The 86,546-nt window shown below is 61.4% G+C and carries 81 protein-coding genes and 1 tRNA gene (1 of these 82 cut by a window edge); 36 read left to right on the forward strand and 46 right to left on the reverse strand.

Annotated elements, in window-relative coordinates:
* From ACGYLA_RS05945 to guaA, 6 genes are all read right to left on the reverse strand, one after another.
* Positions 1-313, reverse strand: the 5' end (the start) of a protein-coding gene (locus tag ACGYLA_RS05945; RefSeq protein WP_394431058.1) for an ATPase. It extends 548 nt beyond the left edge of the window; only the first 313 of its 861 coding nucleotides appear in the window; the start codon lies at positions 311-313; its stop codon lies off the left edge, out of view.
* Between the two features lie 12 nt (positions 314-325).
* Positions 326-1,258, reverse strand: a complete 933-nt coding sequence (locus tag ACGYLA_RS05950) for a DMT family transporter (protein WP_394407542.1) — start codon at positions 1,256-1,258, stop codon at positions 326-328.
* A 110-nt stretch (positions 1,259-1,368) separates the two neighbouring features.
* Positions 1,369-2,469: an OmpP1/FadL family transporter gene (locus ACGYLA_RS05955; protein WP_394431060.1), complete on the reverse strand. Its 1,101-nt coding sequence runs from the start codon at positions 2,467-2,469 to the stop codon at positions 1,369-1,371.
* A 121-nt stretch (positions 2,470-2,590) separates the two neighbouring features.
* On the reverse strand, positions 2,591-3,460 hold the full coding sequence (locus tag ACGYLA_RS05960) for a DMT family transporter (RefSeq protein WP_394431062.1): 870 nt from the start codon (positions 3,458-3,460) through the stop codon (positions 2,591-2,593).
* A complete protein-coding gene (locus tag ACGYLA_RS05965; protein WP_322327830.1) occupies positions 3,457-3,735 on the reverse strand; it encodes an antibiotic biosynthesis monooxygenase in 279 nt (92 codons plus the stop codon). Before ACGYLA_RS05965 ends, ACGYLA_RS05960 begins: the two co-directional genes overlap by 4 nt.
* A gap of 1 nt (position 3,736) precedes the next feature.
* Positions 3,737-5,299 (reverse strand): glutamine-hydrolyzing GMP synthase, encoded by a 1,563-nt coding sequence (gene guaA / locus ACGYLA_RS05970; RefSeq protein WP_067266859.1) that lies wholly within the window; start codon positions 5,297-5,299, stop codon positions 3,737-3,739.
* Between the two features lie 199 nt (positions 5,300-5,498).
* Between guaA and ACGYLA_RS05975 the strand changes: the two genes are divergently transcribed.
* Positions 5,499-7,037: a trimethylamine methyltransferase family protein gene (locus ACGYLA_RS05975; RefSeq protein WP_394431065.1), complete on the forward strand. Its 1,539-nt coding sequence runs from the start codon at positions 5,499-5,501 to the stop codon at positions 7,035-7,037.
* A gap of 35 nt (positions 7,038-7,072) precedes the next feature.
* Here the strand turns inward: ACGYLA_RS05975 and ACGYLA_RS05980 are convergent, their stop codons facing one another.
* Complete coding sequence (locus tag ACGYLA_RS05980) at positions 7,073-7,369, reverse strand: DUF6477 family protein (protein ID WP_271687411.1); 297 nt, start codon at positions 7,367-7,369, stop codon at positions 7,073-7,075.
* Positions 7,370-7,648: 279 nt separating this feature from the next.
* Here ACGYLA_RS05980 and ACGYLA_RS05985 point away from each other — a divergent pair, with 279 nt between their 5' ends.
* Positions 7,649-8,737 carry a DUF6456 domain-containing protein gene (locus ACGYLA_RS05985; protein ID WP_394431174.1) on the forward strand — a complete coding sequence of 363 codons (1,089 nt, stop codon included), beginning with the start codon at positions 7,649-7,651 and terminating at the stop codon, positions 8,735-8,737.
* A gap of 56 nt (positions 8,738-8,793) precedes the next feature.
* Here the strand turns inward: ACGYLA_RS05985 and ACGYLA_RS05990 are convergent, their stop codons facing one another.
* Positions 8,794-10,290, reverse strand: coding sequence for a catalase (locus tag ACGYLA_RS05990; RefSeq protein WP_168612958.1), 1,497 nt, complete (start codon positions 10,288-10,290; stop codon positions 8,794-8,796).
* Between the two features lie 95 nt (positions 10,291-10,385).
* On the opposite strand from ACGYLA_RS05990, the gene ACGYLA_RS05995 reads away from it, so the two are divergent.
* On the forward strand, positions 10,386-11,303 hold the full coding sequence (locus tag ACGYLA_RS05995; RefSeq protein WP_394431067.1) for a LysR substrate-binding domain-containing protein: 918 nt from the start codon (positions 10,386-10,388) through the stop codon (positions 11,301-11,303).
* Positions 11,304-11,385: 82 nt separating this feature from the next.
* Here the strand turns inward: ACGYLA_RS05995 and ACGYLA_RS06000 are convergent, their stop codons facing one another.
* Positions 11,386-11,934, reverse strand: a complete 549-nt coding sequence (locus tag ACGYLA_RS06000; RefSeq protein WP_067266850.1) for a peroxiredoxin — start codon at positions 11,932-11,934, stop codon at positions 11,386-11,388.
* A gap of 242 nt (positions 11,935-12,176) precedes the next feature.
* Here ACGYLA_RS06000 and lipA point away from each other — a divergent pair, with 242 nt between their 5' ends.
* Positions 12,177-13,130, forward strand: a complete 954-nt coding sequence (gene lipA, locus ACGYLA_RS06005; protein WP_271687409.1) for a lipoyl synthase — start codon at positions 12,177-12,179, stop codon at positions 13,128-13,130.
* Between the two features lie 20 nt (positions 13,131-13,150).
* Here the strand turns inward: lipA and ACGYLA_RS06010 are convergent, their stop codons facing one another.
* From ACGYLA_RS06010 to hpt, 4 genes are all read right to left on the reverse strand, one after another.
* Complete coding sequence (locus ACGYLA_RS06010; protein WP_394431069.1) at positions 13,151-14,038, reverse strand: c-type cytochrome; 888 nt, start codon at positions 14,036-14,038, stop codon at positions 13,151-13,153.
* A 3-nt stretch (positions 14,039-14,041) separates the two neighbouring features.
* Positions 14,042-14,521 (reverse strand): c-type cytochrome, encoded by a 480-nt coding sequence (locus tag ACGYLA_RS06015; protein WP_394431071.1) that lies wholly within the window; start codon positions 14,519-14,521, stop codon positions 14,042-14,044.
* 91 nt (positions 14,522-14,612) lie between these two features.
* The gene (locus ACGYLA_RS06020; RefSeq protein ID WP_394431178.1) at positions 14,613-14,789 is read right to left on the reverse strand and encodes a hypothetical protein; all 177 of its coding nucleotides are present in this window, start codon (positions 14,787-14,789) and stop codon (positions 14,613-14,615) included.
* On the reverse strand, positions 14,786-15,322 hold the full coding sequence (gene hpt / locus ACGYLA_RS06025) for a hypoxanthine phosphoribosyltransferase (protein ID WP_067264049.1): 537 nt from the start codon (positions 15,320-15,322) through the stop codon (positions 14,786-14,788). The genes ACGYLA_RS06020 and hpt overlap by 4 nt, the downstream gene beginning before the upstream one ends.
* 69 nt (positions 15,323-15,391) lie before the next feature.
* On the opposite strand from hpt, the gene ACGYLA_RS06030 reads away from it, so the two are divergent.
* Positions 15,392-15,844 carry a type II toxin-antitoxin system RatA family toxin gene (locus ACGYLA_RS06030; protein ID WP_168613460.1) on the forward strand — a complete coding sequence of 151 codons (453 nt, stop codon included), beginning with the start codon at positions 15,392-15,394 and terminating at the stop codon, positions 15,842-15,844.
* Here the strand turns inward: ACGYLA_RS06030 and ACGYLA_RS06035 are convergent.
* The 3 genes from ACGYLA_RS06035 to ACGYLA_RS06045 are packed head-to-tail and all read right to left on the reverse strand — an operon-like array spanning position 15,841 to position 17,933.
* A complete protein-coding gene (locus ACGYLA_RS06035; protein WP_394431073.1) occupies positions 15,841-16,314 on the reverse strand; it encodes a CinA family protein in 474 nt (157 codons plus the stop codon). The genes ACGYLA_RS06030 and ACGYLA_RS06035 overlap by 4 nt on opposite strands.
* Positions 16,315-16,806: a phosphatidylglycerophosphatase A gene (locus ACGYLA_RS06040; protein ID WP_394431075.1), complete on the reverse strand. Its 492-nt coding sequence runs from the start codon at positions 16,804-16,806 to the stop codon at positions 16,315-16,317.
* On the reverse strand, positions 16,803-17,933 hold the full coding sequence (locus ACGYLA_RS06045; protein ID WP_394431078.1) for a bifunctional 2-C-methyl-D-erythritol 4-phosphate cytidylyltransferase/2-C-methyl-D-erythritol 2,4-cyclodiphosphate synthase: 1,131 nt from the start codon (positions 17,931-17,933) through the stop codon (positions 16,803-16,805). Before ACGYLA_RS06045 ends, ACGYLA_RS06040 begins: the two co-directional genes overlap by 4 nt.
* A gap of 184 nt (positions 17,934-18,117) precedes the next feature.
* On the opposite strand from ACGYLA_RS06045, the gene dusB reads away from it, so the two are divergent.
* From dusB to ACGYLA_RS06070, 5 genes are all read left to right on the forward strand, one after another.
* Positions 18,118-19,110 carry a tRNA dihydrouridine synthase DusB gene (gene dusB, locus ACGYLA_RS06050; RefSeq protein ID WP_394431080.1) on the forward strand — a complete coding sequence of 331 codons (993 nt, stop codon included), beginning with the start codon at positions 18,118-18,120 and terminating at the stop codon, positions 19,108-19,110.
* Positions 19,107-20,192 (forward strand): nitrogen regulation protein NR(II), encoded by a 1,086-nt coding sequence (locus ACGYLA_RS06055; protein WP_271687400.1) that lies wholly within the window; start codon positions 19,107-19,109, stop codon positions 20,190-20,192. Before dusB ends, ACGYLA_RS06055 begins: the two co-directional genes overlap by 4 nt.
* Before the next feature lies 1 nt (position 20,193).
* Positions 20,194-21,573, forward strand: a complete 1,380-nt coding sequence (locus ACGYLA_RS06060) for a response regulator (RefSeq protein WP_394431082.1) — start codon at positions 20,194-20,196, stop codon at positions 21,571-21,573.
* A gap of 95 nt (positions 21,574-21,668) precedes the next feature.
* Positions 21,669-23,924 (forward strand): ATP-binding protein, encoded by a 2,256-nt coding sequence (locus tag ACGYLA_RS06065; protein ID WP_394431084.1) that lies wholly within the window; start codon positions 21,669-21,671, stop codon positions 23,922-23,924.
* A complete protein-coding gene (locus ACGYLA_RS06070) occupies positions 23,917-25,329 on the forward strand; it encodes a sigma-54-dependent transcriptional regulator (protein WP_394431086.1) in 1,413 nt (470 codons plus the stop codon). The genes ACGYLA_RS06065 and ACGYLA_RS06070 overlap by 8 nt, the downstream gene beginning before the upstream one ends.
* Before the next feature lie 43 nt (positions 25,330-25,372).
* On the opposite strand, the gene ACGYLA_RS06075 is transcribed toward ACGYLA_RS06070, so the two are convergent.
* A complete protein-coding gene (locus ACGYLA_RS06075) occupies positions 25,373-25,867 on the reverse strand; it encodes a hypothetical protein (RefSeq protein ID WP_394431088.1) in 495 nt (164 codons plus the stop codon).
* A 126-nt stretch (positions 25,868-25,993) separates the two neighbouring features.
* On the opposite strand from ACGYLA_RS06075, the gene trkA reads away from it, so the two are divergent.
* From trkA to ACGYLA_RS06100, 5 genes are all read left to right on the forward strand, one after another.
* Entirely contained in the window at positions 25,994-27,370 is a 1,377-nt protein-coding gene (gene trkA / locus ACGYLA_RS06080) for a Trk system potassium transporter TrkA (RefSeq protein WP_067264064.1), read from the forward strand.
* Positions 27,371-27,386: 16 nt separating this feature from the next.
* Positions 27,387-28,937, forward strand: a complete 1,551-nt coding sequence (locus tag ACGYLA_RS06085) for a TrkH family potassium uptake protein (protein ID WP_394431091.1) — start codon at positions 27,387-27,389, stop codon at positions 28,935-28,937.
* A gap of 130 nt (positions 28,938-29,067) precedes the next feature.
* Positions 29,068-29,307 (forward strand): RNA chaperone Hfq, encoded by a 240-nt coding sequence (hfq, locus tag ACGYLA_RS06090; protein ID WP_007119530.1) that lies wholly within the window; start codon positions 29,068-29,070, stop codon positions 29,305-29,307.
* Positions 29,304-30,602, forward strand: coding sequence for a GTPase HflX (hflX, locus tag ACGYLA_RS06095; RefSeq protein WP_394431093.1), 1,299 nt, complete (start codon positions 29,304-29,306; stop codon positions 30,600-30,602). Before hfq ends, hflX begins: the two co-directional genes overlap by 4 nt.
* Before the next feature lie 97 nt (positions 30,603-30,699).
* Positions 30,700-31,101, forward strand: coding sequence for a DUF2177 family protein (locus ACGYLA_RS06100; protein ID WP_394431095.1), 402 nt, complete (start codon positions 30,700-30,702; stop codon positions 31,099-31,101).
* On the opposite strand, the gene ACGYLA_RS06105 is transcribed toward ACGYLA_RS06100, so the two are convergent.
* On the reverse strand, positions 31,098-31,664 hold the full coding sequence (locus ACGYLA_RS06105; RefSeq protein WP_271687376.1) for a pseudouridine synthase: 567 nt from the start codon (positions 31,662-31,664) through the stop codon (positions 31,098-31,100). The two genes, ACGYLA_RS06100 and ACGYLA_RS06105, sit on opposite strands and share 4 nt — an antisense overlap.
* Entirely contained in the window at positions 31,661-34,129 is a 2,469-nt protein-coding gene (locus ACGYLA_RS06110; protein ID WP_394431097.1) for a penicillin acylase family protein, read from the reverse strand. The genes ACGYLA_RS06105 and ACGYLA_RS06110 overlap by 4 nt, the downstream gene beginning before the upstream one ends.
* Before the next feature lie 96 nt (positions 34,130-34,225).
* On the opposite strand from ACGYLA_RS06110, the gene ACGYLA_RS06115 reads away from it, so the two are divergent.
* Positions 34,226-35,098 carry an NAD(P)-dependent oxidoreductase gene (locus tag ACGYLA_RS06115; RefSeq protein WP_394431099.1) on the forward strand — a complete coding sequence of 291 codons (873 nt, stop codon included), beginning with the start codon at positions 34,226-34,228 and terminating at the stop codon, positions 35,096-35,098.
* 86 nt (positions 35,099-35,184) lie between these two features.
* Here the strand turns inward: ACGYLA_RS06115 and ACGYLA_RS06120 are convergent, their stop codons facing one another.
* Positions 35,185-35,751, reverse strand: coding sequence for a YSC84-related protein (locus tag ACGYLA_RS06120; RefSeq protein WP_271693665.1), 567 nt, complete (start codon positions 35,749-35,751; stop codon positions 35,185-35,187).
* Between the two features lie 126 nt (positions 35,752-35,877).
* Positions 35,878-36,882, reverse strand: a complete 1,005-nt coding sequence (gene hemB, locus ACGYLA_RS06125; protein ID WP_394431101.1) for a porphobilinogen synthase — start codon at positions 36,880-36,882, stop codon at positions 35,878-35,880.
* 119 nt (positions 36,883-37,001) lie between these two features.
* Between hemB and ACGYLA_RS06130 the strand changes: the two genes are divergently transcribed.
* Both ACGYLA_RS06130 and mfd read left to right on the forward strand, forming a co-directional pair.
* Positions 37,002-37,529, forward strand: coding sequence for a component of SufBCD complex (locus tag ACGYLA_RS06130; RefSeq protein WP_136720314.1), 528 nt, complete (start codon positions 37,002-37,004; stop codon positions 37,527-37,529).
* Between the two features lie 31 nt (positions 37,530-37,560).
* Entirely contained in the window at positions 37,561-41,031 is a 3,471-nt protein-coding gene (gene mfd / locus ACGYLA_RS06135; RefSeq protein ID WP_394431103.1) for a transcription-repair coupling factor, read from the forward strand.
* A 19-nt stretch (positions 41,032-41,050) separates the two neighbouring features.
* On the opposite strand, the gene ACGYLA_RS06140 is transcribed toward mfd, so the two are convergent.
* Together ACGYLA_RS06140 and ACGYLA_RS06145 are read right to left on the reverse strand one after the other, a co-directional pair.
* Positions 41,051-42,256: a multidrug effflux MFS transporter gene (locus tag ACGYLA_RS06140; RefSeq protein WP_394431176.1), complete on the reverse strand. Its 1,206-nt coding sequence runs from the start codon at positions 42,254-42,256 to the stop codon at positions 41,051-41,053.
* A gap of 148 nt (positions 42,257-42,404) precedes the next feature.
* The gene (locus ACGYLA_RS06145; protein ID WP_394431105.1) at positions 42,405-43,049 is read right to left on the reverse strand and encodes a DsbA family oxidoreductase; all 645 of its coding nucleotides are present in this window, start codon (positions 43,047-43,049) and stop codon (positions 42,405-42,407) included.
* A gap of 102 nt (positions 43,050-43,151) precedes the next feature.
* Here ACGYLA_RS06145 and ACGYLA_RS06150 point away from each other — a divergent pair, with 102 nt between their 5' ends.
* Positions 43,152-43,775 carry a helix-turn-helix domain-containing protein gene (locus ACGYLA_RS06150; RefSeq protein WP_067262060.1) on the forward strand — a complete coding sequence of 208 codons (624 nt, stop codon included), beginning with the start codon at positions 43,152-43,154 and terminating at the stop codon, positions 43,773-43,775.
* On the opposite strand, the gene ACGYLA_RS06155 is transcribed toward ACGYLA_RS06150, so the two are convergent.
* Entirely contained in the window at positions 43,764-45,494 is a 1,731-nt protein-coding gene (locus tag ACGYLA_RS06155; protein ID WP_394431107.1) for an extracellular solute-binding protein, read from the reverse strand. The genes ACGYLA_RS06150 and ACGYLA_RS06155 overlap by 12 nt on opposite strands.
* Positions 45,495-45,886: 392 nt before the next feature.
* Between ACGYLA_RS06155 and ACGYLA_RS06160 the strand changes: the two genes are divergently transcribed.
* On the forward strand, positions 45,887-46,672 hold the full coding sequence (locus ACGYLA_RS06160; protein ID WP_394431109.1) for a 3-hydroxybutyrate dehydrogenase: 786 nt from the start codon (positions 45,887-45,889) through the stop codon (positions 46,670-46,672).
* Between the two features lie 5 nt (positions 46,673-46,677).
* Entirely contained in the window at positions 46,678-47,712 is a 1,035-nt protein-coding gene (locus ACGYLA_RS06165; RefSeq protein WP_067262055.1) for a patatin-like phospholipase family protein, read from the forward strand.
* Here ACGYLA_RS06165 and ACGYLA_RS06170 read toward each other — a convergent pair.
* The 4 genes from ACGYLA_RS06170 to ACGYLA_RS06185 all read right to left on the reverse strand — a co-directional run bounded on the left by ACGYLA_RS06170 (position 47,692) and on the right by ACGYLA_RS06185 (position 51,212).
* Positions 47,692-48,444, reverse strand: coding sequence for a DUF502 domain-containing protein (locus ACGYLA_RS06170; RefSeq protein WP_067262054.1), 753 nt, complete (start codon positions 48,442-48,444; stop codon positions 47,692-47,694). The two genes, ACGYLA_RS06165 and ACGYLA_RS06170, sit on opposite strands and share 21 nt — an antisense overlap.
* 84 nt (positions 48,445-48,528) lie before the next feature.
* Positions 48,529-49,461, reverse strand: a complete 933-nt coding sequence (locus ACGYLA_RS06175; RefSeq protein WP_067262052.1) for a pseudouridine-5'-phosphate glycosidase — start codon at positions 49,459-49,461, stop codon at positions 48,529-48,531.
* A complete protein-coding gene (locus ACGYLA_RS06180; protein WP_394431112.1) occupies positions 49,458-50,342 on the reverse strand; it encodes a PfkB family carbohydrate kinase in 885 nt (294 codons plus the stop codon). The genes ACGYLA_RS06175 and ACGYLA_RS06180 overlap by 4 nt, the downstream gene beginning before the upstream one ends.
* A gap of 42 nt (positions 50,343-50,384) precedes the next feature.
* Positions 50,385-51,212 carry a DUF4198 domain-containing protein gene (locus ACGYLA_RS06185; protein ID WP_394431114.1) on the reverse strand — a complete coding sequence of 276 codons (828 nt, stop codon included), beginning with the start codon at positions 51,210-51,212 and terminating at the stop codon, positions 50,385-50,387.
* Here ACGYLA_RS06185 and ACGYLA_RS06190 point away from each other — a divergent pair.
* Positions 51,211-52,356 (forward strand): HupE/UreJ family protein, encoded by a 1,146-nt coding sequence (locus ACGYLA_RS06190; RefSeq protein ID WP_394431116.1) that lies wholly within the window; start codon positions 51,211-51,213, stop codon positions 52,354-52,356. The genes ACGYLA_RS06185 and ACGYLA_RS06190 overlap by 2 nt on opposite strands.
* Positions 52,357-52,396: 40 nt before the next feature.
* Here ACGYLA_RS06190 and ACGYLA_RS06195 read toward each other — a convergent pair whose 3' ends face one another.
* Positions 52,397-53,020 (reverse strand): thiamine phosphate synthase, encoded by a 624-nt coding sequence (locus tag ACGYLA_RS06195; RefSeq protein ID WP_394431118.1) that lies wholly within the window; start codon positions 53,018-53,020, stop codon positions 52,397-52,399.
* 122 nt (positions 53,021-53,142) lie between these two features.
* Here ACGYLA_RS06195 and ACGYLA_RS06200 point away from each other — a divergent pair, with 122 nt between their 5' ends.
* The 4 genes from ACGYLA_RS06200 (at position 53,143) to ACGYLA_RS06215 (ending at position 57,291) form a co-directional block, all read left to right on the forward strand.
* The gene (locus tag ACGYLA_RS06200; protein WP_394431120.1) at positions 53,143-53,907 is read left to right on the forward strand and encodes an RNA methyltransferase; all 765 of its coding nucleotides are present in this window, start codon (positions 53,143-53,145) and stop codon (positions 53,905-53,907) included.
* A gap of 255 nt (positions 53,908-54,162) precedes the next feature.
* On the forward strand, positions 54,163-55,308 hold the full coding sequence (ctaA, locus tag ACGYLA_RS06205; protein ID WP_394431122.1) for a heme A synthase: 1,146 nt from the start codon (positions 54,163-54,165) through the stop codon (positions 55,306-55,308).
* Positions 55,309-55,311: 3 nt separating this feature from the next.
* Entirely contained in the window at positions 55,312-56,793 is a 1,482-nt protein-coding gene (locus ACGYLA_RS06210) for a carboxypeptidase M32 (RefSeq protein WP_394431124.1), read from the forward strand.
* Positions 56,794-56,955: 162 nt separating this feature from the next.
* Positions 56,956-57,291 (forward strand): hypothetical protein, encoded by a 336-nt coding sequence (locus tag ACGYLA_RS06215; protein WP_209218837.1) that lies wholly within the window; start codon positions 56,956-56,958, stop codon positions 57,289-57,291.
* Between the two features lie 128 nt (positions 57,292-57,419).
* On the opposite strand, the gene gyrA is transcribed toward ACGYLA_RS06215, so the two are convergent.
* Complete coding sequence (gene gyrA, locus ACGYLA_RS06220) at positions 57,420-60,167, reverse strand: DNA gyrase subunit A (protein ID WP_394431126.1); 2,748 nt, start codon at positions 60,165-60,167, stop codon at positions 57,420-57,422.
* Positions 60,168-60,357: 190 nt separating this feature from the next.
* Here gyrA and ACGYLA_RS06225 point away from each other — a divergent pair, with 190 nt between their 5' ends.
* The gene (locus tag ACGYLA_RS06225; protein WP_067262037.1) at positions 60,358-60,627 is read left to right on the forward strand and encodes an usg protein; all 270 of its coding nucleotides are present in this window, start codon (positions 60,358-60,360) and stop codon (positions 60,625-60,627) included.
* Between the two features lie 25 nt (positions 60,628-60,652).
* Here ACGYLA_RS06225 and ACGYLA_RS06230 read toward each other — a convergent pair whose 3' ends face one another.
* Entirely contained in the window at positions 60,653-61,600 is a 948-nt protein-coding gene (locus tag ACGYLA_RS06230; RefSeq protein ID WP_394431128.1) for a radical SAM protein, read from the reverse strand.
* Positions 61,601-61,755: 155 nt separating this feature from the next.
* On the opposite strand from ACGYLA_RS06230, the gene zwf reads away from it, so the two are divergent.
* The 4 genes from zwf to ACGYLA_RS06250 all read left to right on the forward strand — a co-directional run bounded on the left by zwf (position 61,756) and on the right by ACGYLA_RS06250 (position 67,264).
* The gene (zwf, locus tag ACGYLA_RS06235) at positions 61,756-63,219 is read left to right on the forward strand and encodes a glucose-6-phosphate dehydrogenase (RefSeq protein WP_168612952.1); all 1,464 of its coding nucleotides are present in this window, start codon (positions 61,756-61,758) and stop codon (positions 63,217-63,219) included.
* The gene (pgl, locus tag ACGYLA_RS06240; protein ID WP_394431131.1) at positions 63,216-63,887 is read left to right on the forward strand and encodes a 6-phosphogluconolactonase; all 672 of its coding nucleotides are present in this window, start codon (positions 63,216-63,218) and stop codon (positions 63,885-63,887) included. The genes zwf and pgl overlap by 4 nt, the downstream gene beginning before the upstream one ends.
* Positions 63,884-65,476: a glucose-6-phosphate isomerase gene (gene pgi / locus ACGYLA_RS06245; RefSeq protein ID WP_394431132.1), complete on the forward strand. Its 1,593-nt coding sequence runs from the start codon at positions 63,884-63,886 to the stop codon at positions 65,474-65,476. Before pgl ends, pgi begins: the two co-directional genes overlap by 4 nt.
* 159 nt (positions 65,477-65,635) lie before the next feature.
* Positions 65,636-67,264 carry a long-chain fatty acid--CoA ligase gene (locus ACGYLA_RS06250; RefSeq protein WP_394431133.1) on the forward strand — a complete coding sequence of 543 codons (1,629 nt, stop codon included), beginning with the start codon at positions 65,636-65,638 and terminating at the stop codon, positions 67,262-67,264.
* A 42-nt stretch (positions 67,265-67,306) separates the two neighbouring features.
* On the opposite strand, the gene ACGYLA_RS06255 is transcribed toward ACGYLA_RS06250, so the two are convergent.
* The 4 genes from ACGYLA_RS06255 to ACGYLA_RS06270 form a co-directional block, all read right to left on the reverse strand.
* Positions 67,307-69,358 (reverse strand): ATP-binding protein, encoded by a 2,052-nt coding sequence (locus ACGYLA_RS06255; protein WP_394431135.1) that lies wholly within the window; start codon positions 69,356-69,358, stop codon positions 67,307-67,309.
* Positions 69,359-69,559: 201 nt separating this feature from the next.
* Positions 69,560-69,633 (reverse strand) — tRNA-Gly (locus ACGYLA_RS06260).
* Positions 69,634-69,674: 41 nt separating this feature from the next.
* Positions 69,675-70,520, reverse strand: coding sequence for a class I SAM-dependent methyltransferase (locus tag ACGYLA_RS06265; protein ID WP_394431137.1), 846 nt, complete (start codon positions 70,518-70,520; stop codon positions 69,675-69,677).
* The gene (locus tag ACGYLA_RS06270; protein WP_394431139.1) at positions 70,520-72,568 is read right to left on the reverse strand and encodes an ASKHA domain-containing protein; all 2,049 of its coding nucleotides are present in this window, start codon (positions 72,566-72,568) and stop codon (positions 70,520-70,522) included. Before ACGYLA_RS06270 ends, ACGYLA_RS06265 begins: the two co-directional genes overlap by 1 nt.
* Positions 72,569-72,759: 191 nt before the next feature.
* On the opposite strand from ACGYLA_RS06270, the gene guaB reads away from it, so the two are divergent.
* On the forward strand, positions 72,760-74,208 hold the full coding sequence (gene guaB / locus ACGYLA_RS06275) for an IMP dehydrogenase (RefSeq protein WP_394431141.1): 1,449 nt from the start codon (positions 72,760-72,762) through the stop codon (positions 74,206-74,208).
* A 658-nt stretch (positions 74,209-74,866) separates the two neighbouring features.
* Here guaB and ACGYLA_RS06280 read toward each other — a convergent pair.
* The 7 genes from ACGYLA_RS06280 to ACGYLA_RS06310 form a co-directional block, all read right to left on the reverse strand.
* Entirely contained in the window at positions 74,867-75,169 is a 303-nt protein-coding gene (locus ACGYLA_RS06280) for a hypothetical protein (protein ID WP_394431143.1), read from the reverse strand.
* A 60-nt stretch (positions 75,170-75,229) separates the two neighbouring features.
* Positions 75,230-75,667 (reverse strand): hypothetical protein, encoded by a 438-nt coding sequence (locus ACGYLA_RS06285; RefSeq protein ID WP_394431145.1) that lies wholly within the window; start codon positions 75,665-75,667, stop codon positions 75,230-75,232.
* 24 nt (positions 75,668-75,691) lie between these two features.
* Positions 75,692-76,288, reverse strand: a complete 597-nt coding sequence (locus ACGYLA_RS06290; protein WP_394431147.1) for a hypothetical protein — start codon at positions 76,286-76,288, stop codon at positions 75,692-75,694.
* A gap of 273 nt (positions 76,289-76,561) precedes the next feature.
* On the reverse strand, positions 76,562-76,996 hold the full coding sequence (gene ssb / locus ACGYLA_RS06295) for a single-stranded DNA-binding protein (RefSeq protein ID WP_394431149.1): 435 nt from the start codon (positions 76,994-76,996) through the stop codon (positions 76,562-76,564).
* Between the two features lie 296 nt (positions 76,997-77,292).
* Entirely contained in the window at positions 77,293-77,919 is a 627-nt protein-coding gene (locus ACGYLA_RS06300; RefSeq protein ID WP_394431151.1) for a hypothetical protein, read from the reverse strand.
* Positions 77,920-77,921: 2 nt separating this feature from the next.
* Entirely contained in the window at positions 77,922-78,908 is a 987-nt protein-coding gene (locus ACGYLA_RS06305; RefSeq protein WP_394431153.1) for a PD-(D/E)XK nuclease-like domain-containing protein, read from the reverse strand.
* Entirely contained in the window at positions 78,905-79,216 is a 312-nt protein-coding gene (locus ACGYLA_RS06310) for a hypothetical protein (RefSeq protein WP_394431155.1), read from the reverse strand. Before ACGYLA_RS06310 ends, ACGYLA_RS06305 begins: the two co-directional genes overlap by 4 nt.
* A gap of 687 nt (positions 79,217-79,903) precedes the next feature.
* Between ACGYLA_RS06310 and ACGYLA_RS06315 the strand changes: the two genes are divergently transcribed.
* Genes ACGYLA_RS06315 through ACGYLA_RS06325 form a run of 3 tightly spaced genes read left to right on the forward strand, consistent with a single transcriptional unit; the run spans position 79,904 to position 83,304 of the window.
* The gene (locus ACGYLA_RS06315; RefSeq protein ID WP_394431157.1) at positions 79,904-81,397 is read left to right on the forward strand and encodes a hypothetical protein; all 1,494 of its coding nucleotides are present in this window, start codon (positions 79,904-79,906) and stop codon (positions 81,395-81,397) included.
* A 36-nt stretch (positions 81,398-81,433) separates the two neighbouring features.
* Positions 81,434-82,915: a DEAD/DEAH box helicase gene (locus tag ACGYLA_RS06320; protein WP_394431160.1), complete on the forward strand. Its 1,482-nt coding sequence runs from the start codon at positions 81,434-81,436 to the stop codon at positions 82,913-82,915.
* Entirely contained in the window at positions 82,912-83,304 is a 393-nt protein-coding gene (locus tag ACGYLA_RS06325) for a hypothetical protein (RefSeq protein ID WP_394431162.1), read from the forward strand. Before ACGYLA_RS06320 ends, ACGYLA_RS06325 begins: the two co-directional genes overlap by 4 nt.
* A 291-nt stretch (positions 83,305-83,595) precedes the next feature.
* Here ACGYLA_RS06325 and ACGYLA_RS06330 read toward each other — a convergent pair whose 3' ends face one another.
* The 4 genes from ACGYLA_RS06330 to ACGYLA_RS06345 all read right to left on the reverse strand — a co-directional run bounded on the left by ACGYLA_RS06330 (position 83,596) and on the right by ACGYLA_RS06345 (position 86,197).
* Complete coding sequence (locus tag ACGYLA_RS06330) at positions 83,596-84,162, reverse strand: hypothetical protein (protein WP_394431164.1); 567 nt, start codon at positions 84,160-84,162, stop codon at positions 83,596-83,598.
* On the reverse strand, positions 84,159-84,545 hold the full coding sequence (locus ACGYLA_RS06335; RefSeq protein WP_394431166.1) for a hypothetical protein: 387 nt from the start codon (positions 84,543-84,545) through the stop codon (positions 84,159-84,161). Before ACGYLA_RS06335 ends, ACGYLA_RS06330 begins: the two co-directional genes overlap by 4 nt.
* Before the next feature lie 69 nt (positions 84,546-84,614).
* Positions 84,615-85,313 carry a hypothetical protein gene (locus ACGYLA_RS06340; RefSeq protein ID WP_394431168.1) on the reverse strand — a complete coding sequence of 233 codons (699 nt, stop codon included), beginning with the start codon at positions 85,311-85,313 and terminating at the stop codon, positions 84,615-84,617.
* A gap of 137 nt (positions 85,314-85,450) precedes the next feature.
* Positions 85,451-86,197 carry a sigma-70 family RNA polymerase sigma factor gene (locus tag ACGYLA_RS06345; protein WP_394431170.1) on the reverse strand — a complete coding sequence of 249 codons (747 nt, stop codon included), beginning with the start codon at positions 86,195-86,197 and terminating at the stop codon, positions 85,451-85,453.
* A gap of 5 nt (positions 86,198-86,202) precedes the next feature.
* Here ACGYLA_RS06345 and ACGYLA_RS06350 point away from each other — a divergent pair, with 5 nt between their 5' ends.
* On the forward strand, positions 86,203-86,475 hold the full coding sequence (locus ACGYLA_RS06350; protein ID WP_394431172.1) for a hypothetical protein: 273 nt from the start codon (positions 86,203-86,205) through the stop codon (positions 86,473-86,475).
* Positions 86,476-86,546 lie beyond the last annotated feature (71 nt).

The raw sequence follows: 86,546 nt of genomic DNA on the forward strand, positions 1-86,546 counted from the left end.
GGTCACCGGGTTTGCCCAGCCATGTGGCCACAGGCGACAGGTTGTCGAAGGTGATGTTCGAGCCGATGTAGATGCTATCGCTCAGCAGCAGATCGCGCAGGAAGGGCACTTTCATCGCCTCGGCCTTGGCATTGTCGGCGATGAGCTCGCCCAAGTAGCGGGTGCCGATGCGGTAGTCGATGGAGTAGTGAAACCAATCCCCGCTGGCGCGCAGCAGGCTGGAGAGATGGGTCTTGCCCAAGCCCGACATGCCGAAGATCAGAACTTTGCGCCGCGGCGCCGCGCGCCAATCGTCAGCCGTGGGGTAGAGCATGTATCACCAAGGTTAAGTGCTTCGTTTCCCCTGACTACCCCAGTGTTTGACCAGACGCCAGATGCGGCCATCGAGCACCAGAAGCCCGAGTGCGAGAAGGGCGAAACCCCCATAGGCGGCGGGGCGCAGGGTCTCATCACGCAGCCATGCGCCCAGCAGGATCGCCACGGGGGCGACCAGCAGTGTCACCAACATCAGGTTGCTGCTGCCCGCCATGCCAAGCACGCGGTAATAGAGCAGATAGGCCAGCGCCGTCGCGGCCAGCGCGTAATAGGCGATGGCGACGAGCGTGGCGGGGGCGAGCTTGAGCGTCAGCGGTCCCTCCGCCACCCATGCCAGCGGCAGCATGATCAGCGTGGCGCCGGTGAGCATCCCGGCGGCGGCCAGTTGCGGCGGCTGGCCCGGCAGCAGTTTGCGCGCGCAGACCCCGGCCATGGCATAGGACATCGCACCGCCCAGCACGGCCAGTTGTGCAAGGCTGCCGAGGTCGAAATTCGTGAGATTTTCCAGACCGATGGCGGTACTGACACCCGCGAAGCCAAGGCAGACGCCAATCGCCTTGCGCGGGGTGATCCGCTCATCCGCCAGAAAGATCGCCGCGGCCAGCACGCCAAAGATCGCGGTGGCGGCATTGAGGATCGAGGTCAGCCCCGAGGGGATGTGCAGCTGCCCCCATGCCATCAGCGAAAAGGGGATCACATTGTTCAAAAGCCCCATCAGCAGGAAGGCCGCCCAGATGCGCGGGTCGCGCGGCAGTGGCAGGCGCATGGTGGCGACGGCGGCCCAAAGCACCAGCATCGCCCAGAACACCCGATGCGCGACCGAGGTCAGCGGCCCGATCTCATCCAAGGCCACCCGAACGGCGACAAAGGACGCGCCCCAGAGCAGGGCGAGACAGCCCATTTCGATCCAAGCGCGCGGGGGGATGGTTTTCTGTGTGATCATGGCTTGGGTTTAGGCTGTTCCGTTGATCGGCACGACCCGAAAGATGCGCATGCATAAAAAACGCCGCCCGAGGGTCTCGGGCGGCGTAATCTCGACGGGTCTGGTATGGATTAGAAGGTGAAGCCCACTTTCACACCAAAGGCCAGAGCATCGTTGTCTTCGAACTCGCCCGATGCATTCACACCGTTCAAAGTTGTCTCTGCATCACCGATGTTGACGTAGCGCACGCCGGTGGTGATCTTCATGTTGTCGCGAGTATAGACGGCAGCCAGAGCGAGGCTCTTGTTGCCATCGGTCGGCCCGAGGTTGGAGGCGAACCCGCCGTTGGACTTCTCATAGCCGACGGAGGCCGAGACCGACCAGTTGTCGTTCAGACGGCGGCCCACGCCGAGCGAGTAGGTGAAAACGTCGTCATCGTAGCTGACCAGCGAGCCACCGGTCGCGCCTTGGTACTGGGCCGGCGTGATGTCGAAGGAGGACCAATCGACCCAACGGATACCACCGAAGAGCAATGTGTCAGCAGCGATGCCGGTCTGGAAATCAAGGTTCACCGACTGCGGGGTTTCGATTTCGGTCGTGCTCATGACGGCGCCGAACTCGGTCGTGTCGACCTCGTGGTCGATGCTGGAATTATAGGTCAGCGCGACACGCATGGCGATGTCGGGGCGCTCATAGGCGACACCCGCAACATAGCCGACGCCGGTGTCACGCTCGCCGTTCACCGTATAGCCGGCGACGAAGGGCACAGCTGCGACCGCTTCGATGGTCTGGACGCGCAGACCGCCGTGAACGCTGAAGTTCTCGTTCATGCGGTAGCGCAACAGGCCGGTTATCGCGTGGCTTTCCAGATCCGCTTGGGCACCTTGTGCATAGTAGCCGGTGGGCGTGGGGTAATCGACATCCGCGCCGAACGGCTGATCGTAGATGATCGCATAGGACAGCTTGTCGTTGATGTCGGCCTTATAGGCTGCGCCAAACTGGAGATAGCTGGAGGTCATATCGCCGGAGCTTACATTCGACAGCGATGGCGGCGGCACCGCCATTGTCGACGTACCACTGGTGGATGGATCGATATGCCCAAAGCTGAATTCGGCATAGCGCCCGCTTTCAAACAGGGCATTGATGGATTGGCCCGACCGATCGATGCCGCCAGCGTGAACGATTGCCGTAGATGCCAACAGTGCCGGAATTGCCAAGAAATAGGTTTTCATTTGCTTTCCTCCCAAGACTTCTGTGCGGTTCCTCCCCGGCACAGGTTAGAAACGATTTAAGCGGATTGCTGCCGTTTGCGTCAATCACTGACCTTGGGTCAGGTTGAAATCTGCGCAAACATTACCTTGGGTGTGCTTTGCGGGTCTCAAACCAGATGTTGAGGTAGTTGCCAGCAAAGATGATCGCGGCCCCGACGAAGACCCAGATATCCAGCGCCTCGGCATAGAGAAGCATGCCCACAACCGCGATGGCCGGAAGGCGGACGAAATCAATCGGCACCACCACGGTCGCGGGGGCAAGGCTCAGCGCGTTGGTCAGGCAGTAATGCGCCAGCAGCCCGCAGGCGCCGACCAGTAGCAGAAAGGGCATCGTCTCAGCCGTGGGGCTGGCGATATCGCCATCGTAGCCCGCCGCGATCAGGCCGAACAGCAGTTGCAACGTGGTGAGGTAGAAGAGGATCGTGGTGATCCCTTGGGTTCGCGTCAGCCGCTTGGTCAGCACATTGGTCAGGGCAAAGAAGACGGCACAGCCCGCCGCCGCCAGAATGCCGGTGTTCAGGTTGCCGATATCGGGCCGTGCCACGATCAGGATGCCGATAAAGCCCATAACCCCGGCCAGCGCCCGTGTCGCGGTCAGCCGTTCGCCCAACAGAAAGATCGACAGGACGATGACCCAGAGCGGGGAGGTGAACTCAAGCGCGAAGACCTGCGCCAGCGGGATCAGCGACACAGCGAGGAACCACAGGTTCTGCCCGGTGAAATGCGCAAGGTTGCGCAGCAGTTGCAGGCCGAAGTTCCGTGTGTTGATCTGCCGCCACGCGCCCGTGGCCCCGGCGAGCGACAGGACGATAATCACGCCAATCACGCTGCGGTAGAGCATCACCTCGAAAGTGTCGAACCGCGCCGAGAGTTCGCGCCCCGCCACGGCCATGGTGGAGAATGACCCGATGGAGCCGATCATCCAGAGTGCAGCGCGAAAGGTGGGGCTCATGTGGTTTCTGTGATCTGATAGTCGCGGGCGATCCCGGCGGTGAGCCGCGCCCAGTCCGATGCTGCGGCACGGGCCTGATGCGCCTCAAAGGCCGCGCGGTCGGTAAAAAGCTCCGCTACCTGCCAGACAAGGGGATCGTCGGTCGGGGTCACGTCGAAGCCAAGGCAGCCCGGCTCGGCCCGGGTGAGACGTAGATGCGCGTCAAGCCCTGCGCGCACCCGGTCCGCCTCGGCCCGGGTGGCGCAGCGTAGGTGGCCGGTCAGGGCCACCCGCATTTTATTCCCACTCGATGGTGCCCGGAGGTTTCGAGGTGATGTCATAGGTCACGCGGTTGATGCCCGGCACCTCATTGATGATCCGTGTGGCGGTTTCGCCAAGAAAATCATGCGAGAAGGGGTAGTAATCCGCCGTCATCCCATCCACCGAGGTCACCGCACGCAGGGCGCAGGCGAAGTCATAGGTCCGGCCATCGCCCATCACGCCCACGGTGCGCACCGGCAAGATCGCCACGAAGGCTTGCCAGATATCGTCATAAAGCCCATGGCGGCGGATCTGGTCGATATAGACCGCATCGGCTTCGCGCAGGATGTCGAGCTTCTCGCGGGTGATCTCACCGGGGCAGCGGATCGCAAGACCCGGCCCGGGGAAGGGGTGGCGACCGATGAAGGAGGGCGGCAGGCCCAGCTCACGGCCAAGCTCGCGTACTTCGTCTTTGAAGAGCTCCCGCAGCGGTTCAACCAGCTTCAGGCCCATCTTCTCGGGCAGGCCCCCGACGTTGTGGTGGCTCTTGATGGTGACAGAGGGACCGCCGGAGAAGCTGACGCTCTCGATCACGTCCGGGTAGAGCGTGCCTTGGGCGAGGAAGGTGGCGTCGCCCACTTCCTTGGCGTGTTTCTGGAACACGTCGATGAAGAGCTTCCCGATGATCTTGCGCTTGGTCTCGGGATCGCTGACACCGTCCAGCTCGCCCAAGAACAACTCCTGCTCGTCCGCGTGGATCAGCGGCATGTTGTAGTGGTCGCGGAACATGGTGACGACCTCTTCGGCCTCACCCTTGCGCAGCAGACCGTGGTCGACGAAGACGCAGGTGAGCTGGTCGCCGATGGCCTCATGGATCAGCACCGCGGCAACGGAACTGTCGACGCCACCTGAAAGGCCGCAGATCACCTTTTGGTCGCCGACCTGCTCGCGGATCGCGGCAATGGCTTCTTCACGATAGGCGCTCATGGTCCAGTCGCCCTTGAAGCCCGCCAGACGCACGAAGTTCTCATAAAGGCGCGGACCGTTGGGGGTGTGATGCACCTCGGGGTGGAACTGCACCGCGTAGAAGTGACGCTCGACATCCGCGGTGATGGCGAAAGGCGCGTTGGGGGAGGTGCCATAGACCTCGAACCCCGGGGCGATCTTGCTGACGTGGTCACCATGGCTCATCCAGACCTGTTCGCGGTCGGTGGCGAACCAGCCTTCGAGCAGATCAAGCTGTTGGCCCGTGGGGGTGACAAAGGCCCGACCGAATTCAGCGGTGCCATGGCCGCGCTCCACATGGCCGCCGAGGCAATGCATCATCACCTGCTGGCCATAGCAGATGCCAAGGATCGGCACGCCCAGTTCGAAAACGGCCTGCGGCGGACGCGGCGCACCTTCGGCAAACACCGAGGACGGGCCACCCGACAGGATCACCGCCTTAGGCGCGAATTCCTTGAGGAAGGCTTCGTCCACCGTGTTGAACGGGTGGATTTCGCAAAAGACATTCAGCTCTCGCAGGCGACGCGCGATAAGCTGCGTGACCTGGCTGCCGAAGTCGATGATGAGAAGGCGGTCATGGGTGATATCTGTCATGGGGCTGTGATTAGGCCCGTGCGCGCGCTCTGGCAAGTCTCTAGCAGGCCGAAGACCGGTGCCGCCCGCGTTTAATTCGCGCAAGTGGCGCGGGGACGGCACGCGATGTCGCTTTTTGCCGCTAGGGGGCGTTATCCGCGCGAAGCGCCTGCCGGGAATGGGGTAGTGACGGGCCAAGACTTGCGGGAAGGATAGAGCAATGGCGGAATCAGCACGACGGGCACGCGGCGGTGGTGGTGCGGCAAGACGCGCGGCACGCACAGCCGTCTCTTTCGAGACAGCGCGCTATATCGAGCGGAATATCCCGAACTTCGAAGTGCTGACCGAAGAGGCGCTGGAAATCATCGAGCAGAACGCCGATGCGGTGCTGGAAGAGATCGGCGTGAACTTCCCCGACAACCCCGGGGCATTGGCGCTCTGGCGTGAGGCCGGGGCCGATGTTCAGGGGGAGCGGGTGCGTATCCCACGGGGGTTGGCACGCAAGCTTTGTTGCACCGCGCCTTCGACGATTACCCAAGTGGCACGCAACCGGGATCGGGATGTGGTAATCGGGGGGAGGAACCTTGTCCTCGCCCCCGTCTATGGCCCGCCCTTCGTGCGCGATGCCGCAGGGGGGCGGCGCTATGCCACGATGGCGGATTTCGAGAAGTTCGTGAAGCTGGGCTATATGTCCAAATGGCTGCACCACTCGGGGGGGACGGTATGCGAGCCGACGGATATCCCGGTGAACAAACGTCACCTTGATATGCTGCATGCCCATATGACGCTGAGCGACAAACCCTTCATGGGATCGGTGACCGAACCCAGCCGCGCGCAGGATTCCGTCGACATGTGCGGTATTCTGTTCGGTAAGGACTTCGTGCAGGAAAACACGGTGATGACCTCGCTCATCAACATCAACTCGCCGATGACGTTTGACGATGTGATGATGGGCGCGCTCAAGGTCTATGCCGAGAACAATCAGGCCTGCATCATCTCGCCCTTCATCGTGGGCGGTGCCATGGCCCCGGTGAGTGTGGCGGGCACGCTGACACAGGTCTTGGCCGAGACGCTGGCGGGCATCGCCTATAGCCAGTTGGTCCGCCCCGGGGCGCCGGTGATCATGGGGGCTTTCGTCACCTCCATCGACATGAACAGCGGCGCGCCCACATTCGGCACGCCCGAGGCTGCGCATATCACATATGGCGCTGGGCAGCTGGCCCGCAGGCTCAACCTGCCGTACCGCAGCGCCGGGTCCTTCACCGGCTCGAAACTGCCCGATGCGCAGGCGGCCTATGAGACCTCGAACAGCCTGAACATGGGGCTGCTTTCGGGGGTGAACTTCATGCTGCACGCCTGTGGCTGGCTGGAAGGGGGTCTTGTTTCCTCTTTCGAGAAATTCGTCATGGATGCGGATCAACTGGGCACGTTGCATCACCTTGCCCGTGGGGTGGAGATCGACGTGAACGCGCAGGCCATGGACGCGATCCGCGAAGTGGGGCCTGGGGGGCATTACCTTGGCTGCGCCCATACGCAGAGTAATTTCCGCGATGCCTTTTGGAAGTCGGATCTGTTGGACTACAAACCCTTTGAGACATGGTCGGACGAGGGCGCGCGCGACACGCAGAGCCTTGCCACCGCGCGGGTCGAAAAGATGCTGGCCGACTACCAGCAGCCCGCGCTGGATCCAGCCATTCGCGAAGCGCTCGATGCCTTTGTCGCGACCCGTAAGGCGGCGGAACCCGATAGTTTTAGCTAAGGCTTTGCGGCGGGGGCGATCCCCCGCATCGCAATTCAGGCGCTGGGCATCATCGCGGCCTTCAGGAACCGTGCCTCGCCAACCATGGCAATAAGAACATCCACATGGCGGATCAGGCTATAGCTTGCATCCGCCGTCTTGCGCTGGGTGTCCAACGCGGCCTCGATCTCGATCAGTTTGATCAGCGCGGTGCCGTGGCGTGGCAATATGCCAAAGCCCAGTATCCGTGGCAAATGGGTGCCGCGGCGGTAGTCCTCGGCCCCGATGCGGGCGGCCCGCATCAGCAGGCGCGGGCGGTGAAGTTTTTGCAACATGGTCAGTAGATCTTGCATCACACTCTCCGATTTCTAAGGGGTGAATCACCCCGGATCGGCGAAGTGTCGCACAACCCTTCCGGGTGTTGCGTGTTGCGGGTTCCCGGCGGACGGCGCCTTTCGATGGCGTTTACCTTTTGGAAACAATCATTGCCAAATGCGACGATTTTAACGAACGGGTAACCAAAACATCCATAGGTTGTGAATAACTCTGGGGATAACTCACCCAGCTTGGGGACCCGCCAAAATGGAAGTGGCAGTCAATTGAAGGCGCATCACCAAATTCAACAGTCCGTCCTGCCGGGATGGGTGCCGCACGGAGCCCTGCATTACCTCGCACATACGGAGACCGGCGCCCCGATCCGGGCCTTGGCACGCCAAGCTGGCTGTCATGCCTCGACCATCATGCGCCAAATTCGCCGTATCGAGACACGGCGCGACGATCCGCTGGTGGATGCCGCCCTGCGCAGGCTCGGGGCGGTGCGGCGCGCCTTGGATTGTACTGCTGGCCCCCCAGCAGGAAAGACAGCGACAATGATGAAACCCGCCGCCCCCCTTCTTGACGAAGACACTTTCGCCGCCGAGGCGCTGCGCGTCCTGCGGCGCCTGCATGAGGCAGGCGCGATCCTTGCCGTGGCCGAAGGGATGGAAAAGGCCGTCGTTCTGCGCGAGACGGACACCGGCCCCGGCGCGCGCACTGCCGTGGTGGACAGCGCCGTGGCGCAGGCGATGGCATTGAAAGATTGGATCGCGCCGGGCAGCACAGGCCGGGTGACGCGCTATCATATCACCAGCGCGGGGCGCGCGGCGCTGCGGCGCATGCTTGAAGAGCAAGGGGCAGCCGCAGATGGCTTTGCCGAAGATCAGACCGCCTTTCTGGGCGGGCCCGACGCGCCCGCTGCAGACTTGGGCGCAGATGCGGATACGGCCCCGCGCCGTGGCCGCTATTGCCTATCCGAAAGCCCGCTGTCGACCCTTGCAAGGCGGCGCGACAAATCCGGCGCGCCCTTCTTGAACGAGGGGCTGGTCCATGCGGGCGAAAGGCTGCGCGAAGATTTCGAACTGGCGCAGATGGGTGGTGAGGTTACGCAGAACTGGGACCATTTCCTGACCCCCGGCGCCAAACCCAGCGGCGGGCGAGATGGGGCAGGCGCCATGGCCGCGGCGGAGGCGCGCAAGAGGGTGGCCGATGCCATGGCAGACCTTGGCCCCGGCCTGTCGGACGTGGTGCTGCGCTGTTGTTGCTATCTGGAGGGGTTGGAGACCACCGAGAAGCGGCTCGGCTGGTCAGCGCGTTCGGGGAAGATCGTGCTTCGGATCGCGCTCATGCGGCTGAAACGGCATTACGATGAAACCGTGGGGGCGGGCGGCCCGATGATCGGGTAAATGCTGGTCGGGTAAAGAAGGGGCGGCAGGATGAGAACCCTGCCGCCCCCGTTGTTTTAGTCTGCGACCTTCGTCGGCGTCTCATCGGTCACCGAAATCGCCACTTCGTCTTTCTCGCAAGCGGCACGCACACCGGCGGCATAGTCGGGGTGCACTTTCTCAAGCACCGCATACCAGCGTTCTTTCACCGATTGCGAACAGGGGGCCATGGCACCGGCCATGTTCTCGTGCAGACGGTCACGCTGCGCCTGATCGAACACCTCGGTATAGAGCTTGCGCGGCTGGACGTAATCGGCATCCGCCTCTTCCTGCACATAGCGGTCCGCATCGCCCGAGATGCGCAGCGGTGGTTCTTGCACCGATGGATCGGGACGAGCCGAGCCTTCGTATTGGTTCGGCTCGTAATAGGCGTCCGGATGGCCGGTCTGCTGCGGGAAGAACCGCATCGCGCCGTCCTTGTGGTAGTGATGCATCGGCGCGGCTTTGGGCGCGTTCACGGGCAGGGCCTCGTAATGCGTGCCAAGACGGTAGCGGTGCGCATCCGCATAGGAGAACACCCGCGCCTGCAACATCTTATCGGGCGAGAAGCCGATGCCGGGGATTTTGTTCGACGGCGAATAGGCGGCGTTCTCAATGCTCTGGAAGTAGTTGTCAGGGTTGCGGTTGAACTCCAACATGCCAACGGGGATCAGCGGGTAATCCGCATGCGGCCAAACCTTGGTCAGGTCAAAGGGGTTGAAGCCGCAGGTCTCGGCCTCTTCCTCGGGCATGACTTGGATGTTCAGCTCCCATTTCGGGTAGTCGCCGCCTTCGATCGCGTTAAAGAGATCCTCTTGGAAGTTCTCACGGGTGGACCCGATCAGCTTTTCCGCATCCTCATTGGTGCGGTTGCGGATTTCCTGCTGGCAGCGGAAGTGGAACTTCACCCAGTGACGCTCGCCCTTGGCGTTCCACATCGAATAGGTGTGGCTGCCGTAGCCGTGCATATGCATCGGGTTCACCGGAATGCCGCGGTCGGACATCAGGATGGTGACCTGGTGCACGCATTCGGGCTGCGCCGCCCAGAAGTCGAACATCGCCTCGGGCGAGCGCAGGTTGGTGCGCGGGTGGCGTTTCTGGGTACGAATGAAATCCGGGAATTTATAGGCATCGCGGACAAAGAAGATCGGTGTGTTGTTGCCCACAACGTCCCAGTTGCCCTCTTCGGTGTAGAATTTCACCGAGAAGCCGCGCACGTCACGCTCACTGTCGGCGGCGCCAAGCTCGCCCGCCACGGTGGACCAGCGCGAGATGATTTCGCAGGTCTTGCCCACTTCGGAAAAGATCGCAGCACAGCTATATTGGCTGATGTCATGGGTGACGGTGAAGGTGCCCTCGGCACCCCAGCCCTTGGCGTGAACGGCACGCTCAGGGATACGCTCGCGGTTCTGATGGGCGAGCTTCTCGATCAGTTGGTAGTCGTCCAGCAGTACCGGGCCACGGGCGCCCGCGGTCTTGCTGGTGTCGTTTGTCGGCATCGGTGCGCCGGCGGTGGTGGTGAGACGCTTGCTCATCTTGGGTTCCCCTCGGTTACTGTCTGACAGGAAGATGATCGATTCCGCCCATAATTTCCAATTGCAGTTTTATAAAATTGCGATAGGTAAAAGTTATGAACTTTACCCTGAAACAACTCGAATACTTTCGGGCGCTGGCGACCTTGGGCAACTTCGGGCGGGCGGCGGAGGCGAGCAATATCTCCCAGCCCGCGCTTTCGGTGCAGATCCGGACGCTAGAGGAAACGCTCGGCGGGCGGTTGATCGAACGACAAAGCCGCGCCTCGGTGCTGACACCCTTGGGCCGGGAAGTGCTGACCCGCGCGGAGGATATCCTGCGCCGCGCCAAGCTGTTGGAGGCCACGGCGCGAGAGCAGGTCGGGCTGGCGGGCACGCTGAACCTTGGCCTGATACCGACCGTCGCGCCCTATCTCTTGCCTGGCGTGCTGGCCGCGTTGCGGGCGCAGGATATCTCGCTTCGGGTCGAGGTACGCGAGGCGCAGACGGATCAATTGCTGGCCGATCTGCGCGCCGGGGCGCTGGATGCGGCGGTGATGGCGGTGCCCTCTGGCGAAACGGGCCTCGCCGAGGTGCCGCTTTTCGAGGATCGCTTTCTGCTGGCCGGGTCTGCCGACCGGATGGCGGGGGCGGATGTCGCCCGCCCGACCGATCTGGCCCGCACGCCGCTGATGTTGCTGGAGGATGGGCACTGCCTCACCGATCAGGCGCTGGAGGTTTGCCAGCGCGACCGCACGCAGGCGGGCATTCACACCGGGGCGTCCTCCCTCGCCACGCTGTCGCGGCTGGTGGAGGCGGGGTTTGGCGTGACCCTGATGCCCGAAATCGCCGCCAAGACCGAGCTTGATGCCGCACCGGGGCTGCGCCTGCACCGTTTCGGCGCGCCGGAACCTGCGCGGCAAATCGGGCTGGTCCGCCGGGCTGGCACGCCGGGCAGCGGTTGGGCGGCGCAACTGGCCGAGACGCTGAAGGAAGTGGGGGAGGGGCTGACCGGAGAATTGCGCGCGAGATACTAGGCGCGGCGGAGCTTTTCGGGGCAAAGGGCTTGGGTCACAAGGACCGGGCCAGATGGCCCGATCCGGTCACATGAAAGGGCGCTTAGGCCGCTTCGGTTTGTTTCTGGTTCTCGAGGTATTCCAGCAGGGTCTCAGGGCTGGAAACGCCGTAAGGGTCTTCGTCGTGGTTGTCACGGATGCCGGGCTCTTCGAACCATGCTTCGATCTGACCATCGTTGATGATCGCCGCATAGCGCCAGCTGCGCGGGCCGAAGCCAAGGTTGTCTTTGGCGACCAACATGCCCATGCGGCGGGTGAATTCGCCCGAACCGTCAGGGATCACGTCGATGTTCTGGACGCCCTGCATCTCTTTCCACTTGTTCATGACAAAGCTGTCGTTGACCGACAGGCAATAGATCGCGTCGATGCCATGCTCTTGGAAGGCAGCGAAATTGTTCTCAAACCCGGGCAGCTGGTAGGTGCTGCAGGTCGGGGTGAAGGCACCGGGGAGGGAGAAGAGCACAACGCGCTTGCCTTTGAAGAAATCATCGCTGGTCTTGTCTTCCCAGCGGAAGGGGTTGGACCCTTCGATGCTTTCGTCGCGCACGCGCGTCTTGAAGGTGACGTTGGGGACATTGATACCGGGTTTCATCGCGTCTCTCTTTCTCGGATTGGAATCTTTGTGGCTTGGTAGCCCATATAGGAAGCCTCGGCAACTCTCGCAATGCTGCAACTGCATTGTAATTTTACGTTTACATATCAACGTTCTAAATCAACGATCTAGGGCGATGCCGCCTGTGCATGGCAGCCTTGTCGCGGGGGCGTATGCAGTAGGTGGCCATCGGGTTAAGGACTGTGATAAACAGGGCGCGACACAATGATCAGAGGCCCCCGATGCGCGATCTGAAGATACCCGAACAGCGCCACCCCGAGAAGGCGCGCAAGCCTGACAACGCCCAGCCGAAAAAACCGAGCTGGATCAGGGTCAAAGCGCCCGGCGGCAAAGGCTATGCCGAGACTGCGCGCATCATGCGCGACAACAAGCTGACCACGGTCTGCGAAGAGGCGGGCTGCCCCAATGTCGGCGAATGCTGGTCTCAGGGCCACGCCACGATGATGATCATGGGCGAGGTTTGTACCCGGGCCTGTACCTTCTGCAACATCGCCACCGGCAAGCCGCCCGAAGCGCTGGACGTGTTCGAGCCGGGACGCGTGGCCGATGCGGTCGCCAAACTGGGGCTGAACCATGTGGTCATCACGAGCGTTGACCGAGACGATATCGAGGACGGCGGGGCGGAGCATTTCGCCCAGACCATCCGCGCCGTGCGTCACCGCAGCCCCGATACGACGATCGAAATCCTGACGCCCGATTTCATCCGCTGCGGCCCCGAAGCCCTTGAAAAGGTTGTCGAAGCGCGCCCCGATGTGTTCAACCACAACCTCGAAACGGTGCCGGGCCTTTACCCCGAGGTACGCCCCGGCGCGCGCTACTTCCACTCCCTCCGCCTGCTTCAGCGGGTAAAGGAGTTGGATCCCTCGATGTTCACCAAATCGGGCATCATGGTAGGTTTGGGCGAAGATCGCCAAGCGGTCATTCAGGTCATGGAAGACATGCGCGCTGCCGACATCGATTTCCTGACCATCGGCCAGTACCTACAGCCGACACCCAAACACCATGCGCTGGACCGTTTCGTCACCCCCGAAGAGTTTACCTCTTACGAAAAGGCGGCCTACGGCAAGGGCTTCCTCATGGTCTCGGCCACGCCGCTGACGCGGTCGAGCTACCACGCGGGCGACGATTTTGCGCGTCTGCGCGAGGCGCGGAACCGCAAGCTGGGGATTGCCTGATTGAAAAGACGCGCCCGGCGTTAACCGCCGGGCAGGGCTTTAAGGTAGGCCGCAATCGCTTCGCGGTCGCTTTCGGGGAGCTGCGCGAGGTTACTGACCACCTCGGCCATCTCACCGCCCGCGCTGTCGTATTCCGGCGTGAAGCCGGAGGTGAAATAGGCGACGAGATCGGCCTTTGACCAATCAAGCTGATCCGGTGTGATGCCGGGAATACGCCCCTTGCCCGAAGGGTTCGGCGCGCCGGTCAGCCAAGCTTCACGGTCGAGCGCGCCCAAAGCGTTGCGCGGCGTATGGCATTCACCGCAATGGGCCAGCCCTTCGACCAGATAGCGCCCGCGTTCGACCTCAGCATCGGGCAGGTCGCTCAGCACGAAATCATCATGTGAGAACAGCACCTTCCATGCGCCAAGCCCGCGGCGGATATTGAAGGGGAACCCCACCTCATGCGGCATGCTCGGCGTATCCGAGGTGGGCAGGGTCTGCATATAGGCAAAAAGGTCCACCACATCCTGCGGGGCGAGGTGTTGGTAGGCGGTGTATGGAAAGGCGGGGTAATAATGCTGCCCCTCGGGCGAGACGCCCCGCGTCACGGCACGGGCGAATTCTGGCAGGGTCCAGTCGCCGATGCCATGATCTGGGTCGGGGGAGATATTGGGCGCGTGGAAGATGCCGAAATCACTGGCGAAGGGCAGCCCCCCGGCCAGCACCAGCCTCTCATTCTCTTCACTTTCGGGCGCGGCGTGGCAGGAAACGCAGCCGCCGGCGGCAAAGGCCAGCGCGCCCGCCTCTGGGTCCGGGGTCAGCCCGGCACCATAGGATGGCTCAAGCGGATCGGGCCGGGTGAGAGCCCAGCCAAGGGCCGCGCCGAGAGCGGCACAGCCCAGCAGTACTGGTATGACCCGTCGCAAGGATCAGTTCTTGGGGCCGCGGTAATCGTCATGGCAAGCGCCGCAAGCCTTGCCGATTGCGCCCATGCCCGCCCTCAGCGCATCCAGATCGGCGCCCGCGGCCTCAATCATATCAGCGCTGGCGGTTTCCAGCGCCATCAGCGCTTCGTTGAACCCTTCGGGGTCGCTCCAGATTTCGGCCTTGGCGCGGGAACCTTCGATAGCGCCTTGCTCGGTCCCTTCAAGCCAGAGGGTGCCCGGCGCGAAACCGGCGGCGGCGTTCAGATTGGTCGCGGCGGCGGTGGCCATCTCGGCGTTATACTCCGTCTCGCCCTTGGCCATGCCGCCCAGAATGCCGGTATGATAGGCAATCAGTTGCATCTGCGCGTGGCGCGCGTTCACGGCGGCGCTGGCGGCTTTCTCACTATGGCTGGCGGCGAAGCCTGCGGTGGCAATCAAGGCGGCGCTGATACCAATGGCGGTAATGCTTTTGGTCAAATGCATGGTCATCTCCCTTTTCTTGCCGCAGCGTAACATGGCAGGGGCAGGTCGCAAAAAACAAAAATGTGATCAGCGGGATAAGACTGCGGGCAGGTCAGAACCGGCGGGGGATACGCTCTGCCGTGGCCCAGTCAGGCCAGTAGCCCAGCCATTCGACAAGCCCCACGGCCAAGGCCGCCGCGATGATCGCGAAGACCACGATCACCCGTTTCGTCGACGGTGGATTGCGCGCCCATTGGGACATGCGCAGCAGCCACCGCGGGTCCATCACGTAAAACGGACTTTCCCGATGAAGGGCAGGTTGCGGTCGCGTTGGGCAAAGTCGATGCCATAGCCCACAACGAATTCATCGGGGATTTCAAAGCCGGTCCAATCCGCCTTGAGGTCGACCTCACGCCGGGTGGGTTTGTCGAGCAGGGCGATGGATTTCAACCGCGCAGGCTCACGCGAGCGCAGCAGGTTGGTGACATGGTGCAGCGTGTGGCCGGTATCGACGATATCTTCGACGACCAGTACGTCGCGCCCTTCGATGGCACCGCGCAAGTCTTTGAGAATGCGCACCTCTCGGCTGCTCTCCATGCCGTCACCATAGCTGGAGGCTTCGAGGAAATCGACTTCGATCGGCAGGTCCAACTCGCGCACCAGATCGGCGATGAAGACGAAAGAGCCGCGTAGCAGACCGACCACGACCAATTTATCGGTGCCGTTGAATTCACCATGAATCTCACGGCAAAGATCTTCGATCCGCGCCGCGATGGCCTTGGCCGAGATCATTTCGTCGATGACATAAGGCCCGTGTGCCATGGTTTTGCCCTTGAATCTGCGGGGTTGAGACGTGAAATAGGGGGTTAACCCGCAACGCTACGGAACGCAATGCCTACGCACTCAGAGACCCGCCAACTGCCCTATAGCGCGCAACAAATGTATGATCTTGTCGCCGATGTGGGCCGCTATCCTGAATTCCTGCCCTGGACCGCCGCCGCGCGCATTCGCAGCGATGAGGACCGCGGCGATCATCGGGTGATGGACGCCGATCTGGTGATCTCGTTCAAAGTCTTTCGGGAGCGGTTCACAAGCCGCGTCGTGCTGTGGCCCGAGGCCAAGAAGATCGACACGGAATACCTCGACGGGCCCTTCAAGTATATGAAATCAAACTGGCATTTCGAGGATAACCTCGAAGGCTGTCAGGTGCATTTCTTTGTCGATTTCGAATTTCGCAACGCCATCCTGCAAAAGGTCATCGGCGTGGTTTTCAACGAAGCGATGCAGCGTATCGTGCGCGCCTTTGAGAACCGCGCGAAAGAGCTTTACGGCCCCAAGGGTTAAAGCGCCGCGAAACCTTGCAGCAAAAGGCCGAGCGCGTGGTCGCGGGCGGCCAAGCGCACGGCATCACGGCCCTGCGCGCCGAACTCCATTGTTTCTGTCTGAACCCCGGCTGCCGTGGCAAGGCCGAAACAGACGCGGCCCTCGGGCTTGTGCTCTGACCCGCCGGGGCCTGCGATGCCGGTGATGGAGACGGCGGTCCGCGCCTCGGACCGCGCCAGAGCGCCCGCCGCCATTTCTGCGGCGACCTGTTCCGAGACCGCGCCCCAATCCGCGAGCGTCTCCTCCGACACGCCCAGCATCGCCATCTTCGCGGCATTGGTATAGGTGACGAAACCCCGGTCCAGCAGCGCTGAGGAGCCCGGCAGATCGGTCAGCGCGGCGGCGAGCATGCCGCCGGTGCAGCTTTCCGCACAGGCGACCATCGCGCCGGTTTCGCGGGCCTTTTCCAACAGTTGCGCGGCAAGGCTCATTTACAGCACCCCGTGATAAAGTGCGGCCAGCGCCATGACGCCGAGCGCCGCGAAAACCCCGGCAAAGATATCGTCGAGCATCACCCCCCAAGGCCCGCCCAAACGGTCGGCCCAGCCAATGATCAGCGGTTTGGAGATGTCGAACAGCCGGAACAGCGCGAAGGCGGCGATCCAACCGGGCCACATGGCAAGGATCGGGATTTGCATCGACCATGCCGCATAGGACAGCGGCAACAGCGCGATCCACTGGCCAACCAATTCATCGACCACCACCTCTCCGGGGTCATGGTCCGGGCCGCCCGCGGTGTAGCGTCCGGTGGCCCACCAGCCCAATGGAATGGCCACCAAAAGCCCGATCACCAGCAGCGGAAAGCCCCCCAACACATGCAAAAGCCAAGCATAGGGCAGGGCGATGAGCGACCCCCAAGTGCCCGGCGCGGGGCGGATATGGCCAACGCCCAGAAGCGTCGCGATCAGATGTGCTGCGGTCATGATTTCACCAATGTTGCCGTTGCCATACAGGCGATGCCTTCGCCCCGCCCGGTAAAGCCGAGGCGCTCGCTCGTGGTGGCCTTGACTGATACGCGGTCGATCTCAATCCCCAGCATCTCGGCCATCGCGGCGCGCATCGGCTGCACATGCGGGCCGATCTTCGGGGTCTCGCAAATGAGCGTGCAATCGACATGGGTGAGGGTGAAACCCATGTCGCGCGCCAGTTCTGCGGCATGACGCAGGAAGATATCGGAGCGCGCGCCTTTCCACTGCGGGTCGCTCGGCGGGAAATGCTGCCCGATGTCGCCGCATGCAAGCGCGCCGTAGATGGCATCGGTCACCGTGTGCAGCGCCACATCGGCGTCGGAATGGCCGACGAGCCCGTTCGTATGTGGAATGTCGATGCCGCAGAGGGTCACGTGATCTCCGGGGCCGAAAGCGTGCACGTCAAATCCGTTGCCGGTGCGAATGTCCATGCGGGTCTCCAATATGCGGGCGGCGCGGGTGAAATCCTCGGGCCGGGTGATTTTCAGGTTATCGGCGCTGCCTTGGGTGATGGCAACGGTCAGGCCAGCAGCGCGGGCGACTTCGACGTCATCCGCCGCTTGGCCGTCATAAGCCGCATGCGCCGCACGGATCGCGGCGAGGTCAAAGCCCTGCGGTGTCTGCGCGGCGAAAAGGGCGCTGCGGTCTTGGGTGCCGGTGACGCGGCCTTCGTGCCCCTGCCAAAGCGCGTCACTCACCGGCAGCCCCGGCGCGGCGGCTTGATGTTGGTTAAGCGCGTCGATCACGCCTAAGATGATCTGAGCCGAAACACAGGGCCGCGCGGCGTCATGGATCAGCACCTTCGTCGCCTGCTGGATCGCCGCAAGCCCGCGTTGGACCGAGGCCGCGCGGTCCGCCCCGCCGGTGGTGACGGTGATGCCATCCGCCGTAAATGCCGCCGCCTGATCCATGTCGTCCGCGTTCAGCACTAACACGATCTCGGTGATCTGGGGCAGGGCGCGAAAGGCGGCGAGCGTGTGGTCGATCACCCGCGCCCCTGCCAGCGCCTGCCATTGCTTCGGCTGCGGACCGCCGGCGCGGCTGCCGCGTCCTGCGGCAACGATCAGAGCTGCGATACTCATTTGGACAATCCGGAAAAGCTGGCGAACATGGTCCTGTCTAGGCAATGCGGCGACGGGGTGCAATCTGGGGTGACTGCCTAAAAAATGGGCAGCGCCTTGGCGCATAGCTGCTTTTCAGGGTAGTTTTATTGAGGTCACCCCGTGGCAGAGCTACACAGCAAGGGACCGCACAAGGAATAAGCATGTGACCGCCGACCCCCTGACATTCGACCCCCCGGTATTCCTCGCTCCGATGGCCGGGATCACCGATCTGCCCTATCGCAGCCTCGTGGCGCAATTCGGGGCCGGATTGGTCGTGTCCGAGATGGTCGCCAGCCAAGAATTGCTCAGCCGCCGCCCCGGCACGCGAGAGAAGGCGGAACTGGGGCTGGATGTCATCGGCACCTCGGTTCAGCTTGCGGGGCGTGAGGCCGAACCGATGGCCGAAGCCGCCCGCGTGGTTGAGGCGATGGGCGCCCGGATCATCGACATTAACATGGGCTGCCCGGCCAAGAAGGTGACGCAGGGCGCCTCCGGCTCGGCGCTGATGAAGACCCCCGATCACGCGCTGCGGCTGATCGAAGCCGTGGTCGGCGCGGTCAAGGTGCCGGTGACGCTGAAAACCCGGCTCGGCTGGGACGACAACATGCTCAACGCCGCCCCGATCGCCAAACGGGCCGAAGAGGTGGGCGTGCAGATGATCACCATCCACGGGCGCACGCGCTGTCAGTTCTACAAGGGCCGCGCCGATTGGGCCGCGATCCGGGCGGTGAAAGAGGCCGTGAATGTTCCCGTCATCGCCAATGGCGACATCATCGGCAGTGACACGGCGCGCACGGCGCTGCGGCTGTCGGGGGCGGATGGTGTGATGGTGGGCCGCGGTGCGCAAGGAAGGCCGTGGCTGCTGGCGCAGATTGCCCATGATCTGCACGGACGGTCCAAGCCGGTGATCCCGCAAGGGCAGGCGATGGCCGAGATGGTGGCCGAACATTACGACGAGATGCTGCGTTTCTACGGGGCCGAACTGGGTGCCAAGGTCGCGCGCAAACATCTGGGCTGGTATATGGATCACTGCGCCACCCCTGCCGATCTGCGCCGCGCGTTGCTCACGGCACGGGAGGTGAAAACCACTTTCGATCTCATCGCGGAGGCCATGCAATATGACGCCGCCACCGCCCAACCCCGGGCCGCAGCATGAGAAGCGAGACCCCGGAGCGGCAGGTTTGGACCTCTTTGCCGGTGCCTGCCTTCATCGTCGGTGCCGATGATCAGGTCGTCGATCTGAACCCCTCTGCCGAAGGCTTCCTTAATGCCTCCGCCCGCGCCACCATCGGCCAGTCGATCTGGCAGTTGATCGCGGTGGATCACCCGCTTGAGGCTGCATTCGCCCGTGCGCGGCTGCAAGGCACGCCGCTTTTCGTCAATGACGTGGATGTGGGCGCGATGCAGCGCGCCCCCTTGCAATGCGGCTTGCAGATCGCCCCGCTGGTGGGCGGCGCAGGCGAGATGGTCCTGATGATCACGCCGCGCGAATTGGCCGGGCGCATCACCCAAGATCACAGCGTGAAATCCGCCGCCAAATCCGCCATCGGCATGGCCGAGATGCTGGCCCATGAGATCAAGAACCCGCTGGCCGGGATCACCGGCGCGGCGCAGCTTTTGTCGATGAACCTTTCAAAGAATGATCTGGAGCTAACCGATCTGATCGTCGCCGAAAGCCGCCGCATCGTGAAACTGCTGGAACAGGTCGAACAATTCGGCAATCTGACCGCGCCCGAGCGCAAGCCCGTGAACCTGCATGACGTGTTGGACCGCGCCCGCCGGTCGGCCTTGCTGGGCTTCGGCTCGCACATGAAAATCACCGAGGATTACGACCCCTCTCTGCCGCCCGCGCTTGGCGACAAGGATCAGCTTTTGCAGGTCTTGCTCAACCTCATTCGCAACGCGGCTGAGGCAGCGGGCGAGGCGGGGGGCACCATCCGGCTGCGCAGTTTCTATGAACATGGCTTCCAACTGCGCCGCGCCGATGGGGATGGCCAGCCGCTGCCCCTCCAGATCGAAGTGATCGACGATGGCCCCGGCCTGCCGGATCATATCCGCGCCGATGTTTTCGATCCCTTCGTCTCGGGCCGCGAGAATGGCACCGGGCTGGGCCTCGCCTTGGTGAGCAAGATCATCTCAGACCATGGAGGCTGGATTTCTGTCAGTTCCGCCCCCGGTCGAACCGCATTCCGCATTTCGCTGCCGCGCGCAGGCGCCGCTGCCCTCAAGGAGAATTGACATGGATGGCACCATCCTCGTCGCCGATGACGACCGCACGATCCGCACCGTTCTGACCCAAGCGCTGACCCGCGCGGGCTGCAAGGTGCACGCCACTTCAAGCCTGACCACCCTGATGCGATGGGTCAGCGAGGGCAAGGGCGACGCGGTGATCTCTGACGTGGTCATGCCCGATGGCAACGGATTGGAAATGTTGCCGAAAATCGCGCAGGACCGGCCCGGCCTGCCGGTGATCGTGATCTCGGCGCAGAACACGATCATGACGGCGATCAAGGCGGCAGAGGCCGAAGCCTTTGACTATCTGCCCAAACCTTTCGACTTGCCGGATCTGATGAAGCGCACGGCGCGTGCTTTGGAGCAGCGCACGACGCTGAGCCGCAAGGCCGCTGCCGACGACGGCGCCGAAATCGACGCAGAGCGTGACGATCTGCCGATGATTGGCCGCACCCCGGTGATGCAGGCGCTGTACCGCACCGTGGCGCGGGTGATGAACACCGACCTGCCGGTGCTGATCTGGGGCGAGAGCGGTTCGGGCAAGTCACTGATCGCGCGGGCGATACACGACTTTTCAGACCGGCGCAGCCTGCCGTTCGTGACCGTGACGGATGCCGATCTTGCGGATATCGAAGGCCCCTCGCGGGTGCTGGCGCGGGTCGGCGGGGGCACTCTGATGATCGATGAGATCGCCGATTTCCCGCAAGATATCCAAGCCCGTCTGGTGCGGATGATGGACGCGCCGGGCGATGACGCGCCGCGCTTCATGGCCACCAGCCAAAGCGATCTGGATGCCGCGATGCAAGAGGGCAAGCTGCGACGCGATCTCTATTACCGTCTGTCTGGGGCGACCCTCGAAGTGCCCGCCCTGCGGGATCGGGTCGAAGACATCCCGCTTCTGGCGGACCATTTTCTGGCCCGCGCCAATCCCGGCCCTGCCTCGCCGCGCAAGCTGTCGGACAAGGCCGCGCAGATCTTGCTGAAATTCCCATGGCCCGGCAATGTGCGCCAGTTGGAACATGCGATGCGGCAACTCGCGCTGGCCAGCCAAGCGGCTGAGATCACGGCGAGCGAGGCCGAGCAACTGCTGGGCGCGCAAAGCGGCCCGGCACCGATGCAGACCGAGGCCGATACTGAACGGCTGGGCGCCTCGGTCGAGCGGCATTTGCAACGCTACTTTGATTTGCACGGCTCCATGCTGCCACCGCCGGGCCTCTACGCGCGGATTCTGCGTGAGGTCGAACTGCCGATGATCGAAATCGCCCTCGCCGCCACGGCGGGGAACCAAGCTAAATGTGCCGCTTTGCTGGGAATTAACCGAAATACTTTGCGTAAGAAGATCACCGACCTCGATATTGAGGTGACACGGGGCCGCAAGATGATGTAAAAGAGCCACATAACAGTGGCCATCGGGGAACTCCCCCGTTCAGGACCACATAATATGGCGGTTGATGCAGCGATGCATCACAACATCGGTGAGGTATGCGGGTGGCAACCCGGTCACGCAGGTTTAAGCTCGAGCGGTTGGGGCGTCTCAGGCGGGTCAAGCGGCTGCGCAATTGGTCCACCTTCGGGCTGGTGGTGCTGGGGCCGGTCTTGGCGCTGGCAACCTATCTGGCGCTCGGGCCGCTAGGGCAGGGGGCGGATACGCTCAACCTGCGGCTCATTCTCTTGTCCGACCTCGTCTATGTGCTGCTGGTGGCGGCGCTGGTGCTGATCCAAGTCGGGCGGCTGATCTCGGCGCGGCGCGCCAAATCGGCGGGGTCGCGGTTGCACCTGCGGTTGACGGGGGTCTTTGCGCTGATGGCGCTGATCCCGACTGTCACGGTGGCGATTTTCGCGGGGCTCACGGTGAATGTCGGGCTTGAAGGCTGGTTTTCCGACCGGGTCAGCGGCGTGGTCGGCTCGTCTTTGGCAGCGGCGGAGGCTTACGAGGCCGAGCAGCGCGAGGCGCTGATCTTGGACGCGCAGACCCTTGCCCGCAGCATCGACAGCGCCCGCGCGCAGGGCATCAACCTGAGCGACAGTGAGCTTTTGGGCGAGGGCCAGCGGCAAATCCAGCGCGGATTGCGCGAGGCTTTCCTGATCGACAGCACCGCGCAGATCCGTGCGCGGGGGGATCGGTCCTATCTCTTTGATTTTGAGGCCCCCACCGAGGCGCAGCTGGAAACCGCCAGCGAAGAGGGGCTTTTGGTCATCGAGGATTGGCCCAACAATGAATTCCGCGCGCTGGTGCCGATGGACGCCTATGTCGATCGTTTCCTCTATGTCTCCCGCGCGGTGGATGGTGAAATTTTGGCGCTGCTGGATGAAACCAAGGAGACGGTGCGCCTCTACCAACAGCTTGAATCCGAACGCGGGCGGCTGTTGTTTGAATTTGCGCTGGTTTATCTGGGCTTTGCGGTGATCCTCATTCTGGCCGCCGTTTGGCTGGGCCTGTGGTTTGCCGAGCGGCTTTCCGGCCCGGTTGGGCGGCTCACGGGGGCCGCGCAGCAGGTGGGCGCGGGCGATTTGAACGTGCAGGTCCGCGAAGAAGAAGGCGATGACGAGATCGCCATGCTGGGCCGCTACTTCAACCAGATGACCCGGCAGTTGAAGGGCCAGCGGGAGACGCTGTTGGAGAATACCGACCAGATCGAACGCCGCCGCCGCCTGTTCGATTCCGTGCTAAGCTCGGTGACCTCGGGCGTGGTGGGGCTCGACCCCGAGGGGCGCGTGACCTTCGTGAACCGCTCGGCCATGCGGCTGCTGGATTGGTCCGAAGATCAGCAAAGCCTGCCCCTGACCCTTGCGGTGCCGGAGTTCGGGCCGCTGTTCGAGACAGTAAAGGCCGCCTCGGACGAGGTGGCGCAGGCCGAGGTCAAGGTCTCCCGCCAAGGGGCGATGGAGAACCTCTTGGTCCGCATGGCGACCCGCCGGTCCAAGGATGGCGATCTTGAGGGCTATGTGGTGGCCTTTGACGATGTGACCGATCTGGTCTCGGCGCAGCGCATGGCCGCATGGGGCGATGTGGCCCGCCGCATCGCGCATGAGATCAAGAACCCGCTGACGCCCATCCAGCTGAGTGCCGAGCGCATTCGCCGCAAGTTCGGCCCCAAGATGGCCGAGGGCGATGATGACGCGCTGGAGCAGATGACCGGCGTGATTATTCGCCAGACGGGTGACCTGCGGCGCATCGTGGATGAATTCTCGAAATTCGCGCGGATGCCGGAGCCGGAAACCAGCCGTCAGGACATCCGGCAGTTGCTGCGCGACGCGGTGCTGCTTCAGCAAAGCCGACAGGAAGACGTGGCGATCAAACTCGACCTGCCCGCAGAGCCGGTGATGGCCAATATCGACGGCACGATGATTTCGCAGGCGCTGACCAATCTGATCAAGAACGCAGGCGAAGCCATTGAAAGCCTGAAGAAAGAGGGTGCGCCCGAAGGGCACGAGCCGCAGATCCGTGTGACGCTCACGCCCGAGAACCGGCTTTTGCGGCTGACCATTGCCGACAATGGCATCGGCCTGCCCGAAGACCGCGCCCGGCTGTTCGAGCCCTATGTGACCACGCGCAGCGAAGGCACGGGGCTTGGCCTGCCGATCGTCAAAAAGATTATCGAGGAACACGGCGGCAGCCTGACGCTCGAAACCGCGCCCGCATTCGACGGGCAAGACCATAACGGTGCCATGGCAGTCATTTCGCTGCCCTTGGCCATCGACGCAACGACAGACCAAGGGGATAAGGCAGATGAGTGACATTCTGATTGTAGACGACGAACGCGACATCCGTGAGTTGATCTCGGACATCCTTGAGGATGAAGGTTTCGCCACGCGCTTGGCCAGCAATTCGGATGAGACGATGGCCGAGATCAACACCGAGGCACCGGCGCTGATCATCCTCGACATCTGGCTGAAAGATAGCCGCATGGACGGGATCGACATCCTCAAGACGGTCAAACGCGACAACCCGGATGTGCCGGTGGTGATCATCTCGGGCCATGGCAATATCGAGATTGCCGTGGCGGCGATCAAACAGGGCGCTTACGATTTTATTGAAAAGCCGTTCAACATCGACCAGTTGCTAGTGGTGATCCGCCGCGCGATGGAAACCTCACGTCTGCGCCGTGAGAACCAGAACCTCAAGCGCCGCGATGTGGCGACCTCCGAGATGATCGGCACCTCCGCGCCTTATCGCGCTCTGCTGGGGCAGCTTGACAAGGTGACCAAATCCAATGGCCGGGTGATGCTGACCGGCCCCGCAGGGTCGGGTAAAGAAGTGGCCGCGCGCTATATTCATGCCCATTCGGCCCGCGCCTCGGCGCCCTTCGTCACCGTCAACTGTGCCGGGGTGGCGCCGGATCGGATGGAAGAGGTGCTCTTTGGCCGCGAGACGCCGGACCGCGGGGTCGAGCCGGGGTTGTTGGAGCAGGCCCACGGCGGGGTGATCTATTTCGATGAGGTCGCCGACATGCCGCTTGGCACCCAGTCCAAGATCCTGCGCGTGCTGGTCGATCAACAATTCACCCGCGTTGGCGGGACGGATAAGGTCCGGGTCGATCTGCGGGTGATCTCTTCGACGAACCGCGATCTGGATCAGGCGATCAAGGCTGATACTTTCCGGCAGGAACTCTATCACCGTCTGAACGTCGTGCCGATCGCCGTGCCATCCTTGGAAGAGCGGCGCGAGGATATTCCTCTGCTGGCCGAACATTTCATCGCCGAATTCAACACCTCGCAGGGGCTGCCGCAACGCGCGCTGACCGAGGATGCGGTGGCGCTGATGCAAACGATGGTCTGGCCGGGCAACGTGCGCCAGCTCAAGAACCTTGTCGAACGGGTGCTGATTCTCGGCGATGGCACCGGCCCGATCGAAGCGCGGGAGCTTCCGGGCGAGGAGGAGAACGGCGGCGATGAGGGGCGCGTGGTGCTCTCGGGCGCGCTGGCGACTTTGCCCCTCCGCGAAGCGCGGGAAGCTTTCGAGCGGGAGTATCTGCTGACCCAGATCAACCGTTTCGGCGGCAACATCAGCCGCACCGCGAATTTTGTGGGGATGGAGCGCAGCGCCCTGCACCGCAAGCTGAAATCGCTTGGCGTCGTGACCTCGGCCAAAGCGGGCGTGCGCGTGGCCCATGTTGACGAGGAAGTCGAAGCGGCGGGCTAAGCCCCGCCGGTCGCGCGCGCGGGGGCTGCTCCGCGCGCTTGCGTCACCCTTGGGTGACGATCTGGAACGACCCATCGCTGTTGCGGATCACGCAGGATTTAGGGTTGAGCGCGGGCAGCGTGGTCGTCGCGCGTGTCGGTGCGGCGCGGGCCACATTGCGGGGGCAGGCGGGGATCGACACGGGCGCGAAACCTTTGTCGGCCATACATTGCGCCTCGACCCGGTTGCGCAGGTCTTCGTTCGGGTCAAAGGTCACCAATTCCCCCGGTACATAAAAACCGCCCCGTGTGGTGCAATTGTTGTCGGCATCGCAGTGGCGCCGCGCGGGCACATAGCGTGGCGGTTCGCGGCGGATTTGCGTCGAGATCGGCACGTCGCGCAGGGCCTGAACCTCGCAAGCGGTGGTGGTGCGATTGACCTGCGCGACACTCGCGCCCGGTTTGTAATAGGTGTTGAGCGGCGCACAGGCCGCCGCCGCCAAGCCGACAAAGGTCAGGGCGACAGCGGCGCGGGAGGGGCGAGGGAATATCGGTTTCATGGCCCCATCATGCCGCCGTTGCGGGGCAAAGACAATTGATTTGACCCTTGCCAACCCATCTGTCATGCCCTCTAACCGACCCAAGACAACCCTCACACGATCTTTGCTCAGGGTAAGGAAGCCTTCATGAAAATCATCATTTGCGGCGCAGGGCAGGTGGGTTGGCAGATTGCCCGTCACCTCAGCGGAGAGCGCAACGATGTGACCGTGGTCGACAGCAATGCAGAATTGATCCGCCGCGCCACCGATACGTTGGATGTGCAGGGCATCGCCGGCTTCGCCAGCTACCCCGATGTGCTGGACCGGGCAGGCGCGCGCGACGCCGAGATGATCATCGCGGCGACCCATTCGGACGAGGTCAATATGGTGACCTGTCAGGTCGCGCATTCGGTCTTTGGCATCAACCGCAAGATCGCGCGGCTGCGCAGCCAGTCCTATCTCGACGCGATTTACTCTGATCTCTACCGCCGCGATCACATGCCGATCGACGTGGTGATTTCCCCCGAGAAGGAGGTCGCGACCGCCGCGCTTCAACGGCTCAGCGCGCCCGCCGCTTTCGATACCGAGATTTTCATGGAGGGGCAGGCGCAGCTTCTGGGGATTTCGATCGACAGCGATTGCCCGGTGGTGAACACGCCACTGCGGCAGCTGACCGATCTCTTCTCAACTCTGCGCGCCGTGGTTGTGGGCGTGCGCCGCGATGGCACGCTTTTCGCGCCCGAGGCGAAGGATCAGCTTTTCGTGGGCGATGATTGCTATGTCTTCTCGCATCACGACGACATCGCCCGCACGATGGAGATTTTCGGCAAGCAAACCACCAAGCAAGAGCGTGTCGTGCTCGTGGGCGGCGGCAATGTCGGCCTGACCGTGGCGCAGCATCTGGAGAGCGGGCCTCTGCGCGTGCGCACCAAGATGATTGAGAAGAACCGAAAATGCGCCGAACGCGCTGCCGAAGGGTTGGAACGGACAATCGTGCTCAATGGCGACGGGCTGGATGCGGCCCTGCTGGCCGAGGCGGGCATCAGCCGTGCCGACGCGATGCTGGCGGTGACCGACGACGACAAGACCAACATGCTGTCTTGTGTCCGCGCCAAGGCCGAGGGCTGCCCCTATGTCATCGCGCTGATCAACGACCCAACGCTGGTGCCGCTGATGACCCACCTTGGCATCGACGCCTATATCAACCCGCGCGCCACGACCGTAAGTTCGATCCTGCGTCACATCCGCCATGGCCGGGTGCGGGCGGTCTATTCCATCGGTGACGCCGAAGCCGAGGTGATTGAGGCCGAAGTGCTGTCAACCTCGCCCCTTGCGGGCAAGAAAGTCTCGGAAATCGACTTCCCCGAAGGGGTTTTGATCGGCATGCTGCGCAAAGAAGGCAAGGTCATTCGCCCCTTGGGCAGCACGCGGATCGACGAAGGCGATGTGGTCGCCCTCTTTGCGCTGGCCGAGGATGTGCCGCGGGTCGAACAGCTTTTGCAGGTCTCAATCGACTTTTTCTAAGCGCAGGAGCGCCTTTGTGACGCAACCGACCAGCATAGGCCCGACCGGCATCCGCCGCGAGATCGTGCAGCTACCGCTGTTCTTGCAGCTGTTCGGCGTCTCGGCCCTGTCGATGATCCTGCCGTCGATCCACGGGCTGGTGATGAACGATCATCTGGCCAGTCGCGCCTTTCTCTATGCGGGGCTGTTGGGGCTTGTGGCCTTCACGCTCATCGCCATCGCCCACGCGGGGCGCAAACCTTTGGACGGGGCGCTTGGGCCGCTTCTGTCGCTGCTCTCGGCCTTCGTGTTCCTGCCGGTGTTCTTTGCGGTGCCCTTTCTTGAGGCGCTGCCGACGACCCGTTTCGTGAATGTCTATTTCGAGATGGTCAGCGCGCTGACCACCACCGGGGCCACGATGTTCAGTCCCGAACGGCTGAGCGACACGCTGCATCTGTGGCGCGCGCAGGTCGGGTGGATGGGCGGGCTGCTCATGTGGGTCACGGCCTCGGCCATTCTGGCCCCGCTGCATTTGGGCGGCTTCGAGGTCACGGCGCAGGCCGAACCGGGGCGGCCTGATGACCGGATCAACACGCGGATGGGCCGGATCACCCCGCGCCAACGGCTGCTGCGCACCACCCAAGCGCTGCTGCCGATCTACTTCGGGCTGACGCTCCTGCTGTGGCTCTTGCTGGTCATCGGCGGAGAGACGGCCTTGGTGGCGCTTTGCCATGCCATGTCGGTCATGGCGACTTCGGGCATTTCGCCCATCGGTGGCGTGGCCGAGGCGCAGGTCGGCGTTACCGGCGAGGCGGTGATGATGCTCTTCATGCTTTTCGCCCTGTCGCGGCTGACCTTTTCCAAGGATACCGTCACGGCGACCCAAGGCGGGCTGATGACCGACCCTGAGTTTCGCATCGGTCTTTTGGTGGTGATCGGCGTGCCGCTGCTGCTGTTCGCGCGCCATTGGATCGGCGCTTTTGAGGTTGAGGTTGAGGTCGACGGCACCCGGGCCTTGCACGCGCTTTGGGGCGGGCTGTTCACGGTGCTGTCCTTCCTGTCGACCACCGGTTTCGTCTCTGAGCATTGGGCCGACGCGCAGAATTGGTCGGGGCTGCGCACGCCGGGGCTGGTGCTCATGGGGCTTGCGCTGATCGGCGGCGGGGTGGCCACCACGGCGGGCGGGGTGAAACTGCTGCGGGTCTTCGCGCTTTACCAAAACGGGGTGCGCGAGATGGACCGGCTGGTCTATCCCAACTCCGTCAGCGGGGCGGGGGCGGCCGGGCGGCGTTTGCAAAGCAACGGGGCTTTCATCGCTTGGATCTTCTTCATGCTCTTCGCCATGTCACTGGCCGGGGTGACCCTGCTGCTGACCCTGACCGGCGCCTCCTTCGATGCGGCGGTGGTCATGTCGGTGGCCACGCTCTCCACCACGGGGCCGCTGATCGAACATGCCGCCGACAAGCCCATCCACCTGATCGAGCTGGGATTGGCGGCCAAAGTTATCCTAAGCGGCGCGATGGTGCTGGGGCGGCTGGAAACCTTGGCGATTATTGCGCTGATGACCCCGAATTTGTGGCGCGCTTGACACGTTTAGCGCTAGAACCGTCCTAGTCCTCTGATATTGGGGCTGGAAACTCACGCTTTCGCACTCCATACTTGAGGCAATGGGGGGGTCCGGTACGCGGACGCCAGCAAGAACAAAAGGCGAGACTACGATGGCGTCAGACAGACAGAACCTTCAGGATGCGTTCCTTAACCACGTTCGCAAGACCAAAGTACCGGTGACAATTTTCCTGATCAATGGCGTCAAATTGCAGGGCGTCATTACTTGGTTTGACAACTTCTGCGTTCTGCTGCGCCGCGACGGTCAATCGCAACTTGTGTACAAACACGCGATTTCGACCATCATGCCAAGCCAGCCGATCAGCCTATATGAGGGCGAAGACGCTTCTTGAGCCGTCCAGCATTTCAGATCGACAACAGCGACGGGCCCCGCGTAACGCGCGCTTGGGTGTTGCATCCTGATATCAAGTCCGACAACGACCGGCGCGCGCCCGAGCCCGCGCTGGCAGAAGCCGTGGCATTGGCCGAGGCGCTGCCCGAGTTGCAGGTCGTCGGCTCCGAAGTCGTGCCTCTGCGCACGGTCCATGCGGGTATGCTGTTCGGCAAGGGCAAGATCGAAGAGCTCGAGCAGCGCATGAAGGGGGCAGAGGTCGACCTCGTGCTGGTCGATGGCCCCGTGACCCCGGTGCAGCAGCGCAATCTTGAGAAGGCTTGGGGGGTCAAATTGCTCGACCGGACCGGGCTGATTCTCGAAATTTTCAGCGACCGTGCGGCGACCCGCGAAGGGGTGCTTCAGGTTGAGATGGCCGCGCTGAACTATCAGCGTACGCGGCTTGTCCGGGCATGGACCCACCTTGAGCGGCAGCGCGGCGGTTTGGGTTTTGTCGGCGGGCCGGGTGAGACCCAGATCGAGGCTGACCGCCGTGCCATTGACGACCAATTGGTGCGCCTGCGCCGCCAATTGGAAAAGGTCGTGAAAACCCGCGCGTTGCACCGTGCCGCACGGGCGAAGGTGCCGTTCCCGATCGTGGCCCTAGTGGGCTATACCAACGCCGGGAAATCCACGCTTTTCAACCGCTTGACCGGGGCCGAGGTCATGGCAAAAGACATGCTCTTTGCCACGCTCGACCCGACCATGCGCAGCCTCGTGTTGCCCGACGGGCCTGAGATCATCCTCAGCGACACGGTGGGCTTCATCAGCGATCTGCCCACGGAACTCGTCGCCGCCTTCCGCGCCACGCTGGAAGAGGTTTTGGCCGCCGATATCATCTGCCATGTGCGCGACGTCTCTCACGCCGAGACCGAGGAGCAGGCGCAGAACGTGCGCGATATTCTCGCCTCTCTCGGCGTGCCGAAAGAGACCCGCAGTTTCGAGGTTTGGAACAAGCTGGACCTGCTGCCCGACGACCGGGCCGAGGCCATGCGTGCCCGTGCCGCGCGCAACGATGACGTGCTGGCGATTTCGGCCATCACCGGCGAGGGGCTGGAGACGCTGCAAGAAACCATCGCCGAGGCGCTGCAAGGTGCCGTGCGCGAGGCTCTGCTGACCCTCGGTTTCGCCGACGGCAAGAAACGCGCCTGGCTGTTCGCGCAGGACGTGGTCGAGGGCGAGCGCCAGACCGACGACGGGTTCGAGATCACCGTGCGCTGGTCCGCGCGGCAAGAGGCGGAATACCAGCAACTTTGACGGGTTTGCCATGGGCGGTGAAATTTTGCCGCCCCCGGCATCGAATTCCGCGCGTCGCGCCGCATATGGTCCTATGACCAGAAACGGAGCGCGCCACATGACCCTCGTTATCCTCTACCTCTCAACCGTCGTCATCTTTCTCGGGCTGGACTATCTCGGGCTGACCTACCTCATCAAACCTGCGTTCGAGCGTGATATCGGCAACTGGCTGTTGGATGAATTCCGCATGGCCCCGGCGCTGATCTTCTACGCCTTCTTCGTGGCCGTGGTGCTGTGGTTCGTGTCTTGGCCCGCGATGGTGCAGGGTCATTCGCTGCTCTGGGTCTTTGGCAATGCGTTGCTGATCGGGGCGATGGGCTATGGCACCTATGAGTTCACCAATCTGGCGACGCTCAAGGATTGGACATGGGCCATGGTCGCGCGGGATTTCGCTTGGGGCTCGGTCCTGACCGGGACGGCGGCGACGGCGGGGGTGGCGATCACCCGCGCCTTTACCTAACGGCCCGTTTCGGTCGACCAGCGCCATGCGCCGGGTTGCAGCCCGGCCAGCGTCCAGTCGCCCACGCTTTCGCGGATCAGCCGCAGGGTGGGCAGGCCGACATGGGCCGTCATGCGCCGCACTTGCCGGTTGCGCCCCTCGCGGATGGTAATGCGCAGCCAAGCGTCGGGGACCGTCTTGCGAAAACGCACCGGCGGGTCGCGCGGCCAAAGCGGATCGGGCGCGTCGATTTGATCCACTTGGGCGGGTTTCGTCAGACCGTCCTTCAGTTCGACACCTTTGCGCAGAGCGTCGAGCGCCGCGGCATCCGGCGTGCCTTCGACCTGCACCAAATAGCTCTTGGGCCGTTTGTATTTCGGATGCGCGATGCGGGCCTGAAGCGGGCCGTGGTCGGTCAGCACCAAAAGCCCTTCGCTGTCGCGGTCAAGCCGCCCGGCAGGATAAAACCCCTTTTCATCGACATAGGCGGAGAGGGTGGGCCGGGTGCTGCCTTCGGTGCCTTTGTCGGTGAATTGCGACAGCACGCCATAGGGTTTGTTCAGCAAGATCACGCGGGCGGTCATTGGGCAGGCTCCAATCGGGTCACGCCCACGGCGGCGGCGCGGGCCAGTTCGGCGTCCAGCGACATCGGGATATATTCGCCCCGCCGCCAGAGTTGCGCCATATCATCGTAATGCCGCGACAGGAAATGCCCCGATTGCCCGGTGGAGATGACAAAGACCGAACTGTCGGGATCGGCAAAATCGTAAACGCCGCGATAGCCCGCGCCGTGCACGTTAAAGAAGGGGTCTTTGCCGGTGCCGCGTGTCAGCCCGCGTTGCAGGGTGTTGTCCCCGCCCGAGGTCGACTGCCGGATGTTCACGAAGTAGCGCAAAAGCGGCACGTCGCCCAGCACGGGGTGGTCATGAGTCGCCTGATGCGCGTCGCCCCAGCGGAGCGATTCAAGCTGCGTGCCCCATGTCTCGTTGATCCACAAAAGCGCGTCGTCGAGCGCCAGCCGCGCCATGTCGTGGCAGGTCTCCACCGGGGCGGATTGGCGCACGTCGCACCATTTCGCAGCGCCCTGCACATCGCGAAAGGCGCGTTCGATAAAGAGCGGCTGGATATGGGTGAACTCCTCGGCCAGCGGTCCCAATTCGTCGCGGATCAGCCGGTCCTGCAAGGCGCGGATCCACGCGGCATAGATCAGCGGCTCGGGCAGGTGTTCGTTCATCTCTCCCGACCAACCGGCGAGCAGATCGAGCGCGCGCTGGCGCTGGCGCTCCGGCGTGCCGTCGGGGGCGGCCTCACCGGTGAACCACAGCTCGGCGCCGATGAGCGGTAGCAGCGACCGGGCCGTCGGGCTGACGGTATCAAGCTGCGCTTCGATGAAACTGTCGCGGGTATGCACCTCGCGATTCTGCATCAGCCGTTGCCAGCGCTGCACCCGCTGCGTGTCGCCCCAGACAAAAGAGACATGGTTGGGGAAGGGGCGGTCGACCGTTTTGTTGTTGGTATTGCCAAGGATGCCGCCTGCGGGGGCGATGAACTCAGGGTTCGCGGTATAGGGCAGCATCCCGTCCCAGCGGTTGGTGGCGATCCAACCGGGGCTGGGCATGCGCCCTTGGCTTTGGTGATTGGCATCGCGGCGCGGCATGGCGCCGATGGTCTTCATCGCAATGGTGTCGCGGTCGACAAGCGTGAGGTTCTGCGCGGGCGCCACATAGTCGGTCGCGGCATTGATCGCCTGCTGCACCGATTTCGCGCGCATCACCTTCATCGCGGCGGCCAGCGAGGTCTCTTCTTCGGTAAAGAGGGTCGAGGCGACAGAGGCCACATGCCCTGGCGGGGTGATGCTGCCAAGGTTGTAGTGGCTCCCGGGCAGCACCGGGCCATTGTCGGTCCAACGCAGGGTGACGGTGATCGGATCGGCATCGGCGATATTGATGATCGACGCGCGTTTGCGGAACTTCTTGAACCCGTCCGGGGTGCGGTATTCCTCGGCATTGTCGGGGTTCAACTCTTCGATATAGACGTCTTGATCGTCGACATAGGCGGTGGTCAGCCCCCAGCCCAGATCGGCGCTGCGGCCCGTAAGCACCACCGGCATCCCTGGAATGGTGCCACCGATCACGCCGCCGGTCTCAAGCTCCAACCGTGCGAGATACCAGATCGCGGGGGCGGTGAAGCCCAAATGCGGGTCATTGGCCAAAAGCGTGCCCCCCGCGGCAGAGCGCGAGGGCGCGGCGGCCCAAGCGTTGGAAGCCCCGGCGAAGGCCTGCCGTTTGAAGGGCGACAGCGGGTGGCGCGCCATTGGCGCTGCGGCGGCGTGGCGGCGGCTGACCTCGGGGAAGAGGGCGGCATATTCGGGCAGGGCGGCGACCCCGCTGCCCGGCGCTTCGGGCAGGATGTCCCGCAGACGGTCCGGATCGCTCAACTCCAAAGACACGCGCGCGCGCAGCACCTCGGCCTCCAGATGGCCCGACATTTGCAGGCCCATGAGTTTGGTGATCGCGAGTGAATCCGCGGGCCGCCAGGGCGCCATGGGCGCATTGAAAAGCCACATCTCGGGCGCACCGCGGCCCAAGGCTTCGGTGTTGATCTGGTCGAGGCGCGCGTTGATCCCGGCGGAATAGGCCTCAAGCGCCGCTTCGGTTTCGGGGTCGAGCTTATCCGCCGCCGCCACGGCAAGCCGGTAGATGTCATAGCGCCGCATCAGCTTGTCGGTGGTGATGGTGGCAGTGCCGAAGACCTCGGACAGCCGCCCCTGCGCGGTGCGGCGCAGGGTGATCAATTGCCACAGCCGGTCTTGGGCATGGGCGAAGCCGAGGCCGAAAAAGACATCCTCATCGCTCTGCCCGAAGATATGCGGCACATTGGCGTTGTCGCGCACGATCTCGACCGGGGCGCTGACGCCCGCGACCTCGACCGTATCGTCATAATCGGGCAAGGACCGCGCGGCGAACCAATAGACCAGCACCAAAACCACGACGCTCAGCGCGACGAGAAACACCGCCAATCGGATAAGCCAGCGAAACATCAATGCCATCGGGGGATCCTCGACTGGCGCGCAGATTGACCGGAGCGCGCAGGGTGGTAGGTGTAATGACAGGGAATAACGCAACTGAATGACAAGGAAAAGCACATGGCAAAGCTCGCGTTTTTGGGACTGGGGGTCATGGGGGCTCCGATGGCGGGGCATCTGCAAAAGGCGGGCCACGATGTGACCGTCTACAACCGCACCGAAGCCAAGGCGGACGACTGGGTGAAAACCTATGGCGGCGCCATGGCCAAGACCCCGCGTGCGGCGGCAAAGGATGCGGATTTCGTGATCGCCTGCGTGGGCAATGACGACGATCTGCGCTCGGTCTGTTTGGGGGAAGACGGGGCCTTTGGCGGCATGACGGCGGGGGCGATCTTTGTCGATCACACCACCGTTTCGGCGGCTGTGACGCGTGAGCTTTATGCCGCCGCCGATGACGCGCAGGTGAGCTTTGTCGACGCGCCGATCTCAGGGGGTCAGGCAGGCGCGGAAAACGGCCAATTGTCGATCATGTGCGGCGGCGACGAAGGCGCTTTTGACCGGGCGCTGCCGATCATGGAGGTTTACGCGAAAATCTGCCGCCGCATTGGCGAGAGCGGCGCGGGCCAGATGACCAAGATGTGCAACCAGATCGCCATCGCCGGGCTGGTGCAGGGTCTGTCAGAGGCGCTGCATTTCGCCGACAAAGCGGGGCTCGACGGGCGCGCCGTGGTCGAGGTGATCAGTCAGGGCGCGGCAGGGTCGTGGCAGATGGAAAACCGCTATGAGACCATGCTCGACGACAAGTTTGATCACGGCTTCGCGGTGGATTGGATGCGCAAGGATTTGGGTATTTGTCTTGATGCGGCGGATGAGACGGGGGCGAGCCTGCCGGTGACCGCGCTGGTCGATCAGTTCTACAAAGACGTGCAGAAGATGGGCGGCGGGCGTTGGGATACGTCGAGCCTGTTTAAGCGGTTGCAGAACCTCGGGTAACGCGTGGCGAGCCGTTTTGGCCTCTGCCTCAAACAGAAACGCCCGGCTTAAAGCCGGGCGTTTGCTTTCCGCAGGCGCGGGTGCCCTTAGGGAATGATCCGCGTGTATTTGGTGCCTTCCAGCGTCGCGCCGATGCGCAGGCCCGCGCGGCCAAAGACGGCGGCCAGAACCGGGGCCATGACGGTGGTGGTATCCGCGCTGACGCTGTCGCCCTTGTCCGAGATCACATATTCCAGACCGGCCCCCGCCGCCCAACCGGGCGAGCTGCGGAATTCGCGCAATGCAGGCTCGGTCATGAAGAACAGCACATGCGCATATTGCTGCGCGCCGATCTGCAAGCCGCCCGAGGCTTTGGTCACCGAATAATAGTCCACCGTCACGTCGTTCACGCGCAGCGCGCCGCGCCCGTAGGCACCGCCAAAGCCGAGGCCCGCTTCCGTCACCAGCGGCATGACCAACATGCCATTGGCCTTTTCGGCCAATTGCCGGGTGTTGGGATAGCCGCGGTACATCTCGGCCAGTGTCGCGTCCACGCGCGCGTCGATCATCGCGCTGCCGCGTCCGCCCACGCCATTGCCGCAGGCCGCGGTCGCGCCGAGCGCCGAGAGGGCGCCCAATGTCACGAAGCGCCGGTTATATGTCTGATTGGTCATCTTTTCTGCCTGTATATTCAAGATCGGTTGCCTGCTGCCGGTTTTCCCGACTTATGCGCGAGATTACGCATAATCACGCGGCTTGTCATGTTGATTGGCCCCTTTGCGCAGATTTACGCCCTTAGGTCACGCGCTTTTGAGCAAAAGCCGGGCGACCTCGGGGGCAAAATAGGTCAGCACGCCGTCGCAGCCCGCGCGTTTGAAGGCCAGAAGGCTCTCCATCATCGCGCGTTCGCCGTCGATCCAACCTTGGTCTGCCGCGCCCTTGATCATGCTGTATTCGCCTGAGACCTGATAGGCGAAGGTCGGCGCGCCGAAGGCGTCTTTCACCCGGCGGCAGATATCAAGGTAGGGCATTCCCGGTTTGACCATGACCATATCCGCGCCTTCCGAGAGGTCACGCGCCACCAGCCGCAGCGCCTCGTCACTATTGGCGGGATCCATCTGATAGGTCTTCTTGTCGCCGGTCAGGGCCGCAGAGGCGCCAACCGCGTCGCGGAAGGGGCCGTAGAAGGCGCTGGCGTATTTGGCGGCGTAGCTCAGGATCATCACGTTCTGATGTCCAGCCTCTTCGAGACCTGCGCGGATCGCGCCGATGCGCCCGTCCATCATATCCGAAGGGCCGATGATATCCGCGCCCGCCTCGGCTTGGGCCAGCGCCATCTTGACCAGTGCCTCGACCGTGCGGTCGTTCACGATGATGCCGTCTTCGACGAAACCGTCATGGCCGTTGATGTTATAGGTATCGAGTGCCACATCGGTCATCACCACCATCTCCGGCACCGCCTCTTTGATCGCGGCGATGGCGCGGTTGGTGGCGTTCTGCGGATCCCATGCGCGGGCGCAATCCTCGGTCCGGTCCTCAGGTCCGGTATAGGGGAAGACGCAGACCGTGCCGATGCCCAGATCCGCCGCCGCGCGCACCGCCGGGACCAGCGTGTCGACCGAGCGGCGCATGACACCGGGCATGGAGGGGATCGGCTCTTCCACGCCTTCGCCTTCGCGCACGAAAACTGGCCAGATCAGATCGCCCAATTGCAGGTCATTCTCGCGCACCAACGCGCGGATACCGGCATTGGCACGGGTGCGGCGCAGGCGTGTGGCGGGGAAGGGGGCGTGGACGGGTTGCATCAATTATACCTCAGAATGGCTCGGCACGGGCTTGCCATGTATTTTTGAACGCCTCAACCCTATGAATTGTCGCGCCGGACCGCTAAGAGATCCGAACTCAATATTCGGACGAGCACGCCTTGGACTGGTATCAAACCCTTTTCGAAATGATCGACATGCGCTCTTTCTCGAACCTTTGGTTCTGGATCGCGCTGGCTGTGATGTGGTCAACGGCGAGCCACTGGGTGCTGGGCGTGCCCTTCGATATGGTCCTGCGCGCCCGCCGCTATGGCGGAGAGGCCGAGGCCGATCTGGAAGACATCGTGCGGATCAACGTGAACCGAATGCTCTATATCTCGCAGGTCTCGGGGCTGTGGCTCTTGGGGCTGGGGTTCTTCGCGCTGACCTCTCTGGTGCTCTTGGGGTTCGTCTATGGCATCGAATTCGCTCAAGCCTTGCTGCTTTTGGGCTTTCCCATGTCGCTGGTGGGGCTTTTGAGCCTGTCGACCGCCCGGCTTATTCGCATCGAAGGGTCAACCGGTGAGGTGCTGCGGCGGCGATTGATGCGGCATCGGCTTTACACCCAGATCATCGGCATGGTCTCGATCTTCGTGACCGCGCTTTGGGGAATGTATCAAAATCTAAGCATCGGCCCTCTGGCGGGTTGACAGCCCCCCTCCGAGGGCCAATTGAGACCCGATGAACGATCCGCGCAATATCACCCTCTCCGGCGTTCCCGAAGGCTATGATGCCCGCGCCATCCTCGATGAAATCGCCAAGGGCGGCCGGCCGGTGGTCCATGTGGCGCGCGATGACAAACGCATGGCGGCGATGCAGGCCGCCTTGCGGTTCTACGCCCCCGACATGCCGGTCGTCACCTTCCCGGGCTGGGATTGTCTGCCCTATGACCGGGTGTCACCCAACGCCGATATCTCGGCCCGGCGGATGGCGACGCTGGCGGCGCTGGTGCATGGGATGCCCGATCAGTTCGTCCTGCTGACGACCTTGAACGCGGCCAGCCAACGCATTCCCGCCCGCGACACCCTCCGCGATGCGGCCTTTGCCGCCCGCGTGGGCAGCCGGATCGACGAAAAGGCGCTGCGCGCGTTTCTGGTGCGTATGGGCTTTGTGCAAAGCCCCACGGTGATGGAGCCGGGCGATTACGCGGTGCGCGGCGGGATCATCGACATTTACCCGCCCGGCGATCTTGGCCCGGTGCGGCTTGATCTCTTCGGCGACGTGCTGGATGGCGCGCGACGGTTTGATCCGGCGACGCAGCGGACTACTGAAAAACTCGATCTGGTCGAGCTTGCCCCGGTGAGCGAGGTCATCCTCGACGAGGCAGCGATCACCCGGTTCCGGCAGAACTACCGCATCGAATTTGGTGCAGCGGGCACCGACGATCCGCTTTACGAGGCGATCAGCGCGGGCCGCAAACATCAGGGCGCGGAACATTGGCTGGCGTTCTTTCACGACGATCTGGAAACGCTTTTTGATTATCTGCCCAAGGCGACGGTCACCCTGGACGATCAACTGACCCCGATGCGGATTGCGCGGTGGGAAACCATCGAAGACCAGTATGAGACCCGCAAACTGGCGATGAAGACGCGCTCGAAGATGGACAGCGTGTACAAACCGGCCCCACCTGAGGGGCTGTACCTGACCGATGAGGCCTGGACCCAAGCGTTGCTGGATCACCGCGTCATCCAGTTCAACCCGCTACCGCAGCCTACGGGGCCGGGAGTGCTGGATGCAGGCGCGCGGCTCGGGCGCAACTTCGCCCCTGAGCGTCAGCAGGAATCCGTAAGTCTTTTCGGTGCTTTGGCCGCGCATATTAAAGCAAAGCTTGAAGTTGGGCCGGTGCTGATCGCCAGCTACTCCGAAGGCGCGCGGGAGCGCCTGACCGGGCTGATCGAAGACGAAGGTCTGGCCGAGGCGATCCCGGTGATGGATGCCACGCGCATCGGCAAACGCGGGCTGCATCTGGCGGTCTGGGCGTTGGAACATGGGTTCGAAGCGCCGGGGATGACGGTGATTTCCGAGCAAGACGTGCTGGGGGATCGTCTGATCCGCGCGCCGAAACGCAAGCGCCGCGCCGAGAATTTCCTGACCGAGGCGCAGAGCCTCAGCCCCGGCGATTTGGTGGTTCATGTCGACCACGGCATCGGGCGCTATCACGGGATGGAAGTGGTCACCGCGGCAGGGGCCGCCCATGAATGTCTCGTTCTGGAATATGCCGAGCAATCAAAGCTTTACCTGCCGGTGGAGAATATCGAACTGCTGTCGCGCTACGGCCATGAGGAAGGGCTTTTGGACAAGCTCGGCGGCGGCGCATGGCAATCCAAAAAGGCCAAGCTCAAAGAGCGCATTCGCGAGATGGCGGACAAGCTCATCCGCATCGCCGCCGAACGCAGCCTGCGCAAAGCGCCCGTGCTCGACCCGCCGCCGGGCATGTGGGATGCCTTCTCGGCCCGTTTCCCCTACACGGAAACCGATGACCAACTGCGCGCCATCGGTGATGTGATCGACGATCTGACCTCCGGCAACCCGATGGACCGTCTGGTCTGCGGCGATGTGGGTTTCGGCAAGACCGAGGTGGCGATGCGCGCGGCCTTCGTCGCGGCCATGTCGGGCGTGCAGGTCGCGGTGATCGCGCCGACGACCCTGTTGGCGCGGCAGCACTACAAGAGCTTCGCGGAACGCTTTCGCGGCTTCCCGATCAACGTGCGGCAACTCAGCCGCTTCGTCTCGGCCAAGGAGGCGGCGGCGACGCGTGAGGGGATGGCCAAGGGCACGGTCGATATCGTGATCGGCACCCATGCGCTGCTGGCAAAGGGGATTCGTTTCAACGACCTCGGCCTTTTGATTATTGATGAAGAACAACACTTTGGCGTCACCCATAAGGAGCGGTTGAAGGCGCTGCGCACGGACATCCATGTGCTGACCCTCACCGCCACGCCGATCCCGCGCACCCTGCAACTGTCGCTGACGGGCGTGCGCGATCTGTCGATCATCGGCACGCCACCCGTGGACCGTCTGTCGATCCGCACCTATGTCAGCGAGTTCGACGCGGTAACCATCCGCGAGGCGCTCCTGCGCGAGCATTACCGCGGCGGGCAGAGCTTCTATGTCGTGCCGCGTGTCAGCGACCTGCGCGAGATTGAGGAGTTCCTGAAGGCGCAACTGCCCGAGCTTTCTTACGTCGTCGCCCACGGCCAGATGGCGCCGGGAGAGCTCGACGACCGGATGAACGCTTTCTACGACGGCAAGTTCGACATTCTGTTGGCCACGACCATCGTGGAATCCGGCCTCGACATTCCCACCGCCAACACGATGATCGTGCACCGCGCGGATATGTTCGGGCTGGCGCAGCTCTATCAAATCCGGGGCCGGGTGGGGCGTTCGAAGACGCGCGCCTATGCCTATCTCACGACCAAGCCGCGCGCCAAACTGACCGACACGGCCCAGAAACGCCTGCGGGTGCTGGGCAGCCTCGACACGCTCGGCGCGGGCTTTACGCTGGCGTCCCAAGACCTCGACATTCGTGGTGCGGGCAACCTTCTGGGCGAAGAACAGTCCGGCCAGATGCGCGACGTGGGCTTCGAGCTTTACCAGTCCATGCTGGAAGAGGCGATCGCCAAGATCAAGGCGGGCGAGCTTGAGGGGCTGTCGGAGGCCGACGAGCAATGGGCGCCGCAGATCAACCTTGGCGTGCCGGTGCTGATCCCCGAGGACTATGTGCCCGATCTCGACGTGCGGCTTGGACTCTATCGCCGCCTCAGCGAGCTTTCGACCAAGGTCGAGCTGGAAGGCTTCGCCGCCGAGCTGATCGACCGTTTCGGCAAACTGCCGAAGGAGGTCAACACCCTGATGCTGGTGGTGCGGATCAAGGCGATGTGCAAACGCGCCGGGATCGCCAAGCTCGACGGCGGGCCGAAGGGGGCGACGATCCAGTTCCACAACGACAAGTTCGCCTCGCCCGAGGGGTTGGTGAAGTTCATTCAGGACCAGCGCGGGCTAGCGAAGGTGAAGGACAACAAGATCGTCGTGCGCCGGGATTGGAAGACGGATGCCGATAAGATCAAAGGCGCCTTTGCCATCGCACGCGATTTGGCCGAACATGTGATCGCCAAGGAAAAGACTACAAAAAAGGCCAAGGCGAAGGGCTAAGCCCTTCGAAAGGCGGCGGTTATTCCGCCGCCGCCGGCTGCCGGTTCTCCACCCGCCCCATGTAGAGCATCAGCGCATAGGCTGCGATTGCCATCAGCAGCATGGCCAGCGCCAGCGGCTTGGTCGTGCCGTCGAACATCAACCCCACTGGGGAGGCGATCAGCGCCGCCAGCACGGTGGAAATTGCCCCCACGACCGAAGCCGCCATGCCTGCGATATGGCCCATCGGCTCCATCGCGATGGCGTTGAGGTTGCCCAATGTCAGCCCCGCTTGGAAGAACAGGCAGGTCTGGAAGAACACGAATGCGGCAAAGCCATAAGGGTCGGGCAGGGCGCCGAGGTTTAGGAAATACATGGCTCCCGACAGCAGGATTTGCACGCCCAAGGCGATGGTCACCAGCCGCCGCATGCCGTAGCGCACGACCAGCAGCGCGTTGATCAGGCTGGCGCTGGCCGCCACCACGGCGATGCCGCCGAACCACAGTGGGAAGCTTTCGGCCCGGCCATAGACGGTGTCATAGATCGGCTGGACCAGCATCAGCATCGAGAAGAGCATAGCCATGGCAAGCGACTGCACGAGGATCGACAGGCGCACCGTGGGGTGACTCACCAACTCGCGCACCGCGCCAATGATCAGCCGTGCCCGCAACGGGCGGCGGTCTTCGGGGGCGAGGGTTTCGGGCAGACGCAGGGCCATCCAGATGACCGAGATGAGCGAGAAGGCCATGAAGGCGATGAAGATCGCGCGCCAGCCCGCCGTGAGGATGATCCCCGCGCCCAGCATCGGGGCCAAGGCGGGCACCAGCGCGAAGACCATCATCACCACCGACATGATCCGCGCCATCTCGCGCCCCGCATAGAGGTCACGAATGATCGCCACGGCGACCACACGCGGGCCAGAAGCGCCAAGCCCTTGGAAGATGCGTGCCACGAGCATGACTTCGAGTGAGTTGCTCATCCAAGCGACAAAGGCCGAAAGACAATAGAGCGCCGCCCCGCCGAAGACCACGTTGCGGCGGCCGAATGCATCCGACAGCGCGCCGCTAAAGAATGTGCCCAGCCCCATGCCGAGCACGAAGGCTGTCAGGATCAACGGGGCGCGGTGGGCGATCTCGGGTGAGAGTTCCGCCGCGATCTCGGGCAGGGCGGGCAGCATCGCGTCGATGGAAAAGGCGATGGTGGCGATCATCATCGCGATAAGGCCGACGAATTCGATCCGCCCCATGGAGAATTTTGGATTTTCGGTGGTCACGAAGGCGCACTCCGGCGATTGTCCCGAACGGCGGATCCGCTTGGGCAGGCTTCAGGGAATAACTTGTGGTTGCGGTCTCGATAGTCGAGAACGCTTAACTTGGCAATGATTGCCGCCCTGTTCAGCTCTGTTGATTGGTCAGATCGGCAATGACCTGCGCCCATAGCTCGGGCGGCTGCGCGCCGGGGACGGCATGGGTGTTGGCAACGATGAAGGTCGGCACCGAGTTCACGCCCATCTTGCGGCTATGGGCATCACGGTCGCGGATGTCCTGCGCGTCGACATCGGATTTCAGCAGCCGGGTGACCACGGCGGCGTCCATCTCGATACTATCGGCGATGTCGGCCAGCACTTCGTGGTTACCAATGTCGCGGGCATCGACGAAATAGGCTTTGAAAAGGGCAGAGACGGCTGCGGTCTGGCGCCCTTCGATCCCGGCCCAGTGGATCAGACGGTGCGCATCCAGCGTGTTGGGCGTGCGCTGCATGGCCTCGAAGTTGATCTTCAACCCGGCCTTCTCGGCATGTTCAACCACAGGCGCATAGGCGCGCACGGCGCCTTCCTTGCCGCCGAACTTGCGTTCAAGATAGCTGCGGCGGTCCATGCCCTCGCGCGGCATGTCGGGGTTTAGCTGGAACGGGTGCCATTCGATGGCAAAGGGATGGTCGGGATGGTCCTGCAAAGCGCGGTCCAGATGCGCCTTGCCGATATAGCACCACGGGCAGATCGGGTCTGACATGATATCGAGTTTGATCGCTTCGGCCATGATGCGCCCCATCTATTGTTGCGCAATGGGCATAGCGGGCCGGGGCCGGTATCGCAAGCGGGCAGCGTTGCAAGCGCCCCGGGGCGCGGCTATAGCAGGTCCATGACAGATACGCCGCCCCGTTCCCTGATCCAGATCGCCCGCGAAAGCGGCGCGAGCGAGACCGCCCCGCCGGTCGACCTTGGCGCAAGGGTGCGCGAGCTGCGCAAGGCGCGTAATTGGACGCTGGAACAGGCCGCGCGGCAGGCGGGGCTGGCGCGCTCGACCTTGAGCAAGATCGAGAACGGGCTGATGTCGCCCACCTATGACGCGCTGAAGAAGCTCGCCGTGGGGCTAGAGATCACCGTGCCGCAGCTTTTCACCCCGCCCGCGGGGGAGAAGATCACCGGCCGCATGGCCGTGACCCGCGCCGAGGAAGGCGCGCCCAAGGCCACCGGCACCTATGAGCATGTCCTACTGGCCGACGCGTTGCGCAAGAAGCAGATGCTGCCCTACCGCGCCCGCATCCGCGCCCGCCGGATGGAGGAGTTCGACGGCTGGGTGCGCCATGACGGGGAGGAGTTCCTCTATGTGCTGACCGGCATGGTGCGGCTTTTCACCGAGTTTTATGAGCCCGTCGACATGCGCCGGGGCGATAGCGCCTATTACGACGCCACCATGGGGCATAACGTTGTCTCGCTCAGCGATGAGGATGCGACGATCCTCTGGGTGACCTCACTGGTCTGACCCCTCCGCCGGTTGCCACCACCAGACCTCGGGCATGAAGTTCGGCACATCGCCGTAAAGCGGGATCGTCTCGGGGTAGGCCATGCGCGCGTCATGGGCGATCAGCCCTTCGTCGAACTGCCAGAAGGGGATGACATAGCGCCCCGCCGTCAGGATCCGGTCAAGCGCGCGGGTCGCGGCGACGAAATCCGCCGTTTCGCGGGCCTGCAACATCCTGTCGATCATCGCATCCACCGCCGGAGAGCGCACGCCCATGAGGTTGCGTGTGCCGGGCAGATCGGCGGCCTCCGACCCCCAGTAGAAACGCTGCTCCGTACCGGGGCTGAGCGACAGGGCGCGGCGGAAGGTTGTCATGTCGAAATCATAGCTGTTCTGCCGTGCGACGAATTGCGCATCATCCACGGTTTCGATCTCGGCGGTGATGCCAAGCCGCTTGAGGGCCTGCGTGTAAAGCTCTGCAATCGCTAGGTTTTCACGGCTTCCCTTGGACAGAAGGATGGTAAAGGTCAGCGGCGTGCCGTCGCCCCGGCGCATGACGCCGCCTTCGGCCTCGTAACCTGCGGCATTCAACTGCTGCATCGCGGCGCGGATGCCCGTGCGGTTGCGGGCAGAGCCGTCACCCACCGGCAGCCGATAACCATCCACCGTGCCGGGCGGCAGCGTGTCGACGTAATCGGCCAGCAGATCGAAAACCCGCCCTGACGCCGGACCGTCGCGCATGGCAAGGTCGGAGTTCGAGAAATAAGAGGTGATCCGGGGCAGGGTGCCGCCGGTAAGCGTCTCGTTGATATACTCGAAGTTGAAGGCCGAGATCAGCGCGTCGCGCACCTGCCAATCGTCAAACGGCGCGCGGCGGGCGTTCATGACAAAACCGGTCATGCCGGAAGGTTTGCTATGCGGGAAGGTCGATTTCACCACGTCGCCCCGGGTGATCGCGGGGAAGTCGTATTGCGTGGCCCAAGTCTCGGCGTTGAATTCGCGCACGGCTGAGATTTGACCGGCCTTGAAGGCTTCGAAGAGCACATTGGCATCGCCGTAAAAGTCGATCTTTACCTCATCGTAGTTATGCGTGCCTTGGCGAAAGGGCACCTTTGCGCCCCAGTAATCTGGGTTGCGAGTCAGCGTGACATGGCGGCCCGCTTGATAGTCGGTGATGGTATAGGGGCCGCTGCCCAAAGGGATTTCGGACAGGGGGGCATTGGCAAAGTCCTGCCCCTCCCATTGCGCCTTGCTCAGGATGGGGCGCATCCCGGCGAGCAGGGCAAGCTCGCGGTTGTCGCTGTTAAAAGTCATGCGCAGGCTGCGCGGGCCGGTCTGTTCGATGCTGTCGATCTGCTGGCGTAGCCCGTGGTAGCGGGGATGGCCTTCGGTGCCGAGCAAATCGAAGGAAAAGATCACATCCTCGACGGTGACGGGCGTGCCATCGGAAAACCGCGCCTCCTCGCGCAGGGTGAATTCCACCCAAGAGCGGTCCTCGGGCACCTCGATCGTCTCGGCCAGCAGGCCGTAAAGCGCGAAGGGTTCATCCCAGGACCGCCCCATCAAGGTCTCATGGGTGAAATGCGGCAACTGCCAAGGCGCGGTGCCCTTGCGAACGAAGGGGTTGAGGCTGTCGAATCCCCCGGTATTGCCCAGAACGATCTCACCCCCCTTGGGGGCTTCGGGGTTCACGTAAGGGAGGGCGTCAAAATCGGCCGGTAGAGCAGGGTCGCCATACATGGCGATTCCATGTTGCGGGGCAGCCCATGCCGCCCCCGAGAGCAGAATCAGTGAAGAAAGGGCCGCAACGCCCCGTGCTTTCGAGAAAAAATCCCGGCTTATTTTTGAAACAATCACGTTCTGCCCTTATTTTGCTGGAGTTATTCCATACCCGCGGATTCTCGCCTTATCAAACTTTTAGCTTGGATTGTGAGCGTGAAAGGCGTATACAGAGGTCACTGCTCGATAGGTTTCTTGCCTGTATGAAACCTGCCTCAATAACTTACGCCCGCCTCGCGCGGGCGTTTTTTTGGCCAATTTTCACCGACCCTTAAGCTCCTTCGCGCAAACCCTTTCCCTTTGGCGCGCGCGCAGTACATGATGCAGGCGCAGCATGAACAAGGAGACGCGCCATGGCTTTCACCATCGACCTGTCCGGCAAGACAGCCGTCATCACGGGATCGAACTCTGGAATCGGACTGGGCATCGCCTGGGAATTGGCGCGGGCCGGGGCCGATATCGTGTTGAACTCTTTTACCGATGACGAGGCGGATCATGCGCTGGCGCAGGAGATTGCGCAGACATGCAACGTAACGGCCCGCTACATCAAGGCTGACATGTCCAAGGGGGCGGACTGTCGGCGTTTGATTGCCGAAGCCGGGGTCTGTGACATTCTGGTGAACAACGCTGGCATCCAGCATGTCGCGCCAATCCCTGAGTTTCCGGCCGAGAAATGGGACGCGATCATCGCGATCAACCTGTCGTCGGCCTTTCACACCACCGCCGTAGCGCTGCCGATGATGCGCAAAGCGGGCTGGGGTCGTGTGATCAACATCGCCTCGGCCCATGGTCTGACGGCATCGCCCTATAAATCCGCCTATATCGCCGCGAAACACGGGATTGTCGGCCTCAGCAAGACCACCGCGCTGGAGACGGCGAAAGACCCGATCACCTGCAACGCCATTTGCCCCGGCTATGTGTTGACCCCGATTGTTGAGAAGCAGATCCCCGACACCATGAAGGAATACGACATGAGCCGCGAAGAGGTGATCGAACAGGTCATGCTCACCCGGCAACCGTCGCGCGAATTCGCCACTGTTGAGCAGATGGGCGGCACGGCGACCTTCCTGTGCTCGGATGCAGCCGCCCAGATCACCGGCACGACGATCAGCGTCGATGGCGGCTGGACGGCGTTGTAAGCGCCGTGGCCGTCAAGAAACGCATTAACCTTGCCCTCCAAGGGGGCGGCGCCCATGGCGCTTTCACTTGGGGGGTGCTCGACCGGCTGTTGCAGCAGGACGACCTGGACATCTGCGGGATCTCGGGCACCTCGGCGGGGGCGCTGAACGGCGCGGCATTGAAATCGGGGATGATCTCGGGCGGTCGCGAGGGCGCGCGGGAGAATCTCGATTGGCTTTGGGCGCAGGTCTCTGGCATTTCGGACCTGCGGCTGTCGCATTGGCTGGCGCCTTTCGGTTTGGACAAGCTCAGTCAGGCGATGGAATATTCGCTGCCCATGGCGATCTCGGATTCGCTGACGCGGGTCGTGTCGCCCTATGCTTACGGCCCGTTCTATCGCAACCCGCTCGAAGATGTCGTGGCCCGGTTCGATTACGGCAAAGTGGGCGCGCATAAGCCGCCGTTCTTTTTCGTCTGTGCCACAAGGGTCCGCAACGGCAAGATCCGGGTGTTTGAGGGGGATGAGATCGGGCCTGATGCCTTGCTCGCCTCAGCCTGCCTGCCGACGATCTTTAAGGCGGTTGAGATTGACGATGCCCAGACCGGCCAGCGCGAGGCGTTTTGGGACGGCGGCTATACCGGCAACCCGGCGCTGTTTCCGCTGTTCCGCGATGACCTGCCCGAAGATATCGTGGTGGTGAACATCAACCCGCTCGACCGCGAAGACCTGCCGGTCACGCCGCAGCAAATCCAGAACCGTATCAATGAGATCAGCTTTAATTCCAGCCTCTTGCGCGAAATGCGGGCGATTGACTTCGTTCAGCGGCTGATTGCGGATGGCACCCTGCCGGAGGGACGGATGAAGCGGGTGCACATGCATATGATCGCCGATGACGCGCTGATGGCGCAGCTGTCGGTGGCGACGAAACTGATGCCCAACCCCGCGGTGATCCGGGCGCTGCATGAGGCAGGCGTGGCGGCGGCGGACCGGTTTCTAGAGGAGCACTTCGACGATCTGAACCAGCGCAGCAGCGTCGATCTACCCGCGATGTTCGGCTGAGTTTTCAGGGTCCGACAGCGCCAGCGCCTCGGGCAGATCGGCACCGGGGCGCGGCGGATAGACCAGCCCGGCAGAGATCACCAGCTTCGCCGCGTCTTCGACGCTCATGTCAAGTTCGATCACATCCTCGCGTGGCAGGAACAGCAAGAAGCCCGAAGTGGGGTTCGGCGTGGTCGGCAGGAAGACCGAGAGCATCTCGCCCCCCGCGTTGGTGCGGGCCAAGACCTCTCCCTTCGCCTCTGTCGAGATGAAGCCAAGCGCCCAGATGCCGCGCCGGGGGTATTCGATCAGGCAGGCGGTCTCAAAGCTCCGCTCGGACTGGGCGAAGATTGTCTCGGAAATCTGTTTGATGCCGGAATAGATCGTCCGCACGACGGGGGTGCGTTCCACCAGACTTTCGGCGAAGCGGATCATCGAACGGCCAATCAGCCCTTTCGCGGCCCAGCCCACCATAACGGTGAAGATCAGAAAGATCACCACCCCAAGGCCGCGCACGTTGAACTGCATCGACGGGTCGAGGCCCAAGAAATCTTGGAGCAGCCGGTCGGGATGGTAGGCTTTGGGCACCAGCGGCAGCACGAAACCGTCGATCCAGCCGACCACGCTCCAGATCAGCCAGATGGTCAGCCCGACGGGCGCAATCACGACCAGACCGGTCAGGAAAGACGCGCGCAGCCTTGCGACAAGGCTGCGCCGAACCTGCGTTGGGTCGGGATCAAAAGGTGTGTTCATCTGCGCCGTTTTCCGAAGAGTTAATCGCAACATAGCTAAGGCGTATGCCCCGGCCCGGCAATGGCTCCGCGGTGTTTTTCGCCTTTAACGCGGCAGGTTGACGAGGTTTGCGGCGATCTTGGCCCCCAGCCGGGCATTGTTGCGCACCAGTGCGATATTGGCGGTGAGCGAACGGCCCTCGGTCAGCTCGAAGATGCGTTGCAGCAAGAAGGGGGTCACGCCCTTGCCGTGGACGCCTTGGGCATCGGCCTCGGACTGGGCCTGCGCGATGATCGGGGCGAGTTCGGCGGCGGGGATTTCCTCTGCCGCGGGGATCGGGTTGGCCACCAACTGGCCACCGGGCAGGCCCATGGCGGCGCGGGTGCGGTGGGCTTTGGCAAGGGCAGCGGCATCATCAAGGCGCAGCGGAGATTGCAGATCCGAGCCCGCGCTCCAGAAGGCGGGGAAGCTGTCTTGGCCCACGGTGATGACCGGCACGCCTTGGGTTTCCAGCACTTCCAGCGTCTTCGGCACGTCGAGGATCGCCTTGGCGCCCGCCGCGATGACGGTGACGGGGGTTTGGGCCAGTTCCATGAGATCGGCGGAGATGTCAAAGCTCTCTTCCGCGCCCTTATGCACGCCACCGATGCCGCCGGTGGCGAAGACTTCGATGCCCGCAAGATTTGCGGCGATCATGGTGGCGGCGACGGTGGTGGCACCTGTCCCGCCGGAGGCGATGCAGACGGCCATATCGGCGCGCGACAGTTTGGCCACGTCCTTGGCCTGGGCCAGATCGCTCAACTGGTCATCGTCCAGACCGATATGCAGCGCGCCGCGGATCACGGCGATGGTGGCAGGCACGGCGCCAGCGTCGCGAATGTCCTGTTCGACCTGCCGCGCCACTTCGAGGTTTTGCGGATAGGGCATGCCATGGGTGATGATGGTGCTTTCCAAGGCCACGATCGGCGCGGCGTTCTCGCGGGCCTTGGCCACCTCGGCGCTGAAGGTCAGGGGCAGGGCGGATGTGGCGGTGGTCATATCTTGGTCTCTCCGGAAACGTAAAGGGCGGCGGCATCGAGTGCTGCCTTGAGGGCGGATTGCGCAACGGCACCGCCAAGTTCAGCGGCCACATGGGCCGCCATGAATGTATCGCCTGCACCCGTGACCCGGGCGACATGCACCTGCGGCGGGGTGAGGGTGATGATCTCGTCGCCTTGGCCCACGGTGGCGGGGTTGCCGCCGTCGGTCACCACGGCACGGCGTGCGCCACGGGCCAGCAGGGCGCGGGCGGCGGTGGGGGAATCGTCAAAACTCGACTGGCAGAGCAGTCCGGCCTCTTCAAGGTTCACATAAAGCGTACCGCGCCCGGCCTTGAGGAAAGGTGTGAGCCGCAGCGCCTTGCCGGGAGAGGCGGGCGCGACGCGCAGGTCGACTTTTGCCAACAGCGGGCTTTGCGCCATGCGGGCCAGCAGTTCGACGGTCAGGTTGCCGTCCAGCGCCACGGCCCCTTCGTAGGGGCTGGGCAGGCTGCCATCCTCCAGCGGGCGCAGGATCTTGTCGCCTGCAGCCTCCAGCGAATGGGCATCGGCAATCGCGGCGATCAACCCGTTGGACCCTTCGACGGCCATGTAACGGTCGGTCGGCAGATCGTCCGAGCGGTAGACGTGATCGGTGATCAGCCCGCGCAGGGCGCAGGCGGCGATCAACTCATCCCCTTCGGCATCGCGCCCCACGGCGGAAAGCAACGCAGGCGTCAGCCCAAAGCGCGCCAGCGCCATGCCGATGTTCAGGGCCACGCCGCCGGGCAGGCGGGTGATCCGCCCCGGCATGTCAGAGCCTTGGCGCATGGCGTTTTCAGAGCGGCCGATCACGTCCCAAAGGACGGAGCCGATGCAAAGGATGTCAGCTGTCTTGGTCATGCGGCGCTTCTAGCCGCCAAATCTCCCCACGCGCAAGCGGCGTTATTGTGGCACCGCGAATGTCAGCGCCGCCCAGAGCGTTTCCCAGACCGGTTGATTGGGGTCGTAGCCCGCGCCCCTTTGCGCCTCTGCCGCCGGGCGCAGCACCACCGCGTCAAAGAGGTACTCATGCCCCGCCGTGACCGGAAGCAGTGCTTCGCCCGCCGCATCGGTGCGGTGGAGGGAGATGGCGACGCTGTCATCCGGCGCGCGGTCGAACACTTCGATCTGCGCGTTGGCGCGAGGGGTGCCCTGATAGAGGAGTGCCACCTTCATCTCACCTGCGAAATCTGCGGCATAGGGATTCGTCAGCGCCACGAACTCCGTCGCCATGCCGTTGGGCGCATCCTGCCCTGCGCCCGCGCCGAGGGCGATCAGGGTTTTGACGTGGCGGGTGTAGCTCTCGACGACCTTCTCGGTCGACCAGCCGTTCGCGCGGTGATCGCTTTCGGCCTTGGGGAAATCCTTATGCGCGGCGAAACGGAGAAATTTGTCGAAGTCCTCATAGGTGACTTTGGAGGGCGTCGTTTCGGCCACCGCCACGACCAGCGCGTCACCCTCGGGCGCGGGGAGGCTCAGGGCAGGGCTGTCGCCCGCGCGCGGCGATAGCGCGACCTCTCGTCCCCCGATTTTGACCTCAAAACGCGTGAGCCGGTTGGGCAGATAGGGAAAGGCCGCGCCGGTAAATTCCTCACCATTGCGAAAATGCGCCGCGATCTTTTCACCGCTTTCCACTTGATAGTTCACCGGCGACAGCCAGTATTCATGTGCAAAGGCAGGCGCTGCCGATAAGATACTGAAAATAATAGCGGACAACTGGGACAGTTTCATGAAGCGAACTTTCATTTTGTTAAGATCCAAGCTGGCGTTGCTGTGGCTGTTGTCAAGCGCAGTGCTGCTTTCGGCGGGCGCGGGCGCACAGGCGCATGAGGTCAAACCCACGATCGCGGATCTGACCGTGGCCGACGGGCGGGCGGTGCTGGCGCTGGAGGTCAACCTCGAAGCGCTCTTGGCGGGCATCGACCTCGATACCGTCGAAGACACCGACAATGCCGAGAATGCGGGCGATTACGATGCGCTGCGCAGCCTGCCCGCCGCGCACATCGCCGACCGCGCGCCTGAGCTTTTGCCGAAGTGGAACAGCCTGCCGCTTCTGAGCGTCGATGGCGCCGCCGTGCCGTTGGAGAGTGTGACACTCGAAGTGCCCGAAGGGGTCGACTCCGAACTGCCGCGCGACAGTCAATGGCGACTAGAGGGCGCGGTGCCGGCAGGCGCCGAAGAGGTGCAAGTGACATGGCCGGATGGCGCGGGCGCGCTGGTGCTGCGCCAGCAAGGGGTGGAGGCGCCCTATACCGGCTATCTGTCGGGCGGTGAGACCAGCCCCGAAATCGCCCTTGGGGGCGGTGATGCCGAAAGCGGCTGGCAGGCTTTCGTCAGCTACATCCCGGTTGGGTTCGACCACATCCTGCCCAAAGGGTTGGATCACATTCTATTCGTCTTGGGCCTGTTCTTTCTGTCGACCCGCCTGCGGCCTTTGATCTGGCAGGTCACCGCCTTCACGCTGGCCCATACGGTCACGCTGGCGCTTGGCGCTTTGGGCTGGGTCAACGTGCCCGGTGCCATCGTCGAGCCGCTGATCGCCGCCTCAATCACCTATGTCGCGGTCGAGAATATCTTTCACTCCGCCCTGAACCGCTGGCGGCCCTTGGTGATCTTTGGCTTTGGGCTGTTGCACGGGCTTGGCTTCGCCTCAGTGCTGGGGGATTTCGGCCTGCCTGCGGGGCAATTCGTGCCTGCGCTCATCGGCTTCAACATCGGGGTGGAACTGGGCCAGCTGGCAGTAATCGCCATCGCCTTCGTACTGGTCGGCTGGGCGATGAATCGCGATTGGTACCGCCGCGCCATCGCGGTCCCCGTCTCCTGCGTCATCGCGGCGGTCGGGGCCTATTGGTTCATCGAACGGGTGTTTTTGTAAGCGAGCGGGCAGCCCTTAACCGGGCTGCCCCAAGGGCCCCTTAGCCCTGCATGGCAGCGATCAGGGCGGCGAGTTCGGCCACCGGATCGTCCTTGTCCCAAATCTCGGTCCCGATGCCGAAAAAGTCAGTCCGGGGGGCGAGATCGCGGATCATGTTGATGTCGAGCGCGCCTTCGGCGACGACGGGCACTTCGATCACTTCGGACCACCACTGGAACAGATCGGCCTCGGCAAAGCTTCCATCGCCAAGCGCGCTGGCTTGGGTCGGGCCAAAGCTGATGTAGTCTGCCCCGGCTTCGCCTGCCGCCATCCCCTCATGCCGCGATGTGCCGCAAAAGGCGCCGACAATGGCATCTTCGCCCAATTCTTTGCGAGCATGGCGCACGGTGCGGGCGGCATCGCTAAGGTGCACACCGTCAAGGCCGAGCTTTTCGACCAGCAGCAGATGATCCGAGATCACCAAGGCCACGTCGCGCGCATGGGTCACCTCGCGCAGGGCGTCACCGGCGCGGGCGAGGCGGTCTTCATCCCGGGCCGAAAGCGCCATGCGCACACAGGCCACCGGATGGGCGTCGAGCACGGCGGCGAGTTGCGCGGGGAATTGGCTCAGCTCAACTTCGGGCGGGGTGATAAGGTAAATCTGCGGCTGTTCTGGCGCGTCCATGGTCACTGTCCTTAATCGGGTCTGAGCGCCTGACTAGCGCAGGGCGTTGCAAAAGAAAACGGATATGCGTGCGTCGCGCGGGCTTTCTTGCGGTGCGCAGGCGCAGGGGCTATGAGGCGCGCATGACAGAGACATCATCCTCCCCCGTTCAGCCCGCGCCGATCCCGGCCATCGTGCTTGTCCGCCCCCAGATGGGCGAGAACATCGGCGCCGCGGCGCGCGCGATGTGGAATTTTGGCCTCGATCACATGCGGGTCGTGGCCCCGCGCGACGGCTGGCCGAGCCAATCCGCCGTGGCCATGGCCTCGGGGGCGGGGCGGCTGTTGGACGAGGCACAGCATTGCGCCGATCTGCCCGAAGCGCTTGGCGATTGCGATTTCACCTTTGCCACCACGGCGCGTAGCCGAGACTTGACCAAACCGATCTACAGCCCCGAAGCCGCGATGCGGCTGGCGGCGGAGAAAATCGCGGCGGGCCAACGGGTTGCGGTGCTGTTCGGACCCGAGCGGGCAGGGCTTGAGAATGAGGATATCGCGCAGGCCAATGCCATCGTCTCGGTCCCGGTGAACCCAAAGTTCGCCTCGCTCAACCTCGCGCAATGCGTGCTGTTGATGTCCTACGAATGGATGCGGGCGCAGGGCGAGGTGACCCATGAGGTCGTCGAGATGGCGGGCACCGATTGGGCCAAGGGCGCCGAAGTAGACCATTTGGCGCGGCATTATGAGGAGCAGTTGACCGAGGCCGGGTTCTTCTTCCCCGAGCATAAGGTCGCCTCGATGAAGCTCAACCTTCGCAACATGTGGTCGCGGATGCCGCTGACGCGGGCGGATGTGCAGATGTTGCACGGCATCCTGCGGCAAATGGTCCGCTGGAAGGAGAAGGGCTGAGGGCCATCGGCTGCCCGTGGGGTGGCGATCCTGAAGTTTTTTCTGCCACTTTATGGTGCAGCATCAGTGCTTTGCCGCAGTGTCGCGCCTGTCCTTGCCAAATCGCCTCCCCGTGGGGCGGGCAGGCGATGGCCCGGCGCCTTCGGCTTGATTCCGGGCCGGGGCTGGCGGCGCATGCGGCAACATAACCCACCCCGCTAGACCTTTCTCTGCCCATGTCATACCACTCTATCCAAACGGAAAAAGAGGCGCGCCATGGCGGAGAAACGGAAACTGTTTGAAGAGGTCGGGTCCGACCAACCCAGCCGTGCACCGGTGCAAACCGGCACGATCGACAAGGGCCGTGGCGGCGCGCGCGGGCCGATCCGGGTCTGGCTGATGATCCTCTTTGCGCTGGTCTTTGTCATGATCGCCGTGGGCGGGCTGACGCGGCTCACTGACTCCGGCCTCAGCATCACGGAATGGCGCCCGGTGACCGGTGCCTTGCCGCCGATGAACGAGGCCGACTGGCAGTCTGAATTTGAGAAATACAAGCAGATCGATGAGTTTCAGGTTCAGAACTCTTGGATGGAACTCTCTGATTTCAAAAGCATCTACTGGTGGGAATGGGGGCATCGGCAGCTTGGCCGGGTGATCGGCCTCGTCTGGGTCTTGGGCTTTCTCTACTTCCTCCTGCGCCGGCAAATCCCTGTCGGCTGGACCAAACGGCTGCTCTTTATCGGCGCTTTGGGCGGCGCGCAGGGGGCGATCGGCTGGTGGATGGTCGCTTCGGGCGTGACCAGTGGGCAGGGGGTGACGGATGTGGCCTCCTACCGTTTGGCGACACATCTGGGGCTGGCCTTTGTCATCCTCGGTTTTATCACATGGTATGTCCTGTTGCTGGGCCGCAGTGAGCGCGACCTGATTCAGGCCCGCCGCGCCAAGGAGGCCAAGCAATTCGGCATGGCAACGGGTCTGTTGCATTTCGCCGCGTTGCAGATCCTGCTGGGCGCCTTGGTCGCAGGGATTGACGCGGGGCGCTACTTCGTCGACTGGCCGCTGATGCAGGGGCAGTTCTTCCCGCCCGAGGCATTCGACATCACGCCGACATGGCGGAATTTCTTTGAGAACCCGGGGTTGGTGCAGTTCATGCACCGGATGGCGGGCTATCTGCTTTTCGCTTTCGGGGTGGTCGTCTGGCTGCGCGGTCGCCGCTCGGCCCATGCCCGCACGCGTTTTGCTTTCAACGCCGTGATGGCGGCGCTGTCTTTGCAAGTGGTTCTGGGCATCACCACCGTGCTCTATGCCGCGCCCGTGCATCTGGCGCTCGCGCATCAGGCGCTGGCGGTGCTGCTTTGGGTGCTGATCCTGCGCGCGCGTTTCCTTGCGGCCTATCCCGTCGCCACATCGCTGAGAGGCTGAGACATGACTGCATATGATGATTTGATGGCTTTCCAGCGCGACACCGAGGCGCTGGCACAGGTCGCGGGCCGTTTGGGCTGGGATCAGGAAACGGTCATGCCCCGGGGTGCGGCCCCGCAGCGGGCCGAGGAGATGGCGGCGATGGAAAGCGTTCTGCACGCCCGCCGCATCGACCCGCGCATCGCAGATTGGCTTGCCCAGATCGAGCCCACGGCGTTGGACGCGGTCGGGCAGGCGAACCTGCGCCACATCAAGCGCGACTTTGACCGTGCCACCCGCGTGCCCGCCGATCTGGCGGCGCGTATCGCCCGCGTCACCTCCGCCGCCCAAGGCACTTGGGCCGAGGCCCGCGCCGCCGATGACTTCGCGGCCTTCGCTCCTACTTTGAAAGAAGTGATCGCGCTCAAACGCGAAGAGGGGGCCGCACTGGCCGAAGGGCGCGAGATCGAGATTTATGACGCTATGCTGGAGGATTACGAGCCCGGCACCACGGCGGCGGATCTCGAAGCCATGTTCGGCGCGCTGCGGCCAAAACTCTCCGAACTGCGCGCCGCCGTCCGCGAGGCCGAAGCGCCCCCGGTGTTGGAAGGTGTCTTTGATGAAGCGGCGCAGATGACCCTCACCGCCAAACTGGCGCGGCGCTTTGGCTATGATCTGGCCACCGGACGCATCGACAAGGCGGTGCATCCCTTCTCCTCCGGGTCGGGGCTGGACGTGCGGATCACCACGCGAACCAATGCTCTCGATCCGTTCAATTGCTTTTACTCCACCGTGCATGAGGTCGGCCATGCGGCCTATGAGCAGGGGATCGACAGCGCCTATCTGCTGACCCCCTTGGGCCGGGGCGTGTCGATGGGGGTGCATGAAAGCCAAAGCCGCATCTACGAAAACCAGATCGGCCGCAGCCGCGCCTTCACCGGGTGGCTCTATGGCGAGATGACGGCGGTCTACGGTGATTTCGGCGTGCCGGATGCCGAAACCTTCTACCGGATCGTTAACCGCGTGTCCGATGGTTTCATTCGAACCGAGGCGGATGAGCTTCAGTACAATCTCCATGTTCTGCTGCGTTTCGATCTTGAACGGGCGCTGATGTCGGGCGACCTGCAGGTCGACGGCTTGGAAGCGGCGTGGAACGATCGCTTCGAGGCTGATTTCGGCTATCCGGTCGACCGCCCGTCAAACGGCGTCCTGCAGGACGTGCATTGGTCCGTCGGGCTTCTGGGCTATTTCCCGACCTATAGCCTCGGCAATGTCTATGCCGGATGCCTTCACGAGGCTTTGCGGGAGGCCGTACCCGATCTCGACGAAGCCTTGGCAAGGGGGGATACAAGCACAGCCACCGGTTGGCTACGTGAGAACGTGCAAAAGCATGGGGGCCTCTACGAGCCGCGTGAGGTAATCACCCGCGCTTGCGGGAAGCCGCCGACCGAGGCACCGTTGCTGACCTACCTAGAAAACAAGTTCACGGAACTGTATGGAATTTAGGCATCCGAGATGGGGAACAATTCGCCATTTTGGATGTTGCTTAAACAACGGGCATCGCTATAATTCATAACTATAGCTTAACATTTCGCCTTTGCGCTGGCTAAGATTATATGCGATGGTGCGGTGAGTTTAATTTTTGACGAGATACAGGAGTACCTAGATATGAAAATTCTTGCAACCGTGGCGGCGACAATCGCTCTTTCGGGTGCTGCTTTCGCTCAGACAACTTCTCAAGCGGCTGTTCTTGGGGCGTCTGACGATGCGGTCTATTCGCTTCAGGTTCAAGGTGCCAATGGTGTGGTCTATAACTGTAAGCCTGATCCGGTCACCGTAGACGGCAACACTGCGCGCGTTTGCGTGCCTGCCGCTGCAGCTGGTGCAGGGCTCTTTGCTGCTGGTGCCGGTCTAGGTGGCGGCGCGGCGGCAGCTGGTGCTGCTCTGGTTCTGGTTGCAGTCGCGGCATCCGGTTCCTCTTCTTCGACCACGACTACCAACTAATTTCCTAACGGAAGTTTAAGATTAGAAAATCCCCCGCGCTGATGGCGCGGGGGATTTTTTGTTGTTCGATGCTGTTTTGGTAAAAAGCCCCCGCCCCAAAGTATATGCATGGGGCAGGGGGCCGCCGATCAGTCGGCGGCGCTGTCACCCTCGACTTCATCCTCTTCGTTGCCCTGATCGGCGATCCAAGCCACGCTGACAACTTCCTCGTTCTTGCCGGTGCTGAACACTTTCACACCACCTGCGCTGCGCGAGCGGAAGGAGATGCCTTCGACCGGCACGCGGATCGATTGACCCTTGGAGGTCGCCAGCATCACCTGATCGGACATTTCCACCGGGAAGCAGGCGACGATGGGGCCGTGGGCCATGGCCTTGGTCCAAGCCGTCACGCCCATGCCGCCGCGGCCCCGTACAGGGTAGTCATGGGCCGAGGAAACCTTGCCCGCGCCCTTGGCGGTGATCGTCAGGATCAGATCTTCGGCGGCGGACATTTCGGCATAGCGTTCGGTGCTGAGCTGGCCAGCTTGAACCTGCTCTTCCTCGTCATCGCTGCTGTCGTCGTCCGTCAGCCCCGCCATCAGACGGCGCTGTTTGAGATAGGCGACACGCTCTTCCGAACTCGCTTCGAAATGCCGGATCACGGACATGGAGACGAGGTTGTCTCCCTCGCCCAGACGGATGCCGCGCACGCCAACGGAGTTGCGCGAGTTGAACACCCGCACATCGGTCGCCGGGAAGCGGATCGCGCGGCCCGCGTCGGTGACCAGCATCACGTCATCGTCGTTCGAGGCGATGCGCGCGTTGATCAGCGTGGTGCCCTCATGCTCGCCTTCGAACTTCATGGCGATCTTGCCGTTGGCCTTCACATTGGTGAAATCCGACAGCTTATTGCGCCGAACGGTCCCGGCAGAGGTGGCAAAGATCACCTGCAGGTCGTCCCATTCCTTCTCATCCCGGTCCACCGGCATGATCGCCGCGATGGAGACACCGGTGGGGATGGGCAGGATATTCACGATGGCCTTGCCTTTGGCGGTGCGCGCGCCCTGCGGCAGGCGCCATGTCTTTAGCTTGTAGACCATCCCGTCGGTGGTGAAGAACAAAAGCTGCGTATGGGTGTTGGCGACGAAGAGGTTGGTGACGACATCCTCTTCCTTGGTCTGCATGCCCGAGACACCCTTGCCGCCGCGGCGCTGCGCGCGGAAGTCGGCCAGGGGCGTGCGCTTGATGTAGCCGCCGGAGGTCACGGTCACGACCATTTCCTCGCGGGCGATCAGGTCTTCGTCGTCCATGTCGCCCGACCAGTCGACGATCTCGGTCCGGCGCGGCACGGCGAATTGCTCGCGCACCTCGCGCAACTCGTCGGAAATAATGCCGAGGATACGCTCGCGGCTGCCCAGAATCTCAAGGTATTCTTTGATCTTACCCGCCAGCTCTTCCAGCTCGTCGGTCACTTCCTTGACGCCGATCTGCGTCAGACGCTGCAGGCGCAGTTCCAGAATGGCGCGGGCCTGCGCTTCGGAGAGGTTGTAGGTGCCGTCGTCGTTCGCCGTATGGGTCGGGTCGTCGATGAGCGCGATATAGGGCAGGATGTCCTCGGCGGGCCAGCGGCGGGTCATCAGCTTCTCGCGCGCCTCGGCGGCGTCGGCGGAGGAGCGGATGGTGGCGACGACTTCGTCGATATTGGTGACCGCGACCGCGAGACCACAAAGGATGTGGCTGCGCTCGCGCGCCTTGCGCAGCAAGTAGGCCGTGCGGCGCGCCACGACATCTTCGCGGAAGTCGATGAAGTAGCTGAGGAATTTGCGCAAAGTGAGCTGCTCAGGCCGGCCGCCGTTCAGCGCCAGCATGTTGCAGCCGAAGTATGTCTGCATCGGGGTGAAGCGGTAAAGCTGGTTCATTACCACTTCGGCGGTGGCGTCGCGTTTGAGTTCGATCACCACGCGCACGCCGTTGCGGTCGCTCTCATCCTGAACGTGGGCGATGCCCTCGATCTTCTTTTCGCGGACCTGTTCGGCGATCTTTTCGATCATCGTAGCTTTGTTGACCTGATAGGGGATCTCGTCGATCACGATGGCCCAGCGGTCCTTGCGGACCTCCTCGACCCGGGTCTTGGCGCGGATCACGACACTGCCGCGGCCCTCAAGATAGGCTTTGCGCGCGCCGGAGCGGCCCAGCATGATGCCGCCCGTGGGAAAGTCGGGGCCGGGGACGTATTCGATGAGCTGTTCCGAGGTCAGGTCCGGATCGTCGATCAGCGCGAGGCAGGCATCCACCACCTCGCCAAGGTTATGCGGCGGGATGTTTGTCGCCATGCCGACGGCAATGCCGCCCGCGCCGTTGACCAGCATGTTCGGAAAGCGTGCGGGCAGGACGGTCGGTTCCTGTTGCTTGCCGTCGTAGTTGTCCTGAAAATCGACGGTTTCCTTGTCGATATCCGCCAGCAGGTAGGCGGCGGGCTTGTCCATGCGCACTTCGGTATAGCGCATGGCCGCCGGGTTATCGCCGTCCATCGAGCCGAAGTTGCCCTGACCGTCCAAAAGCGGCAGCGACATAGAGAAATCCTGCGCCATCCGCACCAGCGCGTCGTAGATCGCGCTATCGCCATGGGGGTGGTACTGGCCCATCACGTCGCCCACGGGACGGGCGGATTTGCGGTAGGGTTTGTCATGGGTGTTGCCGGTCTCATGCATGGCGTAGAGGATGCGGCGGTGCACCGGTTTCAGACCGTCGCGCAGATCGGGAATCGCGCGGCTGACGATCACGCTCATCGCGTAGTCCAGATAGGACGTGCGCATCTCGTGTTCGATGGTCACCGACGGCCCGTGAAAGATGGGCTTTTCGTCTGCGTTTTCAGGGGTATCCGGCGTATCGGTCACGTATCTTGCCCACCATTTTTATGGTTCTATATCTTGGGGTTTTCTATAGCAGACGGGGCATATCAGGTGCAATGGCTGTGGCCGAAACGCACTGGCAGCACTTGGGTCGAAGTGCCAACACACTGTTTTCATTGAAAAGTAATTCTGACCGCGCAAACTTGTTCTACAGAGGCAGCAAGGGAGGCGCAACATGCCCCGCAGTGAAACCGAATTGATGCTGAAAGGTTACGGGCTGACCACGGCAGAGTTCTTTTACCACATGCCCGATTATAGCCATGTGCTGAACAGTTATATCTGGCAGGATTACGACATCGCACCGGACCATCCGCGCCTGTTCGAATTCGTCGAATTCTGGCGCGCGGAGTTGGACGGTCCGCTGCATTCGGTCCGGTTCACCCACCGCAAGCTGATCGGCCCCGGCGAATGGCAAAACCAAGTGGGTGAGTTCACGCTACATTGAGCCGGTAAGCCCGAGGGCAGGGGCGTCAGGCCGAACAGCTCGCCCCGCCCAACACGCAGAACTTTGCGCAATGCGGGTGGTTCAGCGCCACGTCGCGCTCCGCCTCGGCCAATGTGGTGCCGAGTTCGAACTCAGGGTCGTAGGGCAAGAGCGTACAGGCCAGCACGGCGGGTTTCTCGGCCCCCTTGCGTTTGACCACCATACGGGAGGAGGCGCACATCAACGCGTCAGGGGACTTGTCCAAGATGCCCCAGCAGGCAGTGGTGATTTCGGGCACTTCGACGGCCTCGTCCATCTCGGGGAAGAGGACGGTCATGGCGGGGTCTTGCGCGTCGATGTCAAACCCGTGTTCGGCGTAGAAGGCGGCATAGCCCGCGCGGCTGTCGGCATCGCTGTCGGCAAAGATCGACCGCCCCGCCACGGCCATGCGAAAGCCGTTATCGCGGAGCCATTCCATGCCGGTCAGGGTCTTGTCGAAAGCGCCTTCGCCGCGTTCCGCGTCGTGCAGATCGCGGCGATAATGGTCGACGGAGATGCGGAAGGTCATCTTGCCGGGATAGGCATCGCGCAGCCGTAAAAGCCCCTTTTGCACCGATTTGCGCATCATCGGATGCATGGCGTTGGTCAGGATCAACACCTCGTATCCGCGCTCTAGCGAGGCTTCGGTGATCTCGATCATCTGAGGGTTCATGAAGGGCTCACCGCCGGTGAAGGCGATCTCGCGCACCGGCCAGCTACGCTCCTCGATCTGGTCGAGATAGTCGCGCACCTCATCCGCGGTGATATAGACCAGCGCGTCGTTCTTGGGGCTGGAGGCGATGTAGCAGTTCACGCATTCGATGTTGCACAGGGTGCCTGTGTTGAACCAAAGCGTTTCCGCCCCGCGCAGGGCCACGGTGGCGCGGGGTTCCCCCTTGGCGGTGACCGCCGGGTTCTGGAACTTGCCCTCGTTTGCTTGCGCAATATCTTTCATGATTGTTCCTTGCGTGATCCCGTGTGTTCCTGTTGTGGTAAGCTATTGCGGCGCACCCTAAAAGTCCAAGCACCGGGGCGCACAGTCTTGTGATGTAGGGAAAAATAAGTATGTTTGCGCTAACTCTGCCACTCTGCCCGGACAAGGATTAGTCAATGGTTTCGCGTGTTATCCCTGTCGACCCCTTCGATCTTGTCATCTTTGGCGGCACCGGCGATCTGGCCCGGCGCAAGATTTTGCCGGGTCTTTACCGGCGATATTGTGCGGGCCAAATGCCCGAAGAGGCGCGGATCATCGGCGCTGCGCGCACCGAGATGGACGCCGCAGGCTACCGCGAGATGGTGGCCGAAGCGATTGAAGAGTTCGGCGGGAAAGACGCCTGTGACAACCTCGATGCCTTTCTGGCCAAGCTTGACTATGTCGCCATCGACGCACGCGGAGAGACCGGCTGGGCCGAACTGCAGGGGCTGATGTCCGGCAAGGACCGGATCGAGGTCTATTATTTCTCTGTCGCGCCGGGGCTTTTCGGCGATCTGGCCGAACGGTTGCAGCAATGGGGCATGGCGGGCGAAGAATGTCGCATTGTCGTGGAAAAACCCTTTGGCCGCGATCTGGAGAGTGCGCGCGCTCTCAACGCGACGCTGGCCACCTATTTCAAAGAACAGCAGATCTACCGGATCGATCACTACCTCGGCAAAGAGACGGTGCAGAACCTCATGGCGGTGCGCTTTGGCAATATGCTGTTCGAGCCATTGTGGAACCGCCAATACGTCGATCACATCCAGATCACCGTGGCCGAGACGGTGGGCGTCGGCGGGCGTGGGGAGTATTACGACAAATCCGGCGCGATGCGGGACATGGTGCAGAACCACTTGATGCAACTCTTGTGCCTGATCGCGATGGAGCCGCCCGCGCGTTTTGATCCCGATGCGGTGCGCGACGAAAAGCTGAAAGTGATCCGCGCGATTGATCCGGTGCTGCCGCATCATCTGGTGCGTGGGCAGTATGAGGCCGAAGAAGGCAATGAGGAAGATGCCCCCAGCTACCGCGATGCCGTCGGCAACCCACGGTCGCGGACCGAGAGTTTCGTGGCGTTGAAGGCCCATATCAGCAACTGGCGCTGGCATGGCACGCCGTTTTATCTGCGCACCGGCAAGCGCATGGTGGCGCGGTCGAGCGAGATCACGGTGGTTTTCAAAGATACGCCGCATTCCATCTTTGCCGAAGACGCTGGCCGTCATCGCAACGTGCTGTCGATCCGCTTGCAGCCGAACGAGGGCATCACCCTTGGCGTGACGATCAAGGAACCGGGGCCGGGGGGCATGCGTCTGGTCGATGTGCCGCTCGACATGACCTTTGCCGAGGCGCTTGGCCCCGATGGGGGCGATCAGGTCGATGCCTATGAGCGGCTTATCATGGACGTGATCCGGGGCAACCAGACATTGTTCATGCGCGACGACGAGGTCGAGGCCGCCTGGGCCTGGACCGATCCGATCATCCAAGGCTGGGAGGCGCGTCACGACGTGCCCAAACCCTATGACAGCGGCTCCGCGGGGCCCACGGATGCGACAGAAATGATGCGGCGCGATGGCCGTGAATGGCGAAAGGTATCCCCATGAACATCATCGAATATGCGGACCGCGAAATGCTGGTGATGAATGTCGCCAACAAACTGGCGGGCAAGTTAAAATCGGCGCTTTCGGGCAATGACCGCGTGTCTTTCGCGGTGCCGGGCGGCTCTACCCCCGGGCCGATCTTTGAGATGCTCAGCGCGACCGATCTGGATTGGAGCCGGGTGGATGTGATGCTGACCGATGAGCGTTGGGTGGATGTGGATGACCCGCTGTCGAACGCGCGTCTGGTGCGCGAGCATCTGTTGAACGACCGCGCTTCGGCGGCGCAGTTCATCCCCTTTTTCCGCCCCGGGCTTTCTCCGGGCGAGGGGGCAGAGGTGTTGGCCCCCAGTCTGACGGATCATGTGCCGATCTCTGTCCTGCTGCTTGGCATGGGCGACGACATGCACACCGCTTCGCTTTTCCCCGGCGACCCGAGCCTGCCTGACGCTTTGGCCGCCGATGCGCCGCTGCTGTGCCCGGTCTATCCCGAGGGCCAGCCGACCGCGCGGGTGACGCTGCCGGCGCATGTGCTCGACGGGGCGTTGAACAAACATCTCGTGATTTTCGGGGAAGAGAAACGCGCCGCCCTTGAGCGTGCGCAGGGGCTTTCCCCCGAAGAAGCGCCGATCGCAGCGGTGCTGGATGAAACCGAAGTTTACTGGGCGGCATGATGAACATTTGGCAAGACCTTCAAGAGCGGCAAAGCGCCGTGGCAGACCGCAAGATTACGGCACTGTTCGATGATCCCAATCGGGCCGAGGACTTCTCGCTGCGCACGCAGCATATGCTGTTCGACTACGCCAAGACGAATATCGACGCCGAGACCCGCGCGGCGCTGCTGCAACTGGTCGACAACGCCAACGTTACGGAGCGGCGCGATGCGATGTTCGCGGGCGCGCCGATCAATGAGACCGAGGGCCGCGCGGTGTTGCACACCGCATTGCGCAATCTCGATGGCGGGCCGGTAGAAGTCGCGGGCGAGGATGTGATGCCGCAGGTGCGAGACACGCTGGCGCGGATGCGCAGCTTTGCCGATCAGGTGCGCAGCGGCGACATTACGGATGTGGTCAACATCGGCATCGGCGGCTCCGACCTTGGCCCCGCCATGGCGACCCGCGCGCTGACGCCCTATCACGATGGACCGCGCTGCCACTTCGTCTCAAACGTCGATGGGGCGCATATCGCGGATACGCTGCGTGGGCTGGATGCCAAGAAAACGCTGGTGATCGTTGCCTCCAAGACTTTCACCACCATCGAGACCATGACCAACGCGCGCACGGCGCGGGCGTGGATGCAGGAGCACGGCGGCGATCCGGCGACGCAATTCGCCGCGCTCAGCACCGCGGATAACAAGACCGCCGAGTTTGGGATCGACCCGGCTCGCGTCTTCGGGTTCGAGGATTGGGTCGGCGGGCGCTATTCCGTCTGGGGGCCGATTGGTCTTTCGCTGATGATCGCCATCGGACCCAAGGCCTTTGACAGTTTCTTGCGTGGCGCGCAGGAGATGGACCGCCACTTCTGCGCCGCTGATCCGGCGGAGAACATGCCGATCCTTCTGGCGCTCTCGGGCATTTGGCACAATCAAATCTGCGGCCATGCCACCCGCGCGGTGCTGCCTTATGACCAGCGGCTCGAAATGCTGCCGGACTACCTGCAACAGCTTGAGATGGAATCGAACGGCAAAGGCGTGCAGATGGACGGCACCGACAGCCCGCGCCACACCGGCCCGGTGGTCTGGGGCGCGGCGGGCACCAATGGGCAGCACGCTTTCTATCAGTTGATCCACCAAGGCACCCGGGTGATCCCTTGCGAGTTTCTGGTGGCGGCGAAGGGGCATGAGCCGGAATTGCAGCACCACCACGATCTGCTGATCGCCAATTGCCTCGCCCAATCCGAAGCGCTGATGCGCGGGCGGTCTTTGGACGAAGCGCGCGCCATCATGCGCAACGCGGGGCTTTCGGGCGACGCGCTTGAGCGCCAAGCGCGCCACCGTGTCTTCCCCGGCAACCGGCCCTCGACCACGCTGGCCTATGAAACGCTTGATCCCTTCACGCTGGGCCAGATCATCGCGCTCTATGAGCATCGCGTTTTCGTCGAAGGGGTGATCCTCGGCATCAATTCTTTCGATCAATGGGGCGTGGAACTGGGCAAGGAACTGGCTAAATCGCTCCAACCGCTGGTCGAAGGGGAGGTCTCTACCGAGGGAAAAGACGGCTCTACCGCCGGGCTGATCGGTTATATCCACCAGCAACGCGGCTAGGGGCTGCCCTTAGAGCGGAACGAGGCACCGCGCGGGCGATAGTCGCCTGCGCGGCGCCACTGTCCTGTCCGTCAGCGCTATTCCGACTTGCCGGAGGGGAAGGCTTGCAACTGCCCTGACCTTTGGACAGTCTCAAAGCAAATGATTGGAGGACCCCCTATGCTTGGCCAGATGATGACGCAGCCGCTGCTGATCTCAAGCCTGATTTCCCATGCCGAACGCTATCACCCCGAGGGCGAGATCATCTCGGTCTCGACCACCGGCGGGGTTGAGGAGACGAACTGGGGGCAGGTGGCCGAGAACGCGCGGCGTTTGGGCGCGGCCTTGACCGATCTGGGGCTGTCGCCGCAGGCGCGTTGCGGGACCATCGCATGGAACAATCGGCGGCATCTGGAAATCTACTTCGGCACCTCCGGCGCGGGCTTTGTCTGCCATACGATCAACCCGCGGCTCTTTGCCGATCAACTTGTCTATATCCTCAACCATGCCGCGGATGAGGTGCTCTTCATCGACAAGACCTTCGTCCCCCTCGTCGCCGCGATCCGCGACAAGCTGGAGCATCTCAAGCACCTCGTCCTGTTGTCCGGCCCCGATGCCGAGGCTGCTGAGGCGCTGCCGGGGTTGATTTTCTACGACGAATTGGTGGCTTCGGGCGATGCCGGGTTCGACTGGCCCGATCTGGATGAGAACACTGCGTCGAGCCTTTGCTACACCTCTGGCACCACGGGCAATCCCAAGGGTGTGCTCTATTCTCACCGCTCAACCGTGCTGCATTCCTTTGGCATCAACATGGCCGACAGCATCGCGATCTCCGCGCGGGACATCGTGATGGCCGTGGTGCCGATGTTCCATGTCAACGCTTGGGGCTGCCCCTATGCCAGCGCCATGACCGGCGCGCGGATGGTGTTGCCGGGGCCGAACCTCGATGGGGCATCGCTCGTGGGGCTGATCGAGACCTACCGCGTCTCCTTGGCGCTTGGCGTGCCGACGATCTGGCAGGGGCTCTTGGCGGCGGCAAAGAAATCCGGCAGCGAACTGCCCAGCCTAGAGCGTACCGTGGTCGGCGGTTCGGCCTGTCCGCCGTCGATGATCAAGACCTTCCGCGAAGACTATGGGGTGGAGACCATCCACGCTTGGGGCATGACCGAGATGTCGCCGGTGGGCAGCGTCAACAAGCCCTTGGCGAAACACGGTGAATTGCCCGAAGACGCCCAGCACAAGCTGCGCGAGAACCAAGGCCGCCCGGTCTTTGGTGTTGAGCTTGAGATCTGGGACGACGCAGGCAAGCCGCTGCCCCATGACGGCGAGACCCAAGGCGCGCTGGTCACCCGCGGGCATTGGATTTTGGATGCCTACTATCAATCCGACCGCGACAGCACCCTGCGCGATGGCTGGTTCGACACCGGCGATATCGCGACGATGGACGCCGACGGCTATATCACCATCCGTGACCGCGCTAAGGATATCATCAAGTCGGGCGGCGAATGGATCAGTTCGGTTGAGTTAGAGAATATCGCCATTGCCCATCCCGATCTGGCCGACGCCGCCGTCATCGGGGCCACCCATCCCAAATGGGATGAGCGCCCGGTTCTGGTCGCGGTGAAGGCCGAAGGGGCCGATCCGTCAGAGGCGGATATCCTCAAGGTTTTCGAGGATCAGATCGCCAAATGGCAGGTGCCCGACAGGGTGGTCTTCGCCGAGGCACTGCCGCGCAACGCGACGGGCAAAGTGCTGAAACGCGATCTGCGGGACCGCTTTGGCGATGTGCTGATGCAGGGCGAGAGCTGAGGCAATCGGCCCCGGTCCGCTTTGGGCCGGGGCGTTTTGCCATCAGGCCGAGCGGCGCATCTCGCTATCGGCCACGGGGCGGGGTAGGGTCAGCCGGAAGGTGCTGCCCACGTCGACTTTGCTTTCCAGCGACAGGCTGCCGCCATGCAGGCTGGCCAATTGCTCGGCAATCGCAAGGCCCAATCCCAAGCCGCCGTTCTCACGCGACATTGAGCCGTCAACCTGCTGAAAGCGCAGGAAAACCCGTTCGAGATTGTCCTCGGAAATACCGCAGCCCGTGTCGGAGACCGAGAAGGTGATCTCTTCGGCATCCTGCTGCATCTGCAGATGAATATTGCCGCTGCGGGTGAATTTGATCGCGTTTGAAATCAGGTTGTAAAGGATCTGCCTCAGGCGCACCGGATCGGCATTGGCGAGGGCCGTGCCATTGTCCTCATAGGTCAGCGTCAGCCCCTTGGCCTCGGCATCCGGGCGCAGGTCATCGGCGACGGAAAGGGCGATCTCGCTGGTCTCGATCTCTTGAAGATCAAGCTCCATCTTGCCGCGCGCGACCTTGGTCCAATCCAACAGGTCTTCGACAAGGCGCAGCATATGTTTGGACGACCCCGCGATGCCGCCCGCTTGGTCAGAGACGAAGTTTTGGAACTCATCGACGCTGTGTCGAATGTCGGGCGTGGCATTGGGGCTGTTGTTCAGCGCGGTCTGCAAACGCCGGGCTTGGGGCAGCTTCTCGGCATGTTGCAAGAAGGTCGCCCGGCCCGAGATCACGGTCAGCGGGGTGCGCAACTCATGGCTGACGTTGTTCAAGAACTCGGTCTTTTCGCGGTCCGCCGCCTTGGCCGCGTCGAGCGCGCGTTTCTCGGCCGTCACATCGGTCCAGATGCCCACAGTATAGCCATGCGGCGTGCGCGATTCCGTCACTTTGAGCCAGAAGTTATCCGAGACCTCAAGAATGAAGGCGCCGGTCGGGTTGCGGAACCGAGCGAGACGTTTGGCGATCCAAGCCTCCCGCTCTTCGACCTGCTCAGGGTGTTGATGGCGGGCGACCCAATGGCGCAACAGCTCTTCGATGGTTTTGCCGGGGATCAGAAGGTCAGCGATTTCAGGGTGATACTCCAGAAACTTGCTGTTGACGGTGACAAGGCGTTCTTTCTCGTCAAAGGCGATGAACCCCTCTTGGATCGATCCAATCCCCTCAGCCAAAAGCGCATGGGCTTCCTGCTTTTTCAGCGTGACCCGGCGGAAGGCCCAGAGGCCCGCCATCAGCGCGATGGTCGCGATCAAGGCGAAGGCTACGAGGTAGGGGCTTTGCGGGGCATAGGGGGGCAGACCGTTGGCGGGGCTGGCCGTCGCCTCCCATGTCTTGCCCAAAAGCTCGAACCGGGTGCGCACGGGGGCTGTGGGGTCGACCCCCGCAGGCTCAATCTCAGGCGGCATGACGCCCGTGGGAAAGGCGCGGAGGCTATAGATGTAGTCGGCGGCCTGATGCGGGTTTTGATGCGGCTCGAACAGCCGGTCGGGCTGGAAGACGATGGACATCACCCCCCAAAAACGCGGCGCACCAAGGCCGATGGGGCGCTCGAACACCGGGTAGTGCATGATATAGCCCTTGCCGCCTTGAACAAGGTTCAGCGGCCCTTCGATGGTCGGGCTTTGGCGGCGGTAGGCATTGGCGACGCCGGAAAGCTGCGTCGGGATGTTCTTGTATTCAAGGCCAATCGTCCCGCCATTCTGGGTCTTGGGATAGCTATGCGTGATCTTGAGGTCGGGGGCGAGGGCGAAGGCCTGAATGCCGGGGTTCCGGTCGCGTAACTCCTTGACCAGCAGTTCGATCTTCTTGTCTCTGAACGCCTCACCGGACAGCAGGATATTCTCGATGTTCTTGGTGACCAGAATGGTTTCCTGGAACTGGTGCTGCACCTGATTGCTGACTTCATGCAGCGTTTGCCGGGCATCCTGACGGATGCTAGCGATATGCTGCTCGTAATCCAGTTTGACGATCGAATAGCTGATGCCGGCGACACAGCACAGTACGATGAAATTGACGATGATATACGCCTTGGATGTCGCGTAGTCCCGAAACGCGTTTGCCACGCTTTTTTCCTTTGCCTGCGGGCGCATCTGACCTCGTTGGGCCATCCGCGCGTAAGTTATTCCCCTGCTGATTGCTACTTTTATAGGCAATCATGGCGAAATTCGGACCAGATTAGGCTTTTCGTAGGGGTGACCTTGGGGAACGTCGCGCGCTTTGTGCTGCGGCATCCGGCGGCGGTCAGAAAGGCGATTGATTGAGCGTGGAGCGGGTAACGAGAATCGAACTCGTAACTAAAGCTTGGGAAGCTGCCGTGATACCTTTTCACCATACCCGCGCGCTGAGGGTGAGATAATCGGCGCGCGGGGGAAGGTCAAGTCAGGGTTTCGTCGCGGTGACGAAATTGATCTCGGCAGGCAGGCGCAGGGGGCCGTCTTCCGCATAGGGGCGCAGGGCGTCGGCGATGGTCTGCCGAAGTTCCGCGACCTGTGCCGGGCCCGCCTCGAAATGATTGATCGCGCCGCTGGCCGGGCCGATGTCGCACATCTGCTGGGCAAGGTCATCGACCGAGCCCGCGGGGGTGAGGTCAAGCCGTGTCACCTTGCAGGCGATATCGACAAATCCCGCCTCGGCGAGGATCGATACCACGCGTTCGGGGTCGCGAAAGGCGAAAGGGCCGGGGCCGTCGGGATCGCTTTTCGGCATGGCGCCAATGGTGGCCCGGGCCGCGCGGGCGGGCAGGGTAAAGAAAGGGTTCTCGGGGATTTGGCCCCAAGCGGCAAAGCTGAGCTTCGCGCCGGGGCTGAGTTGCGCGGCCATGCGCGTGAAGCTGAGCACCGGATCGGCAAAGAACATCACGCCAAAGCGCGAGATCAGCCGGTCATAGGGAGGGGAAAGCGCTAGCGTCGTTGCATCACCGTGGTGAAAGGCGACATGGGGCAGGGCGGCGGCCCGTTGCCGCGCGAGGTCGAGCAGCGGGGCAGAGACATCGACGCCCAGCACCGTGCCCGCATTACCCACCGCTTGGGCGGCGGCGAGACAGCCCGCCCCCGCGCCGCAGCCGATGTCGAGCACGCGCAGCCCCGGTGCCAGTTCGGCGCGCGCCAGCACGCCGTCGAGCACCGGCTGCATCAGAATGTCCAACTCAGCCTGCCGCGCGGCCCATCTCTGCCCCGCAGCGGCGCTCCAGAATTCGACCTGATCGCTGTTGTCTGAGGCAGTCATCACGTCGCCCTTCTTCTGCGCCGACGCCCGCCGCGTTCGCTTTCGCCGCTGCCGCCGGTGTTGAAGGTCACCTCCGGCAGGGCGACGAGGCTGTTGAGGATGGGAAAAGGCTCTACCGCGTTGGGGATGGCCGAGGCATTGACGAAATGCTCCTGAAAGCGCGGCTCGACGGCGGTTTCGATCTTGTGGATCGCGCCCACGGTCGCCTCGATCTCGGCCCGGGCCTCGGTATTGAGCAGGGCGATCCGGGCGCCGGTGCCTGCGGCATTGCCCGCGCTTGTGACTTTGTCGAGCGGCGCGTCGGGGATCATGCCCAGCACCATCGCGTGTTTGGGGCTGATATGCGCGCCAAATGCCCCCGCCAACACCACGCGGTCGACCTTGTCGACGCCGAATTTGTCCATCAGCAGCCGCGCGCCGGAATAGAGCGCGGCCTTGGCCATCTGGATTTCGCGAATGTCGCGGTTGGTTACCGTGATCTTAGGCCCGCCCTTTTCGGTGCCGTCATAGACCAGATAGCTGTTGGTGCGCCCATCGGCAAAGACCGAGGCCGAGCCCGTCTGCGCGGCGCTGCCAATCAGCCCCGGCGCGTCGACGATGCCGTGAATGCGCATCTCGGCGACCATTTCGATAATGCCGGAGCCGCAGATGCCCGTGACGCCGGTGCTTGCCACCGCCTCTTCAAAGCCGTCCTCGTCGGACCAGAGGTCACAGCCGATCACCTTGAACCGCGCCACTTTGGTTTCCGGGTCAATCTCGACCCGTTCGATCGCCCCCGGTGCCGCCCGTTGGCCCGAGCTGATCTGCGCGCCCTCAAACGCGGGACCGGTGGGGGAGGAACAGGCCAGCACCTTTTCCTTGTTGCCCAGCAGGATTTCCGCATTGGTGCCCACATCGACCACCAGCATCAATTCGTCGGACTTCTCCGGCGCCTCGGACAGGGCGACGGCGGCGGCATCCGCGCCGACATGGCCCGCGATGCAGGGCAGCAGATAGACGCGGGCGGAGGGGTGGATGTTCAGGTCCAAATCCTCGGCCCGCAGACGCAGCGCGCCGGAGGTTGCAAGCGCGAAGGGCGCTTGGCCTAACTCAAAGGGGTCGATGCCCAACAGCAGGTGGTGCATCACCGGGTTGCAGACAAAGACCGCGTCGACGATCAGATCGGGCGCGACATTCCCCTCGGCGGCGATCTGGGTGAAAAGCGTCGCCATCCCTTCGCGCACCGCGCGGGTCATCTCCTGCGCGCCGTCGGGGTTCATCATGGAATAGCTGACGCGGCTCATCAGGTCTTCGCCGAAACGGATCTGCGGGTTCATCACACCGGAAGAGGCCATGACCTCACCGGTTTGCAGATCGCACAGATGCGCCGCGATGGTGGTAGAGCCGAGGTCGACCGCCAGACCATAGACCGTGCCCTCGTAATACCCCGGCCAGATGTTCATGATCCGCGCGGCATTCTCTTGATCGCCCAGATGCACGGCAACGGTGACCTTCCATCCGCCCTTGCGCAGGACCGGCTGCATCATTTGCAGGATGTGCAGATCGGCGGTGACTTTATCCAGCTCCCACTGCTCGGCCAGCGCGGCCCTGAGACGTTCCAGATCGCCCGAGGGTTCGTGCATGTCGGGCTCCGTCACCTCGACGTAGAAGAGTTTGACCGACGGGTTCAGCACAATCTCCCGCGCCTCGGCGCGTTTGCGCACGACCTGTTTGTGCACCTGGCTCTCTGGCGGCACGTCGATCACCACATCGCCCTGCACCGTCGCCTGACAGCCCAGACGACGGCCCTCTTTCAGGCCGCGCTTTTCGTCATAGCGTTCCTCGACCGCGTTCCAATCGCTCAGCGCATCGGGGGCGACGGTCACCCCGTGCTTCGAGAACTGCCCGTAGCCCGGCGAGACCTGACATTTCGAACAGATGCCGCGCCCGCCACAGACCGAGTCCAGATCGACACCCAACTGCCGCGCGGCGGTCAGCACCGGGGTGCCTTTGGGAAAGCGCCCTCTCTTGCCGGAGGGCGTGAAAATCACGAGGGGATCACTGCTCATCGGGGCCGTCCTTTGTTTCTTTGCGTCACCATAGCGTTCCGCGCGGCGGGGGAAAGATGCGGGGCGGCAATTCATACCGCGCGCGCGTCATTCCGTGTCCATGCCTTACGCGGGGGAATAGGTCTTTCCAATCCCTGCCATCCGTGAAATAGGAAACCGCCAAATGAACCCATCCAGACCCGAGGTGTTAAATGGAGATTCGTGAGGCCCTGACCTTTGATGACGTCCTGCTGGTTCCCGCAGCGTCTTCTGTGTTGCCGTCCACCGCAGATACGCGAACCCGCGTCACGCAGAGCATCGCGCTCAATATCCCGCTGCTCAGCTCGGCCATGGATACGGTGACCGAAAGCCGCATGGCCATTGCACTGGCGCAGGCCGGGGGCATGGGGGTGGTGCACCGCAACCTCACGATCGAAGAACAGGCCCGCGAAGTGCGCCGGGTGAAACGCTTTGAATCCGGCATCGTTTACAACCCGATCACCCTGCGCCCCGACCAGACGCTGGCGGATGCCAAGGACCTGCAAGAACGCTACCGCGTGACCGGCTTCCCGGTTGTAGACGAAAATGGCCGCGTGCTGGGCATCGTCACCAACCGCGACATGCGCTTCGCCTCTGACGACCGCACGCCGGTCTCGGTGATGATGACTTCTGATCGGCTGGCGATCCTGCAAGAGCCTGCGGACCGGGAGGAGGCGATCAGCCTGATGAAATCGCGCCGGATCGAGAAACTGTTGGTGACGGATGCCGAAGGCAAGCTCACCGGGCTGCTTACCCTGCGTGACACCGAACAGGCCGTGCTGAACCCCACCGCCTGCAAAGATGATCTGGGCCGCTTGCGTGTCGCTGCGGCGACGACAGTGGGCGACGCGGGCTTCGAGCGCTCGGAAGCGCTGGTCGATGCAGGCGTCGATATGATCGTGATCGACACCGCCCATGGCCATTCCGAAGGCGTGGCCCATGCGGTGACCCGGGCCAAGAAACAGTTCGGCGATGTGCAGGTCGTCGCGGGCAATGTGGCCACCGGTGACGCCACCCGCGCGCTCATCGACGCGGGCGCCGATGCGGTCAAGGTCGGCATCGGCCCGGGCTCCATCTGCACCACGCGGATGGTGGCGGGCGTGGGCGTGCCGCAACTGACCGCGATCATGGACTGCGTGGCCGCTGCGGGCGACGTGCCGATCATCGCCGATGGCGGCATCAAGTTCTCCGGCGATTTCGCCAAGGCGATTGCCGCAGGTGCCTCCTGTGCCATGGTCGGCAGCATGATCGCCGGCACCGACGAAAGCCCCGGCGAAGTCGTTCTTTATCAAGGCCGTAGCTTCAAAAGCTACCGTGGCATGGGCAGCATGGGCGCCATGGCGCGCGGCTCGGCGGATCGGTATTTCCAGAAAGACGCGGCCTCTGACAAATTGGTGCCCGAGGGGATCGAAGGTCAGGTGCCTTACAAGGGCAGCGCGGGCAATGTGTTGCACCAATTGGTCGGCGGTCTGCGCGCGGCCATGGGCTATACCGGTTGCGCCACGGTCGATGAGATGCGCCGCAACTGCAACTTCGTAAAGATCACCGGCGCGGGGCTGAAGGAAAGCCATGTGCATGACGTTCAGATCACGCGGGAGTCGCCGAACTATCGGATTGGGTGAATCTATAGAAAACAATGTGTTATGCGGGTCGGGGCGAGAAATTGCCCCGGCTTTTTCTTTGGAACACAGCAGGAACTGGACAGAACATACCCAGAACTGGACATTGCATCAGTTGAGCCACTGATGCAAATTAGGATAGTGTTGGATAAAACTGATGCATAAAACCTCTACTTGCACGTCAGGATGAAAAGTTTGCGCGAAACCGGCGCCGGGGACCTATATCCTTAGTGTCGGGAAAGCAGTGCTTTGCCGCCCATTGGAAGAGAAGCGTAATATGGTCCTCCGCGAGCGCAAGGCCTGCCAGCAAAACGCTCGTGGGGACCAATCTCTTAGACCTTATGATCGCCCGACTGAGGTAAGAAGTTGGATTTGCACCACTCATTGAAGCGCTGCCAGCACTCAGTCTAAATAGTCATCTCTGCATCTTATGACGCGGGGGTGGCGGCGAAGCACCGCACATATGCCCTGCGGTGGGTAAATGTGAAGCCGGAAAGCGATCCGGCGGGTCTGCGCCGCGCCCTGGGATAGGGCCACCGGGTAAGCCGGAAAACTATTGCCGCCACGGTAGCAGCATGGCCTCTGCGACAGATCCCCTGCAATAGCGCAGACGAAGATGGGGAGTTAACCAGGGCGGGGCTGCGGCTCCGCCCTCGGCATTTCAATAAGGCTCATCAAAAAGCCCTGACACATTCACAAGTGTCCAAACTCCGTCTCCATCATCTCTCCAGCACCACTCTACGCCATCCAAGTAAAAAGCGTGCTCATACTGATACGAGTGTTCGATGTGCTGCCATCCTGAGATGACCGGCACGAGACCGTGAGCCCATGCCTTTACGCAAGCGATCACCCACGCCGGCACGTCTTCAAAGTCAGGCAGCCAGACCGGCAGCTCATCAATATTAGCATCTAAAATTTGCAGCGGCGGGTTAGCCCAGTTGTTTGGATCAATCATGCTGTTCATATTAGCCATTTTCCTTATCACGAAATGAAAAACCCCGGCGGTTAAGCCGGGGCAGGGGTCTCAGCAATGTGAGTATCGCTTAGTGATCGCGGCGGCTTTGCGATAGTCGATAAGCTCAGTCAGCACCGTGTATTCACTTGCAAGAGCCGCGCAGTGGTTCATGTGCGCATAAGCAAGGAGCATTTGAGAGCTTGACGTTAAGAAGCCGTCAGAGCCTCGGTGGTGCGCCTCTGGCATCGATTCAATACGCACTGCGACTGCCGTATAGACTTCTGAAACCGCGTCCATCCGTGCGGCGGTGGCACATGTGATACCCCTATGCGCCTTTTTGGTGCCGGGAATATTCAAACCACGCCGCGCAGGTCTTGAATAGTCGCCGCCACACTTGAGTTGAACATAGTTGTCAATGTATGCGTCGAACTGACCCGCCTGAGCCGATGCAGGAATTGCAGTTGTAAGCGTAAGTGCGATGATTGCTGTTGTGATGATCTTTTTCATTTCTTTAACTCCAGTTTTCTTTGATTATCGTGCGAGTTGAGCAGGAGCTTTGCGCTTCTGCTTGACAGGTTTTGCGACGTCTTCGAGTGATCGACGAACGCCATCCATTTCTTCGCGGCCGGTTTGATAGAGCTTTGAATCCACCGCATTCTCACTGTTGAGAAGCTTTGCCTCTGCCTTGAGGCCAGGCTTCGTCAATGCTGCGCGATGGTTCATTTGTGAGCGCGTGAGGTTCTTGCCTGTTGCAGCACATTTGCCCGTCTCAAACTCGTAAGCGCGGCGCAGTCCTCTGTATTTCTCAGCGTGCATGCGTGTAGCTTCGAGCGGCCTACGACCAGGAAGGGGGTTCTTAGTCGGCACCATGTTTGTTGTATGACGCGCCCGAAAATATGCCTCCATTTCAATAAGATCGGCGGCGAAGGGGTCGTTTGACCTGCTTCTGTCTCGCGCGATTTCCGCTGTTCTAAGCCACTTAGCACCGTGCTTTTGAGCGTGTGTTAGATCAGTCTTAGGCTTCTCTTTGTCGAGCATGCTGTTAAGCTTACGACCGACATAGAGACTTGCGTTCCACGACAGGCGCATCATGTCCTCAACTTCGCGATCTGGATCAATTTCTGACATTCTTATTCTCCCTTTGTTATTGGCGGGGAGTTTTATGGAGCCAGGGTCAGCGGCTGTATTAGAAATAGACAATTTTAAATGAATTCAAAAACATTTCTGTAAAAAAATACGAAACCCCGGCATTTTAACTGCCAGGGTCTCTACCACTTCTCGTGCGGTCTTCGCTCTTTCTCACATTTGCCGTTTCATGACCTAAGATTCGAGGCAGTGGGCGCGGCATATGAGCTTGTAAAGGCGGTAGAGTAGCCAGCCTCGGAGTAGCCCACTCTTGTATTAAAATGGAATTTCGTCATCTTCCTGATCGGGTTTTGACGGGGCAGGGGATGCCGATGCGCTTGCATTGCCGCCAGACGATGCTTTTGCGTCAAGCATGGTCAGCGTGCCGCCAAAGCCTTGCAGAACAACTTCGGTGGAGTAGCGATCGTTGCCCGATTGGTCTTGCCATTTGCGGGTCTGAAGCTGACCCTCGATATAGACCTTCGAGCCCTTCTTAAGATACTGCTCGGCGATGCGCACGAGACCTTCTTGAAAGATCGCAACCGAATGCCATTCTGTCTTCTCTTTACGCTCACCGGTGTTGCGATCCTTCCAGTTCTCGGAAGTGGCTACGCGAAGGTTGCAGACCTTGCCGCCGTTTGCGAAATCGCGAACTTCGGGGTCTTGACCCAGATTGCCGATAAGGATGACTTTGTTTACGCTACCTGCCATGATGACTTCCTTTTTTTGTGCGTTTTCATTTGTCTAAGAAGTAATTAGGTACAGGCAGTGTTCGTCCAAAATGCTGGCGGCAACTTTCTGAGGTAACTATGACAAATATTCTTTCGGCATCATGTCCGCAGTGTGAACGTGATGATAAGCTGCAAGTTGAGGCGCGCATTTGGTTCAATCTCGGCGCAGACGGCGACATTGATCTGGTCGAGGAAAGCTTAGACGCAGTTCGCCGCCCCAACGATGATGACGGGGCGGCGTGTCTGGCGTGTGGCTGGCGAGGGCAGGTGGGTCAGTTAGCTTAGACTGTCGTTGAGAGCATCAGCCGCCGCACCAGGATCATTTTTGATGTGGTCTTGCGCGGCAGTCTCAAGCGCGATGAGCTGGTCATAGAGGCCATCACCCAGTTCTGCTTTCACATCGGCCGGCACTTTAGACCATGCATCATCGACGGTCAGACCTTTGCCACCCTCCGCAACGGCAAATAGGCGTGCTTTCCAGTCATCGGCGCCTGACTTCTTTTCGACGTTGAGGGGTTGGATAGTAGTCGGAGATCTCTTGCCGCGTGTCGTTGTCAGTTGAAGCGTGCGAGGCTTCGACAGACCTTCCATTTCAAGAATGCGAATACCGCCGACTTCTTTGCCAGCCCATTTGACTTTCTCGTCATTGAATAGCTTGATGTGAAGACCTACCCACTTGTCAGGGTCATCGCCCCAAATAGCCACCATAACGCGCAGAGCTGTCTTAGACGGTTTCCAGGGGCGCCCGTCATCTCCGTCAAAGCGAATGTGTATACTCTGCTCTGCTGCGCCTGTGTCATGCACTGCATTGATGCGGATGACGCGGGGGCCACCGATCAGGTCATCGGCATTCAGCTGGTCACTCTTAGGCGCAATGGCCTTCATAATATCAATCTTGCCCATATTTATTCTCCTTCATTTTCATAGGCTTCTTTTCTCAAAAACCAGCCCGGTAGGCCGATTGGCTCGATGCGGTCAGAGTATGCTGGCCATTCATCTTTGGCCTCACATTCGGCGTAGGTCTCAAGCGACTTGCGATAATGTCGGCGGCCGATTTCGCGCTCCTCTTGTCCGAGGACGTAGACACCTACGGCATGCGGTGCCTCAGGCTCACAGGCGACAAAAATGAACGCAGTAGGCGCGGGCATGCCGTGATCCGGGCCTTGCTTCACAGCCTCACTTGCACCATCCAGATAGAAGGGGTCTTGCTTGTAATAGCTCCACTTTGCCATGCTGGCCTCAAAACCTTCGGGGCTGGCATCGGCGGCAGATTTGAGATCTACGATCTTGCCGTCAAAGCGCCACCAGTCAGGGCGACACCGGCACAGAACCCCGGTTTCTTGGTCTTTCCAGTAGCAGCTCAACTCAGCAACACCAGACTTAGGCGCGAAAAGTTTTCCGGCCCTTGGGTGGGCCATGACGGCATCGCGCATTGCTTCAACCGTCGCCAGTTCCTCTTCGGTTATGATTTCCTTTTTACCAACAGCATCGGCATAGGCGGCTTTGGCTTCATCAAGGAAAATAACATCGGGGTCAGCTTCGCGAAGACGATCGGTCAGAACGGGCTTTGTGCCGTTTGTCGGCAGCCCCAGCTCTTTCAGACGAGACTTAATGTCATCGGCCGTCTTCAAAGCTCCCGCCGGCTCTTCGAACGGTTTGGCGTAGCAGTCCCAAAATGTTTCAGGCTCAAGCACAATGGTATGAAACATCGTGCCGCGCTTTTGAGCCGGCGTTGACTTTTTGTAGCCAGCGAGCCGCGATTGTTTGAAATGCGCAGGGCTCTTGTCTACTACGTCCAAGCTCGACTTCGACACACCCGGCCCGGTGTGGTATTCTTCATTGCTAAAGCCAGGATAGACACCGACGCGATTAAATTTTACATCGTGTTTCATTGCGCGATCCCCAACTTGATTTCAGTTAGTCGCTGTTTGACTTGTGCTCGCAAGAATGCCTCATCGTCAGCCGACAATTTATCGCATGAGACCGCAAGTTCGACCGCGGCAGTGTCTGCAACAGTCTTCATCTTCGAGACGATTTCTTCGATCTTTTCATGATATTCTGACAAGCTGATTTCGCGTTTTGATCTCGCCTTTGCTACGTCAGAAACTGAGTCATAAAGTTCGAGGTATTTCGGATTACCCGGCGATTTTGCGAGAAGTTCCAACGCCTCCGCTACAGTTGTAAGCCTTTGTTTTTTCATATCCCTGCTCTTTGTTTTTAATTTCTGAAGAGGAAATAGGGACAGAGGCAAGCCACTCAAAATGATGCGGCGATTTATTTAGTGGCGCGCGAAATGGTTCCGGAAAATAGAGTGTGAGAGGTTCTGTTCCGACCGGAACAGAAAACACCGATTTGCAAATTGTTCCGGTCGGAACAGAGAAGTACATTTGCAAAACTGTTCCGACGGGAACAGCCTGAAATTTGTAAACTGTTCCGACCGGAACAGCCACGCTATCACTCTCGCAGATTGATCAGGAAAGCCCCCGGCAGGGTGCCTTGGAGGGGTCCAGGGGAGGAGAAGCGCACGCTCTCTTCCCATGGCGGAGAGGGGTCCAGGGGGTGTCGGCAGAGCCTCACCTCCCGGCCGGCAGGAAGCCCCATCGGAGATGCCTGAAAGGTCCAGGAAAAGCGGCGAGCGGCTCCAGGCCATGGGGTTGTAAGGGGAGGTCGGAGGCTCCCTTTACGCTATCGGCAGATCAGGGGATTTGGGATCGAAGGGATGGGGGCGGCGCCACCAAACCCTCGCGAACTCGAAAGAACTGGTGCGTAGCGCCGGGACTTTCGTAGTGAGTTTGGAACTCCCGGAATCCACTTAAAAAGAATCCAGAGAATAGGAGCGAAAACAGACCACAGGCGCCAACTCCCTGTCAAATAAGGGAGAACACTTATGTCAGACTACAACAGAAAAATGCGTGCCCTCGGAAAGTTCCCGGTTGTGCTTCGGTTCGAGCGTTGCGGACCTGCCGACCTGCGAAAACTCATCAGCCATCTGGACCCTGCGACGCGTAAAAAACTACGCCATGTCGATGCTTCGCGGGTGCATTTGAACACAGTTCCGCATGGCTCTGTTGCCGCCCTCGAAGATCTGTTCCGACAGACTGAAGAGATGGCTGAACACAACATGAACTCGCAAGCATTAGGGCACATTCACGACAAACATCCGGGGCGCGCAAAGGCCGTGAAAGCTGCGGGACACAAGAGGCCCTGGGACGCGAAAGCGCAGCCATGGCGTCAGGCAATTTTGACTGTTCATCACGAATATTTTCTTGCCGATGATGACTGCCCGGTTGAGCATATTCGCGAACAACTTGGTGCAAATGGCACTGAACTCCGCATCGATATTCGCAAAGAGGATCGGTTCGAGAAAGCCGTCATCGAATGGCAAAATGAAGAGCACGGAGAGGCCCATGTCGGGTCATTTTCACATAGAGACGAAGAAGGCTTTCACATTCACTCATTTCTCGCGCATCAAGAAGAAAGAGTGTCAAAAGGCTTCCCCGCCGGCCGCTACAATTGGAAAGCCTCAGAGCATCGTTTCTTCAGAAATGAGCTTGATCAGAAAGGTCGCAGAAAACGCACTGGATACGAAGTTGCGCAAGACGCAATCGGCGCATTTTTCGCGCGCGAAGAACACAAAGACATGAACATTGTGAGGGGTGAGCCTCGGGCTGCAAAGTGTCGGCAAGCTCGCAAAATGGTTGATGACCTTATAAAAGAAGCCAGTCTCGATGGCATGACCGGAGAGGCCGAACAACTGCCCAATGGGTCGAAAAACGCACAAGCAATGTGGGTGCTGAAAAATCGCGTCGATGCAGTTGAAATGGGGCGGTCAAAGTCAGGCATGAAGCCGAACGATGAGCGCCGTGAAATCGCCTTCGATGTGCTTGAGCTGATCGGCGCACTTGAACCGGCACGACGCAATGAACACTCAACTCGGCGCGCAAAAAAGCAACTTTTGGCAGAGCTTGAAAGAGATTACGGCACGGTCGATCAGATCCTCAAAAAGCCTGATGAGGCGATCGCGAAGGCCGCCACCGATGCTGCTATAGAGCGCGCAAAACTCGATGAGAAGGCGCGTCGCAAAAGAGCTGAAGATGACATCAAGGCCGCCGATGAGAGACGTCGGAAGGCGAGAGAACTGGAGGCTCGTGAGACTGCTTTGAAAGAGCGTGAAGGCGAGCTGGCAGACCGAGAGAAAGAGGTCTCAAAGAGAGAGACCGCGATGGCAAAGTTCGCAAGCAAACTCGCAGATGTTAGGGACGCTCTTTACGATGCTGCGACAAAATCCGGGCTTACAAAGCATCCACTTCTTGTGAAGGCTTTTGAACTTGCCGGTAGCGTTTTGCCGGAACGCAAGAAGAACAAAGGGCGCGAACTATAAAGCGCGAAAGCATAACCGGGGACCGATATCTCGGTTATGCTACCGACACCACATCCTCATCAAAACAAAGACTTCGGGCTACTGCGTGTCGGCATCAAATCCGGCGCGAAGAAGATCATTTTTGAAGCAAGTTGCGGCTACGGTAAGTCAGTTGTCATTCAAATCTTGGCGCATAGTTATGCCAATATTGACAAGAAGGTTCTGGTTCTAAGTAATCGCACGGCCGTAGTCGATCAGCTCCGAGATCGGGCGCAAGGTCATCCCAATATTTCAGTCATGACGGTGCAAACGGCTGACGCTCGACAGAAGAGAAACGCTCTCGAAACCTTTGACATTATCCTCGTTGATGAAGCTCATATGGGTGGGGCAGGGGCGCAGTATGGACGCGTCATTGATCACAGCCCGGACGCGCTCACAATCTTCTTCACCGGGACGCCAACTGCGGCATTGTTCGAGCTGGCACCGTATCGTGTCGAAGGTCATGGAGCGTGTTGGCTAACCGATCACGGGTTCCTAAGCCCGCTCAAATACATTTGCCCGGACAGGCTCGACTTGCGCAAAGCTCGTACGAGAAATGGCGACTATGTCGACGAAGATGTTATTGCGGAGATTGAAGCGAAGGACATCTGCGGCGACGCTATCGAGTCATACCGAGAAAACTGTGTCAGTCGCCCAACCCTCATTTTTTGCCAAAACAAGAAACACGCTTGGTCGGTTCATGATGAGTTCGAAGAGGCTGGCATTGAGACCAAGGTCTTTCTCGGCGGCGACAAAGATGATGCAGAAAAGCTGAAATGGGTAGCCGATGGCGGGCCACTCATTGTCGTAGACCGCGTCAGCGCCGGCTTCGATTTACCGAGCTTGCACGCGATCATCGTTCTGCGAGCTACCTCCTCTCCGCACCTGTGGGTTCAGATCCTCGGGCGGCCAGCGAGGACTGCTGAGGGCAAGATCGCGGGGTATGTCTATGACCATGTCGGCAACACCATGCGCTGCGGCACACTTACTGAAATCAGGGATTGGAGAAATGGCGGCGAGGCCAGTGACGCAGAGGTGACAGAGGACGGCGTTCGGCTTTCCGTCCGTCGATGCGATGAATGCTGGTTCGTGTGGGAGGGCGCTGGATGCGTCTGCCCCGAATGCGGCGAAGACAATGGGCAAGATCTCCGCATCTCCAAAAAGGAGGCTGTGCAACTCCGGGCGATGGAGGCCGAGGAGATCGAAGAAAAACGCCGCCAGGCGGGTCTGGCGGCGCGTCAGGCACAAGGTCAGGCAAAGACCCTCAAAGCCCTCACAGAAGAGATCCTGCGCCGCCCCGGCACGAAAAACAGACATTCAGCAAAACATTCAGCGCGTCATGTCCTCGAGAGCCGGATGAAGAAGGATTTTGCAGCCGGGCGGGCCGATGATGCCCGCGCCATTCACGCTGACCTGCTCGCAAATGGCTTCAAAGTGAATTTCCCGGTCAATGAGGACAATGCGGTCGACATGATCGCTATGATCGAGGCGTCGCTATGAAAGAGAGGGATATCCAGAAGCTCATTCATGTTCGGTTGAGTAAAGAGTATCACGGGCGGGGTTTGTTCATTACAAGGGATGTGGGCCAATACATACCAGCCGCAGAGATTGCCAAAGCGATCAAGGCTATCGCATCCGGTCAAAACCCTCTGGCAGTGCTAAAACGCTTGAGCCGTGTCATGATCGGGCTAAAGGGTGAACCGGACATATCCGGTTGTCTGGACGGGCGATGGATCGGGATTGAAGTCAAGACTAAGACCGGGCGCCAAAGACCAGACCAGATCAAGTTTCAAAAGCACATCGAAACCAGAGGCGGTATCTATATCGTCGCCCGCAGCCCAGACGATGCTATTCAGCAGATCGAACAGCGTCTCGCAGTCGCTGCCTAAAGTCGATCACCTGCGCCTGAAATGCGACTTTACGCTGCATCATACGCACCCGCGGGTCATAGGCCCCCTCATCAGTGTCAATGGCCTCCTGAGCGCGCCGTAATACGCCCAGGCTCTCAAGATACAAAGCTTCATCCCGGTCAAATGGACACGACACTCTCATCCGTCTTTTCGAGACATTTACGAGCAGTCCGTCATAGCGAAGAAGGACGGCGCCATCGAGTTGGCCGACAGATACCGGGCCCTTGTTCACAGTCTTGAATAACTGCATACGACGATGCGCTGAAAGTGTCATTGCGCGCTCTCCTTCATTTCACCCAGGCGCGTAAGAAAGGCATGATTACTTTCAATTCTTCGCGCATCAAGCTCAGCCAGCGCGAACTCCGCGAGAACGTGATTTACAAGCACATCATCGGATTTGGCCTTACCCCACTCAAAGGTTGCTTCGTCCGCGTCAATAATCCACTTGTCCGACATTGACATCAATTCATCGTCTGACATGACATATAGAGGTCGATTACCGTGCCGACGCTTGAAGACCGTCTTGATATGATCGCAGTAGATTGTTGCGAGGACTTTTTGAGCTTCCATATCCGGATCGGCATCGAGATAAATTGTGGGGTAGTTCATATCTCGCCTGACAACTTCGGGGTCGGCAATGTCGGCTGATACAGATTCAAAGGAGCCGGTGTCGCTGTATTTCAAACTGATCGAGATGCCGACAGTATGCGGATCAGAACACACGAGAAGTGGCTTCAAATCCCGATACTTCATATTCAGCGCCTTATTGACAACAGCGACACTCGATCTCTTCGCACGCTCAAGAAGTCGTGGTGAGAATTTGACTTTGAAGTTCATGCCGCCCGCCTTTCATTTTTGATCAATCTGTCGCAGAGTTCATCGGCTTCTTCGTTGAGAATATGAAGTCTTTCGATCATCGCCTCTTCATCGCCATCTTCAAATCTGTCTTGATCAAGTGCCATCTCAAGTTCATCAATTTCTTCATAAAGCGCATCGAGATACTGACCAAACTCCTCAGGATTGTTGCGAAATGTGATCTCTTCAATAATAGCTTTGATGAGATCATTGACGTAGTTCATCCGCTTGCGCTGCTCTTCTGTTATGCGCATCTCAGCCCACAAATTTTCAAGAGGTATCTCTTCACGTCGTGCGAAGTTCATAACACGAAAAAGCTGCTCAGTAGTGAATGCGTCGAATTTGTTGGTTTTTGATTTTGTCATGTCTGTCTTTCCTTTTCAGGATGTGAAGTGAAGGCCGGGGCGCTAACCCCGGCCCGTGCTTACAATTTCTCAAAGCATCGCTTCGTCAGCGATATTGAAGCGCGCTCTGATTGCAGCGCGCCCCGCGTGCAGGTCGGCCCCTTGCCGGAAGCAGTGAACAGTCATCATCTCGACAAGAAAATCTTCAAGAACCTGACCGTCGAGATGCTCGAATGCGGAGGCTTGAGCTTCAAAACCGGGTTGCGTCCATTGCGGCGCGCGCTGCTTATTGCTTTTCAACTTCGGATGTTTGTTGATGATTGATTTGGAGCGGCGGGCAACACCCTTCACAGCCGGCACTCTCTTTTTGGGGGATTTTTTCGTCGGCACTTCTGCTTTCGACATCCAGAAATCAACATCTTCTTCTCTATTGTCGATCCAAAATTTCGCAGATTTGATGTGAACAAAATGCCCGCGAACATCTGACGGCATCTTTACTAAAATGTCTCTGCGGATCGTTTCTGCCCACGCTTTCTGCTTCGGAGTTCCTGACGTCATAGCGCGGTAATCGCCCATTTTCTTCACGTCGGTGCGAGCCGCATCGGCTGCCGCCTTTTTTGCAGCCGACGCCGGTGCTGGTCTCGGAGCCTTTGATGCTGACTTGGTGCCGACAATCTGTGCGTATGTGCCAATAAAGCCAGTATCTCTACACTCGTATTTACCATCGCCGATGTGATAAAAGTCGCCGTAGCTTGCGAGGTTGTAGTCGTCGATTTGATAGCTGCTCATGATACTCTTCCTGTTTCTACCCCAGAGGCTTGGGCTTGTTTCTGTTTTGTTCTCTGCCTCTGGAATAGATATGGGTCTGCAATCATCATCTCACAACTAAAAAACGACATTTTTTTATTTATTTGTCATCTAAATAATCAACCCATTGAAATTAAATCAGATAATTCCAACCTACGCCGCTTCAATTCAAATCTAACATGCCGCAGAGCTTCATCTCGAATCCTCATTATTCGGCTTCTTGGAACAGCATAGTGTGCTGCAAGATCATCAAGAGAGGGAGGGTTTTCGGATAACATTCGAGATAGTAGAATGTGCTTTTCTTGCTCGCTTAAGCCGGCAAAGACCTCCCGGATCACGGTTTGGACACGCTCATCGTCAATCCTATTCTCGATATAATCCTCATTCGATTTGATTTGAATGCAGTGCTCATCGTCAACGGAATAAGAGGATTGAATGCTGATCGCGGCTCGTGTTGCCAGTGAATCAGCCGCTCTTTCGTGGCTAAGCCCGAGTTCTTCACACGCAAGATCGAATGCCCGGCCGGGAGTCTCGCCAGCAGACTCATATTTCCAGATCGCGTTTTTCAGTTTGTACTGAAGCTTTCGTTCCGGTCGGCTCATCGGAATGCTGTAGGGATTGCCGGCAGACTGTGCGAGCTTCAACATGGGCTGAATTATTTTCGCATATGCGTGAGTGCTGAACAGGCAGCTGCCCGGTTTGTATGTGTCTGCGGCCTCATACAAGGCTGCTATGCCCTCAGCTTCGAGCTCTTTGAAGGTAAGTCCCGACCAGAGCATTTTGGATGCTCTACGTCGCACCATTCCCATGCATGAATTTATCAGCAGATCGCGGGCGTGTTCGTCCTTGTGCTGAAGCCAAGCCAACGCCCATGCCTGTTGAAATTGTCTTTGATTTCTTTGTGCCATTTTTTCTGCCTCGCTATTTTTTAGGAAATAGTTCCGGCAGGGCAGTCTTAAAAATGCCGGGCTGGACCCGGTTACATGAGGAGGCTACGCTGCCTGAAATTGGTGAGGAAAAAATGGATTTTAGAGAAAAATTACAAGCCGAGCTGGATAAGCTCGTTGATAGCTACAAAGTTTGCGGGATAGTCGATCAAGCCGGAACAGTTTACCCGCTTGGAGCAGATACGAAGGTTTGTTGATTGTCACTGAGAACTGACCCGGTAGCCCCATAAATTGTCACTGAGAATTGACCCATGTGAACACACTTCCC

The sequence above is a fragment of the Sulfitobacter sp. 1A13679 genome, assembly GCF_043557115.1.
Taxonomy (GTDB): domain Bacteria; phylum Pseudomonadota; class Alphaproteobacteria; order Rhodobacterales; family Rhodobacteraceae; genus Sulfitobacter; species Sulfitobacter faviae.

Bases quoted from the DNA above. Each gene is read 5' to 3' on its own strand.
- pgl (WP_394431131.1), top strand. From the start codon at position 63,216: ATGAACATCATCGAATATGCGGACCGCGAAATGCTGGTGATGAATGTC.
- ACGYLA_RS06175 (WP_067262052.1), bottom strand. From the start codon at position 49,461: ATGACCACCGCCACATCCGCCCTGCCCCTGACCTTCAGCGCCGAGGTG.
- ACGYLA_RS06195 (WP_394431118.1), bottom strand. From the start codon at position 53,020: ATGGACGCGCCAGAACAGCCGCAGATTTACCTTATCACCCCGCCCGAA.
- ACGYLA_RS06290 (WP_394431147.1), bottom strand. From the start codon at position 76,288: ATGTCAGAAATTGATCCAGATCGCGAAGTTGAGGACATGATGCGCCTG.
- ACGYLA_RS06190 (WP_394431116.1), top strand. From the start codon at position 51,211: ATGAAGCGAACTTTCATTTTGTTAAGATCCAAGCTGGCGTTGCTGTGG.
- ACGYLA_RS06155 (WP_394431107.1), bottom strand. From the start codon at position 45,494: ATGTATGGCGACCCTGCTCTACCGGCCGATTTTGACGCCCTCCCTTAC.
- ACGYLA_RS06110 (WP_394431097.1), bottom strand. From the start codon at position 34,129: ATGGCATTGATGTTTCGCTGGCTTATCCGATTGGCGGTGTTTCTCGTC.
- ACGYLA_RS05955 (WP_394431060.1), bottom strand. From the start codon at position 2,469: ATGAAAACCTATTTCTTGGCAATTCCGGCACTGTTGGCATCTACGGCA.
- hemB (WP_394431101.1), bottom strand. From the start codon at position 36,882: ATGCAACCCGTCCACGCCCCCTTCCCCGCCACACGCCTGCGCCGCACC.
- ACGYLA_RS05965 (WP_322327830.1), bottom strand. From the start codon at position 3,735: ATGCGGGTGGCCCTGACCGGCCACCTACGCTGCGCCACCCGGGCCGAG.
- mfd (WP_394431103.1), top strand. From the start codon at position 37,561: ATGAACGATCCGCGCAATATCACCCTCTCCGGCGTTCCCGAAGGCTAT.
- ACGYLA_RS06065 (WP_394431084.1), top strand. From the start codon at position 21,669: ATGCGGGTGGCAACCCGGTCACGCAGGTTTAAGCTCGAGCGGTTGGGG.
- ACGYLA_RS05975 (WP_394431065.1), top strand. From the start codon at position 5,499: ATGGCGGAATCAGCACGACGGGCACGCGGCGGTGGTGGTGCGGCAAGA.
- ctaA (WP_394431122.1), top strand. From the start codon at position 54,163: ATGGCGGAGAAACGGAAACTGTTTGAAGAGGTCGGGTCCGACCAACCC.
- ACGYLA_RS06040 (WP_394431075.1), bottom strand. From the start codon at position 16,806: ATGACCGCAGCACATCTGATCGCGACGCTTCTGGGCGTTGGCCATATC.
- ACGYLA_RS06075 (WP_394431088.1), bottom strand. From the start codon at position 25,867: ATGAAACCGATATTCCCTCGCCCCTCCCGCGCCGCTGTCGCCCTGACC.
- ACGYLA_RS06045 (WP_394431078.1), bottom strand. From the start codon at position 17,933: ATGAGTATCGCAGCTCTGATCGTTGCCGCAGGACGCGGCAGCCGCGCC.
- ACGYLA_RS06060 (WP_394431082.1), top strand. From the start codon at position 20,194: ATGGATGGCACCATCCTCGTCGCCGATGACGACCGCACGATCCGCACC.
- ACGYLA_RS06270 (WP_394431139.1), bottom strand. From the start codon at position 72,568: ATGAGCAGTGATCCCCTCGTGATTTTCACGCCCTCCGGCAAGAGAGGG.
- ACGYLA_RS06015 (WP_394431071.1), bottom strand. From the start codon at position 14,521: ATGCATTTGACCAAAAGCATTACCGCCATTGGTATCAGCGCCGCCTTG.
- ACGYLA_RS06350 (WP_394431172.1), top strand. From the start codon at position 86,203: ATGCCTGTTGAAATTGTCTTTGATTTCTTTGTGCCATTTTTTCTGCCT.
- ssb (WP_394431149.1), bottom strand. From the start codon at position 76,996: ATGGCAGGTAGCGTAAACAAAGTCATCCTTATCGGCAATCTGGGTCAA.
- ACGYLA_RS06035 (WP_394431073.1), bottom strand. From the start codon at position 16,314: ATGAGCCTTGCCGCGCAACTGTTGGAAAAGGCCCGCGAAACCGGCGCG.
- ACGYLA_RS06330 (WP_394431164.1), bottom strand. From the start codon at position 84,162: ATGAACTTCAAAGTCAAATTCTCACCACGACTTCTTGAGCGTGCGAAG.
- ACGYLA_RS06145 (WP_394431105.1), bottom strand. From the start codon at position 43,049: ATGGCCGAAGCGATCAAACTCGATATCATGTCAGACCCGATCTGCCCG.
- ACGYLA_RS06335 (WP_394431166.1), bottom strand. From the start codon at position 84,545: ATGACAAAATCAAAAACCAACAAATTCGACGCATTCACTACTGAGCAG.
- ACGYLA_RS06280 (WP_394431143.1), bottom strand. From the start codon at position 75,169: ATGAACAGCATGATTGATCCAAACAACTGGGCTAACCCGCCGCTGCAA.
- ACGYLA_RS06340 (WP_394431168.1), bottom strand. From the start codon at position 85,313: ATGAGCAGCTATCAAATCGACGACTACAACCTCGCAAGCTACGGCGAC.
- ACGYLA_RS06140 (WP_394431176.1), bottom strand. From the start codon at position 42,256: ATGGGGCGGATCGAATTCGTCGGCCTTATCGCGATGATGATCGCCACC.
- ACGYLA_RS05990 (WP_168612958.1), bottom strand. From the start codon at position 10,290: ATGAGCAAGCGTCTCACCACCACCGCCGGCGCACCGATGCCGACAAAC.
- ACGYLA_RS06100 (WP_394431095.1), top strand. From the start codon at position 30,700: ATGACCCTCGTTATCCTCTACCTCTCAACCGTCGTCATCTTTCTCGGG.
- trkA (WP_067264064.1), top strand. From the start codon at position 25,994: ATGAAAATCATCATTTGCGGCGCAGGGCAGGTGGGTTGGCAGATTGCC.
- ACGYLA_RS06250 (WP_394431133.1), top strand. From the start codon at position 65,636: ATGCTTGGCCAGATGATGACGCAGCCGCTGCTGATCTCAAGCCTGATT.
- ACGYLA_RS06265 (WP_394431137.1), bottom strand. From the start codon at position 70,520: ATGACTGCCTCAGACAACAGCGATCAGGTCGAATTCTGGAGCGCCGCT.
- ACGYLA_RS06055 (WP_271687400.1), top strand. From the start codon at position 19,107: ATGAGAAGCGAGACCCCGGAGCGGCAGGTTTGGACCTCTTTGCCGGTG.
- ACGYLA_RS06070 (WP_394431086.1), top strand. From the start codon at position 23,917: ATGAGTGACATTCTGATTGTAGACGACGAACGCGACATCCGTGAGTTG.
- ACGYLA_RS06325 (WP_394431162.1), top strand. From the start codon at position 82,912: ATGAAAGAGAGGGATATCCAGAAGCTCATTCATGTTCGGTTGAGTAAA.
- ACGYLA_RS06200 (WP_394431120.1), top strand. From the start codon at position 53,143: ATGACAGAGACATCATCCTCCCCCGTTCAGCCCGCGCCGATCCCGGCC.
- ACGYLA_RS05960 (WP_394431062.1), bottom strand. From the start codon at position 3,460: ATGAGCCCCACCTTTCGCGCTGCACTCTGGATGATCGGCTCCATCGGG.
- ACGYLA_RS06160 (WP_394431109.1), top strand. From the start codon at position 45,887: ATGGCTTTCACCATCGACCTGTCCGGCAAGACAGCCGTCATCACGGGA.
- ACGYLA_RS05995 (WP_394431067.1), top strand. From the start codon at position 10,386: ATGAACTTTACCCTGAAACAACTCGAATACTTTCGGGCGCTGGCGACC.
- guaB (WP_394431141.1), top strand. From the start codon at position 72,760: ATGGAGATTCGTGAGGCCCTGACCTTTGATGACGTCCTGCTGGTTCCC.
- ACGYLA_RS06030 (WP_168613460.1), top strand. From the start codon at position 15,392: ATGCCTACGCACTCAGAGACCCGCCAACTGCCCTATAGCGCGCAACAA.
- pgi (WP_394431132.1), top strand. From the start codon at position 63,884: ATGATGAACATTTGGCAAGACCTTCAAGAGCGGCAAAGCGCCGTGGCA.
- ACGYLA_RS06320 (WP_394431160.1), top strand. From the start codon at position 81,434: ATGCTACCGACACCACATCCTCATCAAAACAAAGACTTCGGGCTACTG.
- lipA (WP_271687409.1), top strand. From the start codon at position 12,177: ATGCGCGATCTGAAGATACCCGAACAGCGCCACCCCGAGAAGGCGCGC.
- ACGYLA_RS06150 (WP_067262060.1), top strand. From the start codon at position 43,152: ATGACAGATACGCCGCCCCGTTCCCTGATCCAGATCGCCCGCGAAAGC.
- ACGYLA_RS06120 (WP_271693665.1), bottom strand. From the start codon at position 35,751: ATGACCAATCAGACATATAACCGGCGCTTCGTGACATTGGGCGCCCTC.
- ACGYLA_RS06210 (WP_394431124.1), top strand. From the start codon at position 55,312: ATGACTGCATATGATGATTTGATGGCTTTCCAGCGCGACACCGAGGCG.
- ACGYLA_RS06225 (WP_067262037.1), top strand. From the start codon at position 60,358: ATGCCCCGCAGTGAAACCGAATTGATGCTGAAAGGTTACGGGCTGACC.
- ACGYLA_RS06215 (WP_209218837.1), top strand. From the start codon at position 56,956: ATGAAAATTCTTGCAACCGTGGCGGCGACAATCGCTCTTTCGGGTGCT.
- ACGYLA_RS06300 (WP_394431151.1), bottom strand. From the start codon at position 77,919: ATGGGCAAGATTGATATTATGAAGGCCATTGCGCCTAAGAGTGACCAG.
- ACGYLA_RS06315 (WP_394431157.1), top strand. From the start codon at position 79,904: ATGTCAGACTACAACAGAAAAATGCGTGCCCTCGGAAAGTTCCCGGTT.
- ACGYLA_RS06170 (WP_067262054.1), bottom strand. From the start codon at position 48,444: ATGAACACACCTTTTGATCCCGACCCAACGCAGGTTCGGCGCAGCCTT.
- ACGYLA_RS06310 (WP_394431155.1), bottom strand. From the start codon at position 79,216: ATGAAAAAACAAAGGCTTACAACTGTAGCGGAGGCGTTGGAACTTCTC.
- ACGYLA_RS06230 (WP_394431128.1), bottom strand. From the start codon at position 61,600: ATGAAAGATATTGCGCAAGCAAACGAGGGCAAGTTCCAGAACCCGGCG.
- hfq (WP_007119530.1), top strand. From the start codon at position 29,068: ATGGCGTCAGACAGACAGAACCTTCAGGATGCGTTCCTTAACCACGTT.
- zwf (WP_168612952.1), top strand. From the start codon at position 61,756: ATGGTTTCGCGTGTTATCCCTGTCGACCCCTTCGATCTTGTCATCTTT.
- ACGYLA_RS05950 (WP_394407542.1), bottom strand. From the start codon at position 1,258: ATGATCACACAGAAAACCATCCCCCCGCGCGCTTGGATCGAAATGGGC.
- ACGYLA_RS05980 (WP_271687411.1), bottom strand. From the start codon at position 7,369: ATGCAAGATCTACTGACCATGTTGCAAAAACTTCACCGCCCGCGCCTG.
- ACGYLA_RS06185 (WP_394431114.1), bottom strand. From the start codon at position 51,212: ATGAAACTGTCCCAGTTGTCCGCTATTATTTTCAGTATCTTATCGGCA.
- guaA (WP_067266859.1), bottom strand. From the start codon at position 5,299: ATGACAGATATCACCCATGACCGCCTTCTCATCATCGACTTCGGCAGC.
- ACGYLA_RS06000 (WP_067266850.1), bottom strand. From the start codon at position 11,934: ATGAAACCCGGTATCAATGTCCCCAACGTCACCTTCAAGACGCGCGTG.
- ACGYLA_RS06180 (WP_394431112.1), bottom strand. From the start codon at position 50,342: ATGACCAAGACAGCTGACATCCTTTGCATCGGCTCCGTCCTTTGGGAC.
- ACGYLA_RS06105 (WP_271687376.1), bottom strand. From the start codon at position 31,664: ATGACCGCCCGCGTGATCTTGCTGAACAAACCCTATGGCGTGCTGTCG.
- ACGYLA_RS06115 (WP_394431099.1), top strand. From the start codon at position 34,226: ATGGCAAAGCTCGCGTTTTTGGGACTGGGGGTCATGGGGGCTCCGATG.
- ACGYLA_RS06285 (WP_394431145.1), bottom strand. From the start codon at position 75,667: ATGAAAAAGATCATCACAACAGCAATCATCGCACTTACGCTTACAACT.
- ACGYLA_RS06305 (WP_394431153.1), bottom strand. From the start codon at position 78,908: ATGAAACACGATGTAAAATTTAATCGCGTCGGTGTCTATCCTGGCTTT.
- hpt (WP_067264049.1), bottom strand. From the start codon at position 15,322: ATGGCACACGGGCCTTATGTCATCGACGAAATGATCTCGGCCAAGGCC.